We start from the raw sequence: 115,343 nt of genomic DNA, 5'->3' as shown, positions 1-115,343 counted from the left end.
GTATTGACCTGGGGCGTCTAATGTTGGTTCTTAAGTAATTGAGATGACTTAAATCTAAAACTTGTCACAGCGACGATGAACGGCTCACACTGGTTCTTAAGTAATTGAGATGACTTAAATCTAAAACGAAGAATTAGACGTCACGATAGTTTACATGGGTTCTTAAGTAATTGAGATGACTTAAATCTAAAACTTTAGTGACATTATTAGTGGCTGATTTCTCGGTTCTTAAGTAATTGAGATGACTTAAATCTAAAACCGTCCTAAATTAAATTTTGCTAATAATCGAATCTGACATGATCACTATCAATTGAGAAAACCTTGCAATTAAGACCTTCAATTTTAGTAGACATATCAAATGATTCGAAACTAACAATAGATAATTCGGTGGTTTTAAGATAATTGTTCATTTCATTCACCTGTTCTAGATTTAGTAGTTTGTGTAAATCATGAAAAATTAGTAATTTCTTATCTGTAAAGTCCTTGTAAAAACTGATTACTGATAACATTTTATCATAGTAGTTTTGCCAATTACCCACATCAAACTTTAATAATTTGAATTTCAACATACTTTCAAATGTCGACATATTATCAAAATCAAATGGTCCATCAAAGGGGCAACTAGAGTCAAAAACCAACTCATTTAACTTCAGGTTTATTTTTTCAAACTCGTCTTTATATTCGACTTTTGAATTTTTATCAATGTGATCGTAAACAAGTTTCAAGTTTGGCATGGAGTTTATATTGTAAGTTTGAAGAGACCCAACAAAATCCATTTCCTTTTGAGTACTGGTTTGCATTTGATCGTCGATATAGAAATGTATAAATTGATCAGGATCATCCAACAATCTAATCTTTTCCTTTAATTGATAAAAGTTAAAGATATTCTTTGAGTATTCATCTTGGTTTTGAAAGTTAATGATGTTTAAACCACTATCAAGTTTAAATGGATCATACGGGAAAATTGTAACTGATAGGTTTTCATTCATATGACAGTCAACCTTTCAAATTTGTCGTCGATGTCATCTTTACTTTTACCCGTGATGAAATTGATAGCAGTATATTGTTTTTCAGTTACGATCATTGTCTGAATCAGACCTTTCTTGGGAGCGTAAAGAGATATCTTTTTTTCGAGTAGATCCGCGGATTGTCTGTCAATTAGAATACAAGTATATATTGATTCCTGCATCATAATAAATCCATCGTTAATCAGATATTTTCTAAATTGTCGATAATTCCGACGGTCGCTGGATGTAAGTGTCGGCAGATCAAACATTACAATAAGTCTCATAACTCTATACCTCATTTGGCATCACCACACTATGGATGGAGTCTCTTTCGCCGTTTAAAAATTCTAAACAGTCATGAACGTGTTTTGTGATTGCATTTCTTAAGTGATAAGTTTTTCCAGCATATTTGATTTCTTTATTTAATACGTCAATAAGTTCGAATTTAGTGTATTCATTGAATTCAAAATCTTTCTTTTCAATCACTTTTAAGTCAATAAATTGGCGGAAGGGTTCCATTAAATCACTAGAAAGGTTGAAATCATTGATCAAACTATGATGATGAATTCCAAGTTGTGTCAGATAACCCTGTGCCACAATCTCTTGGTTCACTGTTGATAGCAAAATAGTGTATCCATAATTCAACATCGCGGTAATATTGCTTTCTGTTCCACGAGTGTAATCCTCACCGAATAAACGTTGAAAATATTTTCTGGCAATGACTGCCTCACGATTTGATTGATCATTTTCAACTACGCTGGATAGTTCTTCTTCTAAATCTTCAGTCTTACTATTATTTAGTTTTAGTAGATCAATTTGATTTCTCATTTTATTCGTAACAATGTCCATCCATAAGTTTTCCTTAGATGGCAATGACCAAGATATCTGCATATCTATATTTTTATTTCGGTTATTGTTGCTGTTGTATCCGCAAAGTTCTGCGCAAGGATTATGGTTTTCTGAACAGAAAATTACTTTAATGTCCTTTTCAACCAGTTTAGCTACGAGATAACCTGTAATAACAGCTTGGGTGGTGCTAATTACCACTGAATCAATTTGGTTTAAAGACATTTGCTTTGTTTCAGTATTAGTCTGAATCAATAAATGATTTGATTTATAAGATAATTTTGATTTTGAAGCGATATAAACAGTTCTCCAGCCCATAAGTGCCCCTCCAGATATTGCTTGTAAAATTACTAGCAATCATATATATTAGTAGTGTCCTTAAGTAGTTGAGATGACTTAAAGAATTAAAATCAACATTTATGTTAATTAACCTTTTTAGGTTAGGCCCACAGGGGCCTATTTTTTTTGCTCTTTTTAGGATTAATCTATATGTTTTTTGGTTGTAAATAGTCCTGTTGGAGACTCGTAAATGAAGTCGACATTTGATAATTCGTTACCATTAGGCTTTCTTCCAAATCTTTTATTTGAAAACGATCCAAGCGTAATATTTCCGTTACTAGCATTTGCTTTAAGCACGATTAAAATTTGTTGGAGGATATTAACTTGATCAGCAAGATTTAAATCTTTGAATGAATCAAAGTTATCAACAAGTTTTTCTCTCTCACCCTGGTAGAACGGATAGAATTTCTCCATCTTCTTAATAAGGGTCGAGAAAATATCTGACAGAGTATTTTGAGGGTAATTACTCATAATATCTTCAAACTTATCAGGACTATTCTTCTCAAGAATTGTTAACAGTGCAACCGTTTTGCCGTCCAAGTAAAGTTGAGTATTATTTATTAGCTCGGTTGCTGAAGGTAACAACAAGTGTCCCTTACTCTCACTATAAATATGCTGATTAACCGGAACTCTCTCCATAATTATGGATAGAGTTTTTTTGTATTTAACGTTTGACTTGATCCATTCTTCCAGATTAACTTGCTTGTCATTGATTTGATTAGCTATACGAACAGGGATGTTAGCAAGCTTTTTCTTGCCATCAATATCAAGCAGTACTGAATAAGCAGTTACATCGTTGTTGTAACCACCATAAATTGAAGGGTCTAAATCCTTCTTAAGTGGTATCAATTTATCACTCTTTTTAGGATTCCAAATTGTTTGATTAAATAACACTCCATGTTTTGTGTACGTCTGGCGAACAACGTGATATTGCTTGTAATTAAATGCTTTACGGATGTTGTCTTTAATAGTTTGATCCCAAATTATTTCACCATTATCATCAACTTGAGTTTTGCCATCGAACATGGATCCAATAATAAATCCATTTTGGACATATCTTGGCATTTTACCGTTTTTCTTTCGTGTATCTTTCTTCAGATTTTCAAGAAAGGCGGAGTATTGTCCATAAACTACTTCTGATTTGTTCTTGATGTATTTTTTAATCTTGTACTGTCCAACAATACAAGCTAAATAGGCATCCTGAGCATGATGAAAGTCATTAACATTTCTATTCTTAACGAATTCAGGATATTGATATTTGAAATTTTCTTTGTCGAGATTACTGAAAGCTTTTCTAAATTCACTTGATAATCCGGCACGAGTCTCGATACATTCAGTATCTTTATAAGTTTCATTCAAAATGTTAGTAACGTTTTTTACCATTTGAGATGTTTGAACTAATTGACGATTAATAAATCCTTTCATCTGGTTATCTGAGATTGAAGTTCTATTTAAATTAGAATATTTCTTCAATCCCATCAGGTTTTGTTCCTTCAGGCTATCCCAAAAATTCTTATTTCGACGAATAATTACTGGATCCAGTAACAGTGAATCGATTTTTCTTTCATTTTCTTCTGCTAACACTAATGCTTTGTTTTCTAGAGAGTCGTCTTTGATGAACGATTGAGGCAAGATATGATCGACATGATATTTAGCTGTATGAATCTGGCTGATATCAATAGGTTGATTACTGTACATTCCTCTTCCCATTTGTAGGAAATACAACATCAATCGCTCATTGCCAAGCTCATTTTTGTGTTCTTCAAGTTCCGTTTGCAATCCTTTAATTGCTTGGAACTCTGAAGGTAGAGTCTTTACAGCGTTAGATATTTCCTTGTAGCGATTATTGATTCTGGAATATCTAGATTGGGTAATCTTGCTGGCTTCGTCACTACGTGTGAATTCTAAATAAATTCGGTTAGGATCGTGTCCCATGAATTTAACGATATCCTTTACCACACTCAATGACTGACTAATTCCACGTTTTAAAGCTGGTGATCCATGAAGTTCATTTACCATTTCAATCGGAGACTTATCATTATTTGAACCAACGTTGTAGTCGTTTATTTGTGATTCAAAAGTATATTTGTCATTCCGAATCAATTGCATGAAATTCAGTTGTGTTGACCACATTAATTCAAGAATGGTGAAATTATTCTTTTCCGGAATATCAGCCAACTGAGTCTCTGTTCTGAATTGAGTAAGTAATCTTTTTGAGAGCTTGCCCCAACCTTGGAATCGCATAGATGCGATTTTATTGATTAGATCATTAGAGTAGTTATAGTTAGAATTCTGTAACTTCATTTTCAAAACTTTTTTATCTTCAAAGACTGTCAACCATTCTGCTAGTTCCTCTAATTGTGGCAAGTTTTTGGGATCAGCAACGTAGTCTTCACCGAATAATTTTTTGAAGTCGTTAAATGTAGACAGGCTGGATAGGTATTTGGTTTTGTCTGCCAAGCCTTGGATAATTGGTGCTTGATAAATACTGTTCTTTACCAGCCAATCTTTAAGTGCTTTCACAGAAACAGTTTTCCTAGTTCTAAACAACTCATTGTAAATTCTTTGCTTTACATCAACATCTAGTGATTGTGGTCGTTCTCCAGCTTCAATTACACGAGTATTATTTAATTCACTGAGAACTTCGTAACGTTGATAAATCATACTTTGCTTTGGCAAAACTGGTTCACCTATCAAATAGGTATCGGTTGCTGTCATTCGCTTGATAAATTTATCAGATGATTTTTCTAAATCCACTTTTTCTGTGAAATTCCATGGACGGATTGGACCATCAGCTTTTCTTTCCATCCATGCAAAACGGCTTTTTTCTTCTGTTTGTAGAGGTCCAACGTAGTAAGGTATACGGAAGTTGATCAGTGATAGAATCTTATCCCTATTCTCAGCTAGAAAAGGATAATATTTTTGCTGATTGTCCAAGATTGCAATTAATTCATTCTCATTCAATTGATATGGAATAACAGCATTATCACGACTTCTTTGTTTTGGAAGATAAGTATGCAATTCTATTTTTTCTAAAGCTTCATTTGCTAATTCTTCTGGTTGAGCTTTTTTTAGGAATTTGGTGATATCTTTGTAGAAATCATCATATTTAGCATTCACGTATTGATCATATTGTTGACGTGACTTCTTGACCAGTTTGGGATCATCTGTTGCCATCCACATATCTTTTAATTTCTTCAAATCATCTTTATGATCAAGATAACTTTGTACCTTTGCTTGACTGAGATATTTTGAATTTCCTAAGAATCCTTTTAGAACGATCGAGCTGTAGATAATGTTTGCAGATTCTAAGATTATTTTTTGATTGTCATCAATAAATTCATCAATATCTGTAAATGAGTCTTCAATAGATTTAGATGATAGGTTAATTGTGACTTTTTCACTTGTTTCTAGATCGAATAGTTTTACCAGATTTCCAGTATTCCCAACTAACAAGCTCAACATATTTTTTACTGGCTGTTTTTGCTCTTTAGAAGGGTTAATAATTAACAGGGCGTCGTCAACTTTCTTACTTGGAGTTCGATTGTTTTGTAGTAGTTTTTCGCCCAGGGCTTTATAATCTGTGCCTTCTGCAACTTCTATGCCGAAATCTGATAATGATTCTACAAATTGTTTAAGTGTTATGGCAAAGTCTTCATCCATTTTTGAAACATCAAACTTTTGATTCTCAAATGTGAAGTTACCACGATATTTCAAAATATTATGTATGGCTAAATAAACTAATCTAATATCCTTCTTTTCGGGATTTTCAATTAGCTCCTTTCGTAAATGGAAAATTGTTGGGTATTGGTTAAAGTAGTCAATATCATTGAAACTAGGGTCAATAAATAAATTAAATGGATCACGACTTCTAGTTTTATCTTTTTTGGAAACCCAAGAATTTTTCATCCTAAGAAGAAACGACGAATCTGTTTTCTTAAGCTCCGGAGCAAAAATTTCATCTAACCAGTTCAAACGGTTTCTTCTGCGGCGATATCTACGTCTCATTGAACGTTGTAGTCTAGTATCAGCTGCAGTTTCCGCTTGCTTAAATAGTCGGACTCCCCAGAGATTTTGTTTTTTTATATTCAGTAAATTATAGTTGTTGTCAGTAACTGCCCAACCAACAGAGGTGGTACCAATATCTAATCCAATATTGTAATCATTTTCTCTTTTAGTCATAGTTGATTCTCCTTAAAATTACAGTCAAGTTAACTTTATCACGAGCTTCAGTTAATACCTAAACATTTGTTGCTGTGTAAGCGTTCATAGAACTAATTCACAGTTTTATAAATCAAAAAGTAAATAAAAAAATCAGCCATTTTCATGACTGATTTTTTGCTATCTATTACGTCTATCGCGTCTATCAACGAAGTGCATCAATACTAATAGTGTAAGAAGAAGGATACCTACGAATACTGACAAACCAGGATTTCTATTACCTGTTTGTGGTAATTTACCAACTCCAGGTGTGTTATCTACACTTGGATGTTTCTCGCTGGTTGTGTTTTCGCCAGGTTCTGGAACTGTTGGTGTGACTGGTTTTACAACAGGTGGTTCTGGTTCTGGTTCAGGTTCTGGAACTTCGGGTTCTGGTTCAGGCTCGGTAACATCTGATTCATCAAATGTATCGGAGACTGTCAAAGTGGTCATCTTGCCAGCTGTGATTGTGAATTCTACTGGGGCTTTGTTGTCCAAGTAGCCTTCGGGTGCAGTTACTTCAACTAATGTATAGCTTCCATCGGGTAATCCATCTACGACGATTTGGCCTTTATCATCAGTTGTAAGATTACTTTTTACAACTTTACCGTTGGCATCGAGAATGTTGAATACGGCGCCTTTTAATGGGTCATTTGTTGCAATATCAACTTTCAAAACAGTCAATGAACCGGTTGTTGGTAACTTTGCATCTTTGACGGTAACTGAATTCTCTTCTCCAGCTTTAATTTCAAAGGTAACTGGTTCTGAGTTGATTTCATAACCCTCAGGGGCTTTGATTTCAACTAGGCTGTATTTGCCAGGTGCTAAGTTTGTTAATTCCAAAATACCTTGATCATTGGTTACGAGTTGTGATGTAATAACATTTCCATCGGCATCAAGTAGTTTGAATTCAGCTCCTTGCAAAACTGCATTGGTATCTGCATCAAGTTTAGTAAGTGTTTCTTGACCTGTCTTGGGATCTTCAGGAATAGGAACGTCGATACCTGTGATACGAACTGGCTCATTTACTCCTTCGACAATGGTGAATGGCCATTCGTAGTTACTACTCTGCATATAGCCATCAGGAACTGTTGTCTCGATCAAAACGTAGTCGCCAGGGGCTAAGTCATCGACTTCGATAATACCTTCTTCATTAGTGGTCAAATCCTCTTGAATGACTTTACCGGCGCCGTTAACAATTTTGAAAACAGCTCCCGGAATTGGTGCATTAGTTTCACCGTTGACCTTGGTGAAAATAACTGAACCTTTAGCACCTTCACCAGTACCAGCACCGCCCCATTCGATGGTGTTTTCTGCTTCGGCCGAAATTTGATCAGCTGTCAAAGTAGTTTTATCATGCCACTTGTTAACGCCATTGAGGTTAACATTTTGGACAGTTGTTTCATATCTTAAGTCAATATAGTTACTTACTTTGTCGAACTTGATAATAAGTTGATTACCAACTAGTTCAACACTTGTTGGTTCGATAGAACCTTGTTGGATATATTTTCCGTTCAACATATAACCGTAAGTTGCTGTGACTGAGTTTTTAACAAATGTCTGACCTGGTTCAATAGTATCGGTCAAAACAACGTTTGTTAGATCTTTAGATGCGGAGTTGAAAGCAACGTTCCAAGTTAAACTGCTGGGAGCATGCTCTCCATCAGTTGTTGTTGTTCCGTCAGAAGGAACGACTGAATTATTGATCCAACCATATTTATTGACGATAAAATCTTTATTTTCAGTTTCATCGGAAGTACCTTTAGCCGTAAATTCGATGGTCCCTCGACGTCCAGTGGTTGTATTCTCAAACGCATTGTTGAATGTTAAAGTACCAGTTTTTTGCCCAGGCAAGATAGTAAATGTCCCGATAACAATGCCTTTAGGATCCGTAACATCGAATGTCAACGGATTATCTACTTTAACATTGTCAGGAATTGTAAATGTAGCTGTATCACCGGAGTTTATTTGTACGTAATCTGGGACGCTCCAGTTGAAACCAACGCTATAATTTGTCCATGATTGAGTTGTATCTCCAGGATTAATAGCTGTGCCGCCGAGAGTTACAGTAGCATCAGCTGCGGTATTACCCTTCATAGGGATTTCCTTTGAAGGAATTGGAGAATCTGTCGCTGTTGATGGTGCAGAAGCGGCTGTAACTGGGGATGTTGTCGTCGTGCTAGAACTTGTTACAGCAGTTGCAGGATCACTCGTAGTAGTCACACTAGGTGTGGCTATCGTACTAGTTGGGGTCACTGCGGTGGCTGTTTGTGTAGTTGTCGGACTAGTTACTGCAGTTGTTGTAGAAGTTGTTGGAGACGCTCCAGTAGTTGCAGCCGTAGCCTTGCCAGGTGGTCCAAGTACATTAAAGACAAAAACAAGCATTAATGCTGACATTATTGATACCAGAGAAATGATAATTTTTTTCCTCATAATATATTCACCTCTTCAATAATGGCTTTTTAATTCTTTTATGGAACAATTGCATTATATATTCATACAAGTCAATATGAGTAGGCATTAAGGTATTTAATAATGTATATAAGATAAAAAACTAGTTATTTTTTAGTATGATTCAAATAGTTTTCCCAATAGGTTGGATCTTGCTGAATAAGTGAATCCTTGAAAGCCACGTAATCAGGGTATGGAACCTGTGTTTTCAACTGTTTAGTTCCATTGAGAAAGTCGACATACTTAATTCTTTGATCGTTGGCGATACTATTTTGATACGACTTTACTTGGAAATTGCTGGCCAAAATTACTAAAGGTATTACTAATAATCCAATCAGGACTTTTTGAGGTATAGCCGAAACTGCCTGGATGAAAAAGTTTGCGGCAATCATAAATAGGAAAACGTAGGTCAGAAATTCTGGACGACAGGATACAGGTGACTCTATTGGTAACAGAGGGATGACTGACATTGCAGCAAGAATGTAGTAAACGTACATTAACGGTTCATTTTTAAACAATATGAAGATCGACACTCCGAGAAATAATAGGAATGCTAATCCGACTATCGCGTCTGGAGTCGAAAACTTTTCTGGTAGTCCAATATACATTTCCGTTGGATCAGTTTCGAAGTGGCTTAAATAAATTTGTGCGCCAATGAAGTAGATCAGGAAAATTGAACTAAGAGCAATCTCAAAAATCTTCAGAATAGTCGGTAATTTGTGACGTATCGATAAAATCACGATTGAAGCACAAATTGTAATATTTACCAGCCAATTGTATGTTGTTAACCAAAGATGAATATATTTAGTAAAAATACCCCAAATTTGAACTGGATCAGTAGTTGTTCGACGATAACCTGATTTATTTTGGATGTAGTAGGAACGATTGCTGAACATTATCAAAAATGAGAATATGGTTCCAGCTAAATATGTCCAATGAAATATTCTTGTTTTACCACGGAAATAAACAACGACGATCACAGCTAAAATTACTTGTAGAATTGTTGAATTTTCAACGAATAATCCTCCACTGAGGCCGAGAATGAATGTTATCAAAGCCAGTGTTCGTGAGTACTTATATTTGTCGTCGTTCCAATTCCTACAAATGGCTAAATAAGCTAAAAGTAGTGCCATAGGTGGAACATATACGATGAATCCATTATTCCAGAATAGAATATTATTCAAAAATGGTGCGGCCATAGTCATCGGAAATAGCATTGCTACAATTAAGGGAAGTACCGTACGATGGTTTTTCAGAAGTTGCCAAATTGCCCAAATTAAAAGTGTCCAGAAGAATGCATAAAAGAACATCGCAATTGGACGACGATGCATCATGATTATTTCTATAAAATTTGCTAAATATCGTCCGTTTACACTTCCGCCATAGATAGCGTTGGTGGAGAAAAAACCATGTTGTAGCAGATAGGTACCTTTTTCGCCATACCAGAAGTAGTCGTCACCAACGGGAATCATGTAGTAACGATAAATAGCGAAATAAATAAAAATACACGTAAATGTGAAAGAAGTAAGAATCTTTGATTTATTGATTCTCATAATTATCATCTTCTAGCCGTAGGAACTGTCAGTACCAGGAATTAGACACATTATTTATCGACTGAATTGTAATGTGATTTCATAATTAGAGTTAACCAAGATTGGATAATTTAATTTGCGGGTTTTATATAGGTATGAAAAAAGTCAGAAGACATTATTAGAGTAATATCTTCTGACTGAGGTTGACCAAGATGGTTGTTGGTCATGTTGATAAATAATATTCTCATTTCTGAGAAGTCCTATTGTATTCAATCAATTTAGAAAAAGTAAGAAAAGTTTTTGGCGGATTTTTTGGAGAAATTTTCATTCTCCAAGGGCATTATATCCACCATGATGATGTATGACAAACAATAAGTCACATTTGACCGAATTAATTATAGAGTGGCTGTGACACTAGCATCTTGAGAGAGTTTGATCCAGGCGTTATTTCCAATTCTTTGGAAAACAGAAAATCCAACAAGACCTTCTGGAGCTATCATGTAGCTCATATCTACTCTCCATGATGAGTTAGCTGGAACAGTCGCACCAGTTTTGTCACCAAAATCGTTGTATACGGGAGCAGCTCTGTTATTTATTTTTATTATTTTTGCATTGATAGCTTGGTAATTGTCGACTTGAGCATCGAGAATATGATTGTGAGATTGTTTGATAACATTAACATTATCTTCAACCCATTCATTTGTTGAAACTCGGTAATAAACGGCATAAGAGCCATCTTTTAATTCAACTGGATAAGCTTGATCTGAATACCAGGCAGTTTTTTCACCAAGTGATCTGACTTTGGATTGAGTGAAATTGCCATTGTCGTCTTTGACATACAGTGGAGTCAATTTGTTGACAGCTAAAATAGTATCAACCTTAGAGACTTCAGCGTGTGCTGTTTGGATATTGAATAATGGAATTAATAATAGTACGGCTAAAATTGAGACAATAATTTTCTTCATGTTTCCCTCCGCAATTCATTAATAGGTTAATTTAACTTTATCATGTAAATGCATTAGTTTCATTGGAATAACTAAATACAATTAATTAGTTAAAAACAATAAATGTTTTTCTTGTTTTCCATTTGACACAACTACAATAAACATCAATAATTTAACTAACAAATGTTTCCAGAAAGCGGGTATGAATATGGCTTCACATCAAGCTTTACTGATTATTGATTACACAAATGATTTTGTTGCAGATAAGGGTGCACTGACTTGTGGTGAACCTGGCCAAGCTATAGACGAAAATATCGTCAAGTTGGCTGATTATATGCGTAAGGATGGGGACTGGGTCTGGTTCCCAACAGATCTTCATGTACCATTTGACCACTATCATCCAGAGACAAAGCTTTTCCCAGCACACAATGTTAGTGACACTTGGGGTAGAGAATTGTATGGCAAAACCGGTGATTGGTATGAGAAAAACGCTGGTAAAGAGACTGTAAAAGAATTTGCCAAGACGCGTTATAGCGCCTTCGCTGGAACTGATCTCGACTTGCGTTTACGTGAGCGTGGTGTTGATACAGTCCACCTTGTTGGTGTTTGCACCGACATCTGCGTGCTTCACACAGCAATTGACGCCTACGATTTAGGATATAAAATTGTTATCCATAAATCATGTGTCGCTTCATTCAATCAAGCTGGACATGATTGGGCATTGAATCATTTTGAAAATGTTCTTGGAGCAAAAGTAGTTAAATAGTTCGAAAAAAATAATAGCGATAGAAATCTTATATGAGATTTCTATCGCTATTTTTCATATCTGGAAAAGTAAAATATATTAAAATGATGTGCAAAAAGTTAAAAATAAATTTGTGTATTTTTCAGTGGTTATCTTTTGAATTCATAAAAATATCGCCATATAATCACGATAACCAGATGAAATATTACTAAATTAATTCTGGTGTCAAAAAAATTTAATATCTGTCTCGATTGGATCTTGATGGATGTCGAGTATTACGACTGTTGTTATGTTGACGTTCTTGCTCGAGTTTGAGTGATTGAATCTCATTTTCGATCTCGCTCATAACTTCAATCTGCATCTTCTCGATATCTAGGATATGTGGCCATTGCACTTCGTTCATTTGATCGATCTTCTTATGCAAGATGCGAATTTCCATCTCGGATTTTGTGTTTGTACGATAATCATTTTCAGCGTCGAAACGGTCACGTTCAGCTTGCCGGTTTTGGCTCATCATGATAATTGGTGCTTGGATTGCTGCAACACAGCTTAAAAACAGATTTAACAAAATGAATGGGTATGGGTCAAAGTTCACTCCGAACAAATGGACCACGTTAATTGTCATCCAAACTACTAAAATTACTGCGAATGAGATTATAAATCCCCAGCTACCACCGAATTTCGCAACGGCGTCCGCCATCCTTTGGCCTCTAGTCAATTGACCATCAGCGGTATCGTTCAAGTTACGAATGACGTAGTGATCACTTGCAAGTTCCTTTTGAAGCTCAGCGTTCATCTTACGATCCTTTTCTAAATCTTGATCGATTATTGACTGCATATTCTCCAAGCGAATCTGTTGCAGGTCTTTTAAACAGACAAATGACGAATTTCTAACAGAAAGTGCTCGGTTGAATACTTCCTGTTTCAAGGTGTCATTTAGGTCTCTAAGAAATAATCCTTCAGACGCAGAAAAATGTTGGCCGCAGATAACGCAAACTTGATTTTTTTCAACAGACATAATTAGCCTCCCTTATTGGGTATGACCTAATTATAAGACATAAATGAAATATTGGGAAACGTTTTCAGAAAGTCTAATTGGTATACATTTCAGATTCAGGTGCTAAAATGCACTTTAAAATTTAATGTAAAGGGAAGTGGAGCAACATGGATGCTGCTTTTATGATACTGTCAGTCCTATTGGTATGGGTCATGACTCCTGGTATTGCCGTCTATTACGGTGGATTTATACCAGCAAAAGATAGAACTAAGATGTTATTGGAAATATTCTTAATGTTTGGAGTAGTTGGACTACTTTGGTTCTCAGTTGGATATCCATTATCATTCTTGGGAAATCGTTTCGGAATTATCGGTGATATCAAACATGCCTTCTTAGGTGGATATAGCTTAACAGCCTTGTATCCTAATACTAAAATTTCAAATTCAATCTTTATTTTGTTCCAAATGATGTTTGCAATTTTAACACCCGGACTATTTTTAGGTTCGATTGCATCAAAGAAATCAACAAAGTATATCGTAGCTTTCGTAGCCATTTGGTCATTGTTAGTTTATTATCCAATGGTACATATGGTTTGGTCTAGCACAGGATTTCTTGCAAAATTAGGCGTTCTCGATTTTGCTGGTGGCACGGTTATTCATATTGATGCTGGTGTTACAGCATTGATCCTCTCAACATTCGCCGTTTCAAAACATAAGGGAACAGACGATGGAACACATGGAAATGCATTCTGGGTTCTACTTGGTACAGTTCTCCTCTGGATTGGTTGGTATGGATTTAACGCAGGATCAGCCTTGGCATTAAGTGCCCAAGGGATTCAAGCATTCTTCACAACAACCATGGCTCCAGTTGCCGCAATGGTCACATACGCATTGCTAGAGAATCATTTCAAGAAACAAGTTACAATGAATGGAATCTGTACAGGTGTTATCTGTGGATTAGTTGGTATCACACCTGCAACAGGATTCGTAACATTGCCAGCTTCATTGATCATCGGATTGATTTCAGCAGCTGGTAGCTATTTCTTCATCAATGTTCTAAAACAAAAATGGCACGTACATGATTATCTAGATATCTTTGGATCACACGGTGTCAGCGGAATTATCGGTTCACTCGCTACTGGATTATTTGCTACAAAAGCAATTAATCCTGCGGTTGTAAACAATGGTTTACTTGAAGGTGGCGGACTAAAGCAATTTGGTTTGCAAGCCTTTGCTGTAGTATTTGCCTTTGCTTTCATCTTCGCAATGAACTTTATTATTGTTAAAGTTTTGAAGAGAGTGTTTAAAGAGAGTTCCAGCAAGTCCAAGGTTGACGCTCCTGTTCATGCTCATGCTTAGATTCCGCACTTCGGTAATGTTCGGCGGGGGATGGGAACGCTGTGAGGCGATTTCGAACCATTTCAGAAACCGAAATGTTTTGAAACTCGCCTTCATTCTAATCTCGCCCGATGGCGATGGAACGTATGTCACCTTCGGCGCATGCGCAACCAATAAAGAAGTTGGCTGCGCCAACGAACATCAATGAAGGGCTGCACCCCCGGCGAACATTACCTTCGTGCTAGTCTTGTATGAACTGATTTCGTTGCTTTTTATTAGTTCACTTTAAATTTCGGAAGTATTTAAGTTAATTTGAGACTTATCCAGTTATGGTAGGTCTCATTTTTTTATATATTTGAGAACATCATAAGTCGAGAAAAGAAAATTCTATAGAGTAGTTTTAATATTAATTTTGATTCTACTGAATTTAGACTTAAGGTGGAGCAGGAAGGGCAAACGCAGTGCGATTCTTCTTATGACGGCGAATAGCCGGAATTAGAAGAAGGAAATAATTTGATACCGCACTATGGATCAAATTTTTCCCACAGCGTGACCACCCCTTCCTGCGTAACCTTCAAACGGAATTATAAACCCGTTTGAAATCATTTGAATCTTCTTTATAATCAAACTATTAAATAAATCGTGAAATAAAAGGAGTCATTATGGAAAAAATTGGTGTAATTGGATTAGGTAATATTGCTCAAAAAGCTTATCTACCAGTGATGGCAACTTTACAAGACCAGTTCGAATGGCATCTCACAACTAGAAATGTCGACAAGGGAAATCAGCTTCTTGGCAAATATGGATTCAAACATCTACACCAAACTCTTGATCAATTAATTGCTGAACAACCATTGGCAGTTTTCGTGCACACTCCGACTAAAACTCATGCGAAAATAATTGAACAGCTCCTAAATGCGAATATAAATGTATTCGTAGACAAACCAGTTTCAGATGATTTCGAACAAGTTGTGAAATTATATAATCTTGCCAAATCTAAGAAACTGTTATTAACATGTGGATTTAATCGCCGATTTGCTCCGTTCTACGATGAACTTCACGAACTAACAGATAAACGTACAATTAACGTAATCAAAACTCGTGAGAAAGTTCAGCAGACTCCTAAAGATGCAATTTTCGACTTAGCAATTCATTCAATTGATACTGCTTTGTATTTGTTAGGTGATCAAAAAATTGAAGATATGAATTCAAGAATTATTACCGATTCCGAAGGAAATTTAGCTCAACATTATTTAACCTTAGATACTAAAATGACACGAGTCAATGTCACAACTAATATGGAAAGTGGCGTAAATCTAGAGCAAGCCCTAGTTCAAACGACAACATTGCGAGAAAGCGTGACAAATTTGACCACACTCGACAAAATCCAGAGTAATTCTCAGCAGCAAGTTCAACGTCCGGACTGGGAAAACACCTTGTATTCTAGGGGATTCGAACCAATGATCAAAACGTTTTTAAATGCAGTAGTAACTAAGGGAGCCAATCCAGTTTCACCCGAGTCAGCAATTTTAACTCATAAAATTTGTAGTGATTCATGTAAATAGAAAAAAGGTGTCAATCGGGATTAAAATACCCGTTCGGCACCTCTTTTGTTTTAATTGTTCAAAGTATACACATGGTTTAACTCCATATAAGAATAAAGCTCAATATACGACCACCAACAATTAGACTGCACTTAAAACACATCAAAATACATTGACACCAAGTATATTTGCAGTATCTAGTCTGGAGGTGGAGCAATTCGGGGCAAACGCCGTGACGTTCTTCTTATGAAGGCGAAGCCTGAATTAGAAGAAGGCAATAATTTAATACCGCTTTATGGATTAAATTTTGCCCACAGCGTGACCACCCCCTTCCTGCGTAACCTCCAGACGGCATTCAAAGCAAAAAAAAGACACCCATCCGGATGTCTCAATCTATATATTAAAGTGAACCCTTTTTAAGTGCAGTCTTAAGACCACCCATTTCAAGGAAACTGCGGTCAGCAGCAACATGTTTCATCAATGAAGCTACAACACCCTTAAACTTCTTGTTTCCGATTTGAGCGATACCATGGTTTTGACCAAGAGATGCAACAGTACCAGCTGATTTGTAAACAAATGGTTTCAACTCTGTACCAGCAATAGCTGATGCAATATTAAATGCAGCATTTGTACCTTCAGCAGTTGCCAATTGACCAGTTGTAGGCAATGGACGTTCTTCACCAGAAGGGATCATTGCTGAATCGTCACCGATAAAGAATGCTTCTGGATGATCCTCAAGGTTTAAGAATTCAGTTGTCATAACACGGTTTCTTCTTGCTTCGAGACCTGAATCTGTAATAACGTCTGAACCACTAACACCAACTGTCCAAAGAATTGAACTAGCTTCAACACGTTTTTCGTCATCGCCGTCCATGTAAACAACAGCGTTTGATTCAATTTTAGTAATCTTGGCACCTGTAAGTAACTTGATACCATTCTTTTCAAGGTATGAAACGGCATAGTTAGCAAGATCTTCGTCGAACATTGGCAAAATACGTGTTGCCATTTCTAGACAAGTGATCTTGATTTCAGGAACGTTATATTTAGCCTTCAAAATCTTGGCTGTATCAACTAATTCACCAAGTACTTCAATACCAGTGAATCCGGCACCACAAACAGCGATTGAAAGATCTGCAGGATCTTGTGACTTCTTGTAGTTTGCAATATTTTGGTTGATTGTCTTGTAGATATTTTGAGCTGTGTCAATGTCTTGAAGGATGAGGGCATTCTCACTAGCGCCCTCTAGACCGAAGTCCTCAGAACGGAATCCTAAGGCTACGATAACGTAATCATATGAAATGTCATCATGGTCTGAGAATGAAACTGTCTTGTTTTCTAGATCGAATTTACTTACTGTTGCTTGGATAAAGTTGACGCTTGAGGGAATAACGTCGCGGATGTCAAAACTTACTGATTCAACTTTGCTTGTTCCTGCTGCAATTGTGTGCAATGCAGTTTTTTCAACGTGCATTGTGTTCTTGTCGACTAAGTCGATTTGAGTATCAGCAGGTGTTGTTTTGGCTAAATCACGAGCTGCCTTTAAACCACCGTATCCTGCGCCTAAAATTAAAATATGTGCCATATCTACCTTCTCCTTCATATATCAAATATTGTTAACGCTTGCAAAATTATTATATAACTTTTGACAATTTTGCGGTACTTATTTAGCTAAATCGGGTTCTTCCCAATCGAATGTTTGAGGAAAAACGGAGCCAATATAGTTATTAGTATAATACTGATGATAACACTTGAATAGTACTCTTCTGAAAGCAATTTCACATTAAAGCCAATTTGAGCAATTATCAAGGCCATCTCACCACGTGAAATCATTCCAGAGCCAATAACGTAGGAGTCTTTCATGTCAAATCCAGATATTCTAGCTCCGAAACCTGCACCTATTAATTTACCAATTATTCCGGTGATTGTGAAGACCATAATCAACCAAAAATCTTGTAGAAAGTTATTAAATTCCAAATTAATTCCTATACTAATAAAGAATATTGGAATGAAAATCGAGTATCCGATGATCTCGACATTGCGATTTATTTTCTCATCGAAATTAGGTGCGTTAGAAATAGTAATACCTGCTACGAAAGCACCTAAAACGGCATCTAGTTGTACTTCATCAGCGAAGAAAGCAAAGATGAAGCAGACTAAAATAGCCATGATAGTTGGCGCCTGAGATGCTTCTATAAAGTTCGCTAACTGCATGATTCCTGGAATCAACCATTTGTAGGCAATCACAGTAATGATAGCGAAGACGATCCACAATCCTAATAACATTCCTAGCTTGGTAATTGAGAAGTCACCAGTCAAAGTACCTGACATGACACTCAAAATTGCAATTGCCAAAATGTCATCAACAACTGCGGCACCAAGAATAACGGTGGATGAGTTAGTTGATAAATAATTTAGACTCTTTAAAACTTCTACGGAAATTGAAACTGATGTTGCGGCGAAAACTACGGAAATAAAAATACTTTCACGTAAATTGATCTTGAACAGTATGGCTGTTGCTAAGGTCAATGCGACCGGAAGGATAACACCAAAGATTGCCACGTTGATGCTGGGTCTCAGATGCTTCTTGAGCATCTTGATGTCACTTTCGAGTCCAGCTAAGAACATAAGCAAAATAACCCCGATCTCGGCAAACAGCTCGAGTTCGTGGGTAGGCTTGATGATATTTAATACACCTTTACCCAAAATGACTCCTAAAATCAGCTGGCCGATAACTGCAGGTAAGTTAATTTTGTTGAAAAAATGGCTGACTACAAGAGTCAGGAAGAGCATTAAGGCTAAAAGCGTTATAAAGTCCATATATTTTTCCTAGTCCTTCTTAATACCATGAATAAAAATTTTTACCATGGTACCTAAATTAGCGATGTTTCGTTCTCGCTTAGCATCATTGTACTCTATATAGGGAAGTAATATAGTAAGAAAAGTCCCGACTTGTGCAGGCAAGGGTAGGTCTTTACGAAGCTCATCCTTGTGGTCCTGAAAGACATTGTTTAGTACTTTGTAGTATCCAATGTCCCAAGTCTTGCCGATGGTTTTTCTCTCTTCATCAGAGAAAAATGTATTGATGTCATGCATCATCATGAAGTAGTTTATCTTAAAATTCTCTATCATGAAAGTCGAAATCATTAAAAGTAATTCTTCAAATGGTTTTTCCTTGTTGTCATCATAGGTTTGGTATAAAGCTTGACTAAATCCACCGATGGCATGTTCGATCGACTTGATATAGAGAACCTTTTTGTTCTTGTAATAATGATACATATTTGGCTGAGTGATGTCCAAAGCCTGAGCAATTTTTCTAGTTGATGTTGCTTGATATCCTTGCGAAAGGAAATTTTCTGACGCAACTTCTAGAATTGCATTTTTTGTTTTTTCTGCTTGTTTATCTCGTGAATTCATTGCTGGTATCACCTTCTACATATTCAACTTTCATTATACATTAAAAACGAATATAAAACTTAATCATTTATCAATTGATAAAAATGTATCAGCAAAATTAATATCGAGTTGAACGATATTTTTGAAAACATTTACCAAATGATTTGATTAGGTGTATTCGATAAAAAAATTTATTTAAGTGAAATAATTATGACAGATAGTTCATTTTAAGACAATATTTTTTGTGAAATTTTTGTTTCAATGATAAGCAAATCATTATATAATTGATAAACAAAGTGAAAAGAGAGGACACGATATGATTTTTGTTGCGTTTACCGCCGTTATATTGCCCTTGATTTTAATGGGTATTTTAAATATGCCCGCTACCAAGGGAATGTCGATCAGTGCCGCCGTAGTATTGATAGAAGGGTATTTCCTCTGGAAAATGCCACCTGACGCTCTACTTGCTTCCGTACTCCAAGGAGTCCATAAAGCGATTCCAATTTTGTGGATTCTGTTTGGTGCCATGATGATGTTGAATACACTTCAAAAGTCTGGTGCCATCGATAGAATCAATGCCGGATTTCACAATCTTTCAGCAGATATGCGAATACAAGTAATATTAGTAGCATATCTTTTTGGAGGATTGATCGAAGGAGTTTCCGGATTCGGAACACCAGCCATGGTTACAGCACCATTGATGATAGCCTTAGGATTTACACCAATGGCAGCCGTAACACTAGCATTAGTGGCAGATTCCACAGCCGTTTCATTCGGAGCTGTCGGAACACCACTAACAGTAGGATTAAGTAACGTAAATGGACAAACCAGCTTCTTGAACGCAGTAGGACAAAAAGTTACGCAATTAGACTTGTTTGCCGGAATCTTTATGCCATTGATCTTAATATTCTTACTAACATATTTCTTCGGTAAGAAAGGCAGCAATCGCTTCAAAGATTGGCTACAACTAGTACCATGGACATTATTCATCGGACTAGTATATAGCTTAATAGCCCTAACAATGGCAACATTCGTAGGCTATGAATTCGTATCGATCTTGACACCGTTCTGTACAATAATCGTAGCAATTTTAACAATAAAACTAAAATTCTTATTACCAAAAGCCGTAATCGAACAACCATGGACCACATCAACCAAAGAAATCAAAACAGGCAAGCAGTCCATGTCATTGCTGAAAGCTTGGTCACCGTACATAGTAGTAATCCTGTTACTACTAGCATCAAGAGTTTCAGCACCACTAAAAACATTTTTAACAACAAACGTAAACCTATCCTGGAAAGGAATAATGGGCTTCTCAAAGATAAATTCAGATTGGGAATTCCTATATTCGCCAGGAACATTACTAACAATAGCCGTAGTAGCCGGATTAATAATCCAAACCAGATCAATGAAAAACTTCTTACCAACAGCAAAAGAAGTAGTATTTTCAATGAAATCAACAGCCATAGCGCTAGGCGTAACATTGATAATGGTACAAGTGTTTACCAACTCAGCAATTAATATCAAAGACCTACCAAGCATGCCAGTATACATAGCACAGTTCATTTCAAAATACATGTCATCAGTCTGGATATTAATAGCACCGTTCCTAGGAGAATTAGGATCATTCGTGACCGGAAGTGCCACAGTATCGACCCTAACCTTTGGACAAATACAGTCAGATATAGCCGCAAATTCAGGCCTAAGCAGACAATTAGTATTAGCAGCACAACTAATAGGAGCCGCAGCCGGAAATATGATCTGCGTTCACAATATCGTATCAGTAAGTTCAGTAGTAGGAATGACCGGACAAGAAGGAAATATCCTCAGAAAGACAATCGGACCAGCAATGATCTATTGTTTACTAGCAGGATTAGCCGGACTAGCTTTCTCACTATTCGTTTAATATAAATAAATAAAATCCTATGCAAAAGCATAGGATTTTTTTCGTATGCATTAAATAGCGGGAAAAGAGCAGAATTGAAGGAAGACAGAAAAGGTTTTGAACTTAAACTTAGTAGCAGGAATAGAGCAGAACTAAAGGAATGCAGAAAAGGTTTGAACTTAAGTATGAATTAAACATAAGAATGTAGTAGTCGGTTCACTGCAATATAGGTTTGGATCAAAACCAGAGTCAAAAGCAACGAAGCAAATGAAAAAAGTGGTACCGTGCAAAAATACGCACAGCACCACTTTCAGTGGATCGCAATAAGCGCAACCCGGAAAAAGAAAAGAATAAAGTTATATTAAATTTAGCAAGGCAGGTGGAGGAATGCGGGGCAAAACGCAGTGAAGAACATGGAACGAACGTCTCCTTTGTCGCGTTCACAACCGTTTGAAATGTTGGCTACGCCAACGAACAATCAAGGATGCCGCCTTACGGCTGAGTTTTTGCCCACAGCGTGACGACCCCGCAGGCCGTAACCCGCCTTGCGGAAGCCAACCACCAACCACACAATAAAACATTACTTCTTGTCTTTTACAATATAAATCGGACGGTGTTTAACCTCTAAGAATATCTTTCCGATATACTCGCCAAGAATCCCAATACAAAGTAACTGGATCCCACCGATCAGCAAGATAATAATAATCATAGAAGCCCAACCATCAACCGAACTCATAGGATTAATAATTTTTCTTATCAAAACAACAATAATAGTAATAATAGAAGTCAATGAGAAGAAAGATCCAAGCCAAGTAGCGATAGCAAGTGGTCTTTCAGTGAAGTCGATAATACCCGTGATAGCGTATTTGAACAATTTCCAGAAATTCCATGAAGTTGTCCCTGCGACGCGTTCACGGTTCTTATATGGCAAATATTTAGTTCTGAAGCCGACCCAGCTGAAGATACCTTTAGAAAAACGGTTATATTCAGTCATTGAACGGATGGCAGTCACCATCTGTTGGGTCATCAGACGATAATCACGAGCACCAGGCACGATTTTTGTTTGAGATATTTTATTGATCAATCCATAGAAAGCATTTGAGAAAAATGACGTGATTGGGTTTTCACCTTTGCGGTCCATTCTAGCTGAGCCGACACTGTCATATTCTCCTTCTTCAAGAATATCGAACATTTCTGGCATCATTTCAGGAGGATCCTGCAAGTCGACATCCATGACGGCGACATAATCTCCCTTGGCTTCAGTAATACCAGCGTATAGAGCTGACTCCTTACCGAAGTTTCTTGAGAAAGATATGTAATGTACTTCGTCACTATGTTCATGTTGAAGATCTTTGAGGATGGCAAAGGTCTTATCTGAAGAGCCGTCATCAACGAACCAGTATTCTAGCTCGAATTTATTAGCTTCTTCTTTCATTTTGGTCATCGCATCATAGTAAATTTTAATGGATTCTTGTTCATTAAAACAAGGAACGATAACAGAGATTTTCTTCATCATTAATTTCCGCTTTCTTTAAGTCCATGAGCTGTTTTGTCCCAACTATTATGCCCAGTAATGAAGTTCCAGAAGGCGATGAATACGATTGGGATTATCAAAATCATGTAGATATAAAAATAGAAAATGCAGCCGATTGCTTTTAGGATAGAAATATCTGCGAATCGGTAGTACTGAATTACAGAAAAGACGACGAATGCCAGTCCTAAGATGAGGGTCGCAATCATCCACCATGGTGCGGAGTAATTTACGATAGTCAATCCCAGAATTATACTGACAAGCGACAAAATATTAGTGATTATTATTATTAAACTTAATAATGTAGAACACATAAATAATATCATTTCTAGCTTCTCTAAAAAGTTCAGATTACTAGAAATAGTTTTACCGCCAAGGAGTTTCAAACAGTCTAAACTACCTTGAGCCCAACGGGCACGTTGACGGACGAAACCAGATACATTTGAAACTGGCTCCTGCTTTACTAGTATATCTGGTACAAAAGTTGTCTTTTGATCATTAACAAGTAGCTTGGTACTGATTTCATAGTCCTCTAAGAGTGCATTTCCCCAAGGGGTACGCTCTTTTAAAGCACTCATTCTGAAAAATTGTCCGTTACCAGCGCCGGCAGCGTTGCCAAAATTATTACGCATATTTTGTAATAAAGAATTTGGTACCAAGAACTCGAAGTCCTGTAAAGTTTCCAACCAATTCTTAGTTCTGTTCATGGCCACTCGGCTTTGGGCCATAGCTAGTTTATTGTCTTGGTCGAAAACATTGACCATCTTATTGATGTCAGTGATTTCCATTGAGGCATCAGCATCGATGACTCCAACGATAGTTTTATCAGGAGCCCAATCGTTGTTCTTCCGAACGAAATCGATCCCAGCGTTAAGTGCAGCACCTTTACCGTGTTGAGCAATTGGGAAAGAACGCTTTAGCACGTGGAAATTTTTGTAAGTATTATTGAGGCTTTTGAGGATATCGGTTGATCCGTCAGTACTACGGTCATCTATCAACACTAGATGGACGTTATTTTTGTGACTGAAATAGCTATCGTCAAAAAATTTATCGACGGTCTTTTTGATGACGGACGATTCATTTAAGACGGGCATTAAGATATAGACTTTGTAGTCGGATAAAAACTTTGCGGATACCGGTTTGCGAACGGGGAAAAAGAAAGTTGCAATGCTCATCAGCAATGTAAACAATGTCGCAAAAAAAGAGATACCCAAAATTATTTTCAAAATAAACATGAGTACCTCCTTTGAACAAGAACTATAAAGTTAAATTTTGAGCGATTCTGGTAAATACATTTCTTCATTTGTTACGGATTTTATTGAGCTGACACTAATGTCACGGTCAGTTGTATTTTCGATAGCATGTAAATCTTTTTCGTATTGAACGAAGATGTTATCGATCAATGGTTCCTTGTGTAGCAAGGCTTTGATACGTCCAATATTACTGTGAGCATTTTCAACAAATGTAATAAGTTCAGTATTTTCTTGATCACGAATTCCAGCGACCACTTTGTAAAGCAAGTCGGTACTGCTACCAACGAAGACGATATCTGACTTACCTTGATAAAGTTTGTTGATCCACCAAGTAACAAGTTCTTCCTTCTTATCGAAGTCTTGTTGGAGAAGTCCACTTTGGTCGAAGACTTGGAAAGTGTTAGCAACGCCAGATTCATACATGATAGTCAAGACGATTGATCCATCTGTACGATAGAAGTTTTCTTCAGTGAGCTTTTGACTCTTGTCGAAAATTTCTACAGATGAAAGGATACCATCTGCGTTATAAATGTTAGTCTTAACGATTTTAGAATTCTTGAAGTAGTTGATACGGTCGATTTTTTCTTCGAAATGTTCAACTGTCATCATTAAGTTTTCTTGTTTGTCGTAAATCAAAGTATTTTGAGTTTCGACGTCAGTTCTAGTGATCCAACTGTCTGATTCAGGAATGGTAACTTTTTTGTCTGAAGGATTGTCGGATTTTTGTAGATCAGCGAACAGATTGATTACTTTAGGCTGGTCGATACGCATCGATTTAGTATAACCATCGACGATACTCTGGAATTTATTGTTGTAGAAACTGGTTACGATAGTAACACCAGTATTCATCTTACGTTCTAGGAAGCCGATCATATCGAACAAGTCTGATTCTTTTTGTTCGTTGTCGATTGAGTTAGAAACAACTAAATATTCTTTGCTGCTATCTAAGTAAACCTCACGGACAAGGTATGCGGCGTGGAAGACGTCTTTGATGTATTTATCAACGTATTCGATATTGTCGTTAACATTCTTGAGTTGAAGTTCAAGACCATTGATCTCGTTGTTGTTGGTCTTGCTACTAGCTTGTAGTTGAGCAATAAGTTGTGAACGACGAGCCTTATTATTCTTGATATTTTGTTCTTGTTGGCCGATTTTAGTTTTGAGTAGACTAACAGTACTAGAAATCTCATTGATGTTGATATTGACATCGTTGAGATCTTTTTTGCTTACGCCGATCTCATCGCGAATCTTACGCAAATCTTTTTCGATATTTGTACGATCTTTGTAGATTTTATCAACTTGAGATTTTTGTTTTTCCATCAAGGACATCATCTTTTGTAAATCAGTTTCGTTCTTGATAGAAGCCGAAAGGTCGGTTTCTTTCTTTTGGTTGGCATCTAATTCAGCCTGTTTCTTACTACGTTTAGTCTCGCCTTTTTCAATCTTTTGGGCGAGGTCTTTTTGTTGTTCTTTATATTTGTAGAGCAATTCATTTTGATGCTTTTGGTCAGCACGAACTCCAGCCAAGCGTTCAGTCTCCTTGCCGTCATTTTCGTTTTGATTCTTTTCGATGTTATCTTGAACTGCTTTTTCGTTCTTTTTAAGTGCGTTCAGTTGCTTAGTCAGACTGTTCTTTTTGTTTTGATAATCATCACGTTCACTAAATAGGTTCAATTTAAGTTTTCCACGTAATTGAGCATATTCATGTGATAGGCTATTCATATCGTTTTCGATTTTCACACGTTGGTCGTGGACAGAGGTCAAAGCTGTTGTTTCGTCATTCGAAGAAGTTGAGGTCATATTATTATTTTTTGAATGTTCCTTTTGGGATGAGTCGTTTTGGTTTTGATCGTTGTTATTTTTAATCGAATCGTTGGAATTTGATTGATTATTAGAATTTGTGTGGTTGTCTGATTGGGCTTGAACATTGGCGTTACGGTCGTTATCGTCCGAAACGTCTTTGAGTAATCTACTAAATAATTTCACGAATGAAATACCCCCCAAAAAGACTTATAATAGTTATTACAGAGTATCATTATTTTAAAATAGTGTCAAAGCTGGTGTGAAGCCGATTTGAAGAACTCTAGTATGTTTGTAAGGGAGAATTATGATGAAGATAATGTCTATAAATGCAGGTAGCTCTACTTTGAAATGGAAACTTTTCGAAATGCCTGAGAAAACAGAAATTGCTTCAGGAATGATCGACCGTTTAGGATCACCTAAAGCTGTTTTCAAACTAAAATACAATGGTAAGAAGACTGAACGTGAAGAAGCTGTTGAGTCCAATGAGATAGCCGTTCTATCGATTCTTAGCGCATTGAAGGATGCCCATATCATCGAACATTTTGAAGATATTACCGCATTTGGACATCGTGTTGTTGCTGGTGGGGAATATTTCAAGAAATCAGAAATAGTGACAGAAGAAAATCTCGACCGTATTCTCGAATTAGCAGAGTATGCTCCATTGCATAATAAAGTGGAAGCATATTACATCAGCGTCTTCAAAAAATTGGTACCAAAAGCTATTCAGGTAGCCGTATTTGATACTTCATTCTTTGCTGATATTCCAGAAATAAATTACTTATATAGTATTGATTTAGATTATTACAAGAAATATAAAGCACGTCGTTATGGTGCTCACGGTACTAGCCACAGATTTATTGCTCAAAGACTAGACCAAATTGTTGACGGTGGTATCCAAGATAAGAATGTTATCGTACTTCACTTGGGAAGTGGTGCTTCAATCAGTGCCATTAAGAACGGAAAAGCTTTCGATATCTCAATGGGATTCACTCCTATTGCCGGAATCACAATGAGTTCTCGTAGTGGTGACCTTGATGTTTCAGTTATTCCATACTTGATGAATAAACTTGGGATCATGGACGTAAATAAGATGATCGATATCTTTAATCACAAATCAGGTCTACTTGGTATTTCCGGTATTTCTGCTGATATGCGTGATATTGAAGATGTTGCTGCCAAAGGTAACAACGACCGTGCTCAACTGGCATTGGACATTTATCGTAACCGTATCATCAAATTTGTTGGATCATACATTGCTGAAATGGGTGGCGTTGACGTCATTGCCTTTACAGCTGGTGTTGGTGAAAATAGTGCTGAAGTTCGTGAAGATATCTTGAATGCATTTGGTTATTTAGGCGCAAAAGTAGACACAGAGAAGAATGCGGTTCGCGGTAAAGAAACTAAGATCACTACCGACGATTCAAAAATCGCAGCCTACCTTGTGCCTACAAATGAGGAACTTATGATTGCTCAAGATACTTATGGATTTGCTAAAATTTTGGACTAGAAGTGAATCAGTACTCCAATAAAGAAAGTTACAACTTCAGTTAAAGTTATCAAGAACAAGTTTTTGATTATCATAGGAAAAGTCTTTTTCTTGATAGGATTCTTAACGAATGCTTTGGTGTTTTTGTAGACGATCGGTGTGATCAGAAGAACTATCAACATAGTCTTTGGAAGTAGACCGATTATGATCGAACAGATCAAAGCGAAGAATCCTAAGATATAAAGTGATTTGAGGATGAACATTGAATTGCCCTTACCGAGATAATAGACAATTGTTTTTCTTCCCAAATCCTTATCTTCTTGCTCGTCAGCGATGTTGTTGGCAAGTAATAAGTTAGAGATGGCGAAGAATGTCAATAATGACGAAAGTAAGGCATCTCCGTAAAATTTGAAGTCAAGAATAGCTTCTGGAGAATTGAAAACATTGGTATAAATTGCTATCAAATAAATAACGAATCCCATCGTGAACCCGGCGAAAAATTCACCAAAGGGTCCACGATTTATTGGTTTTGGACCTCCTGCGTATAGGAATCCTACAGCGTATGAGAATAGTCCCATATATAGTAGTGGTAATCCAGTTCTGTATACGATAAAGAGTCCAATAATTGCGGAAATCAGAGTGAACGAGAAATCAATCCAACCAATCATATGGATGTTAAGGTGATTGACACCAATTACGTTAGTTTCACGGCGAAAGCTTTCTACTCCGGTAGCGTTTTTATAATCCCAATAATTATCGTTTATATCTACGGCCATATTAAATAGGAACATTGCCAAGAAGAATAACAATAATTCCAGCAAGTTAATAGAATGCCAGTGGTAGTACGAGTATAATGTTCCCATTAGAAACGGGAAGACGCTGGCTGTCTTAGCTTTTATTTCAACCAGTTCGAAAAATACTGAGGGTTTCAAGAAATCAGTCCTTTTTGTTTGATAACATATATTATAGAATTACTTTATGAAAATAGACAAGTAACAGCAGTAGAGGGGAATTACATGGCAAATTCGATTTGGAAAGAATATCCAAAGATGGGGAAGCGGATAGACCGGACAACTGCGTATATTCACGATAGTTTGGATATGCGTAACGAAGCGATATCAACTATGATACGTGATCTTACTTCTGGAGGTAAGATGCTACGTCCAGCTTTTTTCCTATTGTTCAGTAGTTTTGGACCGAACAAAAAAACAGACGAGGAACTTATTCCATTGGCATCTTCTTTGGAATTACTGCACGTAGCTACGCTGATCCACGATGATGTCATTGATGATTCACCACTACGTCGTTCAAAACCAACTATCCATACAAAATATGGTAAACGCAATGCAATTTATGCTGGGGACTATTTATTCACATTGTATTTTGAAACAATTTCACGTCACTTACCTGCACAGAATCAGATTCTTTTGAATGCTTTAAGTATGAAGAAAATTTTGATTGGCGAGTTAGATCAATTGTTGATCAACTTCAATGTGGATGCGACTGCAAAAATGTATTTCCGTGAAGTTGCAGGAAAGACAGCTGAATTATTTAGCTTGAGTACAATGATGGGTGCACTAGTTTCTGGTGGGGATCACGAGTTAGTCGCACGTGCCAAGAATATTGGACATGAAATAGGGATGTCATTCCAAATCATGGATGACATATTAGATTTCGGTGACAGTCGAGATACTGGTAAACCTAACTTTGAAGATTTGAGAAACGGTGTTTATTCGTTACCATATATTCTTGGACTTCAGGATCATAATGCTGATTTAGTCGCTGTTTTGTCTAAGAATGAGTTGTCTAATGAAGATATTAATGAAGCTGCCAGGATTGTTGTTGAAGGTGGTTATCTTCAAAAGGCTAAGGATATTGCTAAGACTTATAGTCGACATGCTATGAATCGAATTAAGAAATTGCCTAAGGGTCGTAATCGTCGGGCTTTGGAAAAAATAGTGGAAGAGCTGCTCGACAGAATCGAATAGGGTGTGTTTGAAGTTCTATGCTGCCGATTCCGAAAGCCAATTGATTTTTTTAGGCTGGAACGCCCTGGGCATAATTTCGAGACTTACTTCGTAAGTCTTGAAACTTAGCCTTGGTCTAAGTGTACTTCGTACACTAAGTCCAATTTCAGGGCTGAGCCAAAAATCAATTGCCTTTCTCCATCTAGATTTGTTTTTCCTATTCTTTTGAAATGGGGATGTTTTATCCGGATGGCTATGTTGGTTTTTGCTGAATTTAAAATTAAATCAAAATCTTGTTTAGAGACTGTCTTTTGACAGTCTCTTTTTGTTTACTGAAAATTCTTATTGTATTTTCAAATTTATTTTGTTTTGACCGTTATAAGTAAAATCCATGAAAAATTAAATAAAACTTGGGTTTTGGTTGATGTTATTACGGTTAATTCTGTAGCGTTATAATTTTATACAATTTATATACAATCCTTTGTTATCTTGTGAAATAAGGGTGTGAACCCTTGTTTTACATTTATACTCGGGGGATTTTGATGCAATATGATTTCACTTGATTACTTACGGAGTATCTCCTGCAAGGATTGGAATGGTCACTCTCATACTGAATTTTGTCCTCATGGTGAGATTTTAGATACTGAGGACATGATCAAGCGTGCCATTGATGATGGGTTCAAAACTTATTCTATTACGGAGCATTTTCCGATGCCGCCGCAGTTTTATCAAATGGCTCGTGGTGCTGAACATGCTATTGCTACAGCTGCTATGGATTATTCTGAGCTACCAGCATACTTTGCAAAGATGGATTATCTTAAACGCAAGTATGCGGACAAAATCAATATTCTTATTGGTTTTGAGGTGGACTACATTGATGGCTGCCAGGAGTGGACTAAGAGTCAGCTGCTCAAGTTTGCTGATCAAATTGATGATGCTATTCTTTCGGTTCATTTTTTACCTACTAATGATGGTTTGAGATCTGTTGATGATAGCTACCAGGACTTTTGTGATGGGGTTTTGAATTATTATCGGACTCCAGTGAGTGTAGCTAACAGATATCTTGAAACTGTGCTTGAGGCACTGAAGTGGGAGTTTGATTGTAAGCCCGTTAGATATGGTCATGTAACGCTATACAGAAGATGGAGAAAGAACTTTTCGCCGGAAACCGTTTGGGCTGATGACCAAACTAATAAACTACTCGATAAAATTTTGAAAAGAGTCTGTAAGAAGAATTTGATGCTGGATTGTAATATGTCAGGTTTAGGTAAGTATAGTCAGGGGGAGTCGTCGCCTTCTTTACCTATTCTTGAGAGTGCAATGGCCAAAGGCATTACATTAGTTTATGGATCTGATGCCCATGAAATCGATAATATTGATCAAGGTTACAACGAATACTTAATCCAACAATTATATAAAACTAAGGAGCATCATGAAATTAACAGTGCACGATGATCGACCTTTACGGATTTGTCAGCTAACTGACATTCATCTAGGCGAGTATCCTTTTTGTGATGAAGATTTGCATACATTACAGTCTTTACGTAAATTATTCACTCAAAAGAAGTTTCACTTAATTATGATTACAGGGGATATTATCCAGGGGAAGGATAATCCCACAGCAAAAAAGAGTTTATCGGTCTTTTATGATTTTCTGAACTCTCTGAAAACACCAGTCGCCATAACATACGGAAACCATGATGTTGAAGGAGTAATGAAGAGAAGTGATATGCGTTCAATGGAATCAGATCTTGAGTTTCTAGTCGATCGCCATAATCAGTTCTTGAGTTCAAATAGGGAAAGCTACACGTTAGAGGTAAATGACCGTCAAACTGGGGAGTTGAAGCATGTCATTTACGTCTGGGACAGTGGATCGTATTCTCACTGGCCAAAATTGGACCACTATGCGGCAATTGAGCCTGAGCAAATCGAATGGTTCTTGAATTTGCCATATAGTCGCAGTAATGAACATACTGATTTAGGCTTCTTGCATATTCCGTTACCCGAATATCGTATCGCCGCAAATCAGATCACTTCTGGAAACTTCGGAGAAGAAGTATGTGCTCCGAGAATCAATTCCGGATTATTTTATGCATTAATGAAAAAGAAGAATGTTAAAGCCATTTTTGCTGGACATGATCATGACAATAATTTTTCAAGTAGTTTGTTAGGTATCCAACTTAATTACGGTAATACTACAGGATATAATTGTTATGGAAACATTCCACGAGGATGCGTAGAAATTAATTTACACCCAAATAGGATCGATAAGTTTGTGATCAGCTTTGAATCAATGGAAGAAATGATTATGAGTTAATAGACAAATAAAACCTTAGGATGGTTATCCTAAGGTTTTTTGTTTGTTCCTAGATGCATCGTATATTTCTATGCAGTAGTTTTTTTGGTTACAATTTGGACAAGTTAGTTTTCTAGCACGAGGATTATGTGGTGCCCAAAAGAATTTTGAAAAACTTGTTTGGAAAGTCGTATGGCAATTTGGACAAATATAATTTGTTCTATTGAAGTAGTAAAAGGTCATAATCGCAGCACTGATTATCATCAATATACTTACTAAAACAAATGGAATCCAATTTTTGGTCATTATCGTATATATACCTGCAGATACTTCAACTAAGTCTAGGAATATACCAAAGAGAAGCATGTTTCTGTGAACTTTAAAAAGTGATTTTTTGTTATCCATAATGCTATCTATGTCGTTGAGAGAATTAAGGGGATAGTTCTCTAAGTATGGTAGGTTACGTTTAACGTTCTCGATAGTTTTAAGCTGCTGCTCGGAATTACCAAGTTCAGCACGGATCTCCTTTTCTTGTTCATTAAGCATTAATCTTAAAATCTCGTTAGATTGATTACTCTCGAGAATTTCTTTTATAGAATCGAGCTTTAATCCCATGCTTTTAAGTAGAAGAATTAATTTTAATTTTTTCAAGTCTGTAGCGTTATACTGCCTTCTGCCGGATTCAGTTTTACTAGAAGGAATCAAAAGTCCCTTCTTATCGTAATATTGAGCTGTTCTAACTGAAATGTTTCCAAGTTTGGCGAATTCCCCTGTAGTGTAGTTTGACATAGATATCACCTCCTATACTGTCTTTATACATTATTACCTAACGTCGCAATCAAGTGTTTTATTCATTATATAAGAAAAATAGCGGTAACTGCATAAAAGCAGTACCGCTATTTTGTTTAGGATTCGGATGTAAGTCCTTGATCCATTTCGTAAAGCTCTTTAAAGTGAGCATTTGTCTTATATAAGTCTCGTGGGTCGCCTTGCATTTCAATCTTTTCATCGTTAACGAAAACGACGTGATCGACGTGTTTAACACCTTGTAGATGGTGGGTTACCCAGATGATTGTCTTATCTTGTAAGACATCAAAGAATGTTTCCAGCAAATCATTTTCTGTGATTGGATCTAGTCCAACGGTTGGTTCATCAAGTAAAACTACTGGTGCATCTTGCAATAAGATACGTGCCAAGGCAATTCTTTCTTGTTCCCCACCGGAGAATCGTGATCCATTTTCACCGACTAATGTGTTGTACTTGTCTGGTAATGAGTCGATCAAATCTTTCAATCCAACTCTTGCTAGAGCTTGTTTTACTTCGGCATCAGATTTGTCTTCGTTACCTAAACGAACATTGTTCATAACGGTGGTATTGAATAGGAATGGATTCTGGTTCAATACTGAGAAAATAGTTTCACGTTTCTCTTGGATTTGTTGAACGTTCAAATCATTGACCTTGATTTCCCCTGATTGAGGCACTAGGTCACCTAGAATAAGTTGTAGGATAGTTGTCTTACCGATACCACTTGGTCCCAACAACGCCAATTTTTCGCCTTTGGTGATCTTTTGACTGAAGTCTTTGATCAAGATAGGTGAATCACTGGCATATTCGAAGTTTACATGATTCAATTCGATGCCATTGAAGTCTTCAGGAGCCAATTCTACTTGTTCTGGAAGGTTTTGGTCGACAGGCTTAACAGTATTCAAACGTTCGATAGAATCACGGTACTGAGGCCATTCTTCAAATCCTTGGCTGACAGGTACGAATGTATCTGAAAGTTGTAGGACGGCTAATACTAAAGCAGCTACGAAGTTAGCTTGTTCTTGTCCGTTGGTCATTTTCAAGTTAGTGAAGATGATGAATACGACAACGATACCTGTAAATAGCACTTGTAAAATGAAGTCTCGATAACGTCTGAATGCTTTAGATTTGTTCTTTGAGGAATCTAATTCTGAAATTGTTTTAGCAGATAAGTCTTTGAAGTCTTTCTCGCGTCCTGAGATCACCCAGTCGTCAACCCCAAGCACATTATCGGTCAACTTCGTATACAAATCGCTCTTTAAAGCCTTTTGACGCTCACGTCTGGCACTTTCAATTGATACTGATACCAATGGAACGATAACAATTTCAATCACACATAATAGAAGCACGAAGAATCCAAATGATGGGTTGAAAACTCCTAATGCGAGTGAGCCGATGATTGCGACTATATAGGCAATAACAGTTGGAAAGACAGTTCTTAAGTATAGATCTTGTAAGTGGTTGATATCTTCAGAAAGCAATCCCATGATATCACCAGTCTTGTGACGCTCATTAAAGAATGAGGCATCACTTTCCAAAGTTTTATACAAGCGAGTTCTCAAATCAGAAGTGATTTTCAAAACCCAGTTGTGACTTCTTAATCGTTCGATGTACTTGAACACTGGACGACCGATACCAAATCCACGAGTCAAAATGATTGGTACGTAAATCAAAAGGATATTATATGGATGCGTCGCAGCCTTATCGATAGTATAACCAGCGGTAAACATTAATGCTGTGGCTGAGAATACGGTCAAGAATCCGAGGATCAAGACGGAGATCAACAGGCCTTTATACTGTTTGACATAAGGTTTTACCCAAGTATCGTGTTTGAATGTTTTGAAAAAGTTCACAGTTGATCACCTCGCATATTCTCGATTAAGTCTGAATAAGCACCTTGGTGTGAAGATAGTTCTTCAGGTGTACCTTGTTCAGCAATGAGTCCGTCATCCATAACGATGACATAATCCATCTCCTTGATCCAGTGAAGACGGTGGGTTGCGAATATAACAAGATGGTCCTTGAATAGTTGTTCCATAGGTTTCTTTAAAGCATACTCAGTTTCGATATCCAAATGGGCTGTAGGCTCATCGAAAATCAAAATGTGTCTGTCATCAGCTAGAAAGGCACGGGCGATCATGATTCTTTGTTGCTGACCACCTGAAATGCCACGTCCACCTTCACCGATCATCGTCTTGTATCCATCTTTAAGCGTATCAATAAAGTCTTTCAAACCCGCTTTATTAGCAGCAGCTTTGACTTCTTCTTGACTAGCTTCTGGACGATAGAAGGCAATGTTATCAGCTAATGTGCCAGAAAACAGATATGGAGATTGTGGTAAGAAAGTTAGCTCCTTTTGCCAATTACGTTGAGTAAAATGAGGAATTTCCTTACCGTTTATTTTAATATCAGAAGATTCTTCAGGAGTTAAGAATCCACCGATCACTCGGATAAGTGTTGATTTACCAGATCCAGATTTACCTATAACGCCGATATTGTGGTAACCGGATAACTTAAGATGGTCAACATCCAAACTGGCATCGACATTCTTATCTTCATCGTCGTAGTTAAATTGAAGGTTATTAACTTCTAAGTTAGAGTTTTCGTCCCATTGAAGTGGCTCTAATTCGTCGGTATTCTTAGTATCTTTATGTTCCAAGATACTAAAGATATTTGTTAAAGCGTTTTTACCATCTAGAGTTGCGTGATAATCACTTGAGAAATCACGAAGTGGTAGGAAATACTCTGGTGCCAAAATTAATGTAACTAAGGCAGGGAAGAGTATCATTGTGCCGTTAATTAGTGAGAAACCTAAGAATACGGCTAGAATGGCAATACCTAATGTAGTTAGCCAGTCTAGGGCAAACGTTGATAGGATGGCGATTCTAAGTGTGTTCATAGTTCTTCTACGATACTCATCACTAACGGTATAAATATTTTTTACATAGCGCTTACTTAAACCAAGCATTTTTAGTGTTGGCAAGCCTCTCAAGGCGTCTAAGAAATGATTTGATAGAACAGTATATTGTGCGTATTGTTCATCGGCCTTAGATTGCGCAGCATAACCCAGCAATATCATAAATAGAATGACCAACGGCACGATGATAGTCAAAGTAATACCTGATGCTACATCTTGGAAATAGATATAGATCAACAAGACTGGTGGGATGATAGACATGTTCATCATCTTTGTAAAAATCAGCTTGAAGTAGTTTTCAACTAAGTCGATACCATCTAGGGATGCTGTAACCAAGTTACCAGTACCACGTTCTGAAATCATTTGTGGACCAGAGTTGTAAAGTTTGTCTAACAACATTGAACGAATTTCTTCAGACGTGTTGCTGGCATAGCTTTCAACAACCTTAGTGTTAATGAGATTAATGAAATGTCGGACAATAAAAGCCGCTGCAAACAGCGTCATCGGTAGGATGATAGTTTGCAGTGGTTTCATTTTCCATGAATTCACTAATGCTTCTGCTAAATACTTACCTTGGAATAAAATAACAAATGCTTGCAAGAAAGTTAATCCTGCAAGCATCAGTAGAAGTTTTTTTGTTCCTGGTAAGCGAAATAATCGCTTATCAATCATAATTAATATTTCACCGTATTATCCTTAGGATTTATTCTCTTGGTGAATAGAGTGTATGACCAAATGAAGTAGATAAGAATAATTGGTACTAAGATACATGCGACAATTGTCATAACTGTCAATGTATAGTGTGAGTTAGCAGCGTTTGCAATTGAAATACTGTTACCGTTTGTACCGATCATTACACGTGGGAACATACCATTAAAGATTAAAACAATAACAGTACTTAGTGATAATCCACTACCTACGAAACTCCAGCCCTCTCTATCCTTTAGGACTCCATAGTAACCCAACAATGAGAATAACACAATGAAGAGAATGATAATCGTTGTTGATACAGGTTTCTTAGTAAAGAAGTCTGTTTGGAAAATTACTAGAAGTGCGAAGACAACTTCGCCGGCGAATAGAATAGGATAAAGAACTTTGTTTAATTGACGAGCACGGTCACGGATAGGACCTTCCATTCTAAGACGTAGGAAGTTTAATCCATGGACTAGTGATAGAAGTACACCAGCAACACCACCAACAAGTGATAGCCAGTTAACAACGTCGAAGAAACCAAGTCCAATAGCATCACCGTTAGCGTTCAATGGAACACCTTGGATCATGCTTGTTAGCATCATAACCAATAGGAATGGTGCGAAGAAACTACCGCAGAAGAATGTCCACATCCACAATTTTTTACCAAATTTTGTTTCAGCATGTTTTGTGAATTCGAACGAAACACCACGAATAATAAGTGAAACTAGAACTAACATTAATAAGTAATAGTAAGTTGAGAACAATGATGCATACCAGATAGGTAAGGCAGCGAACATTGCACCACCAGCTGTAACTAACCATGTTTCATTTCCATCCCAGTGAGGGCCGATTGAAGACATGATTGCTTCACGCTCTTGTTGATCGTGAGCAATTAGTTGTGTTGACATACCAACACCGAAATCGAAACCTTCCATGAAAACGAAGATGGCAAAAAGTAAACCAATTATAAGGAACCACAATGTACTAAGTGTCATTATTTACCGAAGGCCTCCTTTGCAAAAGGATCCACGTTTTGCTTAGAATCCTTGTCCTCGAAATAAGGACCTTGATGCAATGTCTGTCTGCTGTACCAAACCATGACACCACCGAGGAATGTAAATAGTAAGAAGTAAAGAATGTTACTAAATAGCAAGCTTCCAATGGTTGATGAAGGTGATACGGCTTGAGAAATTGTGAATAAACCATAAACAATCCAAGGATAACGACCAAATTCAGTTACGAACCAGCCGGCTGAGTTACCAATAAATGGAACCCAGATACCAATACCGAGAAGATGTAACAACCATCTCTTGTTTTCGATAGTATCCTTGTTCTTACGTGAGAACAATAGTCCAAGAAAATCAAATACTAAGACTATGAATGCTACAAGTGTCATAATTCTGAAACTCCAGAACAATGTCTTTGCAGGTGGATAAAAGTCGAGTTCTGAACCCATTTGAGTACCGAACTTCTTGTTACCATATTGATCATTAAGTTCTTTGTTAATGGTATTCATACCTTTAACTGAACCTGATGTCTTGTGATATGTAAGAAGACTCAATACCTTAGGTAGTTCAACCTCGCCTGAAGTCTTGTGACCCTTAGCATCGATTGTTTCAATAACAGTCCATGGAGCTGGGTCTTTGGTATTTTGATAAATACCTTCTGTTGCAGCGAATTTCATTGGTTGATCTTTGATCATTTGTTGTGTTTGGAAATCACCAGCAAAGATTGTAAGGATTGCACCAATTAGTCCAACCCATAGACCATATCTCAATGAAACTTTGAAGAAGTGATTTTCACCCTTCTTCTTACGAAGTAATCCGTAAGCACTCATACCGGCAATGACAACACCAGCTGTCATAATAGCAGCGATAATTAAGTGAGGGAATACTCTCCACAATTGTGGGTTAGCGATAACGTCACCAAAGTTTGTCAACTTGATACGTGTACGTCCACCCATCATTGCGATTGTGAAACCTGTTGGATGTTGCATGAAACTATTAGCAGCCAAAATCCAAATAGCTGACAACATAGTACCAATTGAAGTCATCCAAATCATAAATGCATGCCAACCTGGTGAGAATCTATCCCAAGTAAACATCCAAATACCGATAAATACAGATTCGATGAAGAATGCAAGTAAAGCTTCGATAGCTAATGGTGCACCGAAGACATCACCCATGAATCTTGAATACTCTGACCAGTTCATACCGAACTGGAACTCTTGAATAAGTCCTGTAACAATACCGACGGCGAAACTAAGTAGGAATATCTTCCCCCAGAATTTAGCCATGTCGCGGTAAACTTTGTCTTTCTTGACTGCGTAAATTGTTTCCATAACAGCAACTACGAATCCCATTCCGATTGAAAACGGAACGAAGAAGAAATGGAACACGGTAGTCATAGCAAATTGGAAACGAGCCAATCCGACAATGGTTAAACCAATACCGAACATATAAATAACCTCCTCCTATAACTTTATAGATAGAACATCTATAACTACGTTTATCATATGATTAATTAATCAAAATATCAATAGTGCTCAATCATTTATCACGATATAAATTTCGATAAAAAAAAACAAGCCTGAAAGGGCTTGCATTAATGTCTGCTACGACGGCTTTTAGAAGGATCATAGCTAGGAGAACCATTTGAATTATTTTCTGAAGAATTGTTTAAGTTGTTGCTCCGTTGTCCACCGTTGTAAAAATTACCAGCTTGTCCGTTTTGACCATATCCTCCATAATTTTGAGGATTTGGATTGTTAGGATACTGATTATCGTTGGTTGGCTCATTATCTTGCTCATAATTTGCCCGATTTTGATAATAACGGGAATGTACTTGTGATTGACCATTTTGGTCGTAATTGTTTTGTTGATAACCACGAGTACTTTGCATATTGTTGTTTGCGCCATTACTCATGTTGTTATCTGCACCATTACTATAGTAGGTTTGCGAATTCTGGTTAGGTGTATCTTGGTAATTATTTCCAGTATATTGATTATAATTTTGAGGTTTGTTATTATTCATGCCACTTCTTGAACGAGTGTAACCACCATTTTGATTTTGTGGATTGTAATTATTGTATGGTTGGTTTTGATTATAATTTTGCGGATTATCCTTTGGAACAGGATTCATGATCAAATCGTAAATACTGATTGCCACAACTACGACCCCAATGATAATTCCAAGCCATGACCAGACGACTAAATATTTTGTATCAGGTAAGCTTGAATTAAATAATCCCATCAAACCACCAAGTATTAGAATCACTAAACTAATGATGTCAGGTACTAAGCTATATGTTCTGTTTGTCAAAATATAAATTGCGGCAGTCACGATGTAAGTGATGGCAATCAATATTCCAGCTGCAGCTCCAATGGCACCATTTCCAACTAGTGCGGCAATAAAGCCTTCGAAGCCAGATCTAATCATAAGAATGATCGACAATATAAGCAACAATGTACCTGCTGATATTTTTGTAATACGAACCATAAAACAGAGCCCTCCAGTGTGCTTTTCTTCTATTGTATATCATCTTTAACGAAATGATTAATTGGACCGAATTTGTGACCAACATCAATTTCATTTTTAATAGCGTTATAAGTAAATGTCTTTGCTGTACGGATAGCGTCTTCTAAAGAATCACCCTTAGCAATTTCTGCAACAATGGCGGATGAAAGTGTATCACCAGTACCATTGATGTGAGTTGTCTTAACGTAAGGCTCGGAGATCCAGAATGATTGGCCATCTTCTAGTAGTACAAAATCTTCGACCTCATCGATTGTATCGTCGCTATGCTCACCCTTGATCATAATATTCTTAGGTCCCATTTTTTGAAGCTTATGTGCAGCTTCGATGATTTCTTCACGACTATTTAATTCTGAATCTGCTAACTTTTTAGCTTCATAGAAATTAGGAGTGATAACGTCAGCCAATGGGAAAAGTTCATCGATCAAAGTTTGATAGGCGTCTTCTTCCAATAACATTGCACCGTGTTTAGTGATTATGACCGGGTCAAGGACGAATGTACCAAAAGGTTTGTCTTTTATGGCGTCAGCGACTGTATGAATGGTTTCTGAATCTGCGAGCATTCCGGTTTTAAAAGCTGAGACTTTGAAGTCATCTTTGATGTCATTGATTTGGCTAATAATAAAACTAGGTGCCATAACAGTACTGTCATGAATTCCGTAAGAGTTACCCGCAACGGCAGCCGTCAATACAGACATGCCGTAAACTCCACGTGCCATAAATGTCTTTAGATCTGCTTGTGCTCCGGCACTTCCGTCAGAATCAGATCCAGCTATTGTCAAAACTTGTGTAAAATCGTTCATATAAACCACCCCTTCAAATTTAAATTACTTAAATATTACCAGTAATACGCCTAAAGTGTTACTATTTTGAAAAAATATTGACTTTAACGTTACGTCAATCTATATCCTATTAATTGTCAGGAGGAAAGTTATGGAATATTCAATTAAAGAACTTGCTAATATTGCAGGTGTCAGTACGCGTACACTGCGATATTACGACAGTATCGATTTATTAAGTCCATCTGGAAAAACTGAAGCTGGCTATCGAATCTATCAACAACCGCAAGTAGATAAATTACAGCTGATAATGTTTTATCGAGAGCTGGATTTTAAATTGGAAGACATTAAAAGAATTTTTGATGATCCAAATTACGTAGCGTTACAAGCAATGAAGAATCAATATCAGTTATTAATGGATAAACAACGTCAGCTTTCAAAACTCCTCGACACCTTAGACGCAACTATAAAAAATTATCAAGGAGACACTATTATGAAGAATGAAGATAAGTTTGAGGTATTCAAGGCTAATAAAGTAGTAGAAAACGAAAAATTATATGGCGATGAGATTCGTCAGAAGTATGGTAATGCTGAAGTGGATCAATCAAATTCACAATGGAAGAATATGTCGTTGGAGCAGTACCAAAAGATGGAAGCTATTGAGGCGGATATGATCACTAAACTAAAGGAATTGTCAGAGGACGTGGATCTAGGCTCTCAACTTGCCAAGGACATCTATAATGACCATAAAACTTGGCTGGAGTTTTCTTGGACTTCTTATAATAAAGGAATGCATCGAAACTTAGCAGATATGTATGCTGCAGATGCACGCTTTGCAGAATATTACGATAAAAAGGCGGGACAACCCGTTGCCAAATTATTAAATCAGGTAATTTACAAATATACCAAGTAAGTATCGTAAATATTTTTTAACTATTTTCTTATATGAAAATACTAAAAATGTAAGCCAAAGTGGTATGAACCAAAAAATAAGTCATACTTTAACCTAATATCAATAATATAAATACTGTTATATATATCTAAAACAAATTTCACATTGTGGTTATTACTAACATGAGTATTTAATTATTCAAATCAATTGTTTTAACTTATCGATCGATAACGTAATGTAGATATATCAATAAGTTGAGCAAATGCTGCTATGAGCGTACTTTATCAGTTGATCAATTGTTAGGTTGCGGACCATGTGACTTTATGAACAAAAATTCACAACTGTCCAATCAAATTTGAAGGCAAATATACTCAAAAAACACACTTTTATAACAAGGTGTGTTTTTGTTTACTGTTAGATAAGGGCTGAACTATGTCATTAATTTGTAATGCTGTATTAATATAATTGAAATTTTATTTGTGAAAACTGTTGAAATAGGACAAATGTTAGCGTTATTATTTGGAGTAGATATAAAAAGTTATTTTTATATCAACTTTTTAAAAAATTTAAAAAGAGGGGGGAAACGGTATGTCATTGTTCAAAAAGGCTGCTGTGTATTTATCAGTCGCTGCTTTGGCAGCACCAGTTATTGCTTCCGGGAGCGTAGGGATTGCTTCCGCTGCAACAACAGCTGCTAATAATGTGAAAACAACTGAGACCGCTAAACCAAATTCTAATTTGAAAGTTCCACTAAGAGATGCTAATAACATCTTTAAGATGGATCTTCAAAAGCAGAAGAATGGTTATGTCTTAGTAACTGATATTGCTGCTTCAGGTAATAATGTTATTCAGAAAGGCGAGCAATTAGTCATCAATCTTGATAAGACTAATGTCGACTTGGCAAACAGTGCTGTTGTCAATCAAGATGGTGTAATTCCTTACACTACCAAGAAAGACGTCAACAAGGGTACAGTAACTATTACTTTCACGAGAAATGTTGATAGTGGTAATTACCAAACTGCTGTTGGAATAGCAACTAAGAACTTGTATACAAAGTCGAACGTAAAGGCTACCTTTGAAGGCGCTGCAATTAACGTTGCAAACAACGGAATTACTTCAAAATGGTATCCAGCAACTTCAACTAATTCAAATTCTTCTACTACTACAAGCAAGCAATCGTACACTACACAAAACTCAAGTAGTCAAACTTCAACAACTCAATCTGTTGCCACAAAAGCAACTACACAGAGTTCAACAAGTTACACTACAACAACTGGTTCAACTACATCACAGGCTGCACAATCACAAAATGGTTATACACCTACATATGATGAAGCTGAAAAAGCTGTCATGGGACGTACGACAATCAATATTACGGGTAGCTTAGCTACACCACTTAATACTGAGACATCAGCAAACGTTGCAACTAATGCAACTACTGATAATACATCAACTGCTGCCACAACAACTGGCGATACATCTTCTGGTGCATCCGGAACAGCTGCTACGGCTCCTAAAGCAACACAAGCTACAAATGATTCAACCGCTTCAGGTAGTGTAGCGACCGCTACAAATAGTGATCAAGCTACACAGACAGCTGCGAAAGACGCAGATGTATCACAAGCTGCTACGACAACAACTGGTGACACAGCATCCACAACGAATAATCCTGTAGCATCCACTGCAACTGCAGATGGATCTACAGCAGTTCAAGCTGGTGCTAACGCAAACAATGTAGTTCAAACACCAAATGGTGTCGCATCTGATCCAGAAAAAACATTGCAAGATGTTTTGAAAGATCAAGCTGACAATCCACAAGGTGACAAGACGACTTACGAAAGCAATAAGACTTTCGAAACGACAAAGAACGATATTATTGCTAAGGCTCCAAACGCTAATGCTGAAGAACAAGCAGAGTTAGTCAAAGGCACACCTTGGATTTGGCACTATATTTCAAATGCTCCAAGCCAAGATCAAGTCTTTAACTTTGCTACACTTCTTTCTACTGGTAGAACTGCTTACACAACAATTAACGGTGTAGGTAATGCCAGCAGCAGTAGCTTCCTTGAACAACAGATGCCACAATTGCTAAAAGTATTCGGCGAAAATGTTACTGCTGATGCTTTTGATAAAGCAATGGACATCGATGTTTTGTTAGACTCACAAGTCTATCAAGATTATTTGGCTGGTAAGTATTCAAAATCAACTGAAAAGCTTGATGCAAATGACGCATGGAAGAACATGAGAGATCGCATTACGATCACAAAAGTTGATTCAGGCGTTAATACTGACGGTGCAACTACACTTGATAAAACTTATTACAGTGCAAAAGTAACTCTTGATGATTTAGCATCTCAAGCACTTGTTAAGAAACATTCTGACGGATCATTAGATAAAGATGTTGATAGCCAAGCTAATGTAGCTTCGACTAGTGATAGTCAACAATCAAATTCTGGATCTGCATTGTTCTCAACAATTCAAAGAGATATTAATGACAAGATGGCTAATGCATCTATTGATGATAAGGCTCAAGTGTTAGGTTCAATTCCTGACGTTTTGAACAGAGTTTCGAACGCTACATCTTCTGCCGAAGTAACTGGTGGAAACTTTAGCTTCGTTAAACCAACCACAGATGGCAACTCATATTTGATCAACATCGATACGAGTGCTGTTACTGGTAGTTCAAATAAATACTTGGCAAACATGCCACAGATATTTAAGTCATTTGGTGACAGTTTGAGAGCCGGAGATTTCGACAAAGCAATTTCGACACAATTGATGGAAAACTCACAAATTTACCAAGACTACAAAGATGGAAAATATGTACCTGATGTTCTAAAAACTACTACCACTCAAAAGAACGATAAGAGTGACTTGTTAGGTGCAATTATTCTTGCAATAATTGGAATTCCAGTACTTGGTATCTTGATGCCAATCGCTGCTGTAGTTCTTGCTCCATTATGGATTCCTATCGCACTATTAACATTTACAGTTGTATTTGCTCTTACAGCATTGCCAATCTTAGCATTGACACTTGCAATTGTAGCTGCTCCTATTATTCTTCCAATCGCTGCCATTATCGCAATTGGTGCTGGATTGTTAAGCTTGATTCCAATCCTTAACTTAATCACAATTCCAGTTGCACTTATAGCTGTGGTTGTTACAGTAATTTCTGCTGTAAACATCCTATTATGGCTACCATTGGTAATCATAACTGGTTTAGTTGTATTAACTGCTATTATCGTACCAATCGTTATGTTCGCTGTATTGATTGGTATTCAAGTTATTGCCGGAATTATTGGATTCGCACTTGCATTCTTGCCATTGCTAATCCCAATTCTTGCAGGTATTGGTCTTATTATCGCAATGATCTTTAGTGGATTAGGACTATTAGCATTTATCCTTTCACCATTACTAGCATTTGTATTACCACTAGTATTGTGGGTAATCGCCGCTGCTGTTCTTACAGTTCTAGCTGCTGCATTACCTTGGATCATCGGTGGGTTCTTAGGTACATTAGTTGGTATAGTCTTGATTATATTAGCTTGGTACCCAATCTTTAACCTAATCGCATTGATCGGTGGAGTACTATTGTTCTTAGCTCTAGTTGTACTTATGCCTCAATTCTTGATTCTTGGCTTCTTGTTCTGGTTCATCGCCTTCGGATTCATGGCATTGATTCTAACTCCATTAGCAGTTCCTGTACTATACATCGCAATTCTTGTTGGTGCTGCAATGATGTTATTATTCATTCCTGGATTGTTGATCGCATTATCATGGCCATTCTGGATGAGTCTAGTATTATTAATTTCTGTTCCTATTATTACAGTATTAGTAATTGCCGGATTAATTCCAATTGTTGGTTGGGTAATGGGACCTGTTGCAGGTATCGGTATTCTTATCCAAGCTGGTTTCTTGATTGCTTCAATCGCAGTTCCAATTATGATTGGTTTAGCAATGATGACAACTGGTATTATCGGATTTGATATTGCAATGGCTGCAGCTGCAGTTCTTGAACTACTCAAAGATAAGACAGTTACAAAGATTGAAGACGTAGATATTGATACAAGCTGGCGTCTAAGAATTCATCCAGTTGGCTTCTGGTCAAAGAATGATCCTTTAGGCTTAGCTCTAATCTAATATTTAAGTAAACAAAAAGTGTGAGGCGTTTATAACGCTCCACACTTTTTTTGTGTCTTAAACTATTTTGTCATTATTATCGATCAAATCACGGTAGAAGTTTGCCATTGTTAGGTTGTAGTAAGGTACGATCCATATCAAGGCGATTCCAAATGTGACGATTCCTAGTAGAACCCAACCAAGGAAACTCAGCTGTAGTACAAAGTAATCTGCTTTGTGACCATCCATCAGTTGACGACTCTTAGTAATATAATCGGATATTTGATATCCACCAGCCTGTCCTTTATCTCGCAAGTCCTTGTAGATGTAAAATGCTTGCGAGTAGGCAATACCCTTAATAATACCTGGTATTATTAGGAGTAAACTCCATAGGAAAGTAAAAACGTAAGTTAACAGTGAAATCAGGATAACTTTCCACCAGTCCGGATTTCTGAATAAGCTGAAGTTACTTTCTAATGCTTGAAATTGTAGCTCTGGATTGCGGACCCAATCGATTCCTCTAAACATTGCTCCAGCTGCTAGCAGCATTACGAACATTGAGATAAGAAATGTTCCAACGCCGGTTGTTGAGTGATATGTCGGTCCATTTACTGTCACCCAGACGTTTCCTGAACTAAGAATGAATATAAATAGATACGGTAGAATGAATAGTAAGATGCCGTCACCCCAACGACCAGCAAGCAAACTCTTCACTTCTTTTTTAAGTTGATAACGAGTTTTATAATTTTGCATATAAATTCCCCCTCTTATCCAAAATATTACAGAATTTGTCGTTTAATGCAAATTATTTTTTCAGAATTGCTATTTTCTCAAAGCCTGATAAGGATATAATAAATTAGAACAATTCATAACAAAATTTATAAAGGAGTGGAGAATATGATTGGTTTTATTGGTGCAGGTAATATTGGTGGTGCAGTGATCACTGGACTTGTTAAAAATGGATTCGACTCAGACCAAATCATCGTTAAAGGTGGAAAATCCAATACAGCTAAGGATCTTCAAGACCAATTAGGCTTCAAGATGGTCTCCAAGATCAAGCAAATGGCTGATACAGACGTGATTTTCATCGCAGTCAGCCAGACGGCACTTGATAGCGTTATGACGGAACTCAGTTCAATTGCTGAAGGTAAGTTAGTCGTTGCGTTTACTGGAGGAGCTACGATTGCTCAGTTGAAGAAAAAGCTAATTGGTGCAAAAGTGGCAATCGCTATTCCAAACACTCCTGTTAAAGTAGGTGCTGGCTTTACCGGAATCAGTTATTCTGATGTCTTTGAAGAAGCTGACAAGAAGAAAGTTTGCTCGATTCTCGGATATACCGGACAAGTAGTTGAGGTTCCTTCTGAACAATTAGGAATTCTTGGTACAGTCGCTGGTTGCAGCCCTGCTTTCTTGGATCTGTTTATCGAAGCATTGAGTGATGCAGGCGTTAAACATGGCTTAAATCGCCAATTAGCCTACGATGCTGCTATTGGTATGGCAATCGGTGCTAGCAAATTGGCAAAACAATCTGATTTAAGTGTTCCAGAATTGAAAGATGAAGTAACTTCACCGGGTGGATCAACAATTCGCGGAGTTGCAGCTCTTGAAGAATATGGCTTCAGAAATGCTGTAATCAAGGCTGTTGATGCTGCCGAAGGTAAGTAAAAATACAAATAAATGAGAAATAGCGACCGAAAGGTCGTTATTTTTGTTATATTATTAAAATTTTATAGACTATTATTAAGCATTTATTGTAGACTCTTTGTTATAGAGAGGGAAACAAATCATGCAAAAGAAAAAAGCTTACAAAACTGCCATATTGGGGATTTTGATGGCAATCATTTTCGTACAGTCAATGGTGCCATTTTTGGGATTTATTCCAACTGGTTTTGTTAACATTACAATTATCCATATCACCGTTATAGTTGCCGGTATCGTATTGGGGCCTGTTGACGGTGGTATAGTCGGATTAGTTTGGGGAATCGGAACAATTATCCGTGCCTTAACAAGTCCAACATCAATCATTGATACAACAGTATTTACCAACCCTGTTATCGCAATTCTTCCTAGAGTATTAGTCGGATTGATTGCAGGTTGGATCTACCTATGGTTCAAAAATCACACTAAACAACAAGTTGTTGGAATGGGAGTTTCAGCAGCTATTGGTTCCTTAACGAATACAGTTTTAGTATTAGTACTAATGAGAGTTATGTATTCAAGCACCATGGCAAAAGCCTACGGAACACAGACTGATTTACTTAACAAATTATTGTTAGTTATCGTCGGAACTAATGGTGTCCCTGAAATGATTGCCGCAATCATCATTGCACCAGCGATATCGATGGCAATATTGAAGTCAAATAAGTTCTTGAGATAGAAAAAGAGTCATACTTCTACTACAATAGGTGTATGATTTTTTTTATTGGGGGATATTATGAAAAAAATGAGGAATGTAATAGTGCTATTGGCACTAGGTTTAATAGTTGGAAGTGGAATCACTAGTCCAGCCTTTGCTGCGGATGACAGCAATTCTACTGGAACTGAAACTGCAACAGAAACTGATGATAGTAGTGCTGCGGTCAAAGAATTATTTGATAACTACGTCAACAAAAAGATCAACACTGGTTACGATGTAGACTTTGGACCAGCTACTATGATGGTCAATTATGGAGTCCCAATGAGTCTTGATGATTTATTGTCAAAAAATGCCAAAGTACAGAAATATATTTTTAAGAGTGGCATTGATCAAACTTTGAAGGATAGATTATCAGGGGTTAAATTTACAGTTGTTGCTTCTAATTACTACAGTTACGGTGCTACACCTGACATTCAATCCCTGTTAGGTATGGCAGGAGATGCATCAAGATTTGATACATTACATTTATTAGCATATAAAGGTGATACTGAAATTGGTGACCAAATAATAGATGATTATTCAACTTTGGAAGTGAGTGACGCAAACAGATATACTGTGGTCAATATGAAAGGTGTCGTCACAAACGGTTACGCAACTCTTCCACTTATTAATGATGAGACCAAGAGTAATAGGGGTGTCGCACCAAACAGTGGTTGGATCACTGATAAATATCGTATCGATAATTCTACAGGAAAAATCCAATACAGAGTTTCCACTCATGAATGGCTTCCAGAAGAGTCAGTCACACTTAGTTCAAATGCCAATTCCGGATTTGTCTTAAGAAACTTCCAGGATGTTGATTCTGGAGTCACGATTAATATCATGGATTTCAATCATGCTAGTGTAACGCTATACAAAGCAAATGGTGATATCTGGAATTACACATTGCCTGCAGACAGTGATTGGAAGATAACTAAAGTTGCTTACGATCAATATGGCGTGTGTTACTATCAAGTTTCTAATGATGCCTGGTTACGTCAGGTAGAATATGGTAGTCATCCATATCAAGCAGATGGCTCTGGTGTAGTAATAACTAAATAATAGAAAAAAAGGCTGGAAATTTTTTCCAGTCTTTTTATTTTGCCATTTCAGCCATACGTTCTTTATGAGCAGTGATAATTTTTTCAGCAATAGCTTTGGCGATATTTTCATTTTTCAAAATTGGCCCATGTGAATATGAACCGATCGTGTTCTTGTAACGCATTCCTTCAGCTTTATCTTCAGGATTGTTTCCGTAACCTTCGATCATTTTACCAAGTGGTTTCAATTTATCTTTGTCATCGAAATAAGTACGACCACTATGGTTTTCGAAAGCATGAACAGTTCCCCATTCAGTCTCGTAAGTTGTATCACCGATCATACGGCTATCAGCTTTGAAAACAGTATGCATTGGGAGGATGTCCATACATTGGATAGTGTCTCCACCAACAGTTTCGTAGTATTTACCAAGGAATTGATAGCCACCACAGATGCACAACATTGGTTTGTTAGCTTCGATGTAATCCTTGATAGTTTCACGATTACGAACAAGGTCTTTAGCAACAACGGATTGTTCGAAATCTTGACCACCACCGAAAAATAGGAAGTCGTAGTCGGCAGCGTTGAAATTCTTGGTATCGATACTGATGTTATCTACTTGAGAATCGTAACCTTGTTCTTTTAATAGGAAACTGAGAATTTTAACATCGCCACTGTCTCCATACGTGTTCATTAAGTCTTCATATAGGTAAGCAATTTTAATCGTTTCAGACATAACATTTCTCCATAGGTTGAAAAGTATTGTAATATATTTAGTTAATGAGGTGATTAATTTGACTAAAGAAATCAATAAAGCTAGTTTAGCAGATTTTCAGGCTAACTTAAATCACGACGTTTCAAACAATGCTTTGAAAAACGCCGTGGCAGAAGTTGGAATTTTTAAAGCCACACAAAATTCTGACGCAAAAAGTAAATTGAATCCAGTGTTCAATATAGAAGTACCAACAGGTAAAGTATCAAATCAGAAGCGTTCTGGACGTTGCTGGCTGTTCTCCAGCTTAACTAATCTTAGAACAGAATTCGCTACTAGATACAATATGAAAGATTTTGAATTGTCACAAAACTATCTTTCATTCTATGACCGACTAGAAAAGGCAAATTATTTCTTCCAAAACATCGTAGAGACAGCTGATCTACCAATCACTGATCGAAAAGTAAATTGGTTGTTCACAAGCCCCAGCGGTGACGGTGGACAATGGCAATATGCTGCTAATTTGATCGAGAAATACGGTGTGGTTCCGGACTATGTAATGCCAGAGACTGTGGCATCAGATAACACATCCGAGTTCAATTCGACTATAAATAAGTTATTGAGAAAAGATGGCATTGAGATACGTGAGATGATCAAGAATAATCAGCCAACTGATGAATGTATCCAACAAATGTTATCAGACATCTATCGTATCTGTGTATACTCATTTGGCCAACCTCCAGTTGAGTTTGAATTATCATTGAAAGACGATGATGGGAAAATTATTGAAGAACCAACAATAACACCATTAGACTTTTTGAAGAATTATTTCTCATTAGATTTAGATGACTATATCGGCGTTATGAATTCTCCACAAGAATCAAAAAAATATAACCAATCATATACCATTGATACACAAGGAAATATTGTTGGTGGAGTTCAGGAGAAGTTCTTCAATTTGCCAATTGAAAGATTGAAGGAACTTACAATTCAACAATTGAAAGGCAATGACACAGTTTGGTTTGGGAATGATGTTGGAAATCAATCAGAACGTCGCCAAGGTTTGTTGTTTGGTGATATGTATCAATATGATCAACTCTTTGGTATTGATACTAAAATGACCAAAGGTGAGGCTCTAGATTACGGGAATGCTTCAGTTACACATGCGATGGTGTTTACAGGTGCCAATGTGATCAATGATGTTCCTAATCGTTGGAAAGTTGAAAATTCTTGGGGTGAAGAAAATGGAAACAAAGGTTACTTCACTATGGACGATGAATGGTTTGACAACAACGTCTACGAGGTAGTTATCAATAAGAAGTATTTCACTGATCAAGAGTTAGCTGCTTATGCTGATGATCCGATTGTATTGCCTGCTTGGGATGCTATGGAGTAGGTTTTTCCTTTCCACCTTCGGAAGACAGTGACTGCGGTGGCTGTGGGACCGCTCTCGGCCAAAGTGCGGTCCAAGGGCTCGGTTTGGAGCCTGACGAAGTTCATGTCAGTCTTCAAACTCGTCCACTCTGTAAGCTGATTCTCAGCTAACAGAGTTTTCACAGCACCTCCGTCTCTGTCTTCCTTCGGTTGGGTTTGGTGCTGACTGCAGTGTCAGTTTGAGTGAGGTAGGATGATGTTTTTCATTCTTGATGTTCAAATTGGGGAATTATAAGTTTATGGATGAATTTGGAATAAATGATTAATTCTTAAAAACTAGAGTATAACCAAACAAACTCAGCGGAGAAGACAAGGGATGTAACCAGCTGTGATAATGGACTTAGTCAGCGAACCATGCTTACTTAGCCCATGGGCAAGCTTGAAGACGAGAGAACTCCTCGGCTTCAAGTTGAGCGAGAAGCCTGACAAAGTCAGGCTGAAGCGACCCACAGCAGGTGAAGTCCCTTGTCTTAGGAGCGACAAAAAGATAAAAATAATAATAGTGCTACGCAGTTTTTTGTATACTGCATAGCACTATTTTTTTATATCAATTTCGATAGTGAAAAAGATTGAATAAGAACTTGTTTCCACTTATAATTAAAGCCAACTCTAATAGATTGTTAGTTTAATAACTGACTAAAAGGAAATAAGCATATAAAGAAGATAATATATAAAACTCAACAGGAATTAAAAGATCGACCATTCACATTACTAGTAATTATCGCAATTTTTTCGTTGATTCTAGTGTTGAATATTCTGACCTTATATTGTGGGGATGACTACGTATATAGATTCGTCTATCAGAAGCCAGTTCCGACGTACAATTCTCAAATTATTAATACATTATTGATCCCACAGTCTCAAATTAATCATTACTTCAATTGGAATGGCCGCTTTGTTGCCCATACTATCGTTCAATTTTTCATGCAATTTAATAACAAACTGATTTTTGATGTATTCAACAGTGTTGCTTTTATTGGTTTGATAGTGTTGATGAGCCTTATAGTTAGGACCATAACTGGTAAAAAACTGAATGCATTTTTACTTATGGTAACTTTCGTTTACCTTTGGTATTTTATTCCAGATTTTGGGCAAACTGTTTTGTGGATATCAGGGTCTGGAAACTATTTGTGGACGAGTTTGATTTATTTAGGCTTCATTCTATTCTGTCTCAAAGAGGATAAATCAAATAAATTAGCGATCATTGTTTCTCTGTTGCTAGGTTTTTTGGCAGGAGCCACGAATGAAAATTCAGGGCCGACTGCTATTTTGATTGCTTCAGCAATATTGGTATATCGCCTACTCAAATATAAACAACTAGATTATGTGGTTGGCGCAGGCATTATGTCAGCTATTTCGGGGTTTGCGTTGATGATACAATCGCCTGGGTCATTGCATCGCGCACATGTCGCAACAGATGAAAACTTTCTATTAAATAATTTTTTGAGTATCAATAAAATGATGCTTCATCAGTTCTGGATAATTTACTTGATAATGGCGACGTTATTTATTGCAGGCTTGTTGTCTAAAAAGATTGATCGACAAAGTTTGATGTTTATTGGCATGTTCACGTTAGCTCATCTCGCTTCTATATATTCAATGGCATTATCGCCAGTCGTTCCCAAGAGGACATTCTTCGGTGGTGCCGTATTTTTAGGAATTGTTTTGATGATACTGGCTTTCAATGTTTTTGAAAATTTTGATGTGGATTATTTGATTATGTTTGGTGTCGGTTTGGGGATGATATTTCTGTTCAGTTATCATCAGGTTCACTCCGACATAAGTACGACGAATCAAGAGGTTCATAACCAATACAAAATTATTCGACATAGCAAAGCCAAAAATATGGATATTGCTAGGGTTCCAATGATATCAGAGCCTGAAACTTCCTATAACGCATATAAAGGAACTGCTCAGATTCATAAAGAGAGCTACGATTGGATGAATATCTGGATGGCTAAACACTTTGGAATCAATCGAATTGAAGGGTACTAAAATCTGATTTAGGGGAAAAACGAAATGAAGGAAAATAAAATTTCCCAGACAGAAAAAGGGGCATTATCAGAGGCTTCTTTAACAACAGCAATTCCTAAACATAGATTTAGGACAAATACCGACGAAAAAGTGGTGTCAGGTAGCAGATCGGTTTACATTGATTATCTGAAAGTTTTGGCCAGTTTCGGCGTTATACTCTCCCATTCTCTGGCAACTCCATTAACTGAAGCTATGTTCACAACAAAATGGTATGTCGTAAATGTATTGTTAGGGATGGTCACACCATGTGTGGGAATATTTTTCATGATCAGTGGAGCAATGGTTTTGTCCAGCCACAACTCACGTAGTATCAAATATTTATTTACTCGAAGATTGCCGAGAATTGGAATTCCCTTTCTGATCTGGGCAGGTTTAACGATGGCTGTTTTTAGTGAAGTGGGGCACAATTTTAATTTCAATGTTTGGTTGGAAAATATGTTGTCAATGTATTATCAGTATCCAACAGTTGCTTTCTGGTTCATGTATCCACTGTTTGGATTTTATATATTATCGCCACTGATGAAGGTATTTGTAGATAACTCCAGTTTGAAAATGGTTGATTACATTCTAGGCATATGGTTTGTGACTAATATGTTATTCCCATTTATTGCGGTCGTCGTGCCAAAGCAGTACGCAGGATTCTTTAGTTATTTGCCAGCTTACAACATGATTTTTCTGGGTCAGGTATTTGGTTACTTCTTATTGGGATATCGACTACATAAAGCACCAATAAAATATAAATCGACCTCATTGAATTTTACTGTGATTGCTGTAATAGCAATCTTTACGATATTGATCAATATTCTCAATAACAAACACATTACTAATATTCCGGTCGTCGGAAGTGATTCATTAGTAGTTATGTTCTTTGCGGTATCAATATTTTGGGCGATAAAAAAATGGAGTATCAATCATCCAATTTCACTTCGAGTACAGCAGTTCACGACAACACTATCCAATTTGTCATACGGAATATATTTGACTCATGGAATCGTGATGATGTTTGTTGATACTATTTGGGGAGTTAAGAACTTTTTCTTGGTCTTCCTTATAACGTCGTTATTCTGTGTGATACTGACATATACAATGAGCAAAATTCCCAAGATTAGATACATTTTACTAGGAATCAATTAATCCATTTTCTGAAAAGAAAGTGGATTTTTTCGTATCAAAAAAGTTCAACCGTTAAGGTTGAACTCAAAAATTTATTTCTAGGGAGTGGTTTAAACGAAAAAGGCTTAATATCTGTTTGATGACTGGAGTTTAATATCCATGCCACCCATGTGTTGTTCCTTCGGGATCTTTAGGTGCGGCAAGTTTTGAAAAAGGTGAGATCAATTTTCCATTTAATGTATAGGCATCACCATTGAAAGTCATTATGAAAGATGAATGTCCTTGTTTTGCATAACTGTCGATAGGGACCATTTTAAAACCATTTGAAACTTGATAGACCCTGTAGTAATCATTTGGGTAGTCTACATTATTTGCATAGGCCCATAATGATGAAGCTTCATCCTCATTTGCCACCATACGAACGTTGCTTCTGGCAGGTGCAGACTGTGTATTGGATTTTGCAGGTAATTTGGTAGTAGTAGCTTTATGGCTCGAACTGTAAGTTGTCCCATTCTTTACTTTCTTTGAGACGTTTGGAGTTTTATTTACTTTAGATGATTGTCCAGATGATTTAATATCAGTCTCCTGTTCTTGATCATTGTTATCATCATCATTTTCATCATCGGTGTTAGAATCTTTTTTATCAGTATCCTTGTGGTCAACTTTCTTTTCTTGCTTAGTTTTATCATGAGTTTCTGAAGATTGCTTATTTCCACCGCAAGCGGTTAAAGAAATCATAGCTATCAATGTGAATAGTAGAATTCCAAGTTTTCTGAAAATTTGCATCGTATCCCTCATTCCCATCCTCAATTAGGATGAGTTGAATATAACATTAGTTTTATGAAAATAATCCACAAATAAGTAAATAGTGTATGCATAAAATTTGCCGACTTTTGAATCCTATCGTATTTGATGGGATGAAAAACCCCTAATTATATCGATTAAATAATTAATTATTGATTCAGTATTACTGTGTAGGAAAAATGATTGTGTTGATTGCTTGTATTTACCGTGAAGTCTTGTAAATAAAATGTTTATATAAATGATGAATCATATTGAAAAGCAATTAAATCAATAATATTAATGATTGGGTGAATACGCCTCAAAGATATATTTAACAATTAAAAATAAGTTGGTATCTTGTTATGAATTTTGAATAATATCTAACAATTAATCTTATTTCGAATAATCGATTAATGATTTGATGATGGTGAGAAGTATTGTTCTATTAGTTGATTATTCAATTTTAGAGTATAAATATTGCACAGGAAAATCACTTTGAGGATTATCGTTATTTATTAATTAATGTGGATTTTCCCCAAACTAAAATATTAATCTTTCAAAGTTATGTATAGATTGATAAGTTTAAATCACTAAATTATACAAACCTAATAAATTAAGGCTGGAATAATTGTCTAATGCAGAAAGTTAGTATTCGAAATTCAAATGTCGAGTTGTTACGAATCATTAGTATTGTTCTGATTACTTTGCATCATTTTAGTCTTTGGGGACAAGGTGAACGAAGTGATCTGCTATTAAAAGGTGGGAAAGCAATCGATGCGTTCAAGCTTCTGATTTACTTGCCTTTAGGAGATATTGGAGTCTATGCGTTTGTGATGATAACCGGATTTTATATCGGGGGGGGGTACTCAAAGCCTTGAAAAATCGCGTTTTAGAGCGTTCAAAATATATTCACAAGCATATTTTTACAGCCTGCTATTTTTAGCTATCGGACTTCATTATCGATGGCCACTAAATAATTTTCCCAATATTGTGGATCCATTAATGCCATTGAATCATGCACCTAATATATTGATGTCTGTAATGCCAATATTATTCAATCATTATTGGTTCATAACGGCATATATTTTACTTATGTTATTCCTGCCAATCATAAATAAAGGGTTAGGAGGATTGAACAAAGGTGAATTTAAATACGTACTGGCAATAATGATCGTTATCTGTAGTATTTTTCCACTATTAAAGAATAATGTTGCCTCTGAATCGGTTGGACTTGGTATAGTTATAACCTCCTATGCAATAGGGATGTATATTAGAAAGTTTGTTAAGCTTAAGCCGATTTTAATTTTAAAAGCTTTGATCCTACTTTTAGTCAACTTACTGATTATTTATTCGGTTTCCTTTTATGACATTGTGTATTTGAAATTCAGATATATAAATATCTTTACTGGATTCTTCGCATTGATGGCAGCAGTTGGTCTATTTGTGGTATTTATTTCGCTAAAACCACGATATTCAAGTTCAATAAATAAACTTGCCGGTCATATGTTAGCTGTCTATTTAATTACTGAGAACATTTTTGTGATTAAACAATTATGGAAATTTGTCAGTTTCAAAAATATCGCAGATTATAAACTAGTAAATCTATACGGATTCTTGTCAGTGTTACTTATAATGTTAATTTGTTATGCAATTGATTTAGTACGAGAGAAAATATTTGTCGTATCAAAATATGTATTCATCCGTTTCAAATATTATTTTCGAGGAGAAAAATACTCTCCAACAGATGAAAAAGTGTAAAAAAAAACGAGGCCTAATTTTTAGGCCTCGTTTTCAAATTATAAAGCTTTTCTAATCTTCTCCCAGCATAATCCAATGATTCCAAGGATTCCTACGCCGATTGCAGATAAGATATCAAATACTTTATTTCCAGTTTGAGGGAATTTCTTTGATGAATAAGCAGGTGATGAAGGTAATGCGCTTGATTTTCTCAACATTTTGACTTCTTCACGGGTTGTTGGTGACTTTGAAGCGGGTGCAGCGGTTGTTGTTAATACTTCACTGCCTGAACTTGAACCAGAACCAGGTTCAGATGCTAGTGTAGTTGCACTAGGTTCAGAAGTTGTCGTACCTTCGTCATCTTCACTCCCGGTTGCAGCTTCGACTTTGGTGTAAGTCATTTTCACTGGGCCTTGGTCTGAAGCGGCAACTGTGATTGAAGCTGTAGCGTCTTCCGGTTGATAACCTTCAACCTCAGGAGCAGTCAAAGTGGCTTTTTCTCCGGGTACGCCAGATGCAACTTTGACAGGATCACCAATTGAATTGCCTTCAGCGTCAATAGGTTGTACCCACAAATCAACTGTCGGAGCGGGATTCTTTGTATAAAGTACAGGGATAGGTCCTTGATCAGCAGCAATTGTTATTTCTGGAACTGTACCGGCAGTATATCCATCCAGAGTTGGAGCAGGAACAGTGATCTTTTGGCCTACAGTACCGTTTCCAGCAGGAAGTGGTTGCCCGATAGGATTACTATTTGCATCTACAGGTTGAACCATCAATGCAACTTCCACAGGATTCTTTGTGTATGCAAGGTTCACAGTGGCTGGTGTATCAGCAGCTATAGTGCATTGCTTTGGTGCATCTGCAGAAATAGTATAACCTTCAATTGTTGGTGCGCTGATAGGAACTGTCTGTCCTACAGTACCAGAAATAGTTATAGGTTTTGCACCTGGAATTGCAGTCCCATTTTCATCAACAGGCTGCAAAGTAATAGTCTTTGTTTCAGGATTCTTGTTGTACATCATTGTGATAACCGTACTCATACCGTCAGTAATGTTAACATCTTTGGATGCCAAAACTGGAGTATACCCGTCTACTGCTGGTGCCTTCAAAGTAATTTGGTTACCAACAGTTCCGGAACCGCCAGGAAGTGGTTCTCCAATCTTTTGGCCTGATGAAGCATCGACAGGTTGGATTGTAAATGCTACTAGATTCTTAGTATAAGGAAGTTGTACAGTTCCTTGATCAGCGCTGACAGTAACTGGTGTTGTTACGTTAACAGGAGTGTAACCGGCAATTGTTGGAGCGGTAATTGTACAATCTGTGCCTACTGCGACAGGGCCAATAGTTATTGCTGTGCCAATAGATTTCTTAGTTACTGAATCAATTGGTTGAGCTGTGAAAGTAACTTGAGCTGGAGCTACAGGAGTATAAATAACATTGATTGGTCCTTGATCTGCGGAGATTGTAGTAGCAGGAACTTCACCTGCTGTGTATCCATCAAGCTCAGGAGCAGTAATGGCAGCTTTTTCACCGACGATTCCTGTACCTGCAGCAATTGGTGCTACTCCGCTAATTGGGGTTGTGCCATCTGATTCGACAGGTTGGACTTGTAAATTAACAGTATTACCTGTGTACATCAAATGTGCGGTAACGGTTGAGTAGTCTTGCAATGCTTGACGATAGTCGACGTCAAATCCTTGAACAGTACCGTTAGTTACGAATTGGCTATATTGATCGGGCGAGAAATTGAACGCTAATTCTTCGTCAGCTGCACCGGATTTGCTGCCAGTAGCGGAAATTTTTACACCGCTGATTGCGTATCCAGGAATTGTTGCATCGGCAACAGTTGGTAAATATGATTTTGCAGTAGCGATATCAGCAGGAAGTCCATTGGTAACAGGTGGAATTGTAAATGTTTTAAGTGTGGTGCCGGATCCGTTTTGTGCATCGAGAGTTACAGTTGGTGCTGCCGCAGGTGTGTAGTAGAAGTTTTGAGTTATAGATGCCGTGTCAGGCCAAGTTGAATATGCTATTGGTGTTACACCGCCACTTTTAGCTGTGTCCAAAACATACATGTCATTATTGAAAATAGTTCCGTCTGGTCCAAAATATGGCAAATCAGTCGTTTTTGTTGCTGGAGTGTCTGAATTATCGCTGATTGTTGCAGTAGTTGAAGTGAATGTGGCTGCAGCCGGGCGGATTCCAGTTTGTTGAAAATTACCAGCAGTATTTGTATATGTATAACTATTAGTTTCGGTTAGAAGTGTTTTATTCGTACTTTCATCAATAAAGTTGTATGTAGCTGTGACTTTGAGAGGGACGAATGCAACGTCAATTGTCTGAGGAGTTGCTGTCGTTACGATATTTTGGGTGCCAACGTACTTAGCGGGATCGGCAACTGTATAGTTTGCTCCTCCGCCAGTAATTGCATTTTGTAAAGTTGGTAGGCAGGTTGCCCAATTGATTGAGACGCCACTGCCAACAGCGGCTGTACCTGCAGAAATAGGTCCTGATGTTAATGATTTGCCGGTGGAATCGACAGCGTTAACAAAGACTTGACCTTGCGCAGTTGGAGTTTCACCACCAGTTTCAGTCCCGTCTGCAGTTGTGGTTGGATCAGTAGATAACGTAGTACTAGAATCAGTTGAACTGCTTATAGTTGCGGTTGGTGTAGCCGTCACTGTAGGAGCAGCAGTTGTAGTTGAAGTAGTACTAGGTTCCACAGCAGATGTAGTAGTTGGACTAGTCGTCGAAGATGTAGACGTCGTATCAGCTTTTGCAGTCGCAGGAAGCATCATCAAGAATGCCCCATTCAAAGCCAATGCAATCGCCAAATCACGATAAGCGCCCTTTTTTGTTTTTGGTAACAAGTTAATTTTATTTGGAAGTTTGTTTTGACTCATATCATTACCCCATAATTTGTATAATCTCCTAATATTTCATTAGATTGCCGTTTATTAGGGTGATACTAGTTCATGGCGCACTTAAATAAAAATAAAATGCATTATAAATTTACTAATGAAAAAATGACGGATTTTTTAAAATAGAAGCTTAAAGATGTAAGCAACATTAAAAAAATAGCCATTTTTTGCATGTTGAAAGTAATATTTGGAATCAACATTAAAAAAACGAGCATTTTTTGCATGTTAAAAGTAATTTTCGAGATCAACATTAAAAAAACAGCCGTTTTTTGCATGTTAAAAGTAATATTTGAAAGTAACATTAAAAAAACAGCACTTTTTTGAATGCAGATAAAAGTAATTAATTCATCATCAGGTGACAAAAAAGAGTCTCGAAATATAAATCGAGGTTTTTTCTCTATTATGTATTCCTAAAATCGACATGACATTTGTCATAAAACTGAAAGTAATATCAATTTTTCCTATATAATATAAGATAAAGAAAATTAACAAGTCATTGAATTAAACTACTATTTAATATACGATTAATAGGTGTGAAACATCGTGTTTCACGGCTGGAGGAACTGAATGAAACCTGAAGAATTTTTTGCAGCACTTTCTGAAAAGGGTATTGTTTTAAACGACACTCAAAAGGAACAATTTGAAACTTATTTTCATGAACTGGTTGAGACTAACAAGGTCATGAATCTGACTACTATCACTGAGAAAGAACAAGTTTATTTGAAGCATTTTTATGATTCTTTGATTCTTGATTTCTTCGATAGTGCATTGATTACAGATACTATTTCAATTTGTGACGTTGGGTCGGGTGCTGGATTCCCTTCGATTCCTCTCAAAATTGTTAATCCTAATTTGAAAGTTACAATTATCGATTCGCTCAATAAGCGTATCAATTTCTTAAGTGGATTGGTTAAGAAACTTGGCTTGGACGATGTAAACTTAGTCCACGGTCGAGCCGAAGAATTAGGTCAAAATAAACAATACCGTGAACAATTTGATTTGGTGACTGCTAGAGCAGTTGCATCAATGACTGTTTTGACAGAATTATGTCTACCTTTTACCAAAAAAGGTGGCCAATTTATTGCCATGAAGGCTGATAAAGCCACAGAAGAATTGGATTCAGCAACTTATGCAATCACGTTATTAGGTGGCAAAGTCGAAAAACAAGAGTCGTTCGAATTACCAAATGAAGCTGGTTTGCGTAATTTAATATTTGTAAGTAAGACTAAAGAAACACCTAACAAGTATCCTAGAAAACCTGGGACACCAGCCAGAAAACCATTAATTAAAAAGTAGGGGGTAGTGGATTTGGCATTTAAATCTTCAGAGACAAAAACCCAACAAAATGGTGACGTAACTCGAGGAAAGGTTATCAGAGTTGGTTTAGATAGAATAATCCCTAATCGTTATCAACCTCGTACAGAGTTCGATGAACGTAGCATTACGGAACTTTCTCAAACAATCAGTGAGCATGGATTACTTCAACCAATGGTCGTACGTAGTTTTCAAGATGGAAAATACGAGATCATCGCAGGAGAACGCCGTTATCGTGCCCTCAAGAAATTAAATTGGACTAAAGTACCTGTTATCGTCAAAGAATTGGATGATGAAGAAACTGCCTCAATGGCGTTGATCGAAAATGTCCAAAGAGAAGACCTGAATCCAATTGAAGAAGCACGTGCATACCGAAAAGTTCTCGACAGTGAAAAGATAACCCAATTGGAACTTGCAAGTAGAATCAGCAAGAGTCAATCATACGTTGCCAATAAACTGCGACTTCTATCATTAGACAAAAAAGTTATTGAAGCTCTCGCAAATGACAAGATCAGTGTTCGTCATGGTCGTGAATTGTTGAGATTGAAAGATGAAAAAGCTCAAGAAAAAGCCTTAACAAGTATTTTAGATGGCAGTTTGAATGTTAAACAAACTAAAGATTTAGTCGATAAATTGACTAAAACTAAAGAGTCTAAAAAAGAAGAGACAACTAAGTCTGAGAATAAAGAATCAAAATCAGCTGCACCTAAAAAGGCTAGTGATTTTGACGTAAATACGACGATCGATAGTTTCAAACAAAATATTGATAAGATGAAGAAAAACGGTACTTCTGTTAGCTTTGTTGAGAATAAGAAAAAAGGATTTTATGAGATCGACATCCGAATTCATGATGACGACCTTAAGGAATAGGGGAATATAATGGCACGAAAAATATCCATTGCAAATCAAAAAGGTGGAGTTGGGAAAACCACGACAACCATCAACTTGGGCGCCTGCTTGACTAATATGGGACAAAAAGTCCTTATTATTGATGTCGATCCCCAAGGTAACGCAACTAGTGGTTTGGGCATCAAAAAAGCCAATGTTGAGAAGGATGTCTATGATGTCCTTGTTAATGAATTTCCATTAAAAGATACTATCATCCATACGAAGCATGAAAATTTGGATATCGTTCCTGCTACTATTCAATTAGCTGGAGCTGAGATGGAACTTACTTCAATGATGGCCCGTGAAACACGCCTGAAGTCTGGGATAGATACTATTGACGACCAATATGACTTTGTTCTGATCGATTGTCCACCTTCATTGGGACAACTTTCGACCAACGCATTTACTGCTAGTGACTCGATTCTTATTCCTGTCCAAAGTGAATACTATGCGTTGGAAGGTTTGAGTCAATTGTTGAACACGATTCGTTTGGTTCAAAAACACTTCAATTCTGACTTGGAAATTGAAGGAGTTCTATTAACTATGCTTGATTCAAGAACTAACCTTGGTAAGCAAGTTGTAGATGAAGTTAAATCATATTTCGGTGACCGCGTCTATAAATCAATCGTTCCTCGTAACACAACATTAGCTGAAGCCCCAAGTTACGGACTTCCTATTATTGATTTCGACGATCGTTCACGTGGTGCTGAAGCATATATTGCATTGGCTAAGGAGGTGCTAAAACGTAATGGCATCAAGCAAAAATAAAAAAGGCCTAGGTAAAGGTATTGACGCTATTTTCTCCGAATTTGAAGCAATTGATGAGAATTCTGAGAGCGTTGTGGACCTTAAGCTAGACGAAATCAGACCGAATCCGTATCAACCAAGAAAAACTTTCGATGAACATGCATTGAACGAATTGGCCAAATCTATCGAACAAAACGGTGTTTTCCAGCCTATCATTGTTCGTGAGAGTGTTAATGGCTTTGAAATCATTGCTGGTGAAAGAAGATTCCGCGCTAGTAAAATAGCTAAGAAAGAAACTATTCCCGCAATCGTCCGTCCTTTGAGTGAATCAGGGATGATGGAAATCGCCGTGTTGGAAAACTTACAACGTGAAGATCTAACACCACTTGAAGAAGCTGATGCTTATCAAACTTTGATCTCCAAATTGAATTTGACCCAAGAACAAGTTTCACAACGTCTCGGAAAAAGTCGTCCATACATCGCAAACTACTTGCGACTATTGAACTTGCCTGAATCAACTAAGCAATTAGTACAAAGCGGTTCTCTTTCAATGGGACAAGCTAGAACATTGTTGAGTTTGAAAGATCCAGATCAAATCGAAAAGCTTGCCCAAAAAGCCGTCGATGAAGATTTGACTGTTAGACAGTTGGAACAATTGGCTACTGATACAAAGCACGATAAAAAGAAAGCTAAAAAAGCTACCAAATCAAAATCACCTTTTGTCAAAGCAACTGAAGATAAATTGGTTGAAAAATTCGATACACAAGTCGCTGTTAAAACGTCTCGTAACGGACATGGTAAATTGGAAATCGACTTTACTAACACAGATGACTTAAATCGTATTTTAGACATATTAGGAATCCAAATAGATTAGAGGAATCGTATGTTTAATTTAGGAGACATTATTGCAATGAAAAAACCTCACGCATGTGGGGAAAATCGTTGGGAATTAATTCGCATTGGTGCAGATATAAAAATCAAATGCATGGGTTGCGGTCATATCGTGATGATACCGCGCGGCGAATTCAATAAAAAATTTAAAAAAGTTTTGACACAGGCTGCTGATGTTGACGAATCAAATGAAGAATTTTATTTGAAGAGTACACAGATCATGCAACCAAATATGATCAACAAAAATGAGGAGGATTTATAATGGCCTTAACTGCCGGAATCGTAGGACTACCAAACGTTGGTAAGTCAACATTATTTAATGCCATAACAAAAGCTGGAGCAGAAATGGCGAACTATCCTTTCGCTACTATCGATCCAAACGTCGGAATGGTTGAAGTTCCTGATAAGAGATTATCAAGAATCGATGAACTTATTCCTGCAAAGAAAGTTATTCATACAACTTTCGAATTTACTGATATTGCGGGAATCGTTAAAGGAGCAAGTAAGGGTGAAGGATTAGGTAACAAATTCTTGGAAAACATTCGCCAAGTTGATGCTATCGTTCATGTTGTTCGTGCTTTTGATGATGATAATATTACGAGTGTTACTGGTACGGTCGATCCTCTTGATGACATTGAAACTATCAATCTGGAATTAGGAATCTCCGATTTAGATGCTGTTAACAAACGTTACGCTAAAGTTGAAAAACAAGCTGTTAGTGCTAAAGACAAGGATGCTATTGCTGAATTTGCTGTTTTGAAGAAGATCAAACCAGTTCTTGAAGCTGGTGGTTCAGTTAGATCAATCGAATTCAACGAAGATGAAGAAAAAATCGTTAAAGGTTTATTCTTGCTTACTTCAAAGCCTGTTTTGTACGTGGCTAACATTGCTGAAGATGATATGGGTGATCCTGAAGGATCTAAATATTACAAAGTTATCGAAGACTACGCTAAAAAAGAAGACGCCGAAGTTATTGGTGTTTCTGCTAAAACTGAAGAAGAAATCGCTGAATTGGATGACGATGAAAAGTCTGAATTCCTTGAAGCTGAAGGTGTTACTGAATCTGGTTTGGATAAACTTATCAAAGCTAGTTACAAGCTTTTAGGTTTAAGAACATTCTTCACTGCTGGTGGAAAAGAAACACGTGCCTGGACATTCCATAAAGGAATGAAAGCACCTCAAGTTGCCGGAATCATTCATTCAGATTTCGAACGTGGCTTTATCCGTGCTGAAGTTATGGCATTCGATAATCTCGACAAATATGGTAGCGAACAAGCCGTCAAAGAAGCCGGTAAGCTTGGGCTTGAAGGTAAAGACTACGAAGTTCAAGATGGCGACATCATTGAATTCAGATTCAACGTTTAATCAGGGGGATATTAATGTCTGACGATGTAAGAGATAGAAATAAAAAAGCTGCTGAAAAGCAAAAACGCAATTCTGAAAAACGCGAAAAGCATGAAGAAGTTCAAGAAAAGATATATAATTCCGATGCTGACAAGTTGCGTGAGCAATTAAGTAACAAAAACGAAGAATATGTATTTAAATTGAACAAACGACTAGTCGACGATGACTTTACTGAAGATGAGGCTAAAGAGGCAATTGATAATCTATTGCCAGATATTATTGCTAACCAAATCAAAGGTGTTCCAGCCACAACTTTATATGGTCCCGTTACCAAGAAGGCCGGAGATATCGCTCATCCTGTGAAACCTAAGAAAAAGGATCCATTCTGGGCATTATCCGTTGATACATCGTTGTTGTTCTTTGCATTATTCGGTGCCTTATATGGTGCAGTCGGCGTATTTTCAAAGAAATCAAATTCACAAAACAATACCGGAATCTTAACTTTGATTGTATTAGCTGTAATGTGGGGATTCCTACTCACATACTTCAATCTACAAATGAAGAAACCAAAGAAAGAACGTCCAAATATTTGGAAAACTTTGGGATACATGGGTGCTGGTTTGATCTTTATGTTTATCTTCTTAGGCGTAATGCAATACGTACCTGCAGTCATCAACCCAGTTCTAAACGGATATGTATACCTAGTCCTTGCCGTAGTTGCATTCGGAGGACGTTGGTTATTTAGAAGATACATGGGGATAACAACTAGAGGGTTCATCTAAAGACTGGAGGGTCTACCGATGAATTTACGAAAATCTAAGTTATTTATAGTCACATATTTATCCACATTGTTATTATTTTCATACGAAATATTAGATGAAATAGTAAAAAAAAGTACAGTAGCACGAAACATTGTGGACGGTTTAGGCTCAAATACAATAATCGATCATATACTGGCAACATTACTAACGACCGCATTCGGATTTTTAGTAGTGCTAGTGCTATATTTGATTATTAATCTGGCAATCAGAATTTCGCTGGCAAAAGATTTCAGTGGAGTAAATAATGCCGTGTTCAACGGCTTATTTATGAGTGCCACCGCAGCCACGACCGTCTCAGTGTTTTTGAAATTAGTGATCTCAATGAGAATGATCACAATATTCTATCCAATAATGTTCATGCTAGTCTTCGACGGAGTATACATAGCTCAGTTCAAAGGCGCGCGCGAAAGATATATCCCAATAGTTATAGTAAGTGCAGCATCATTAATTGGATTTTATTATGTTGTGACACATTTTTAGAGAAATTTTGGAATGAGGATTTTTATGTCGACAGTTAAGAAAATCATTGAAATGGTGATAATTTTATTATTGTTCATTCTCAATTACTATTTGGGAGATAAGAACATTATTAGTAATAATGTTCAATTTATTATCAGCTTAGTGAAATCGCTTATTATTTAGGGACTATAAATTCTCGAAAATCAAAAAATAACTAATTTAATTGCGAAAAATAGGACACAAAAAATGGCCAAAGTGAAAACTTTGGTCATTTTGTATTTGAGCATGTTTAAAGTCAAAAATCTAAATCAAAAAAGAATATGTGGTTGTAACCAAACTAGATGTAGGACAGAAATCGATTTTGGCTCAGCCATCAAATTTGTCTTAGGCTCGGAACGAGACTTAGACAAAGAGCCAGTTTGAAGACTTCTGGTCTTTGGAAGGCTCCAAATGGACTCGATGGCGTTCCAGCCGAAAAAATCGATTTCTGTCCGGAATCGGGCGTCTTTACTTAACCCTAAAGAATTGAACAACCGCATATAAAGCAAACCCACCGCAGGCAATCTTTAAAATCTGGCCAGTGAGTTGTACGTTTTGGGCGGTCAATTTAGGATCGTGGGCAAACTCCCATTGAACAAAACCAAGTATAATGACAGAGAACAAAAATATTAAAATAAATCGTAGTCTTTTTTTCAAATAATCCATAGATATTTTCTTTCTTTTAGCGAGTTAGGAATTATGTAACTTCTTATTGTATAATAGTAGCATATATATAAATCAGTGTGTTATAGCGAGGTTATTTATGAAGATTCTAGTGGTAGACGACGATAAAGAAATTGTTGAATTACTTAGTATTTATATCAAGAACGAGGGTTACGAGCCAATTACGGCTAACTCTGGACAAGAGGCTCTCGATGCGCTGGCTCAACACAGTGATATTGCCTTGATGGTCTTAGATATCATGATGCCAAATATGGACGGTATCGAAGTTACCAAGACTGTCCGTAAAGATTCACAAATTCCTATTATCATCGTTTCAGCTAAGACGACTGATATGGATAAAATCCAAGGATTGATCACTGGTGCTGACGACTATGTCACAAAGCCTTTCAATCCTTTGGAAATTATGGCACGTATCAGATCTCTCTTACGTAGAAGTGCTCAACAGACTTCTAAGAATGTACCTGACAAATTGGAAGTTGGACCAATTACAATCTATAAGGACTCACACGAAGTTGTCACGGACTCGGGGAATAAGGTCCAACTGACAGCTTTGGAATTTGGTGTGCTCTACTTATTAGCAAGTCATCCAAATCGTGTCTTTTCAGCTGATGAAATTTTTGAAAGAGTTTGGAAACAAGAAAGTGTTGTTTCTGCAAAAACTGTTATGGTCCATGTAAGTCACTTACGTGATAAGTTAGAAGACGCTACTGACGGCGAGAAAGTTATCGAAACCGTTTGGGGTGTTGGTTATAAAGTGGAGGTTTGATCTTGAACAAGCGAATCAAACTAAATAATAAAGAAAAAGGTGTCCTCCTACTTGAGGGAATAGGCACCTTTCTTTTGTTTCAATTAATTAATGTTATTTTGGTTATTACATCTAATGTTTTTTTCGGAAATAATCAACGCACCAATTTCTTTCGATTGATCCAAACTGATTCTTCTCGTGCTGGATTCTGGCAAGTTTGGTTCTTTTTCTGTTTAGTTTTAGTGTTAGAAATTTTCATTTCTTTTCATGTAGTTATGAAAACTTTCAGACAATTTGAAGTGGAAAAAGTCGAACGTGAACTTGCCAAAATTGCCGATGGAGATTTGAATCAGCAACTTCATTTGGAAGTTAATCCAAGACTCCAAGGTATCGTAAATAGTATTAATTCTTTAATATCGAATACAAATAACCACATTGCTGAACAACGTCGTTCTGAAAAAAGTAAAGACGAACTTATCACCAATGTTAGTCATGATATTAGAACACCACTGACCTCAATTATTGGCTATTTAGGATTGATCGAGAGTAAGAATTATGAAGACCTCGACCAAATATTGAAGTATACTCATGTCGCCTATAAAAAATCACTAGAAATGCAAAATTTGGTTAACGATTTATTCGAATATACCAATGTACAACATGCAAATAGTACACTATCAATGACGAAATTCGATATGGCTCAAATGTTGGATCAACTTTCAGCTGACTTCGAGTTGGAAGCCAACAAACGTGGTATGGAAATCGTTGTAAATACTTCACCAGAAAAGATTTTGATGACTGGTGATACAGATAAGTTGGGACGTGTATTCAACAACTTGATTATGAATGCGTTCAAATATGGAGATGGCACAACCCATTTATGGTTGGAAGCTAAGCAGACACCTCAAGAGGTCGTCGTTCGAGTGGCCAACAATGGTAAACCAATTCCAAAAGAATCGTTGGATCATCTATTTGATAGATTTTATCGAGTTGAAGATTCTCGTTCAAAAGAGACTGGTGGTACTGGTTTAGGACTCGCCATTGCTCAAAGTATGGTCAAGATGCACGGTGGTCAAATCAGTGTCGAATCAAACAATGACCGTACAGCATTCATAATTCACTTTCCAACTATCAAGCAAAAAAATAGCGAGGAATAATAATGAAGAAATTCCTAAAAAGATTAATAATAGTCTTTGCAGTTTTATTGAGTTTACCTATTTGGAATTTCCAAAATGTCCAAGCTGCTGAGACTCCAGAAACAAATTCAACATCTTCACTCGCCTTCGACGAAAAGTCGGGGCAAGTTTTGTATTCAGATAATGCTGACCAAAAAGTTGCAATTGGATCGATTACGAAAGTATTGACCTTATATTTGGTGACGAAAGCTATTCACCAAAAAACTTTAAGTTTTGATGACAAGATCTCACCAACCAAAGACCAAGCAGAAATGACTCAACATGATGAGCTAACTAATGTAAGTTTGGATGCTAGCAAGACATATACTGTCCGCCAATTATACGATGCAGCCTGGATAGTTTCATCAAATTCAGCAGCCATGATGTTAGCTCAAAAAGTTGGCGGGACTGAACAAAATTTTGTTAAGTTGATGCGTAAAACTGCCAAAAGTTGGGGTATTAAGGACGCTGAGATATACAATGTTTCAGGTTTAAATAACTCTTACCTGAAAGATGATATGCACCTTGGTGGCAAGAATGCCGAAAACAAATTGTCTGCGAATGATATTGCCATTATCGTGAAGCACATTTTGGATCAGTATCCAGAAGTGCTTCAGACCACTTCTAAAAATGAGCTGACATTCCCAAGTAATCAGGGTGAAAAGACGTACAAATCACTTAATTTACTATTAAAAGGTAATCGCGATTATCAAGAAGGCTACGAATTCGATGGCTTGAAGACGGGTACAACTAAACAAGCTGGAGACTCTTTTGTCGGGACTTATCCAATTCACAACACTAGAGTGGTTACAATTGTGATGGATGTTAAGGGTAACCAGGACGATAAAGACAAGCGTTTCCGTAGCACACAGAATTTAGCCCATTACGTGAACGAAAATTTTGAATATAAAAAAATAGTTAATAAAAACCAAGATATTCGAGTAACTAAGACGGATAGTTTTAAGTCTAAAAATGAAGTAAAAGCATGGGTCAAAAATGATTTTAATTCTGATTCTATTACCTATAAGAAATCAGATAACGATTTAGGATTTGCAGTTAAAGATGGCAAGAAGCAAACAAAATTGATAGCTACGAATTTACCTGAAGGCAACATTCCTTACGCCAAAGTGAAAAATGGTATCAAAAAAATCGAGCCTAAGAAGACTGGTACATCAGTGTGGAATAACATTGTTAATTTCTTTAAACATTTATTCTAGGAGAATATTATGAGTTTAAAAATAAGCGCAGCAATTGAAATACTTAAACAACATGATTTACTTGTTTCAAATCACTTGAACGAACCAGATTTAGTTGTGACAAACATCAGCTATAATTCTCGAGAAGATCAATCTAATGGAATCTTCTTCTGCAAAGGGAACAATTTTAAGGCTGAATATTTACAACAAGCTGTTAATTCTGGTGCAGAAATTTATGTTGCTGAAAAAGAATTCGATAGGGACTCAAATAATATAATAGTAAATAATATTCAAAAAGCCCTAGCAATTTTAAGTGCTGCCTTCTTTGGTAACCCTGAGAACGATTTATTTATCATTGCTTTCACCGGAACCAAAGGTAAGACGACCACGTCGTATTTTATTCATGATATTCTCCAAAAAATGTATCCTAAAAAGGTCGCTCTTTTCTCAACGATTGACCGAATCGTTGGACCAAATCCAGAGGATGAATTTAAGTCCGATCTAACTACTCCAGAATCTCTCGATTTGTTCCGTGACATGCGTCGCGCTGTGGATAACGGGATGACTCATTTGGTTATGGAAGTTAGTTCTCAAGCATATAAAAAGGACCGTGTTTACGGATTAAACTTTGATATTGGTGGTTTCTTGAATATTACTCCAGATCATATTGGTGCAAACGAGCACCCAACTTACGCTGACTATTTATTCTGTAAAAAACAACTAATGATCAACTCAAAAGTGAATATTATTAACCGTGGAACTAATGATTTTGACACAGTTTATGAAGCCGCAAAACAAACTAGTGATGATAAAGATATTTACTTGTTTGCCCGTGATATTGAAAAATTCGATGATATTGATTTTGAGTTATCTAGCAAAGAAACAACATTAAGCGATAGTATTTTCAACTTGAAAGCTGTCTCAGATAAAGCTAAGAATTTGCATGTTGATCAAGATTATAAGTTAGGTATCGTTGGTGATTTTAACGAGATAAATGCCACTGCTGCGATTATTGCTTCTGGACTGGTGAACGTACCTGATAAAGATATTTATGATGGTCTAAAAATGGCGCATGTTCCTGGTCGAATGGAACATATCAATACGAAATCACACGGAACTATTTTCGTTGACTATGCCCACAATTATGCTAGTATGAAAGCTTTACTAAGCTTCCTCCGTAATGAATATCCAAAGTCCCAGATCAAAGTTGTTGTTGGTAGTCCCGGTGATAAAGGAATTTCTCGCCGAGCTGGTTTTTCTAAAGTTTTAACGGAATTGGCTGACTCTGCTATTCTGACGACTGATGATCCTGGATTTGAGGATCCAGCTGACATTTGTAAAGAGATCGATGGTAAAATCGACCATTCAAAAGTCAGCACCAAAATTATTTTAGACCGTGCTGAAGCTATCAAAGAAATGATCGACACTAGTAGTGATGACGATATTGTCGTACTTGCTGCCAAGGGTGACGATGCTTATCAAAAAACTAGAGGCAAAGATGTGCCTTATCCAACTGACACTGTCGTTGCGAAAAACATTCTAAAAGATATCGAAGGTGAATAACATGAAAGACTTTTTTACGGTTATCGGTGGAATGGGAACTATGGCGACTGAGAGCTATGTCCGTATTCTCGACCAACGAACTCATGCAAAAAAAGATCAAGATTATTTAGATTATATTGTGGTCAATCATGCTACTGTTCCAGACCGGACGGAGTACATTCTTGACCACAGTAAGCCAAGTTTTTTACCCCCACTTTTGGAAGATATAAAACAACAGAGTTTACTAAAACCAAAGTTTATGGTTATAATTTGTAACACGGCACATTACTTTTACCAAGAATTACAAGACGCGACAGACATTCCAATAATCCACATGCCTCATTTGGCAGTCATGACGATGAAAAAACAATATCCCAAGGCTAAAAAAGTTGGCTTAATTGCTACAAAAGGGACCATTGCTGATCATATCTACGAAGATGAGATTAAGAATGCTGGATTCGATTTAAGTTTGGGTGATCAAGCAATTCAAGATGAAGTAGAAAGCTTGATATATGACGATGTCAAAGGCAAAGGTGTTGCAGATAAGGACAAGTACCATTCGATTTTGAAAACAATGCACGATAAATTCGGATGTGACGTAATAGTACTTGGTTGTACTGAACTTTCATTTGCACAGGAACAGGCACCTGATCATGAATATGATGTAATCGATGCACAGAGCATTATTGCAGATGTATCGATTGATTTAGCAAAGAAAGTTCGAAACGGCGAGGAAATCGATTTTTCTAAGATTTATTAATGTTCACTTGATATTTATTGAATAAAATCGTAAGCCCCTTATAATTTAAATTACAGGAGGTACTGGATACCATGTTAAAAAAATTATCAATTACAACAGTATTATTAGCCGGTCTGTTATTGACAGGATGTGCCAATAACCAAACTAGTTCTAGTGATTCAAAGGATAATACTGAACAAACACAAAAGAGTACCAAATCCACTGACTCAAACAAAAATTCATCAACTAAATCAAATGCAGATAATGACAAAGCTACTGACAATGAAAATGATTCTGAGGGAACATCTTCTGACCAAGATACATCATCAAATGGTTCAAATTCCGCATCAAGCAACAGCAACGGAAGCAACAGTAGTAGTAGCCAATCAACTGGCTCAAATGGTCAATCGACACAAGCTGGTTCAAGCTCATCTACATCAAACAGTAAAGCAACTATCGCATCAGGTAGTGCCGCTGTTTCATACTTAGGTGATCAATTATCTTCAAAATATGACCGTTCAAGTACACAATATGTTTCAAATGGTAAGATCACTTGGAACAATGTACAGGGATACCAAGTTAACGTTTATACCAAAGGATCAGATTCACCAGCTGGTAGTTATTTAGTAGCTGCTAATGGTCAATATTTCCAAATTTGGTAATCGACTTGATTTGTCTCAAAGGGATAATTACGCATTAAAATTAATAGAGGCTGAGACGATTTGTCTTGGCCTCTTAATTTTTGGAAAAAATCTATAAATTGGAGGGGACTTTATGGGTAAAATTAAATATTTATTGGTTGCGTCACTAGCCTTTCTATTAATTTTGGCGGGGTGTACGCAGGTCAAACCAAAGCAAAATGTCATAACGACAACTGTAAATACTTATTCAGAACCAATAAAAAGTGTTGTTGGGGATAAATATAAAGTAGAATCTGTCATTAAGTCTGTTAATGTCGATCCACATAGTTTTTCTCCTTCAACCAATACCTCTAAACAAATAGCTGAATCCAAATTGATCGTCGCTAATGGTCTCGGTTATGATGACTGGGTCAATAAATTAGTTGCAGCAAATAGCCAACAAGATAACTTGATAGATTTCTCTAAAGACGTGCTACACAAGCAAGATGGGGACAATGAGCATGTCTGGTTTGGCGTTAATAACATGAAAAAATTGACCAAAGCTATCTATAATCACATGATTAAGGTTGACTCAGATAGTAAAAATTACTATTATGATAACTATACAAAATATTTGAAAAAACTAGATAAACTTTCTGTAAAGGAAAAATCAATCAAAAAGTATTCAGATGGCAAGGTGGCATATGTTACAGAACCACTACCTGATTACCTGTTGAATGATTTGGGAGTTCGTGTTGCCAATCCACACTTTGCAAAATCGATTGAGGAAGATACTGATCCATCAATCAAGGATATCAAGGATATGGAAAACGGCATGAATCATCACAAAGTCGATTTTATTGTGGTAAACAAGCAAGTTACCAGCAGTATCATCACCAAGATGACCAATCTAGCGAAGAAAAACCACATTCCAATCGTTTATTTCACTGAGACTCTTCCAAGTGACCTTGGGTATTATGACTGGATGAATGGTAATTTAAATCAAATAGAAAGGGTAGTTAAGGAATAGCTTGTGATCGAGGTAAAAAATCTTACTAAGAAGTTTGGTAAACAAGTAGTTTTTAAAGATGTGAATTTCAAAATTGAAAATGGTGAGTTCGTCAGTCTCGTTGGTAGAAACGGTGCTGGTAAGACTACACTTGTCAAAATTTTGATGGGCCTTGAAAAGAAAACTAGTGGTGATGTCATCATCGACCACAAACAAAAAATTGGTTACGTTCCTCAATTTCGTAATATTGATTTAGATTATCCTTTGAATATTGAACAATTCATCAGATTGAATTTGAAGTGGACAATGAGTCCTAAACAACGTGCTGAAGATACAAGGGTAGTCAATAAAATTTTGAAGGAAACAAATTTGATCGACTTGAAGGACCGAGCACTCGGTTTGGCTTCAGGTGGTGAAAAGCAAAAGGCCTATTTGGCTCAAGCGTTGGTAAATATGCCAGGCGTTTTGATATTGGATGAGTCGACTGCCAGTCTGGATGTTGACGTTAAAATTCAATTGATGGATCTAGTTCAAGAATTGAATGAGAAATCAAAATTGACAGTTATTTTTATTACTCATGATTCTGAATTAACTAAGAGATACACAAAACGTGCTTTATTGTTCGAAAACAAAACCGTTCGGCCTATGAGTGTCGACGAAATTTCAGAAGATATGTTCGAGTAGGGAGGATAACATGTTTGGATATGAATTTATGCAAGAAGCCTTTATTGCCAGTACTTTTATTGCAATAACAGCCGGAATCGTTGGCGTGTTCGTAGTTTCAAGAAATATGTCATTTCTTTCTCACACGTTGTCTGAAATAGGTTTTGCTGGTGCAGCTTTTGGGATACTTGTTGGTATTTCTCCATTAGCAGGGATGATAATTTTTACCTTAGTAAGTTCGATTGCTGTAGGTAGTTTGAGTACTGAATCATCTCGACGTGAAGCATCGATCAGTGCGATATCATCATTATTTATTGGTTTAGGAATATTGTTCCTGTCGCTGTCATCAGAATCCAGTAGTTATGCGACAAACATCTTATTCGGTAGTATCGTTGGTATCAGTGCTAAAGAAGTTCACCAGTTACTAATTTTGGCATTATTCGTTATCGTGATTTTTATTATTTGTTATAAACCATTGGCGTTCGATTCATTCGATCATATTGGTGCTCGTGCATCAGGACTCAACACACGATTGTTATCAGTGATCTTCTTGATTACTTTAGCGTTAAGTGTAAGTATCGGTGCCCAAATTGTAGGATCATTGCTAGTGTTTGTTTTACTAACTTTACCTGGTGCAACCGCCAGATATTTGGTACACTCAGTTCCGAAGTTACTTATGGTTTCAGTTGGATTGTCACTAGCCGGCGTTTGGTTAGGCTTGTATTTAGCCTTCGTAACAAACTGGCCAGTCACATTCTTCATATCAGCCTTTGAAGTTATTGCATATTTCTTAGGTCTATCCTACAAAAATTGGAAACTAAGTCACTAGGGAGAATCAAACGCTTTATGATAGAAAGATTATGGATTAAATATAAAGACGCAATACCCTATTTGTTTTTCGGAGTATTGACGACATTAGTTAATATTGGATGCTTCTGGTTATTCACTTATCCGTTGAAATGGAATTATCAAATTGCTAACGTAGTGGCATATTTCCTATCCGTTTTATTCGCATATGTGACCAACAAACTTTGGGTCTTCGACTCCCATACAGAAACACGCAAGGCGTTCTTGATCGAAATGGGATCATTTTTCCTATTCCGTGCCGCATCATGGGTCATCGATCAAAGTACTATGACAATTGGTGTTTCGTTGCTACATGGTAATGAAATGATCGTCAAAATTATTGCGAACGTTGTTGTTGTCGTCTTAAATTATATTTTTAGTAAATTTATTATTTTCCGTCAGAAAGAAAAGTTTGATAGAAATGAAAAATAACAGAGTTGAGATTATTATCTCAGCTCTTTTTTTGTGGAGAACTATTTCAAATAGTTGCGTAATTTATTGTATAAACAATCGAAAGGAAAAGTTTAAAAATAGTTTGATTATCAAAGTAATGGTTGTACAATATTTTGTACAACGAGGTGAACGTTATGGATGCAGTAAACTATTCTAATTTTAGACAACAATTGAAAAAATATATGAAGAACGTAAATGATAATAACGAACCGCTGATCGTTACGAGCAAAAATAGTGAGGATGATGTTGTTGTGTTGAGTAAATCTGATTATGATTCGATGATGGAAACAATGGCAGTATTGTCCAACAAGTATTTGATGGATAAAATTAACTCAGGTGATGAACAGTTTGCGGCAGATAAGGGTAAAGAGCACAAGTTATTTGAGGTAAATAATGAAAATACTGTGGACTGAGGAAGCTTGGAATGACTATCTTTATTGGCATCAACAAAATCAATACTCAGTCATTAAGAAAATAAATAGATTGATCAAAGATATCAAACAGGAACCTTTTGAGGGTATTGGTAAACCAGAACCTTTAAAATACAATCTTTCATCAAAATGGTCGAGAAAAATCACGAGTGAACATAGAATGATTTATAAATATGTCGATGACACATTATTTATATATTCTGTTAAAGAACACTATTAAATTGATTAAAAACTAAGTGACAAAGGTAACTTTCCCTTGTCACTTTTTGTGTTTTTATAGACTAATTCTTACCTAAAAGCTGTAATTGACAAATGTAAACGCATACCGTAGTTTTATAGCTGAAAACAGTTTTGAAAGGGGTAAGTAATGAGTAAGCATAATTGGGGAAAATATCTGATAAGATTTTCGACTGTCTTGGCGGTCGCGGCAATGAGTATTCCTGCCAACTTGGTCTTTGCGACTACCACGAGTGTCTCGGCACCAGCACCAGAGGAAACTGGATCGACTACAGCTACACAGAACCCTGAAACAAATGCTTCAACTGATATCAATACGACTAATACTGCAAAAGAATCAGCAGTATCAGATTTTACATTGCAGGACTATGAAAACAGTACTGCGACTGAATTGGCTCAAGCTGTGCGTAGTGGAAAAGTCACTAGCGTACAATTGGTCAATTTCGCCTATCAAGAAATCGCAGCTAAAGATCCTGAGTTACATGCGATGATCACGCTTCGTAAGAATCAAGCCTTGCAAGAAGCGTCTGAGTTAAAAGATACAGGTCAACCATTTTATGGAGTGCCACTTTTACTTAAGGGATTGGGGCACAAAATAGTCGGCGGTAGTGCATCTAACGGATTGATTTATGCAAAAGATATCGTTGCTGACAAAAATAGTGATGTCACCAAGGCATTCCAAGATGCTGGATTCATCATTGTTGGTCAGACTAATTATCCAGAGCTTGGTCTAAAAAATATTACAAATTCGAAACTATATGGTCCGACAGGTAATGCTTGGAATCCAAATTATCAATCAGGTGGTTCATCTGGTGGGTCAGCCTCAGGAGTTGCCGCGGGATATGCTCCAGTAGCTACGGGTAGTGATGCCGGTGGTTCAATCAGAATTCCTGCATCATGGAATGGAATCGTGGGACTGAAACCGTCCCCTGGTATCATGAAATGGAGTAAAGAAGTTCATCATGTTCAAACTAGTCATTTTGCTGAAACGAAGAATATGACTGACACGGTAAAACTTTTCAACAACCTGGTTGATGTGGATCTACCTGATGTTCCATTCAAACCGGATAAAATTAGAATTGCTTATACAACGCAGTCTCCAGTTAAAACTTCAGTCAGTTCTGACGCGGTAAAAGCTGTGGAAAACGCAGTTAAATTTTTACGAGATAGAGGATTTGAGGTGGATAAAGTTGCCTATCCAATTGACGGTGTAAAACTTATGCACAACTACTACACATTGGGTAGTGAAGGGATGGACAGTATTGATAAGTTGTCGATGGCTCAACAAAAACGTCATCTGCAAATAGACGATGTTGATTGGACTACTTGGGCTTTGTATCAATACGGGAAAGATACAGACGAAGCTGATTACAAAGCTGCCTGGGATTCTATTGATGCTGCGACTGATAAAATGGAGGAATTCCACCAGAAATATCAACTGTTCCTAACACCTACAAACGCTTATACGGCACCAAAAGTTAACGATACGATTATGAAAGATTCTGATATTTCAGCTATCAAGCGAATCGACAAGATGACTAAACAGCAGAAATCTGACCTTGTGTATAAGCAATGGTTACCTGCTTTGACTTATACACCGTTTACTCAACAAGCTAATTTGACCGGAGAGCCTGCTATTAGTTTGCCTACTTATGTTTCTTCTGATGGACTGCCATTGGGGATACAGTTTAATGCTGCACGTAACCAGGATCGACTTTTGTTGTCAGTCGGTCAGTATTTCGAATCAAACGGCCAGTTTAAAGTTAAAGCTGCTGCTTTGGGTGATTAAGGATGCCGATTCCGAAGAATGGTGTTCAGCAGATGCTTTAATTTACTTATTAATGGGTATGCATATTTTATTTTGGATTTAGTGTGGATACTAATATATAGAATCTGTGATAGGCTAGAAAAAATTTACATACAAAAAGAGCAGAATTTTCTGCTCTTTTTTTTTGTGTTCTATTAATGTACATACTCTTTTATCTTAAAACTGCACAGTAGTTTGAATCTGGTATTGGCGTCTTTTAAATCTATTGCGGTCAATTCGTTTATTCTTTCTAGTCGGTTGTGCAATGTGTTGCGGTGTATGTAGAGTGTATCGGCTGTGTGGGATAGGTTTCCGTCTTGTTGTAGGTATGTTAATAAGGTTGTTAACAATTCTGTTTCGTTTTCCACATCGTAATTCTGCAATGTTTGGATTGTTGGATCTATGAAGAATGGCAAGATTGCGTCGTGGTTTATTCTGGCTAACATTAAATCGAAGTATTGGTCTTCACAGAATATAACTGGTTCTGGTGATTGTGATAATTTCATAGTTATTTTGCAGACTACGAAGGCGGCTTTTGTGTCGCTTGGATTGTTGTAGAATGTTGAGACGAAAATTTTACATCTGGTATCTTTAGCTATTTGTTCTAGTAGTTGCTGGAATTGATGGCTGTGATATTGGGTCAGTGTCAGTGGCACTAACGCTAATAGATGATGTTGATAAGTTGTGGACAGTGTATCTGGGAATTGCATGCTCAAATGTCGTTTTACTTGTTGTTGCACGCCATTCAATGGCTGCTTATTTAGTGGTAAACAGGTTAAAACTACCATTGTCTTCGGTAATTCCATGTGCTGTGCGGCAAAGATGTTTCGAAAGTTTTGAGTTTGCTGTTCTGTTAATAAGGTGTTTAAAAGTCTATCTCGGTTGTTTTCTGTTGGGGCGGCCACGTGGTTACGCACAAGTTCCCCAGCCAATATTTGACCGACTTTTGGCAAAATTTTTGAAGTGTTATCGGCGAACGGTGTGTGATCATCGAACATCAGCATGAATCCCAATAGCTTTCCTTTGTTATAAAGGTTGGTGACTCGACGATGATATGGTGATTTGGGACAGGGAACATCGTAGACGGCTAAATTACTGTCCGATTGAGTTCTAATTATGTGTTTAACGGCGGCAATGAAGTCATAGCTACAGTAACCCTGATTTATGATTTGACTCCACAGAGGGTCAGAGAAGCCGAATTCAGTTGAATGCAACAATACTTGATAATTGGGGTCAATTATCAACAGTGAATTATGCACAGTCTCAGCAGCACGGTTGATGCTTGTTTGTAAGTCATCCGTTACGGCATTCATTGCTAAATTGGCGATAACTGACGAAGTATTTTGGTCGTTTTCCAAAATGGTATTGGCCTGGTTAAAAATTTGGATCAATGGTTCGTTCGCTAACACACTGTCAGACTGGTTGACCTGACAAGGACAGAGAACCACGGCAGAATTTTCGATATTGTTAGTATAATTTAACAGCTCAAGTGGTCCGCCTTCTACTTGATTACGACCAATATAAAGAATCCCAGGATCCGTAACGCTAATTTGCTTAGGTTTGATCTGGATTTTATTGATATCAGTCTCGGTGTCGATCTTTACGTGACCAATGATGAAATGGTGTGATAACAGGCTTATTAGCTCGCTCAGCTTCATTTTAGTTACTCTCCTTGATAAAGATTTCACTATTTTAATTTTTTTTTGAACAGTGAGAGTCGTTGTCGGACAAGAATATTGTGCAAACTGCACAGTCATGACTATAAATCCTTGTTCAGTAAGTATCTTTATAATACCTTTGGCCAAATGTATTGTAAAGACAGTGATGAAATCGCATTCATGACAAGGAGGTAGTTTAAATGAACCAATTTAAAAAAATGTTCACAAGTGGTCGTATTGGTAAATTAACTTTAAAAAATAGAGTTGTCATGCCGGCCATTGGAGTGTCATTAGCCAAGCTAAATGGTGAAGCTAGTGATGATATGATTCGTTATTATGAGGAACGTGCGCGTGGTGGAGTAGGCTTGATCATTACCGAAATCACACGTGTTGATGATGACACAGGTGTTGGAACTTACAAGCAATTGGCAGTTACTGACCCCAAAGTTATCCCTCAACTTCAGAGATTATCAGATACAGTACATAAGTATGATTGTAAAATTTTTGTACAATTACATCATCCAGGTCGTGAAACTAGTGAAGACTTGATCGGTGGCCAAAAGATGATTGCTCCTTCAGCAATTGCTGACAAATTCGTTGGTCAAACACCTCGTGCAATGACAACTGAAGAAGTTGGCGATATGGTCAAGAAATTCATCAAAGGTGCCGTTATTGCTAAAGCTGGTGGCATTGATGGTGTTGAGATCCATGCTGCTCACGGATACTTGATCAACCAATTCTTGTCACCTTATTCAAACCATCGTACGGACAGATATGGTGGCAGTTTCCACAATCGTTTGAGAATTCTTCAAGAAATTATTGCCGGAATCAAATATATGAACGGTCAAGATTACCCAGTTAGTGTTCGTATTTCAGCTGATGAATTCGTTGATGGCGGACTTAAGATTGAAGATTCTGTAAAAATTGCTCGTACTATTGAGAGCTACGGTGCAGATGCTATCAACGTTTCAAGTGGTATCTACGAAAGTGCTCCAACAATTATTGAACCAGGATCATATCCACAAGGATGGAAGAGAAATCTTTCAACTCAAATCAAGAAAAATGTTTCTGTTCCAGTTATCGCTGTTGATAACATCAAGACTCCAGAATTCGCTGAAGAATTATTGGAATCAGATGCTTCAGACTTCATCGGAATTGCCAGAGCTAGTTTGGCAGATCCAGCATGGTCATACAAAGCAAGAACTGGTCAATCAGATCAAATTACGACATGTATCGGATGCCTACTTTGCTTCCAGGCTCTTAGTGAAGGTAAACATGCCATCTGTGCAGTTAACCCAAGAATGGGTAGAGAACGCGAATTCTCATCACTTGCTAAAGACGGAAATGGTCAAAATGTAGTAGTTATCGGTGGTGGACCTGGTGGTATGGAAGCTTCCAAGACACTTGCTGATCGTGGCTACAAAGTTACATTGTTCGATAACCAAGATCAATTAGGTGGAACTCTTAATATTGCTATTGTTCCTCCATTCAAAGACAAGATTGAATTATTTAGAGACCATTTGATCAACCAAGTTGAGAAGAGAGAAAATATCGACGTTCATTTGAATGAAAAAGCTACAGTCGAAGCTGTTCAAAAACTTGATCCAGTTGGCGTATTTATTGCTGCTGGTGCTAAACCAATTATTCCAATGTTACCAGGAATGGATGGAAATACTGTTGTTACTGCAGAAGACTACTTAGCTGGCAAGGCTGATGTTAAAGGCAAAGCAGTTGTTGTAGGTTCAGGAATGACAGGACTCGAAACCGCTGAAAAATTGATCGGTGAAGGTCATGAAGTAACAATCGTTGAAAAACTTAAATCAGTTGGACCAGGAATGAATCCTACTCTATTGATGGATGAAATGAATAGATTGAAGAAGATGGATCCAGCTCCAACAATTATGACAAACGAGCAAATGATCGGTGCTAGCGACCAAGGTATCAAGATTCTTAATAGTATTGATCACTCAATGAAATCAGTTCCTGCTGACACAGTTGTACTTTCACTTGGTGTAAAACCAGATGCAACTGGTACAGAACCATTTGTAGAAGCATTTGATCAGACTAAATTGATTGGTGATGCAAGTTCAAGCGGTCAAATCGCTGACGCTATGAAAGATGGTTACACAAAAGCTTATATTTTCGGACCAGTTTCAGTTAAAACTAGGGAAGGAGAGGTAACAGAATGAAAGAATTTAAAGATAAAGTAATGTTCATCACTGGTGCTGCCCACGGATTTGGTACAGAAATTGCCAAAGAAGGTGCCCGCAGAGGGATGAAATTGGCATTAGTAGATATTGATGAACCAGCTTTGAAACGTGTTTATAAGGAAATTGCTGCCATGGGCGCTCAAGTTGAGATGATCCCAGGTGACGTTACAAAAGAAGAAGATGTTGATGCTGCAATTGATCAAGCAATGAAGAGATTCAATCAAATCGATTTGTTGATCAATGATGCCGGTATCGCATTACCAGGAACTGTATGGCAATTACCAAGCCGTGACTGGGAATGGATCATGCACGTTAACTTGATGAGTCAAGTTTATGCAATGCAAAAAGTCATTCCTATTATGTTGAAACAAAAGACACATGGCGCAATTTTGAACGTTGCTTCCATTGCGGGATTGATCGATACACCGGGAATGCCAGCCTATCACGCAAGCAAATTTGCCAGTGTCGGTATGACAGAAGCTACAGCATATGACTTACAACGTCTGGGTGCTGATATTGAAATGCACGTAATGTGCCCAGGATTCGTTCAGACAGATCTGTATCATACTGAATCACATAGACCAGCTCAATACACTGACACGAGTGATCCATATTACACAAGTGATGTCTTTAAAGGCGGACAACAAGTATCTGAATTTGTTATCAAGAATGGTATGCCGATTGATTCAATTGCTTTGACAGTATTTCAAGCTTTGGAAGATGAAGAATTCTATATCTTGACTCACCCAGTATTTAACACAATGATCGGTGATCGTGTAAAACGTATCGTAAATGGAGACAAGCCAGATGTACACGTTATGGATGGTTTAATGTAAAGGAGGTATGACAAATGGCAAGTTTTTTAGTACCAGATGATGATGTAAAGAACTTCTTAACGCTGCCATCAATGAATGACCAGGAAGGTATAATGTTCGCATATGCAGCACCAGAGAAAGTTTTGAAGAAGCTATTACCAAAGCCTTTGAAATTAGTTGCCCCAGTAATTTGTGGATATACAGTTCAAATGGGTAAACCTAGTTTTGGTCGAGCATATATGGAAGCTGTATTATATGTATTGGCAAATTATGATGACAAAATGATCGGAGCTTATCCATTCAACTTAATGTTGCATGGACCAGGTGCTGAAGAGGGAGTTATAGCCGGACGTGAAGGTGCCGGTATCCCTAAGAAATTGGCAGATAAATTTGAAATCAGAAGAAATGATAATTCAGCTACAGCAATTGTTGAACGTCACGGAACAAGATTGATGGAATTATCATGGGAGAAAGGTGACTACAACGAACCAGATTTGGCACATCAAGTATTCGATGCTCAATCAGTTCTAAACTCACAAGCTGAAACAAGCAGTTTCTTCTATACATGGGACATGGATCAAGTAGAAGACGGAAGCAATGTCTTCTCAAATGTAAAATTAGTTGCAACACAGAGTACAACAGTTACAGATAGCTTTGAACCAGGAAAATTAAGCATCAAATTGAACTCATCAGACGATGATCCATTTGGTGAATTAAAAGTATTGAAACCACTTGGAGCAGCATGGTATCACGTTGATACATCAGTAATGCACAACACATTGAAGTTGGCTGATGTTGACGCAAAGAAGACAATGCCATACTTACTAACAGGACGTTATGACAGAAGCATGATGAATCCTAAAGTAAACACATTTATTATTTAGAATTTATTATGAATACACAAAAGGAGACCTCGATTGAGATCTCCTTTTTGTGTGCTTACCTAAATGCTCAGAGGCTACCGTTTTATTTTTCGCTCTGAATTATTCTTGTAGTTCGCGTATTGCTAAAGCAAAATCGCCTAATGTTGCTGAGCCATTGTCTTTTACCAATGGCATAGTGATGTACTTCTTCAAATCGCCAACTTCGACGTAACCGTTAAGTAGTTCTTTGAATTGTGCACGTACTTTGTCTAGGAATGGTTCACTGACAACTCCACCACCGAAAACAACTTTATCTGGACGAAGGATCAATGTAACTTGAAGTGCTGCTTGGGCAACGTAATAGGCCATAATGTCCCAAACATGATCTGATTGGGGTACATCTTTACCAGGTTTACCAAGACGAGCGTCGAATGTTGGTCCAGCTACTAGGCCTTCTAGACAGTCACCATGGAATGGACAGATACCTTTGAAATCTAAATCGTCAGGATGGCGTTTTAGTAACGTATGTCCCATTTCTGGATGTCCAACAGTACCGACGAATTCGCCGTTCTTGATAGCTCCACCACCGACACCAGTTCCGATAGTGTAATAAACTAGTGATTCAATTTTTTCGTTTGAAAGAGTCGACATAACGTATTCACCGTAGGCAGAGCCGTTAACGTCAGTTGTCCAAAACATTGGTACATTTAATTCCTTTTTGAGAGTTCCCACGAAATCAGTATTTTCCCAATTTGGCTTGGGAGTCTTTGTAATGTAACCATATTTTGGAGAGTTTTTTCTTAATTCGATTGGACCAAATGATGCGATACCAATTGCTTCAACATCGAATTTCTTGAAGTAATCAATAGTTTTGCGGAGAGTTTCCTCTGGCGTTGTTGTTGGGAAATGCACACTGTCTTTAATACGATAATCTTCATCACCAACAGCACAGACAAACTTTGTCCCACCGGCTTCTATACTACCTACTAGCAAATTTTCTTCCTCCTGATTATTGACCTTTGAAATAATAAAAGATTAACATTGTGATATTTTGCCGTCAACTTGTAAAAAAAATAAGCCATGTGGCTTATTTTAGTAAATTTCTGTGTTACGGATCTTTTTGAGAATTTGTAGTGCTCCAGTTTTGTAACTTAACAGAGCGTAAACTATGATTCCGATGACGGCACCAATCGTTAATACAATACCAGAACCAACTTTACCAGCATCAGAAATCATAAAGGTAATTCCGAAGACTGATGCACCGACTAGAACTAACATGATCAAACTATTTACGGCAACGATTATCAAACGTTTGCCTAAGGCTTTATCGACGATATCGTATTCTTTATTCAATAGTCTGAAAGCAAAATGTCCCATAACCATGAATGCAATAGTTGAAGCTAATAGTGGACCATAAGCAGCTAAGTAAACTGTTAATGGGAGTTGTAGAACCATCTTAATCAAATAAGCTATACCGAGGTAATACATCGATTTTTTAACGTGATGTGTGACCTGTAAGATGTTTTCTAGGATCATGAAGATGCAGTAGAAAATAGCTTCAGCACAAGAAACAATAAGAATGTAAGTCCCTTGGAAACTTGGAACATAAAACAGAGTCCAAAGTTGACGACTAATAGCAATCATACCGAAAGTGGCAGGTAAAATAATGAAAATCGTAAACTCAACGATATTTCTCATCAAGTTTTGAATTTGTTTTTTCTCTGATTTACGACTTATCAATGCTGAAAGGGCAGGAATGATAGATGCGGAAACTGAAATGGCCAATGAAACTAAAACCATGATAAGTTTGTTAGCCTGGAATCCAAACATACCGAATAGATTATCAATCGTATGTTTACTTGCGTGTAGGATGAATTCATAAATCCATGAGAAAGTTGTTTGATCAAATAGTTGTAAAACAACCATTATTGTATCTACCAGTAAGAATGGAATAGCTGATTTAAGCATTCCATTGAAACTTATTTGAGGTCTTAATGCCTCATCTGTAACCTTTGTTTCAGGAAGATTCTTGCGAGCACGGTGACGAATCCAAAGTAAGAAAATGTATGCCAATGTGGCACCAATAAACGAAGCTAACGTTGACTGATTGATGGCATCCAGGTAGCTACCTTTACTGATGATCATGATTGTATAGGTCGTATACAACATGTAGGCAACACGGGCAATTTGTTCAATAACCTGTGAAAAAGCAGATAGCGAAATCAAAGCATATCCTTGAATATATCCTCTTAAAATACCCAATGCGGGGATGACTAACAGAGCGATACTCAAATATTTTATTGGTGTGATAACACGAGTATCACCTGCTGCAAATATTATCGAAACGTATTTTGCTCCGAAAAACATAATAGCAGCCAAAACGACACCGATAAGTGTCATGTAGATACTATATTTCTTCAGTATTTTTTCACTTTGGTCATATTGCCCAATTGAATTCTGGGCCGCGACTTCTTTTGAAATTGCCGATGGAATTCCGGCAGTGGCGATTATCAAGAATAGATTGTATATGTTATAAACCTTGGCGTATATAGCGTTGGCAACAGTGACGTATGCTAGTCCTGCTCCGGCACCGATCCAAATATTCCAAGGAATAATGTAAACAACAGCTAAAACTCTTGAAAAGATTCCACTTAACGAAATCCAAAGCGAACTTTTTAATAATGAATCTTTTTTCATCAAATTGTATCCATTCTAAATAAAGTATTACTTTATTATAGTTTAAAAATCAGCTTGTCCATTATTTATTTTAACGATAGAAGAAAAATACTAAGATCAATCCAATTAAGGCAGGTAGTCCTTGCATTAAAAGAATTTTTTTGGTTACTGTGAATCCTCCAAAAATGGCTACGATAACGATAAATAGCATCATCAATGTGAGAATAACTCTTAAAATTCCGATTGGGAAAATCAAGATAAATACTAGTGTCAAGATTCCTAGCATTGCGTTGTAGATTCCTTGGTTAGCTAATGCAGTTTTGGCGTTCTTTTGAGAAACGAAGTCTTCAGGCATATCGAATGCTTTGGCTTGTGCTTGAGTATTTCCAAAAATTTCGAATGCTCCGATTCCAACGTGTTCAATTGCAATAAGTGCAACGATAAATAGGGCAACTAAATCCATATAAATATCCTCCAAATGTAATTATATTTAATGATAAACTGTTTTGTGAAATTTCACAATCTACAGTTATATGTATAAGAATAGCCTAATTCAAATTTAAGAACTAAGCAGTTTGGGGATCATCATCAGTTATCATAACGATTTTTTCTGAGAAGTTTCCCTTTTGAGTATTTTTTGATTGGCGAATGCTATCCATTTCTTCATAAGTGATAGATGCGTCGTCCAAAATTGCACGCATTACTTCTTCTAGGTCCCCTAATTCTTCAACTAGATTGGCACGTGAGTCGGCTTTTTTTACTTCCTTTGCTTCCTCAACAAGTTTGTCTCTCAAAACTATGCGATATTTTTCATTCGATAAAGTTTCAAATTCTGCTTTATCCCCAACGATATTTGGGATTTTATTACGTACTAATTTTTCCATATAAATCCCCCCTAAAATGGTTGATACCAATAATACCATTATGACGGGAATAAGACAAAATAGTGAATCTGGAGCAAAATTCTAAATATATCATTTTAAAATTTTGAAAATAAAAAAAGCCAATACCTCATTTGAGATATCGACTTATAATATTAAAGTTTAATTTACGTCTGAAGCAGCAACCCATTCGTTAGTTGAAACACGGTACATTTGTGTTCCGTTGATGTTTGCTAACTTATCTGTAAACCATGCGCTACCTGGAGCAAGTGATCTATTTGATCTTGATCCGTCTGTTGCGTACAAGGCTTTGACTGCACCAGAGTTAGTAGTGATTGAACGGTTTTGTCCAGAATATTCGTAAACTTGTGAGGCTTTTACCCATTCGTCAGTTGATACACGGTAGTATTTTTCACCGTTGATAGTCTTAGTTTGGTCTGATTGCCAAGCTGAGTCCGCACCAAGTGAACGTGTAGATTGTGTACCTTCACCATTGTATAGAGGAACTACACCCCCATTAGGGAATGTAGCGATTGTTCCTGAAAATGGAGTGGCAACTGATGAACCAGATTTGATAACTTGAACAGTTTTAGCGTTAGAACCTTTTTGCAATGTAACAGAGCTGTCAGAGCTGTTTACAAGGTCATAGCCTGATGGAGCTGTGATGTCAACAGATTGACCGCTAGCACCAGTAAGTGTTGTAGTGTCAACAATTTGGCTAGTTGAAGCGTCTTGGAAGTTAACAGTTAGATTGGCATCAGCCTTAACAACGTTAACAGTACCAGTAAATGTAAATGTGATAGGTTCGCCATCAGCACCTAATGAAGGATCTACACCTGTATAGGTAACATTTTGTGAACCAACTTTACTTGTATTTACATTTGAACTAGTTAGATCAAGAGCTTGTCCAAGTGAATCTTGAGCAGTAGCTTTGTTTGAGCTGCTCCAATCTGAACCTTGAAGAACAGTTTGGTTAGCGTTTTGAATAGTTGCGTCAAGAACGTTAACAGTCAAAGTAGTTTCTTCACTCTTTGTTGAATCGTTAACAGCTTGGACAGTGATGCTGTATGTACCAGGATATGCGTAGTTGAAACCACCATCGCTGATTAGTGTAGCAGTAGCATTAGGATCGGACATTTTGTAAAGAGTTTGATCGTCCTTCAAACTAATTTTGTCACCCTTTTTAGTATTTAATGAAGTTGCTCCATTTGCAAATGTAATCGATGAAGCAGTCTTATAGTCTACTTCTGCATTCAAGACAATTCCGCTAATACCTTGAAGTGCCTTACCAATTGAACCTAAATTATCAAAGTCAGGGCCAAAATGAATTGTACCCGTACCATCACCCTTATCATCAACACTAGTTACTTTTGCAGGAATCATGCCATAAAAGGTTGGTGTTCCCCCAATAGCAGCTTCAATGGTTGTGGAATCATTAGGATCTGCACCTGCAGGAAGTGTGATTGTCTTCAATGATTTAACATCAATTCCACCTGTTGTTGAAATGCCAGAACCAGCACCACTAAAGATATTTTGAATATTGTCAATGATTGATGCTTGGGATGTCTGTGATGTAACCGCAGTAGAGACTGTTCCCAAAGCAAGACTAGCTACGACGGCGCTAGTTACCAAAATGCTTTTTGATTTTTTCATGTCGTAATCCTCCTCTAAAATCCGAATATAACCCTCAGTTGTTATATCGATATTTCGTCTTTAATAATAGTATTAATACAGTTTCTAAACCATGACATGAATATTAAATTTTGAATACAAAAAAATAATTATCAATTAATTGAATTTTAGTTAAAGTTATAGTTTGGTTTAAATTTATCGATACTATTAATAAATAATTTTTTAGAGGCACGAGAAAAGGCGGTGTAAAGTCGATTGCTTCCAACTTTACCGGTGTAGTAAGAATTGTTAACGTTTGCAATTATTACATTATCGAACTCCAAACCTTTGGCCAAAGTCAGCGGAAGAACGACGATTCCTTTTTCAGGTAAGTTGCTACGGTCACTTGCGACCATAATGTTCGGATTATCCAGATATTTAACAATATTTTGTGACTCTTTTGTTTCAGATGTAATAATTGCAGACAATTTATTTAGAGAAAATTGTTCGATCTGAGATTTAATATTCTCAAAAAGTTCGTCTTCATCTGAACTTTGGAATAATTGTGGATTTTCTCCATTGGTCTGAATTATTTTGACTTTATTAATTAGCTCAGGGGATCCATAACTGACAAAAGTTTTCGTTATCGGACCACTTGAACGATAACTCGTTACTAGGTCACGCTGTTTAACTTTAATCGAATGAGCTTCGAACACCTTTTTTAACTGATCAAAGGTTAGCGGTGTCTTGGAATCTTGAATTGATTGAAACTCGTCGCCGACCAATGTCCACGAAGCTTTTGGATATGCGGAGATAAGAAATTTTATTTGGTCGAGACTGTAATCTTGAATTTCATCGATCATTACGAATCTTAGAGATTTGTTAGTTAGATTCTTTAAATATAGATTTGCATATGCATAATCCAATTTATTTTTTGTATTTGTCTTTGTTAAATTATCGACGATAGTTGGAAGATTTAACCAGCTCATATTACTCAAAACTTTACTTACTTTGCGAAATTGCCATTGAAGCATCAACTTGGTCGCTTGTTGGACTTGTTTGTCCGAGCTGGGAGTGATTGTCTTACCGAATATCTTTTCCTGCTGAGATTCTGTCAATTCACTTAATTCAGCTTGTTTTTCATCAGAAAGTGAATCGCGTTGGATGGTGTTTTCCAAAATTGATATTAGTGTGGAAGTTAGGGCAGTCAGACGTTTTTTTAATGTGAGGGTCTTAGGAGTTTGGTCAAAATACTTCTTAATAGTAGTTTTTCCAAAAAGTAACTTTCCATTTAGCTTAATATTTCGGAAATTGTTGGTATCTAATTCTAGTTTAGGTAATTCTTGCGAAAGCAATTCGACATGGCTTCGATTACCTTCAAATTCAGTTTTAGTATCAACAAATTGATCCAACAATTGTTGGAAGGTCATTTGTCGAGGCGATTCTTCACCTAAGCTTGGTAAAACACGATTGATATAAGTTGTGAAAAGGCAGTTTGGCGTCAATAATAAGACATCATCAGCGACAAGATTTTCTCGATAACGGTATAGCAAATAAGCTATACGTTGTAGGACGACCGATGTCTTACCACTTCCAGCAATCCCATTCACTAGTAACGCTTGGCTATCGGTGTCTCGGATAATTACATTTTGTTCACTTTGAATGGTGGCTGTGATCGACCCCATTTGATTACTTTTATTTTCCTGTAAAGTTTTGACTAACAGTGGATCTTGAATCGCTACATCTGAATCAAAGATATCATCGAGCTTATTTTGGTGTAACAAAAATTGCCGACGAGTGTCCACCGAAACTTCAACGTCTCGATTATTTGCCAGATAGGATGTTTGTCCCATTTTATTGTTGTAGTATAAATCAGCAATCGGTGAGCGCCAGTCGAGAATCATTGGATCTTCTGGAGTTGGAGAAAATCCGGCTGAACCAATGTAGAAGGGAATTTCTTGAGACTCATCAGGATATTTCAAATCGATACGAGCAAAATATGGAGCGGGAAGGAAGCGAGTTATTTTATTTTTAGTAGTTTCCATTTGCTCCTGCTTAAGGTTGTAGTAATCGATTTGTTTGTTCATGGTTTCCATAGCTGCGAAGGTATCAAGATTGTCGGCGTAACTGTCAAAGTTGAGGGCCGTCCTTTTACCGGAATCTTGTTTGAATTCTCGGGCAGTCTTGGCGTTTTCCTTAAGAGATTTGTCGATCAATTCAAAAGTGGACTGTAACGTGTCATAAACTTCTTGGAGATGATTTTGTTCGGCTTGAAATGTTTTGTCAGACATGCGAATACCCCCTTATTAGGTATCCTATGTTATTACGTATTCTCTTCAAATAACAGTCTTGTACTTCATCCAATTTTCGTTCATAATTAAATGTGGGAAGAGAACTAACATATTTTTGTATATACGAAAAGCAGGACAATTGTCCTGCTTTTTTTCTGTTTAAATTAACTAATATCCGAAGCTTTGATCCATTCATTGGTTGAAATTCTAAACATTTTTTGACCGTTGATAATTGCATATTTATCAGTATACCAAGCTGTATTTGGCGCAACAGATCGAGTACTTCGTTTGCCTTCTGAGTTATATAGAGGCTTCACATCACCCGAACTAGCATTAATAGTTCCGACAGATGAAGTGTATTCTAAAACATCACTAGCTTTAACAAACTCATCTGAAGAAACGCGATAATAAGTTTGACCATTAATGGTAGCTTTTTTATCGGTCAACCAATCAGTATTTCCGGCGAGTGAACGAAAAGCTTTTAATTTACCAGTTTTACCGTATAAATTAGCAGTTTGCTTACTTTTTACCATCACCGTAGATTTAAATGAAGAAAGATTAATGCCATCATTACTAGCTTTAACAAGGATTGTTCTATTAGCCTGACCTTTGATAAGCGTGAAAACAGAATCAGAATCGTTAACGGGTGAGTAACCAGTTGGATAATCAACGTTTAATGTTTGGCCAAAACTACCAGTTAATTTGTAATGACCCACTACTTCATTAGTGCCTTCTTCAACAAAAGTTAATTCTGTCGAAACAGCATTATCGTCTTTAACTATATCGATTATTTGAATGGCACCATCATATTGCAATAAATAAACTGAACTTTCGTGAAACTTCAATTTATACCCGTCTGGAACTTCGACGGAAACTCTCTCGCCAATTTTGCCGGTTACCAGTTTAGTCACCAGATATGATCCAGTTGAGTTGGCAATACGGTAATGAATTGTATTTGTGACCTCATTTTTTGCCAAAGGTGCGCGTTTTACATAGACATCTCGACTAGTAGGTCCCTTGATCAGAGTGTATTGACTGTCGTTGGGATTGGCACAGATGTATAAATCAGGAACATTTAAAGTTATAGATTGCCCTTCGTGACCACGTAATATTTCAGTCTGGAAAACTTGATTTGTGTCAGAATCTATATAGTTTATCTTTGTTTCGATGTGAGATTTATCAGCTTCTGCTAATTTAACGAATAGACGTGAGTTGTTGGCATCCAAAGTAATGTAGTTTGGTTGTGATGACGCAAGTGAGTATCCTGAAGGGATTTCGAGCGCCCACTTATATCCACGTACTCCATGGACCCTTTGTGTCGTTACAACATGATTTGTGCCTTCAACACTGTAAACGATCGTGTTGTCCACGTATTCCATATATTGCGAGTTGAGTGTGGCAGCGAAAGTCAAGACCGGTGTGGTGATAGTTGTGCCGATCATTAGACTGGAAAAAATTACTCCAGCTAGTGTGATTGGTTTTACTTTATTCATCAATATTCCCCTAAATATTTAAATTTTTGCCTGTATCTGTTTTAAGGACATAGTAAAAATATAAACGGAAAATACACCTCATACAATAGCCGTAACAGCATATGTCAAAGTTATGTAAGGTACTATAAAACCGGTTATAAATTGATTTTTATGAACCGTTATTTTTCGAAATAAGCAACCAACGATATTGGTATATTGAGAGGATATATTTGGAATAGGAGTTCTATAGTTAAATAATTATTGTTAGCTAACTAAAGAAAATGAATTTAACAAATTTCAGAAATATAGTAGTTTCCTAACTGTATATATCGAATTACGATAATTAAGTATTATTTTTAAACGAAGTAAATTGATAATAATGTTATCAAGCAAACTATATTTTGGTGCAAACACAAATTATCTCGAGATTAATTATCAGTTATAAATAATGAATCACAAAGATAGGCAAAATAAAAAACAGTTTTTCCTATTATATTAACTAGAAAAAAACTGTTTTATATAAATTCAAAAATTAATAAGGTAGCTAATTTGAGAACTTCAATCCGATCACAGCGAAGATGATCAAAAAAATGAAGAAGAATCGTATCCAACTTCTTGATTCGCCAAATAGCCACATATTAGTAATAGCACCACCGGCTGCTCCAATACCAGTCCAGATCGAATAACCTATCGACATTGGAATTGTTTGTAATGCTAAGTAAAGAAAGGTGAAACTGAATGTAAATGAGACGATCAGTGCTACTAACGCCATTATGTGTTTCTTATTAGAATAAAAGCCTAATGAAGTAACACCAGCCATTTCACCTAATCCTGCTAAAATCAAAAATATCCAATCCATTATTTTGCCCGCCTTTCTTCATAGTCAGTCACAAATTTCAAACCAACTACGCCGACTGTCAACAATATAATGAAGATAAGTTTTTCCCAACTAAATGCTTCGTGGTAAACCAACACGCCTGCAATCACAACAAATAATGATCCTAATCCGACATAAACTGCATATGTCGTCCCGGCAGGGATGTTTTTGCTCGCATCTATCATCAAATAAAAGCTCAATATAAGTATTGCAATGACGAGTACAAATGAGCCGATAGAGTGATTGTGTTTCATTGCGGAAACCCAGACAACTTCTAGTATTGCCCCGATAAATATTTCTAGCCAACTTTTTGTCATGGCTTCACCTCCACAAAGAAAAAAAGCAAACCGCCTGGTTGGGTTTGCTTGGTGTCTTCTACTATATTTTACTTTAAATTTTTTTGAACGGCAATCTATTAAGTTAAACGCGGTGTTTTGGGCAATTTTAGCAAGTTTTATAATTGACTAGACCACTAAAATCAACTATCATTACTATAAATTTTACCCAGAAAATGGGCAATAAAAATAGGAGGAATTTTTTCATGTCGGCATGGGATACAAAATTTGATAAAAAGGGATTCACGTTTGATGACGTTTTATTAGTACCAGCAGAGAGTCATGTTTTGCCAAATGAGGTTGATCTATCAGTTCAACTAGCTAAGAACATCAAGTTGAACACACCAATTTTGAGTGCAAGTATGGATACAGTTACCGAAGCTCCAATGGCTATTGCAATGGCCCGCCAAGGTGGACTAGGTGTCATTCACAAGAACATGAGCATTGAGCAACAAGCTGATGAAGTTTTGAAAGTAAAACGTTCTGAAAACGGAGTTATCATCGATCCAATTTATCTAACAGTTGACGCACCAGTTAGTGCAGCTGAAGATTTGATGCACACTTATCGCATCAGTGGTGTTCCAATCGTTTCAAATACTGACGAACTAAAATTAGTTGGAATCATTACTAACCGTGATTTACGTTTTATTAGTGATTATTCTGTAAAAATCGATACAGTAATGACAAAAGAAAACTTGATCACAGCACCAGTCGGAACTTCTCTTGAAGAAGCAGAAAAAATTCTTCAAAAGTATAAGATCGAAAAACTTCCACTAGTAGATGGCCAAGGTCGTCTAGGTGGATTAGTAACAATTAAAGATATTGAAAAAGTAGAAAAATTTCCTAATGCCGCAAAAGATAAATATGGTAGATTGCTAGTAGCAGCCGCAGTTGGTGTTACCAGTGATACCTTTGAACGTGCCACAGCCTTGCTAGATGCCGGAGCAGATGCAATTATTATTGATACTGCCCATGGACATTCATCAGGTGTGTTACGTAAAATTACACAAATCCGTGAAGAATTTCCAGATGCAACTTTGATTGCAGGAAATGTTGCTACAGCTGAAGGTACAAGAGCATTGTACGATGCCGGAGTCGATGTAGTTAAAGTCGGAATCGGACCAGGATCAATCTGTACAACAAGAATCGTTGCCGGAGTTGGTGTACCACAACTGACAGCCGTTTATGATGCAGCATGTGTTGCTCATGAATATGGCAAGACAATCATTGCTGATGGTGGTATCAAGTACTCAGGTGATATTGTCAAAGCCTTAGCAGGCGGTGGTAACGCCGTTATGCTAGGATCAATGTTAGCCGGAACAGATGAAGCCCCTGGCGAATTTGAAATTTATCAAGGACGTCGTTTTAAGACATACCGTGGAATGGGAAGTTTAGCAGCCATGTCACACGGTTCATCCGACAGATATTTCCAAAGTGGAGTTAACGAAGCAAACAAGTTAGTTCCCGAAGGAATCGAAGGACGAGTAGCAGCCAAAGGAGCAGTTGGCGACGTAATTTATCAACTACTAGGTGGCTTACGTTCAGGAATGGGATATGTTGGAGCAGCCAACTTGATCGAGTTGCAAGATGCCCAATTCATCCAAATTTCAAATGCCGGATTAAAAGAATCACATCCACATGATGTAACAATTACAAAAGAAGCACCAAACTATTCAGTACAATAAAGTATAAGTTAATGAAGGCCGAAAACTTTAAAATTTTCGGCCTTTTTATATACTGGCCTCAAGAATAAAATTATTTGTTAGATTCTAACAAGTTTTATACATCGTTTAACACAAATAATTATAAATAGTTATATCGAATATGCAGTATGAAGTAGTATAAACAAGATGTTACAGTATTAATTAGGAATAACTAATGTCACACTTTTCTGGATGGAAAACACCAGGAGTTACGGCCCACGCACAACAATGGATTGGAAGTGGACATGCAGTTGGATATTGGAATTGTAGATAGAGAGTGAAATTTATGAATATTCGAAAGATAATAAACCTTTCGATAAAAATAAGTATCGTCATTCAAGCAGTTTTATGTTTGTTGTTGGCGATATTTTTTTTATCAGATAAACTTCAAACTAATGTTATTAATTATGGTTCTACTGAAAAATCGTCGGTTACTGTCCATATTAATAAAATAAAAAGAAATAATAACGAAAAGGCAGCCAATTTTCTTTTATCTCAGCCAGCAGCGATAGTAAAAGAGAATTTAGAGGTCTCTCAGAATAAGAATCCAACAATAAGGGTGTCTATCGGAGGAGACAAAAATAAATTTTCAGCGCTATCAATCGACAATATTACGTATATTCAAAAAAATGATTTAGTAAGACTTTCGGAGAATAGTAATCCGAAGGCTATTATTGGTGAGAACACGGGATCAGTTAATTCAATAAAGAGACTTCCTCATATTTTGTTTAGTCCCAACATTTATGTAGATAAGCTTGAAAATAACATTAATGATAATATTCTTGGTAACTATAATATTGTAGGTTTGAATTATCAACAACAAAAAAATTTTTTCAAAAGGTTGTCAAAAATAACAGGTGAATCAGTATCAGATCTGCATGAAGAAAAGTCTGGATTTTCAATTGATAATGGCACTACAGGTATAATTTTATTGAGCTTAATTATACTTGATTTACTGATTCTGGTTATTTTATTAACCATTTATGTGATTTCCTCGTTAAAGGAACTAGGAATCCTATCACTTTTAGGATGGGGGAAATTAGAGTTGGCTTATGGTTTATTAGGAGAGTTCTTTAATTTTAGTATATTTACAATGCTTATAAGTATTGCTCTAGGAATTTCCATATCTGGAATTTATTTACATGGAATTTATTATTATTTATTATCTGGATTCCTTAATATTTTCCTAACTATCTGTATACTTCTTGTTTCAATAATTATGATTATCGGCGTGGATGTGTTGAATGCAATTAAAGGGAAATTACCCAAAAAGGTACTTTATATTTTTGCGGTAAGTTTATATTTGGTTTTGAGTATTGGATTAGTATTTGTATCTGTTGCACTAGATAAACCAATTGATACTGTGAAACAAAATGGCACAATGTTATCCAACTGGTCCAAAGTTTCAGAATACGAAACTCTAAAGTCTGTAGAAGCAGGGAATAATCAAGGAACAATTTCGGGTCAGGATGATGTTTTAGATACTGAGATGTGGAATTGGTATAAGTCTATCGAAGAAAAGAAAGGCGTGTATCTTGCATCAGGGCAGTTCTATTCAAGCTCTGTGTTGAATAACATACGGGAGAGTGAGGGTCGAGAAACTCCAGTAACCCCCTTCACATTGTTGAAATTCTCTCCAAATTATTTAAATGATCATAACTTACAAATAACTAAAACTGATGAAAATCTAGCCTATTCAGGAATACGCTTGTATTTGATTCCTAGTCAGTGGTCGAAGAATGAAAAAGAAACTTTCAAGTCCTGGGTAAGAAATCTGGATTTAAATAATACTGATGTCAATACTACTTTTGGACAAGACAAAAAGATTAAATTTGTATACTATCAAAGTCAACAACCAATATTTACTTGGTTAACTGACAAAGGTGAGCCTAATATTGATAGGAGTCCAGTCATATTGGTATCCACTGCTAATAACATGGGGCTATTGGAATACGGAAATTTACGTGCAAACGTTTTAACAGGCCCGTTAAAATTCAAAAATAAAATTGCACTGAATAGGAATATGAAAAGCAACATCCTGAAAAAATTTGATCTCATTGACAATAAGTTGGAATTTGTACCAGTTCAAAAATACGTAAGTGGATTACAAAGAGAGCTTGGAACAGTTATTGCGTTATTCAGTGGGCTTACTGTATTTATAATTTTTACTATTGTATTGATTTTATTGACTATATCCTTGATATTTTCAATATCAAATTCAGAGAGCTTATTCGTTAAAGGAATACTTGGATTTTCGACTTATCAGCTATATTGGCCATTAATTATTTCAGTTGGAATAATTGGCTTAGTAAAGTTTTTTGCAGTAATAACATTTAGATCTAATTTAGGATTGATTCTCATACCTATTGAATTACTTATGGAGTTTATGGCAATATTTATTTTCGCTAAAAATCGAGGAATCAAGAAATGAGAAAGGAAAATTTATGAAAGATATTATTGAATTTCAAAATGTCTCAAAAGCTTTTGGAGAACAAAAAATACTAAAAAACTTTAATCTTTCAATTAATAAGGGCGAATTTGTATCAATAGTAGGGCCATCAGGTTCTGGTAAATCAACATTTCTAAATATTATTGGACTTTTAGAATCTTTCGACTCAGGTGAAGTTTTTTTGTCAGGAAAAGCATTATCTAAATTAAACAATCATCAGATCAGCTTATTGCGTAGAAATGAAATCAATTATTTGTTTCAATCATTTGCATTAGTTGAAGATAAGACAGTAAAAGACAACCTATTGCTGGCAATGCATTTTGTTAAGTCGAGAGAAAAAGAACATAGTATTGAAATGATTCTAAACCTGCTTAACTTAGTGGATAAAAAAGATACATTAGTTTATCAATTGTCAGGTGGGGAAAAGCAACGTGTGGCATTAGCCCGTACAATTTTAAAGCCGGGTGATATTATTTTAGCCGATGAACCTACTGGTGCTCTGGATCCAGATATGGCTAAAATAGCTTTTCAACTTATTAAAGAGACAAATAAAAAATATGGCAAAACAATTGTTATGGTAACCCATAACATGGAAGAAGCTTCTAAAACTGATAGGATAATTGAAATACAGCAAGATAATTAGTAATGGTTTATTTATATTAATGCTATATTTGAATCAGAAGTTAAGGTTGATTTAGAAAACAATGATTTTTTAGATTATCATATATTTTCAAAATGGGAAAACTCGTTATCTTGAGTTTTCCTTTTTTTATTATAGGTGCACGATAGTTAGTATTAATTCAATGAATATGACTGACGAATAAGAATGAAGTAGGGCTATGTAATTGTATTGGTGGTAACCTAATACGTTACGCCCCGCAATCAAATTCCTTCAGAATCTGAGAATAACTATTGACCCCAACCAAGTTTGGGATTATTCTTTAACCATCAAGTGAGTAACTAAATACTCACTTATTCAAATGCTTCTATCATAAAGGAGATACCATGACAAAACCAATTATTTCTATGAAAAATATAGTTAAAAAATTCGGCGATCAAACAGTTTTGAATCATGTTGACTTTGATATCGCACAAGGAAAGATCATCGGACTTATCGGACCTTCAGGTGCTGGTAAATCAACAATTATAAAAATTATCTTAGGTATGGAAAAAACTCAAGAAGGTACTGCAACAGTTTTCGGTCAGGTAATGCCCAATCGTAAATTATTAAACCGTATCGGCTACATGGCTCAAACGGATGCTTTGTATGACGCCTTATCAGCCAGAGAAAATCTTATGTTTTACGCAGATATGAAGGGTGTCGATCCAAAGGATGCCAAAGAGCAAATTGAACATATTACTAAAGTTGTTGATTTAGTTGACGACTTAGACAAGCGTGTCAGCGGGTATTCGGGCGGTATGAAACGTCGGCTTTCACTGGCCATCGCACTTTTAGGTGATGGTGAAGTTCTTATCCTTGATGAACCTACAGTTGGTATCGATCCAGCTCTTCGACGTAAGATTTGGGACGAACTACACAGCTTGCGTGACGATGGGAAAACTATTTTGGTTACAACTCACGTTATGGAAGAAGCGGAATTAGTTGATGATGTTGCTTTGATTTTAGGTGGTAAGTTGATTGCTTACGATACACCAGCTAATTTGAAAGCTAAATACAACGAGGACACTGTCGAAAATGTCTTCTTGAAAGCGGAGGATCAAAATGAGAAGAACATGGGCAATCGCTAAACGTGTTTTAAAAGAATTATTCAGAGATAAAAGAACATTAGCATTGATGTTTTTAGCACCAATTTTAGTTCTAACTTTGATGAAAGTTGTTTTCACTACAAATTCAACAACGGATGTTAACATAGCGACTGTTAACGTCCAGAGTAGTCTGGTTAAACAAATGGACAAGATGAAAAACATCAAAGTTACCAAGTATTCAACAGAGCAAAAAGCTAACAAAGCTTTGAAAGATCAAAAGGCCGATGGTATTGTTCATCGGAAAAATGGTAACTATTATGTAAAGAACGCTAACACTGATGCCAGTAAAACTGCCGCAACCAAAGTGGCTCTTCAGTCATCAATGGTGGCAACTAATATTAAAAACTTAAAAGCACAATTAACTAAGATGGCTGCCGCAAATCCTCAAGCAGCGGCGTCAATGCAATCGAACTCGCAAAAAGCGCCAAAGATTCACAACTCATATGTTTATGGTAATAAGGACACATCTTTCTTCGATAAAATTTTACCTATCCTAATGGGATTCTTCGTGTTCTTTTTCGTATTCTTAATATCAGGGATGGCCTTACTAAAGGAACGTACAACTGGTACACTGGATAGATTATTGGCAACACCAGTAAGACGTTCAGAAATCGTCTTCGGATACATGATCAGTTATGGATTGTTGGCTATAGTCCAGACGCTGATCATCGTGTTATACACAGTTTATGTATTGAAAGTAGAAGTACTGGGGAGCATGTGGAATATGGTACTGGTCAATGTGGTACTGGCAATCGTCGCATTAGCATTCGGTATCCTGATGTCCACTTTTGCAAAATCTGAGTTCCAGATGATGCAATTTATTCCGATTATTGTAATTCCACAAGTATTCTTCTCTGGAATAATTCCACTTGATCAAATGGCACACTGGGTACAGGATCTGGCATACATATTGCCTTTGAAATACTCAGGTGAAGCTACTTCAGCAATTGTTTTGAACGGAGAAGGATTAGGACAAATATTGGCACCAATTGGAGCATTACTTATTTTCCTAGTAATACTAACAATGTTGAATGTATACGGATTAAGACGTTATCGTAAAGTATAGAAGGGACATGATTATTTGACTGAAGAATTAATGGCCAATGATTTTAAATCATGGGTCGATCAGGCTGATATGCCTAATGGAAAGAGAAAAGTAATTATGGCAGCCTTGAAACTATTCTCTGAAAAAGGATTTGATGCGACTTCTACACAAGAAATCGCCAAAGAATCAGGCATGAGTCAGGCAACGATATTCAAATATTTTAAGACTAAAGAAGATTTGCTAGAGTGGATCATCGATCCAATTATGAATAATATAATTCCAATATATATCGTCGAATTTAAGCAGCAACTAAGCGAAAAAAACACTTCCCTAAAGGATTTGATCCATTTTGCAATTAGGAATCGCTATAACTTTTTAGTTGCTAATAAAGAAGTTGTGTTGATTTTATTTACTCAAATTTTGACCAAAGATAATATTAAAGAAAAGTTTCTGAAGATGGCTGCACAACGTGGGCCTTCAGTACTGGAAACGTTCAAAAAGACCATCGCAAATTCAGATTTAGTCAGAACTGATATGGATATGGCAACTATCATTCGCTTGATTGCATCGCAGATAATAGTATATTTCCTACAAAATTATAAATTGTTATCGCCTAGAACTGATGAAGAAGTTGATCATGATTTAACTCAAATTGAAGACTTGATCGTCAGAGCTATCGAAAAGCCCGCAAATTAATTTGCAGGCTTTTTTTGATATCCATTTGACTTAGAGTGCAGTCGAAGGTCTAGGATTAAGTTGTTATTAGAAAATGTCAGGACAAATTCAAGAAATTTTGTGATTTTAATAAAATTATTATAAAAAAATTATTCCGCTGGTCTATACAAATTAAACGTTATGCTGGCAACGTTTTTTCACAAACTGCATGTGAAAGGGACTCATTTGTCTAATATTTCTCTAATAATTAAGTTGACAAATGTAAGCGCTTGAGTTGAAATAGTTGTAATAATAAACTGTTTAGATACAATTAATTTGTAACTAAACACTAGTGTTATTTTTATTTTTTAATATTAGGAGGAATTAGAATGGCTTATAAAACAGTTAATCCATACAATAACGAACTTGTGAAATCATACCCAGATGCAACAACCAAGGAAATTGAAAATGCATTGAGTACAGGTCACGCATTGTATAAACAATGGAGAGACGAACCAATTGCAGGTCGTGCTAAAACTCTGCATAAAATCGCCGACCTCTTGAGAGAAAATGAAGATGAATTAGCAAAAATTGCCACTATTGATATGGGTAAACTTTTGACAGAATCAAAAGGTGAAGTAGAATTGTGCGCAATCATCGCGGACTATTACGCCGATAATGGTGCAGATCTTTTGAAACCAACACCAATTTCAACAATGGCCACAGGGGCAGCTGAAGTTCTTCATCAATCAACAGGTGTCTTGATGATGGTAGAACCTTGGAACTTTCCTTATTACCAAATTATGCGTGTATTCGCACCTAACTTTATCGTTGGTAACCCAATGATTTTGAAACACGCATCAAATACACCAGGATCAGCCGCAGCATTTGAAAAAATTGTTAAAGATGCCGGAGCACCAGATGGTAGTTTGACAAACTTGTTTGCCAGCTATGATCAAGTCAGTGACATCATTGCTGATCCACGTGTTCAAGGAGTTGCTTTGACAGGTTCAAAACGTGGTGGCCAATCAGTTGCCTCAGTTGCTGGACAAAATTTGAAGAAGAACTCAATGGAATTAGGTGGTTCAGATGCCTTTGTAGTTCTATCTGACGCCGACTTGGATACAGCCGTAGACTTGGCTTGGAGAGTTCGTATCTATAACAACGGACAAGTATGTACATCAAACAAGAGATTTATCGTTGCTGACAATTTGTATGATGAATTTTTGGCTAAGTTGAAGGATGCCTTTGCTAAATTGAAGCCAGGTGATCCAATGGATCCATCAACTTCATATGCACCAATGAATTCCGAACGTGCTAAGAAGAAGTTGCAAGGACAAATTGATAAAGCTATTGAAGGTGGAGCAAAAGTTGCTTTTGGTAACACACCAGTTGATTTACCAGGACAATTTATCCAACCAACAATTTTGACAGACATTTCAAAAGATAATCCAGAATTCTACGATGAATTGTTCGGACCAGTTGCTCAAGTATTTAAGGTAGGTAGTGATCAAGAAGCTATCGACTTGGCAAATGATTCAGAATTAGGATTAGGTGGAATCGTACTTTCATCAGATCCAGCACATGGTAAAGCCGTTGCTGCTAAAATCGAAACAGGAATGGTATTCGTAAACTCATTCTTAGTATCATTACCAGAGTTACCATTTGGTGGTGTTAAAGGATCAGGTTACGGCCGTGAGATGAGCCAACTAGGACTTAATGCCTTTGTAAATGACAAGTTGGTTGTTACATCACAGACACCAGATTGGGGTAATCCTGCGGGTGGTTTGGCTGTTTTTAACGGAAAATAGGGTTAGTGTTTTACTGCCGATTCCGGGAAGAAATAAATTTTTTGGCTGGAACATAGGCGACATCGTTTTGAGCTTTTCCAAGTTCAGGAAAATCTCAAAATCGAGTCTTGTTCTAACCATCGTTCCGATGCTAAGAACAAACGGCCTATTGAGCCAAAATTTATTTCTTCCCTACATCTAGAGTTTTTCCGTTAATAATTATTATTGGAGTGCGACTTTGATAGAAATGAATTAAAAAAAGGATCCGCAAATTTTATTTTGCAGGTCCTTTTTGAGTTTAATGGATAAAAAATATATAACATCTTCCAGAAATCAATTTCTTTCGGAATCGAAAGTAAAAATCTAACCTTTCTTAACCGGCAAACTAATAACCACTAGCTGGTTAGGGAAATCTATATCACTAATATTATAGTTTTCACTGATCTCGTAATCATTATCAGTCTCAATCTCGGCATAGCTGGCACTAATTGCACCAGTAATATCACTGATGGAGTGAAAACTACGTTCCGAAACTGCGTAATCACCAGCGGGTATTTCGAAAGTTTTATCTCCATCTGTCGAGCTTACTAAATAATGAAAAGTATCCGAATCTTTTTTATCTATCTTGACGATGGCACGAATCACTCCTTCATCAGTCGGTAAAATTTTCTTTTGAAGATCAGCTGTATCATCAGCCGACTCGGGGTTGATCGGAAATTCGAGGCTGTATTGCTTTCCTGTAACGGTAGAACTGTCAAGGTGCTTTATTTCATAAGCCATTTGCATTTCCTCCTGTGCTTCAACAGTACATTCATGGTGTATCCTCGTCAACCTCTATTTGTTATCGACGATACTGTGACGACGTCCGTATGTGAAGTAGATTATCAAACCTAATAGAGTCCAGAGGCCGAACATTTTCCACGTGAAAACTTGTAATTGTGATAACAGATAGACACAGGCGATGAATGAGATGATTGGAAAAATTGGATAGAGTGGGACTCTAAATGCAGGCTTCAAGTCCCTGGTATTCTTGCTGTGACGTAGGAACATGACACCAAGTGAAGTTGAAGAGAATGCCAACAAAGTACCAACGTTAACTAATTCAGTAATTTTATCCACTGGCAAAACGGCACCAACGACACCTGCAACTAAGCCGAAAATTATTGTTGATCCTACGGGAATGCTGCTTTTATTTAATTTATTTAGATTTTTTGGTAAAAGGCCATCACGACTGATTGAATAAATCAATCGGGTTCCTCCATAAACGATAACGATCAGAACTGTTGTCATTCCTAAGACGGCACCAAGGGAGATGATTCCTGCGGCCCAATCTTGATGAAGGACTCTCAATGCGAAAGCAACGGGATCGGCAACGTTCAATTTTTTATAATTTACGGCACCAACTAAGGCGAATGAAACTAGTCCGTATAAAATTGAAACAATCAATAAGGATGCAATGATACCGATCGGCATATTACGGCGAGGATTTTTAACTTCCTCACTGGCAGTCGAAACTGTATCAAATCCTAAGAAGGCGAAGAAGGCGATTGAGGCTCCTTTACCAACACCACTCCAACCATATGGTAAAAGTGGATTGAAGTTAGCCGGTTTAAAGAAGAATAATGCGACTACAACGAATAATAAGATAACAAAAATTTTGATAAATACCATAATGGCATTTAATCTGACTGACTGTTTTAAACCTTGCAAGGTCAAGACTGTCACTAAAAAGATAATTACGAAAGCAACAATATCAAAAACACCTTTGGGATTTCCAGCGGTACCAGCAGAAGACTGTAGTGCGGCTGGTAAATGAATGCCGAATCCGGTCAATAGATTTCGGAAGTAGGCGGACCAACTTACTGAAACGGTCGATGCAGCGAATAGATACTCAGAAACCAGCGACCATCCGATGATCCAAGCCACTATTTCTCCAAAAGTTGAGTACGCGTATGTATAAGCACTACCTGCCAGGGGAATTGTTGAAGCGAATTCCGAATAACAAAAGGCTGCCCCGATACAAACTAGCGCTGCCAATAGGTAAGTCAAAATTACTCCTGGTCCAGCATATTTTGCGGCAATCAATCCAGGCGTGATAAAAATACCAGCACCAACAATTACGCCGACTCCCATGACTATCAAGTCTTTGGCAGTCAATGAACGAGTCAGACCAGCGCCGTTTTTTGCAAGGTCACTGGTAACATCTTTTTTATTGAATAGTGACTTCATAGAATTTCCCCCTTATTAATGCTGTTTCAGTGATTATAACTACAACATATATTCCTAAATCTTTGATTTTGACAATAAACTCTTACGATATCCATATGAGAAGTAAAGAATCAGTCCAATGGTTGTCCATACTCCGAAAATTTCCCAAGTAAATAGTTGTAAATTAGCCAATAGATAAGCACAAGCTAAGAATGAAACTATTGGGAAAATTGGGAAGAATGGAACTTGAAAGGCTGTTTCTAAATCTCTAGTATTTTTACTTTTACGTAATGCGATTACGCCAATCGATGTGATGGCGAAGGCATTTAAAGTACCTACGTTTACTAGTTCGGCAATTTTATCGATTGGCAAGACTGCTGATGCAAAAGCTGAAAGTAAACCAAATAAAATCGTACTTGTTGTTGGAACGTGGACCTTATTTACTTTGTGTAAATTCTTTGGCAATAATCCATCACGACTGATTGAATATATCAGACGAGTTCCACCGTAGATAACAACTATCATAACAGTTGTCATACCCATGATGGCACCTAGTGAGATAACTCCTGCAGCCCAGTTTTGATTTAATAATTTCAAAGCGAGAGCAACGGGATCAGCGACGTTTAGTTTAGTATATTTGACTGCACCTACAAGTGCAAAACTTACTAAAGCGTATAGTGCAGAACAAATCAATAATGACGCAATGATACCAATTGGCATATTTCGTTTAGGATTTTTAACTTCTTCACTCGCCGTGGATATTATATCGAATCCAACAAAAGCGAAGAAGGCGACCGAGGCACCTTTACCGATACCTCCAACTCCGAATGGTAAGAAGGGATGGAAGTTAGCGGGTTTGATATAGAATAATGCGATGATTACAAATAGGAAGATAACGAATAATTTTACAAAAACTAGAATCGTATTTAATCGAACAGATTCATTTAATCCTTGTAATAATAGGAAAGTTATCAATAAAACTACGATAAAGGCGACGATGTCGAATCGTCCGCCGGGATTACCAGGAGTTCCGGGTGCTGATTGTAAGGCAACAGGTAATTTGATCCCAAAACCTTCTAGCAAACTCCGGAAGTAGGCAGACCAGCTGACTGCAACAGTTGAACCGGTAAACATATATTCTGAAAGCAATGCCCATCCTACAAACCAGGCGATTATTTCCCCAAAAGTTGAGTAGGCATAAGTGTAGGCACTACCTGATAAAGGAATTGTTGATGAAAACTCCGAGTAACAAAATGCTGCCCCAGCACAAACTAGTGCAGCTAAAACATAGGTAAAAATTACACCGGGACCAGCATATTTTGCAGCAATGATTCCTGGCGTGATAAAAATACCAGCTCCAACGATAACACCGATACCCATGATAGTGAGATCCATGGGTCCCATTGTACGTTGCAGAGTTGGCTTTTCTTTTAATGCGGCAATAACGTCTTTTCTTCTAAATAGGGATTTGAACATAAATCCCCCTCCATTCTGTAACTAGAAGCATATATATATAACTCTCCAGCGAATTGATTAAGGTTAAATTATAGCACATGTTAATGAGCGTAATATTAAGACATTAATATTTTTTCAACATTAAATACTTGTGTACCAACGGTCTAGACATTTCCCATTATTAAAGAAAGCGCTTCAAAAACTTATTTTAAGGAACTGGCTCTTAATGAGAACTGAAAAATTTATATATTATGAAAGTTTTGATTAATGATATTGAAGCCTCATGAGTTCATATTTGCGTTAAAATGTCATATGTGATGTTATAAATCAAAAAAATGAAAATTTGTAATATATAAAATAATCGTAATTGGAGGAAATCGGTTGTGAGTACTCGAGATAAAAGAATATTAATAGTTATTGATATTTTACTTTTTATTTTAGTCATTTATCCGGTATTTCAAGGTGGGGTGATTGGTGGCTATGATCCCGGTTTTCATATGGGAAGAATTAAAACTTTGGCATCCAATATTGCTAGTGGTCACTTTCCTAATCCAATTGGTTTCGAATATCTAGATAAACTTGGATATGGGGTGGGATTTTTTTACGGAAATTTTCTTCTTTATCCATTTGCAATCTTGCACTTGTTAGGATTATCAACTTATGCGGCTTACATATTATTCTTAGCATTCTTTGTCATTATGTGTATTGTTGGCATCAATGTCGCAACTCAAAAGTTGTTCCAGAATAGTTGGACAACATTCTTTTCTGCACCAATTTATTTGAGTTCTTATTATTTTATCAGCTTGATATATATTCGAGCAGCGGCTGGAGAATTAGTTGCTCTCGCAATTATTCCTTGGGTACTTTTGAGCGTATTCAAAATGGTTCAGGGCGAAACAAAGTATTGGATCATGTTTGGAATCTCGTTCAGTTTACTGTTAGTTTCACATATTCTATCGTTTTTAATTGTTGTTGTAACGGCGTTACTGATTTTGATCATGAACCTGGTTCCAATCTTTAAAAACGTCAAAATTTTCTTTTCGTTCATCAAAGGAACGGCATTATTTCTAGGACTATCGGCTGTATTCTTATTGCCATTTGTTGAACAATATACGGTTCAGTCATATAACAGTACGGCAGTTGATGGATATGGAAATTATTTAATAATTGTCTACTCGATTTGGATGAAGAATCATGTCTTTGATCCTGCACAATTTATTTCGACCAACGGGCAATTTCTAACATATCTCTTACTATTTGCCATTCTGTATTACGTATTCAAGCTTATTTGGAAAAGGGGACACATATCTAAAAACAAGATAATCCCACAATCGCTGATCATCATTATTTTATTTGCATCTTTAATTGTGTCACCTGATCTGCTTCAATTTGCTGTAAAAGTATGTAAACCATTAGTCTTGTTACAAGTGATTACCCGATTAAATGTTATGATTCTTCCATTATTAACATTCTTAGCAGCGAATGCCTTGGGTGAGATCGTCCATAATTGGGGCAAATTTAGATTACCTGTAGTCGGAGTTTTTATGATAGCTTTAGCCGTTATAACGGTCATGAATCCAATTAAACAAAACATGCAGCAAGTTAAGGCTCGGCCACAACATATTCCAGTTGGAAGCATTAGTATGGGTGAATATGAACCGAAAGACTTCATGAATTTTATGATTAAGAATAACTTCCAAGTTAATCCGAAACTTTTGGAAACAACTCAAGATATTGATATAACAGCTAATAACCATCATGAAGCAATCATAAAAGTAAATAATATCAAAGGTTCAAAGACATTGATGTTGCCAAGGCTTTACTACAAAGGCTATCAGGTTACGACCAAGTACGCTGGCAAGACAGTCACTAAACCAGCAATCAAGAAAAATGGATTAGTGTCTACAAAACTACCAAATAATTTTAAGTCTGGAACATTGAAAGTAACTTACCGGAATACCACTGCCAGCAAAGTTGGTTGGTTCATAACCATTACAACTTTATTAATAATGTTGTGTCGTTGGATTCTCAAGGTGCCTCGTAAAATTGGACCCATAAAATCTGTTTGAACAATTAATGACCCTGAAGTGATATTATTTCTTTGAGAGAGAAATTAATATTGGGGGATGCTAAATATGACAGATTTTGATAAATTAATTGATCGTCGAAATACAAACTCAGTTAAATGGGATGTAAAAGATAATGAGCTACCAATGTGGGTCGCAGATATGGACTTTCAAACTGTTCCTGAAGTAATGGAAGCTATGAAGTCGGATGTTGCCCAAGGTATTTTTGGATATCAAGTTATACCTGATGAATATTTTGAAGCAGTCGCATATTGGTATGAAAAGGAACATAATTTTAAGCCAAAAAAAGACTGGCTGACCTTCTCAACTGGAGTGGTGCCAACGATTGGATCAATCTTGCGCCATCTGACTGATGTTGGAGATAATGTACTAATACAGGAACCTAACTATAATGCTTTCTTCAAAGTTATCACCAATAATGGCCACCATATCGTTAATTCTGAATTGAGTTTTGCTAATGATGAGTATGAAATCGATTGGAAAGATTTAGAAGAAAAATTCAAAGATTCAGATACGACATCAATGATTTTATGCAATCCTCATAATCCAACGGGACATATTTGGTCCAAGCCAGATTTGGAAAGAATTGCCCAACTGACTTTAGAAAATAACGTATTGCTGATTTCCGATGAGATACACGGCGATTTATCTATGCCTGGAAAAGAATACATTCCATTCGCTTCATTAGATGAGAGTTTGACCGGAAATAGTATTTCACTAGTTTCACCAAGTAAGACCTTCAACTTGGCTGTCCTACATGCTGCCACAGCAATCACGCCAAACGGCAATATCAAGGCTAGACTAGAAAAGGGATTAGGAGTCGATGGATTAGCTTCACCCGGTGTGTTAGCAATAAATGGATCCATTGCCGCATATACCAAGGGACATGAATGGTTGCACGATTTGAAACAATATGTTTGTGATAACCGTGATCTTTTGGATGATTATGTTGAAAAGAATATTCCACAATTGTCAGTAGTACATGGAGAAGCTACATATTTAGCCTGGATTGATTGTAGCAAAATAACTAAAGATTCAGGAGAATTAGCACAGCATATCCGTGACGAAACTGGATTGTACCTAGCTGCTGGGACCGCATATCAAGGAAATGGTAACCAATTCATGCGAATCAACTTGGCCACTCAACGTAGTAGAGTAGAAGATGGACTCTCACGTTTGAAGACAGGCGTTGAAAAGTATATTGAACGCTAGAAATTATAATAGAATAAAAAAGGGTGCTCAAAATTTAAATTTTTGAGCACCTTTTTGAATACAATAATTATATTAATCATTGTTAAATGATTTTTCCCATTCTTCGACAGAGTTGAAAGATTCAACTTTTCCGTTTTCTGCGTCTCGTTTTGCATTTAAAGCTTCGGATGAATCCAAGAAGTTTATATATTTTACTTCGTCATTTGCTGCTTTAATTAAAGTAAGATTGATATATTCTGAAACAGTCAGCCCTTGTTTTTCCAAATTAAGTTTCGCATTCTCAACTAATTCTTCAGTTACAGTTGTGGAAATAGTTCTAATTTTTTCAGTGTCATCAAACATAATGTTCCTCCGTATTATAAATAATGTGTGAAAACTATTCTTCATAATCGGCAGTCTATTGCTGATCTTCCCACCACTGATTAACCGAATGAAGGCTTTCTGACTTATTGGGACCCATAACATGTGTCGTTTTCAGAATAGAAAATAACTCTGACTCATTATTAGCAGCTTTACTTAACGATTGGCGGACATACTCAGAAACAGATGCGCCATGACCGGTTAGATTACGCTTAGCGGCAGTCAAAATATTATTTGGAACTCGAATTGAAATAACTTTATAATCCTTGTTACTAGACACAGTAAATCCCCCCAATAATATATATACCTAATTTTGATACAAAAAAACGGGCTTGAGTTTATCGAAGTCCGTCTATTTATAATGCTTAATTTATACCTCATTAGGTTATTGATAAATCAATTTTATCATTATATCAATCTATTGAAAGTAATCTTATGTAATTTAATCGTTATTGACCGACAACTAGTTATTTAATAATCATCATTAAAATAGGCACTACGACCAAACTTGCCAAAGTTGTCTCTGTAACCATGATGGCGGCGTAATCTGAGTCAGCATGGTAAAGTCTTGCAACAACAGGGGCATTAGTCATAACTGGCATTGCCGATTGAATGATGAAGACTTGTTTCATTAGTGATGGACCGGGGATGAATAAGAATAATCCGGCCATAACTAGAGGAGCAGCGATGAATCTTCCAAAGAGAATTCCCAAATTGTCCTTATGAAAGCTGACATTGGTTAGGCCAGCATGGGCAATCGATATACCAATAAACAGCATTGACAATGGGATAGTTAGATTACCTAGGTATTGGAAATCTGACATGACGAATCCAGGTAAGTTGACATTCAACAATACCAAAATGAGTCCAATGATGAATCCCAATAAAGGTGGTGAGAATAATTTTCCCAATGTTTTCTTTAAACTAAAATCACCTTTATGTTCACCATCTACTTGGATCAAGTAAGTACCTAAGGTCCAGAAGAAAGTTGTATTTGCCATGTAATAAACTAAAACGTATGGCAAACTCTTCGTCCCAAATAGTGCCATGTTGACTGGCAAACCAACGAAGACTGTGTTGGAGTTAAAGAACATTGATGAGAACAAGCCCTTATGTTTTGGATTAACGTGTAATATTTTAATCATCAAAATAGAGATACCAATTAAAATTGTCATCGACAAAACGGGTATCACTAAGTCTGGCAAAAGTTTTATTAACTTTGAGGCGGTAAAATCGTGTGTGATCGTGTAGATCATATAGGTAGGTAAAGCTACTTGGGTAACCAACTTAGCGATTAAGCTCGTAGCTTCATCAGAGAACCAACCACGTCGGGCCAAAACGTAACCAACTGCGATCAGTCCAATGATGATTAATATTCCTTGAACACTCTGGACAAATATTCCCATATAAAGGACGGCTCCTTAACTAAATATATGTCTCTATGTTACGCTTTTGAATCGACAAATAACAAAGTTTTTAATGAAATTCTAATATTTATATATAAAAACGTCTACATAGAAATATTTCTGTGTAGACGTTTGATTTAATTTTGTTTGGATTTATGTTTTTCGCGGCCTTCTTTAATGAAGTATATTAAGGTCATTAATAGCAAGAAGACAACACCTATTGTTAATGAAACAGTTGTTTCTGGATTGAGGAACATGAATATCAAAATTATGAATAGAGCTATGATTGATAAATAATTGCTCATCGGATAAAACGGCATTTTAAATGGATGGTCTTTCATTCTATCTTTGTTCAGTCGTCTAAAGTGCAATTCACTGAACAAGATTACAAACCAAGGTACCATACCAGGGAGAACACTGGAACTGTATACAACCACGAAGACATCGCTTGGTGTGTGGAAGAATACTGGTAGCAGGAAGTTTAAAATCAAACCGATCAGAATACCTAGTGAAATTGTAATAACTGGCACATAAGGTACACCGTGTTTTGAAAGTTTTGTGAATGACTTAGGCAAGTTCTTTTGTAGACCTAATGTATAAAGCATACGGCTAGCACTGAACATACCTGAATTACATCCAGAAAGTGCAGCTGTCAAAACAACGAAGTTAATGATTTCAGCAGCGAAGGTGATTCCTACTTTAGCAAAAGTTTCAGTAAATGGTGAACCCATTGTTCCCAATTTATTCCATGGGTAAATTGAAACAATCACGAAAATAGCACCGATATAGAAAATCAGGATTCTACCAACGATTGTTCTGATAGCATGGACGATACTGCTTTGAGGATTTTCAGCCTCACCAGCAGTGATACCAATAACTTCGATACCTTGATAAGATGCGACAACTATGGAAAGTGCGAAGATGAATCCCTTTAGACCGCCGGTAAAGAATCCTCCATTTGTCCAGAGGTTACTGATTCCAACGGGATGACCGCCGTTACCAACACCAAATAAAATAACCAATAATCCCATGATTATCATGAAAATTATCGTAACAACTTTGATCAATGAGAACCAGAATTCCAATTCCCCATAGGCTTTTACGGAGGTTAAGTTAGCAACACATAACGTCGCCACGACGACAACACCAACAATCCATTGCGGCAAATTAGGCCACCAGAATTCCAAGTAGGTCCCCACGGCGATAACTTCACTAATACCAACGACTAGCCATTGGAAGACGTTACTCCAGGCGGTCAAATATCCAATAACAGGATGGATATATTCAGATCCAAATTTTGCGAATGAGCCTGTTGAAGGGTCAGTGTAAATCATTTCTCCTAGCGCCCGCATAACCATATACAATATTAGTCCGGCAATGGCGTAAGCAACTAGTACGGATGGTCCAGTCCACTTGATTGTTGAAGCAGATCCCATAAAGAGACCGACACCAATAGTTCCACCAAGTGCAATCATTTGCATTTGTCTGGAAGACAGACTTCTATTTAGTTCTTTTTCCTCCAAGGAAATATGCCACCTTTCATAAAACAATATTTGTTCATTTATAATAAACAGTCGTGTTTAGTTCATGGGCTAATGATACTATAAAAGCTTCTTAAAAGCTTCTAATTGGTAGAAATATTAGAAGAATATTAAAATTACTTTGTTTAACAATTATGATCAATTAGGGTATTTGTGTAACCTCTTACTGTATTGACGAGACAGAGTTTTAAGAATAATTTTTGGGAAAATCTATAACCAATAGTCATGGACTATTAAATAGCATAATTATTTGGTATAACCGATGACTTGTCTTATAGTTGACTCGAAGGTGTTTAATACAATTGATGAAGTGGATTAATTTATAAAGGACGGTCAAATAATGTACGATTTTGAACATACAATCGATCGAAGTAAAACAGATTCTGTGAAATGGGATATAGCCGATAATGAGTTGCCAATGTGGGTCGCCGATATGGATTTTCAAGTGGCACCTGAGATAGTTGAGGCAATCAAAAATAAAGCAGATCAAGCTGTATTTGGTTATGAAGAGCCACATGCTGATTACTTTAATGCTGTTGCTGAATGGTATGAAACTGAGCATCACTTTAGACCAAAAACAGATTGGATGATGTTCGTAACTGGAGTTGTACCAGCCATTTCTTCTATTGTGAGAAGAATTAGTTCAGTTGGTGATAACGTCTTGGTTCAGGCACCGGTATATAATATTTTTTACAACTCGATAGTAAATAATGGTCGCCATGTACTTTCGAATGATTTAGTTTTTGATGATGGGAAGTATCATATCGATTTTGCAGATTTGGAGAGAAAATTATCTGATCCATTAACAACCTTGATGATCCTCTGCAATCCTCATAACCCTGTTGGCAAAATTTGGTCAAGGGATGATTTGAGCAAAATTGCTGAGCTATGCAATAAGCACAATGTAAAATTATTGAGCGATGAGATTCATGGTGACATTACTTTCAACGAGGATGGTTATACACCGGTATTTTCACTTCCAGAAGACTTGATACAGAATGTCATGGTCACTGTTTCACCAAGCAAGACTTTTAACGTGGCGGCGTTACATGCTGCAACAATTATTGTTCCTAATGAAAATTTGCGAAATCAAGTTAATCGTGGAATTAATTCTGAGGAATTGGCCGAGCCTAATTCGTTTGCAATTCCAGCTACTATAGCTGCATATACAAAGGGCCATGATTGGTTGAAAGCATTAAAACAGCAATTAATGACAAATCGTACGCTAGTTGAAGATTTTTTGAAATCTGAATTACCTGAAACTAAGTTGATTAAATCTGATGCAACGTATCTGTTGTGGATCGATACTAAAAATATTTCTGATGATTCTGAAGAATTAGCTAACTTCATTCGCAAGGAAACTGGTTTATATTTGTCTGCAGGAAGTGTATACGGTGGAGATGGAACGGATTTTCTAAGAATGAATATTGCGTGTCCTGAATCAAGTGTGCGAAATGGTTTGAGCAGATTGAAAAAAGGAATTGAATTATTTTTAAAGAAATAGCCTTGACAATTTTTCAAATCGAAGTAAACTAATCGTAATTTAATTAAATAAATTCTAATTTAGGCGTTGAAGAGAAGAGTAGATAGTTCATTAACCGATAAAGCGACTACCGATAGTGAAAGGGTAGCGGTGAAATACTATTGAACATGAGCTCTGAGTCTTATTTTCAGTGTAAGCTGAAATTACGCAAGGATGCGATATCATCCCGGACTTACTACAGATTTTGTAAATGAGTCGTTGAGGTAGATTTATATCTACGAATTGGGGTGGTACCACGACCACATCGTCCCCATGTTGGCATAATGCTGACATGGGGACTTTTTTTGTCTCAAAATTTTGAAAGGAGTAGCAGAATATGA

General features: G+C 36.8%; 95 protein-coding genes and 1 CRISPR repeat array (2 of these 96 cut by a window edge). Of the genes, 52 read left to right on the top strand and 43 right to left on the bottom strand.

Annotated elements, in window-relative coordinates; translation table 11 throughout:
• A CRISPR array of direct repeats spans positions 1-259; the repeat unit is 36 nt; unit sequence GGTTCTTAAGTAATTGAGATGACTTAAATCTAAAAC; it reaches 371 nt to the left of the window's first position.
• 19 nt (positions 260-278) lie between these two features.
• The 7 genes from csn2 to EKM63_RS05240 form a co-directional block, all read right to left on the bottom strand.
• Positions 279-989, bottom strand: a complete 711-nt coding sequence (gene csn2 / locus EKM63_RS05270) for a type II-A CRISPR-associated protein Csn2 (RefSeq protein WP_125704453.1) — start codon at positions 987-989, stop codon at positions 279-281.
• Complete coding sequence (gene cas2, locus EKM63_RS05265; protein ID WP_125704451.1) at positions 986-1,291, bottom strand: CRISPR-associated endonuclease Cas2; 306 nt, start codon at positions 1,289-1,291, stop codon at positions 986-988. Before cas2 ends, csn2 begins: the two co-directional genes overlap by 4 nt.
• A 4-nt stretch (positions 1,292-1,295) precedes the next feature.
• Positions 1,296-2,171: a type II CRISPR-associated endonuclease Cas1 gene (gene cas1, locus EKM63_RS05260; RefSeq protein WP_125704449.1), complete on the bottom strand. Its 876-nt coding sequence runs from the start codon at positions 2,169-2,171 to the stop codon at positions 1,296-1,298.
• Positions 2,172-2,333: 162 nt separating this feature from the next.
• Positions 2,334-6,374 (bottom strand): type II CRISPR RNA-guided endonuclease Cas9, encoded by a 4,041-nt coding sequence (cas9, locus tag EKM63_RS05255; protein WP_125704447.1) that lies wholly within the window; start codon positions 6,372-6,374, stop codon positions 2,334-2,336.
• A 159-nt stretch (positions 6,375-6,533) separates the two neighbouring features.
• On the bottom strand, positions 6,534-8,825 hold the full coding sequence (locus tag EKM63_RS05250; RefSeq protein ID WP_125704445.1) for a SpaA isopeptide-forming pilin-related protein: 2,292 nt from the start codon (positions 8,823-8,825) through the stop codon (positions 6,534-6,536).
• 125 nt (positions 8,826-8,950) lie between these two features.
• The gene (locus tag EKM63_RS05245) at positions 8,951-10,396 is read right to left on the bottom strand and encodes a DUF6056 family protein (protein WP_125704443.1); all 1,446 of its coding nucleotides are present in this window, start codon (positions 10,394-10,396) and stop codon (positions 8,951-8,953) included.
• 374 nt (positions 10,397-10,770) lie between these two features.
• A complete protein-coding gene (locus EKM63_RS05240) occupies positions 10,771-11,340 on the bottom strand; it encodes a hypothetical protein (protein ID WP_125704441.1) in 570 nt (189 codons plus the stop codon).
• Between the two features lie 187 nt (positions 11,341-11,527).
• On the opposite strand from EKM63_RS05240, the gene EKM63_RS05235 reads away from it, so the two are divergent.
• Complete coding sequence (locus EKM63_RS05235) at positions 11,528-12,085, top strand: cysteine hydrolase family protein (protein ID WP_125704439.1); 558 nt, start codon at positions 11,528-11,530, stop codon at positions 12,083-12,085.
• Positions 12,086-12,299: 214 nt separating this feature from the next.
• Here EKM63_RS05235 and EKM63_RS05230 read toward each other — a convergent pair whose 3' ends face one another.
• Positions 12,300-13,082, bottom strand: a complete 783-nt coding sequence (locus tag EKM63_RS05230) for a DUF1003 domain-containing protein (RefSeq protein ID WP_125704438.1) — start codon at positions 13,080-13,082, stop codon at positions 12,300-12,302.
• 146 nt (positions 13,083-13,228) lie between these two features.
• On the opposite strand from EKM63_RS05230, the gene EKM63_RS05225 reads away from it, so the two are divergent.
• Together EKM63_RS05225 and EKM63_RS05220 are read left to right on the top strand one after the other, a co-directional pair.
• Positions 13,229-14,419, top strand: a complete 1,191-nt coding sequence (locus EKM63_RS05225; RefSeq protein WP_125704436.1) for an ammonium transporter — start codon at positions 13,229-13,231, stop codon at positions 14,417-14,419.
• A gap of 641 nt (positions 14,420-15,060) precedes the next feature.
• Complete coding sequence (locus tag EKM63_RS05220; RefSeq protein ID WP_125704434.1) at positions 15,061-15,963, top strand: Gfo/Idh/MocA family protein; 903 nt, start codon at positions 15,061-15,063, stop codon at positions 15,961-15,963.
• A gap of 379 nt (positions 15,964-16,342) precedes the next feature.
• Here EKM63_RS05220 and EKM63_RS05215 read toward each other — a convergent pair whose 3' ends face one another.
• The 3 genes from EKM63_RS05215 to EKM63_RS05205 all read right to left on the bottom strand — a co-directional run bounded on the left by EKM63_RS05215 (position 16,343) and on the right by EKM63_RS05205 (position 19,356).
• Positions 16,343-17,524 (bottom strand): NAD(P)/FAD-dependent oxidoreductase, encoded by a 1,182-nt coding sequence (locus EKM63_RS05215; protein ID WP_125704432.1) that lies wholly within the window; start codon positions 17,522-17,524, stop codon positions 16,343-16,345.
• A gap of 86 nt (positions 17,525-17,610) precedes the next feature.
• A complete protein-coding gene (locus EKM63_RS05210; RefSeq protein WP_125704430.1) occupies positions 17,611-18,759 on the bottom strand; it encodes a cation:proton antiporter in 1,149 nt (382 codons plus the stop codon).
• Positions 18,760-18,768: 9 nt separating this feature from the next.
• Entirely contained in the window at positions 18,769-19,356 is a 588-nt protein-coding gene (locus tag EKM63_RS05205) for a TetR/AcrR family transcriptional regulator (protein ID WP_125704428.1), read from the bottom strand.
• 295 nt (positions 19,357-19,651) lie between these two features.
• Here EKM63_RS05205 and EKM63_RS05200 point away from each other — a divergent pair, with 295 nt between their 5' ends.
• Positions 19,652-21,241 (top strand): L-lactate permease, encoded by a 1,590-nt coding sequence (locus EKM63_RS05200; RefSeq protein ID WP_125704426.1) that lies wholly within the window; start codon positions 19,652-19,654, stop codon positions 21,239-21,241.
• A gap of 559 nt (positions 21,242-21,800) precedes the next feature.
• On the opposite strand, the gene EKM63_RS05195 is transcribed toward EKM63_RS05200, so the two are convergent.
• From EKM63_RS05195 to EKM63_RS05185, 3 genes are read right to left on the bottom strand one after another with little or no spacing between them, the layout of a single operon-like run.
• Positions 21,801-22,733 (bottom strand): glycosyltransferase family 2 protein, encoded by a 933-nt coding sequence (locus EKM63_RS05195; protein WP_125704574.1) that lies wholly within the window; start codon positions 22,731-22,733, stop codon positions 21,801-21,803.
• A gap of 2 nt (positions 22,734-22,735) precedes the next feature.
• On the bottom strand, positions 22,736-23,986 hold the full coding sequence (locus tag EKM63_RS05190; protein WP_125704424.1) for a glycosyltransferase family 2 protein: 1,251 nt from the start codon (positions 23,984-23,986) through the stop codon (positions 22,736-22,738).
• Between the two features lie 30 nt (positions 23,987-24,016).
• Positions 24,017-25,990: a coiled-coil domain-containing protein gene (locus tag EKM63_RS05185; protein ID WP_125704422.1), complete on the bottom strand. Its 1,974-nt coding sequence runs from the start codon at positions 25,988-25,990 to the stop codon at positions 24,017-24,019.
• A 121-nt stretch (positions 25,991-26,111) separates the two neighbouring features.
• Here EKM63_RS05185 and EKM63_RS05180 point away from each other — a divergent pair, with 121 nt between their 5' ends.
• A complete protein-coding gene (locus EKM63_RS05180; protein WP_164504910.1) occupies positions 26,112-27,314 on the top strand; it encodes an acetate/propionate family kinase in 1,203 nt (400 codons plus the stop codon).
• Here EKM63_RS05180 and EKM63_RS05175 read toward each other — a convergent pair.
• The gene (locus EKM63_RS05175) at positions 27,311-28,225 is read right to left on the bottom strand and encodes a 1,4-dihydroxy-2-naphthoate polyprenyltransferase (protein WP_125704420.1); all 915 of its coding nucleotides are present in this window, start codon (positions 28,223-28,225) and stop codon (positions 27,311-27,313) included. The genes EKM63_RS05180 and EKM63_RS05175 overlap by 4 nt on opposite strands.
• Positions 28,226-28,309: 84 nt before the next feature.
• Between EKM63_RS05175 and EKM63_RS05170 the strand changes: the two genes are divergently transcribed.
• From EKM63_RS05170 to EKM63_RS05160, 3 genes are all read left to right on the top strand, one after another.
• Positions 28,310-29,281: a polyprenyl synthetase family protein gene (locus EKM63_RS05170; RefSeq protein WP_125704418.1), complete on the top strand. Its 972-nt coding sequence runs from the start codon at positions 28,310-28,312 to the stop codon at positions 29,279-29,281.
• A gap of 528 nt (positions 29,282-29,809) precedes the next feature.
• Positions 29,810-30,715 (top strand): histidinol-phosphatase HisJ, encoded by a 906-nt coding sequence (hisJ, locus tag EKM63_RS05165; protein ID WP_125704416.1) that lies wholly within the window; start codon positions 29,810-29,812, stop codon positions 30,713-30,715.
• Entirely contained in the window at positions 30,693-31,577 is an 885-nt protein-coding gene (locus EKM63_RS05160) for a metallophosphoesterase (protein ID WP_125704414.1), read from the top strand. Before hisJ ends, EKM63_RS05160 begins: the two co-directional genes overlap by 23 nt.
• A 24-nt stretch (positions 31,578-31,601) precedes the next feature.
• On the opposite strand, the gene EKM63_RS05155 is transcribed toward EKM63_RS05160, so the two are convergent.
• From EKM63_RS05155 to thiD, 7 genes are all read right to left on the bottom strand, one after another.
• Complete coding sequence (locus tag EKM63_RS05155; RefSeq protein WP_125704412.1) at positions 31,602-32,345, bottom strand: MerR family transcriptional regulator; 744 nt, start codon at positions 32,343-32,345, stop codon at positions 31,602-31,604.
• A gap of 116 nt (positions 32,346-32,461) precedes the next feature.
• On the bottom strand, positions 32,462-34,213 hold the full coding sequence (cydC, locus tag EKM63_RS05150) for a thiol reductant ABC exporter subunit CydC (RefSeq protein WP_125704410.1): 1,752 nt from the start codon (positions 34,211-34,213) through the stop codon (positions 32,462-32,464).
• Positions 34,210-35,949, bottom strand: a complete 1,740-nt coding sequence (gene cydD / locus EKM63_RS05145) for a thiol reductant ABC exporter subunit CydD (protein WP_125704408.1) — start codon at positions 35,947-35,949, stop codon at positions 34,210-34,212. Before cydD ends, cydC begins: the two co-directional genes overlap by 4 nt.
• Before the next feature lie 2 nt (positions 35,950-35,951).
• Positions 35,952-36,965 (bottom strand): cytochrome d ubiquinol oxidase subunit II, encoded by a 1,014-nt coding sequence (cydB, locus tag EKM63_RS05140; protein WP_125704406.1) that lies wholly within the window; start codon positions 36,963-36,965, stop codon positions 35,952-35,954.
• Complete coding sequence (locus tag EKM63_RS05135; protein ID WP_125704404.1) at positions 36,965-38,428, bottom strand: cytochrome ubiquinol oxidase subunit I; 1,464 nt, start codon at positions 38,426-38,428, stop codon at positions 36,965-36,967. Before EKM63_RS05135 ends, cydB begins: the two co-directional genes overlap by 1 nt.
• Positions 38,429-38,574: 146 nt before the next feature.
• Complete coding sequence (locus EKM63_RS05130; protein ID WP_125704402.1) at positions 38,575-39,468, bottom strand: hypothetical protein; 894 nt, start codon at positions 39,466-39,468, stop codon at positions 38,575-38,577.
• Between the two features lie 29 nt (positions 39,469-39,497).
• Positions 39,498-40,307: a bifunctional hydroxymethylpyrimidine kinase/phosphomethylpyrimidine kinase gene (gene thiD, locus EKM63_RS05125; RefSeq protein WP_125704400.1), complete on the bottom strand. Its 810-nt coding sequence runs from the start codon at positions 40,305-40,307 to the stop codon at positions 39,498-39,500.
• Positions 40,308-40,437: 130 nt separating this feature from the next.
• Between thiD and EKM63_RS05120 the strand changes: the two genes are divergently transcribed.
• Together EKM63_RS05120 and EKM63_RS05115 are read left to right on the top strand one after the other, a co-directional pair.
• Positions 40,438-41,196: a MerR family transcriptional regulator gene (locus tag EKM63_RS05120; protein ID WP_125704399.1), complete on the top strand. Its 759-nt coding sequence runs from the start codon at positions 40,438-40,440 to the stop codon at positions 41,194-41,196.
• Positions 41,197-41,763: 567 nt separating this feature from the next.
• Positions 41,764-45,315, top strand: coding sequence for a hypothetical protein (locus tag EKM63_RS05115; protein ID WP_125704397.1), 3,552 nt, complete (start codon positions 41,764-41,766; stop codon positions 45,313-45,315).
• 57 nt (positions 45,316-45,372) lie between these two features.
• Here the strand turns inward: EKM63_RS05115 and EKM63_RS05110 are convergent, their stop codons facing one another.
• Complete coding sequence (locus EKM63_RS05110; protein ID WP_125704395.1) at positions 45,373-46,047, bottom strand: DUF975 family protein; 675 nt, start codon at positions 46,045-46,047, stop codon at positions 45,373-45,375.
• Positions 46,048-46,191: 144 nt separating this feature from the next.
• Between EKM63_RS05110 and proC the strand changes: the two genes are divergently transcribed.
• From proC to EKM63_RS05095, 3 genes are all read left to right on the top strand, one after another.
• Positions 46,192-46,959, top strand: coding sequence for a pyrroline-5-carboxylate reductase (gene proC, locus EKM63_RS05105; protein WP_125704393.1), 768 nt, complete (start codon positions 46,192-46,194; stop codon positions 46,957-46,959).
• Between the two features lie 118 nt (positions 46,960-47,077).
• Positions 47,078-47,671 (top strand): ECF transporter S component, encoded by a 594-nt coding sequence (locus tag EKM63_RS05100; RefSeq protein WP_377768688.1) that lies wholly within the window; start codon positions 47,078-47,080, stop codon positions 47,669-47,671.
• A 57-nt stretch (positions 47,672-47,728) separates the two neighbouring features.
• Positions 47,729-48,751 (top strand): hypothetical protein, encoded by a 1,023-nt coding sequence (locus EKM63_RS05095; RefSeq protein WP_125704389.1) that lies wholly within the window; start codon positions 47,729-47,731, stop codon positions 48,749-48,751.
• 34 nt (positions 48,752-48,785) lie between these two features.
• On the opposite strand, the gene EKM63_RS05090 is transcribed toward EKM63_RS05095, so the two are convergent.
• Positions 48,786-49,463, bottom strand: a complete 678-nt coding sequence (locus EKM63_RS05090) for a type 1 glutamine amidotransferase (RefSeq protein ID WP_125704387.1) — start codon at positions 49,461-49,463, stop codon at positions 48,786-48,788.
• Between the two features lie 58 nt (positions 49,464-49,521).
• Here EKM63_RS05090 and EKM63_RS05085 point away from each other — a divergent pair, with 58 nt between their 5' ends.
• From EKM63_RS05085 to EKM63_RS05075, 3 genes are all read left to right on the top strand, one after another.
• On the top strand, positions 49,522-50,835 hold the full coding sequence (locus EKM63_RS05085; protein ID WP_125704385.1) for a C1 family peptidase: 1,314 nt from the start codon (positions 49,522-49,524) through the stop codon (positions 50,833-50,835).
• Positions 50,836-51,527: 692 nt separating this feature from the next.
• Positions 51,528-52,868, top strand: coding sequence for a DUF3329 domain-containing protein (locus tag EKM63_RS05080; protein WP_318530630.1), 1,341 nt, complete (start codon positions 51,528-51,530; stop codon positions 52,866-52,868).
• A gap of 24 nt (positions 52,869-52,892) precedes the next feature.
• Complete coding sequence (locus EKM63_RS05075) at positions 52,893-54,041, top strand: acyltransferase (protein ID WP_125704381.1); 1,149 nt, start codon at positions 52,893-52,895, stop codon at positions 54,039-54,041.
• A 129-nt stretch (positions 54,042-54,170) separates the two neighbouring features.
• On the opposite strand, the gene EKM63_RS05070 is transcribed toward EKM63_RS05075, so the two are convergent.
• Complete coding sequence (locus EKM63_RS05070) at positions 54,171-54,806, bottom strand: hypothetical protein (protein ID WP_125704379.1); 636 nt, start codon at positions 54,804-54,806, stop codon at positions 54,171-54,173.
• 846 nt (positions 54,807-55,652) lie between these two features.
• On the opposite strand from EKM63_RS05070, the gene EKM63_RS05065 reads away from it, so the two are divergent.
• Positions 55,653-56,561 (top strand): acyltransferase family protein, encoded by a 909-nt coding sequence (locus tag EKM63_RS05065; protein ID WP_125704377.1) that lies wholly within the window; start codon positions 55,653-55,655, stop codon positions 56,559-56,561.
• 38 nt (positions 56,562-56,599) lie between these two features.
• Here EKM63_RS05065 and EKM63_RS05060 read toward each other — a convergent pair whose 3' ends face one another.
• Complete coding sequence (locus EKM63_RS05060) at positions 56,600-59,446, bottom strand: MucBP domain-containing protein (protein ID WP_125704376.1); 2,847 nt, start codon at positions 59,444-59,446, stop codon at positions 56,600-56,602.
• 585 nt (positions 59,447-60,031) lie between these two features.
• Here EKM63_RS05060 and rsmG point away from each other — a divergent pair.
• The 21 genes from rsmG to EKM63_RS04955 all read left to right on the top strand — a co-directional run bounded on the left by rsmG (position 60,032) and on the right by EKM63_RS04955 (position 78,096).
• Entirely contained in the window at positions 60,032-60,760 is a 729-nt protein-coding gene (gene rsmG, locus EKM63_RS05055; RefSeq protein ID WP_125704374.1) for a 16S rRNA (guanine(527)-N(7))-methyltransferase RsmG, read from the top strand.
• A gap of 12 nt (positions 60,761-60,772) precedes the next feature.
• On the top strand, positions 60,773-61,648 hold the full coding sequence (locus EKM63_RS05050; RefSeq protein WP_153494272.1) for a ParB/RepB/Spo0J family partition protein: 876 nt from the start codon (positions 60,773-60,775) through the stop codon (positions 61,646-61,648).
• Positions 61,649-61,657: 9 nt separating this feature from the next.
• On the top strand, positions 61,658-62,434 hold the full coding sequence (locus tag EKM63_RS05045) for a ParA family protein (protein WP_125704370.1): 777 nt from the start codon (positions 61,658-61,660) through the stop codon (positions 62,432-62,434).
• Positions 62,415-63,287: a ParB/RepB/Spo0J family partition protein gene (locus EKM63_RS05040; protein WP_125704368.1), complete on the top strand. Its 873-nt coding sequence runs from the start codon at positions 62,415-62,417 to the stop codon at positions 63,285-63,287. Before EKM63_RS05045 ends, EKM63_RS05040 begins: the two co-directional genes overlap by 20 nt.
• A gap of 9 nt (positions 63,288-63,296) precedes the next feature.
• The gene (locus EKM63_RS05035; RefSeq protein WP_125704366.1) at positions 63,297-63,566 is read left to right on the top strand and encodes a DUF951 domain-containing protein; all 270 of its coding nucleotides are present in this window, start codon (positions 63,297-63,299) and stop codon (positions 63,564-63,566) included.
• The gene (gene ychF, locus EKM63_RS05030) at positions 63,566-64,669 is read left to right on the top strand and encodes a redox-regulated ATPase YchF (protein WP_125704364.1); all 1,104 of its coding nucleotides are present in this window, start codon (positions 63,566-63,568) and stop codon (positions 64,667-64,669) included. Before EKM63_RS05035 ends, ychF begins: the two co-directional genes overlap by 1 nt.
• Positions 64,670-64,683: 14 nt before the next feature.
• The gene (locus EKM63_RS05025; RefSeq protein ID WP_125704362.1) at positions 64,684-65,430 is read left to right on the top strand and encodes a DUF1129 domain-containing protein; all 747 of its coding nucleotides are present in this window, start codon (positions 64,684-64,686) and stop codon (positions 65,428-65,430) included.
• Positions 65,431-65,448: 18 nt separating this feature from the next.
• Positions 65,449-65,949, top strand: coding sequence for a hypothetical protein (locus EKM63_RS05020; protein WP_125704360.1), 501 nt, complete (start codon positions 65,449-65,451; stop codon positions 65,947-65,949).
• 781 nt (positions 65,950-66,730) lie between these two features.
• On the top strand, positions 66,731-67,417 hold the full coding sequence (locus EKM63_RS05015) for a response regulator transcription factor (protein WP_125704358.1): 687 nt from the start codon (positions 66,731-66,733) through the stop codon (positions 67,415-67,417).
• Between the two features lie 2 nt (positions 67,418-67,419).
• Positions 67,420-68,553, top strand: coding sequence for a sensor histidine kinase (locus tag EKM63_RS05010; RefSeq protein ID WP_125704356.1), 1,134 nt, complete (start codon positions 67,420-67,422; stop codon positions 68,551-68,553).
• 2 nt (positions 68,554-68,555) lie between these two features.
• Positions 68,556-69,788: a D-alanyl-D-alanine carboxypeptidase family protein gene (locus EKM63_RS05005; protein ID WP_125704354.1), complete on the top strand. Its 1,233-nt coding sequence runs from the start codon at positions 68,556-68,558 to the stop codon at positions 69,786-69,788.
• 9 nt (positions 69,789-69,797) lie between these two features.
• Positions 69,798-71,330 (top strand): UDP-N-acetylmuramoyl-L-alanyl-D-glutamate--2,6-diaminopimelate ligase, encoded by a 1,533-nt coding sequence (locus tag EKM63_RS05000; protein WP_125704352.1) that lies wholly within the window; start codon positions 69,798-69,800, stop codon positions 71,328-71,330.
• A gap of 1 nt (position 71,331) precedes the next feature.
• A complete protein-coding gene (locus EKM63_RS04995; RefSeq protein WP_125704350.1) occupies positions 71,332-72,069 on the top strand; it encodes an aspartate/glutamate racemase family protein in 738 nt (245 codons plus the stop codon).
• Positions 72,070-72,140: 71 nt separating this feature from the next.
• Positions 72,141-72,710, top strand: coding sequence for a hypothetical protein (locus tag EKM63_RS04990; RefSeq protein WP_125704348.1), 570 nt, complete (start codon positions 72,141-72,143; stop codon positions 72,708-72,710).
• 112 nt (positions 72,711-72,822) lie between these two features.
• Positions 72,823-73,698, top strand: a complete 876-nt coding sequence (locus EKM63_RS04985) for a metal ABC transporter solute-binding protein, Zn/Mn family (protein WP_125704346.1) — start codon at positions 72,823-72,825, stop codon at positions 73,696-73,698.
• Between the two features lie 3 nt (positions 73,699-73,701).
• The gene (locus EKM63_RS04980) at positions 73,702-74,361 is read left to right on the top strand and encodes an ATP-binding cassette domain-containing protein (RefSeq protein WP_125704345.1); all 660 of its coding nucleotides are present in this window, start codon (positions 73,702-73,704) and stop codon (positions 74,359-74,361) included.
• Positions 74,362-74,371: 10 nt separating this feature from the next.
• A complete protein-coding gene (locus EKM63_RS04975) occupies positions 74,372-75,169 on the top strand; it encodes a metal ABC transporter permease (RefSeq protein WP_125704343.1) in 798 nt (265 codons plus the stop codon).
• 17 nt (positions 75,170-75,186) lie between these two features.
• The gene (locus EKM63_RS04970; protein ID WP_125704341.1) at positions 75,187-75,618 is read left to right on the top strand and encodes a GtrA family protein; all 432 of its coding nucleotides are present in this window, start codon (positions 75,187-75,189) and stop codon (positions 75,616-75,618) included.
• A gap of 155 nt (positions 75,619-75,773) precedes the next feature.
• Positions 75,774-76,052, top strand: a complete 279-nt coding sequence (locus EKM63_RS04965; RefSeq protein ID WP_125704339.1) for a type II toxin-antitoxin system Phd/YefM family antitoxin — start codon at positions 75,774-75,776, stop codon at positions 76,050-76,052.
• A complete protein-coding gene (locus tag EKM63_RS04960; protein WP_125704337.1) occupies positions 76,033-76,290 on the top strand; it encodes a Txe/YoeB family addiction module toxin in 258 nt (85 codons plus the stop codon). The genes EKM63_RS04965 and EKM63_RS04960 overlap by 20 nt, the downstream gene beginning before the upstream one ends.
• Before the next feature lie 147 nt (positions 76,291-76,437).
• Positions 76,438-78,096, top strand: coding sequence for an amidase family protein (locus EKM63_RS04955; protein ID WP_125704335.1), 1,659 nt, complete (start codon positions 76,438-76,440; stop codon positions 78,094-78,096).
• A gap of 173 nt (positions 78,097-78,269) precedes the next feature.
• On the opposite strand, the gene EKM63_RS04950 is transcribed toward EKM63_RS04955, so the two are convergent.
• Positions 78,270-79,772 carry a PucR family transcriptional regulator gene (locus tag EKM63_RS04950; protein WP_164504909.1) on the bottom strand — a complete coding sequence of 501 codons (1,503 nt, stop codon included), beginning with the start codon at positions 79,770-79,772 and terminating at the stop codon, positions 78,270-78,272.
• A 200-nt stretch (positions 79,773-79,972) separates the two neighbouring features.
• Between EKM63_RS04950 and EKM63_RS04945 the strand changes: the two genes are divergently transcribed.
• The 3 genes from EKM63_RS04945 to EKM63_RS04935 are packed head-to-tail and all read left to right on the top strand — an operon-like array spanning position 79,973 to position 83,681.
• Positions 79,973-81,961 carry an oxidoreductase gene (locus EKM63_RS04945; protein WP_125704331.1) on the top strand — a complete coding sequence of 663 codons (1,989 nt, stop codon included), beginning with the start codon at positions 79,973-79,975 and terminating at the stop codon, positions 81,959-81,961.
• On the top strand, positions 81,958-82,818 hold the full coding sequence (locus EKM63_RS04940; RefSeq protein WP_125704329.1) for an SDR family NAD(P)-dependent oxidoreductase: 861 nt from the start codon (positions 81,958-81,960) through the stop codon (positions 82,816-82,818). Before EKM63_RS04945 ends, EKM63_RS04940 begins: the two co-directional genes overlap by 4 nt.
• A 14-nt stretch (positions 82,819-82,832) precedes the next feature.
• Positions 82,833-83,681 (top strand): acetoacetate decarboxylase family protein, encoded by an 849-nt coding sequence (locus tag EKM63_RS04935; protein WP_125704327.1) that lies wholly within the window; start codon positions 82,833-82,835, stop codon positions 83,679-83,681.
• Between the two features lie 99 nt (positions 83,682-83,780).
• Here the strand turns inward: EKM63_RS04935 and scrK are convergent, their stop codons facing one another.
• The 9 genes from scrK to EKM63_RS04890 form a co-directional block, all read right to left on the bottom strand.
• The gene (gene scrK / locus EKM63_RS04930) at positions 83,781-84,653 is read right to left on the bottom strand and encodes a fructokinase ScrK (protein ID WP_125704325.1); all 873 of its coding nucleotides are present in this window, start codon (positions 84,651-84,653) and stop codon (positions 83,781-83,783) included.
• Between the two features lie 99 nt (positions 84,654-84,752).
• Complete coding sequence (locus tag EKM63_RS04925; protein WP_125704323.1) at positions 84,753-86,357, bottom strand: putative polysaccharide biosynthesis protein; 1,605 nt, start codon at positions 86,355-86,357, stop codon at positions 84,753-84,755.
• 70 nt (positions 86,358-86,427) lie between these two features.
• Positions 86,428-86,799, bottom strand: a complete 372-nt coding sequence (locus EKM63_RS04920) for a DUF1304 domain-containing protein (RefSeq protein ID WP_125704321.1) — start codon at positions 86,797-86,799, stop codon at positions 86,428-86,430.
• A 103-nt stretch (positions 86,800-86,902) separates the two neighbouring features.
• Positions 86,903-87,220, bottom strand: a complete 318-nt coding sequence (locus EKM63_RS04915) for a nucleoside triphosphate pyrophosphohydrolase (RefSeq protein WP_125704319.1) — start codon at positions 87,218-87,220, stop codon at positions 86,903-86,905.
• Between the two features lie 159 nt (positions 87,221-87,379).
• The gene (locus tag EKM63_RS04910) at positions 87,380-88,870 is read right to left on the bottom strand and encodes an SLAP domain-containing protein (RefSeq protein WP_125704317.1); all 1,491 of its coding nucleotides are present in this window, start codon (positions 88,868-88,870) and stop codon (positions 87,380-87,382) included.
• A gap of 146 nt (positions 88,871-89,016) precedes the next feature.
• Positions 89,017-91,119 carry a HelD family protein gene (locus tag EKM63_RS04905; protein WP_125704315.1) on the bottom strand — a complete coding sequence of 701 codons (2,103 nt, stop codon included), beginning with the start codon at positions 91,117-91,119 and terminating at the stop codon, positions 89,017-89,019.
• 164 nt (positions 91,120-91,283) lie between these two features.
• Positions 91,284-92,612 carry an SLAP domain-containing protein gene (locus tag EKM63_RS04900; protein WP_125704313.1) on the bottom strand — a complete coding sequence of 443 codons (1,329 nt, stop codon included), beginning with the start codon at positions 92,610-92,612 and terminating at the stop codon, positions 91,284-91,286.
• A 523-nt stretch (positions 92,613-93,135) separates the two neighbouring features.
• On the bottom strand, positions 93,136-93,450 hold the full coding sequence (locus tag EKM63_RS04895; protein WP_125704311.1) for a DMT family transporter: 315 nt from the start codon (positions 93,448-93,450) through the stop codon (positions 93,136-93,138).
• The gene (locus EKM63_RS04890) at positions 93,450-93,785 is read right to left on the bottom strand and encodes a DMT family transporter (protein ID WP_125704309.1); all 336 of its coding nucleotides are present in this window, start codon (positions 93,783-93,785) and stop codon (positions 93,450-93,452) included. The genes EKM63_RS04895 and EKM63_RS04890 overlap by 1 nt, the downstream gene beginning before the upstream one ends.
• Before the next feature lie 224 nt (positions 93,786-94,009).
• On the opposite strand from EKM63_RS04890, the gene guaB reads away from it, so the two are divergent.
• The 7 genes from guaB to EKM63_RS04855 all read left to right on the top strand — a co-directional run bounded on the left by guaB (position 94,010) and on the right by EKM63_RS04855 (position 103,232).
• Positions 94,010-95,488 carry an IMP dehydrogenase gene (gene guaB / locus EKM63_RS04885; protein WP_125704307.1) on the top strand — a complete coding sequence of 493 codons (1,479 nt, stop codon included), beginning with the start codon at positions 94,010-94,012 and terminating at the stop codon, positions 95,486-95,488.
• 304 nt (positions 95,489-95,792) lie between these two features.
• Entirely contained in the window at positions 95,793-97,937 is a 2,145-nt protein-coding gene (locus EKM63_RS04880; protein ID WP_125704304.1) for a hypothetical protein, read from the top strand.
• A gap of 13 nt (positions 97,938-97,950) precedes the next feature.
• A complete protein-coding gene (locus tag EKM63_RS04875; protein WP_125704302.1) occupies positions 97,951-98,598 on the top strand; it encodes an ABC transporter ATP-binding protein in 648 nt (215 codons plus the stop codon).
• Positions 98,599-98,960: 362 nt separating this feature from the next.
• Complete coding sequence (locus tag EKM63_RS04870; protein ID WP_125704300.1) at positions 98,961-99,704, top strand: ABC transporter ATP-binding protein; 744 nt, start codon at positions 98,961-98,963, stop codon at positions 99,702-99,704.
• On the top strand, positions 99,679-100,788 hold the full coding sequence (locus EKM63_RS04865; protein ID WP_125704298.1) for an ABC transporter permease: 1,110 nt from the start codon (positions 99,679-99,681) through the stop codon (positions 100,786-100,788). The genes EKM63_RS04870 and EKM63_RS04865 overlap by 26 nt, the downstream gene beginning before the upstream one ends.
• Positions 100,789-100,803: 15 nt before the next feature.
• Positions 100,804-101,463: a TetR/AcrR family transcriptional regulator gene (locus tag EKM63_RS04860; RefSeq protein WP_125704296.1), complete on the top strand. Its 660-nt coding sequence runs from the start codon at positions 100,804-100,806 to the stop codon at positions 101,461-101,463.
• Positions 101,464-101,810: 347 nt separating this feature from the next.
• On the top strand, positions 101,811-103,232 hold the full coding sequence (locus tag EKM63_RS04855) for an NAD-dependent succinate-semialdehyde dehydrogenase (protein ID WP_125704294.1): 1,422 nt from the start codon (positions 101,811-101,813) through the stop codon (positions 103,230-103,232).
• Positions 103,233-103,574: 342 nt separating this feature from the next.
• Here EKM63_RS04855 and EKM63_RS04850 read toward each other — a convergent pair whose 3' ends face one another.
• Genes EKM63_RS04850 through EKM63_RS04840 form a run of 3 tightly spaced genes read right to left on the bottom strand, consistent with a single transcriptional unit; the run spans position 103,575 to position 106,895 of the window.
• Entirely contained in the window at positions 103,575-103,991 is a 417-nt protein-coding gene (locus EKM63_RS04850; protein WP_125704292.1) for a hypothetical protein, read from the bottom strand.
• A 54-nt stretch (positions 103,992-104,045) separates the two neighbouring features.
• Complete coding sequence (locus EKM63_RS04845; protein WP_125704290.1) at positions 104,046-105,440, bottom strand: amino acid permease; 1,395 nt, start codon at positions 105,438-105,440, stop codon at positions 104,046-104,048.
• A 54-nt stretch (positions 105,441-105,494) separates the two neighbouring features.
• The gene (locus tag EKM63_RS04840; protein WP_125704288.1) at positions 105,495-106,895 is read right to left on the bottom strand and encodes an APC family permease; all 1,401 of its coding nucleotides are present in this window, start codon (positions 106,893-106,895) and stop codon (positions 105,495-105,497) included.
• A 362-nt stretch (positions 106,896-107,257) separates the two neighbouring features.
• Here EKM63_RS04840 and EKM63_RS04835 point away from each other — a divergent pair, with 362 nt between their 5' ends.
• Both EKM63_RS04835 and EKM63_RS04830 read left to right on the top strand, forming a co-directional pair.
• Positions 107,258-108,943, top strand: a complete 1,686-nt coding sequence (locus EKM63_RS04835) for a glycosyltransferase family protein (protein WP_125704286.1) — start codon at positions 107,258-107,260, stop codon at positions 108,941-108,943.
• A 66-nt stretch (positions 108,944-109,009) separates the two neighbouring features.
• Positions 109,010-110,173 (top strand): MalY/PatB family protein, encoded by a 1,164-nt coding sequence (locus EKM63_RS04830; protein WP_125704284.1) that lies wholly within the window; start codon positions 109,010-109,012, stop codon positions 110,171-110,173.
• A gap of 72 nt (positions 110,174-110,245) precedes the next feature.
• On the opposite strand, the gene EKM63_RS04825 is transcribed toward EKM63_RS04830, so the two are convergent.
• From EKM63_RS04825 to EKM63_RS04810, 4 genes are all read right to left on the bottom strand, one after another.
• Positions 110,246-110,515 (bottom strand): RelB, encoded by a 270-nt coding sequence (locus EKM63_RS04825; protein WP_125704282.1) that lies wholly within the window; start codon positions 110,513-110,515, stop codon positions 110,246-110,248.
• A gap of 55 nt (positions 110,516-110,570) precedes the next feature.
• Positions 110,571-110,813 (bottom strand): RelB, encoded by a 243-nt coding sequence (locus EKM63_RS04820; protein WP_125704280.1) that lies wholly within the window; start codon positions 110,811-110,813, stop codon positions 110,571-110,573.
• A gap of 187 nt (positions 110,814-111,000) precedes the next feature.
• Complete coding sequence (locus EKM63_RS04815) at positions 111,001-111,939, bottom strand: AEC family transporter (protein ID WP_125704278.1); 939 nt, start codon at positions 111,937-111,939, stop codon at positions 111,001-111,003.
• A 137-nt stretch (positions 111,940-112,076) separates the two neighbouring features.
• Complete coding sequence (locus EKM63_RS04810) at positions 112,077-113,462, bottom strand: amino acid permease (RefSeq protein ID WP_172968624.1); 1,386 nt, start codon at positions 113,460-113,462, stop codon at positions 112,077-112,079.
• Positions 113,463-113,820: 358 nt separating this feature from the next.
• Here EKM63_RS04810 and EKM63_RS04805 point away from each other — a divergent pair, with 358 nt between their 5' ends.
• Complete coding sequence (locus EKM63_RS04805; protein ID WP_125704276.1) at positions 113,821-114,984, top strand: MalY/PatB family protein; 1,164 nt, start codon at positions 113,821-113,823, stop codon at positions 114,982-114,984.
• A gap of 355 nt (positions 114,985-115,339) precedes the next feature.
• A protein-coding gene (locus EKM63_RS04800; RefSeq protein ID WP_125704274.1) for a homoserine O-acetyltransferase/O-succinyltransferase family protein crosses the window boundary here: on the top strand, positions 115,340-115,343 show its 5' end (the start). The gene runs 851 nt beyond the window's last position; 4 of the gene's 855 nt are visible here — the first part of the coding sequence; its start codon is at positions 115,340-115,342; its stop codon lies off the right edge, out of view.

This window comes from Companilactobacillus mishanensis, assembly GCF_003946505.1.
Lineage (GTDB): Bacteria > Bacillota > Bacilli > Lactobacillales > Lactobacillaceae > Companilactobacillus > Companilactobacillus mishanensis.
Note: the sequence above shows the minus strand (reverse complement) of the source record. Positions and strands in the feature narration are given on the sequence as shown.

Excerpts from the sequence above, each read along its gene's own strand:
- csn2 (WP_125704453.1), bottom strand. The coding sequence starts at position 989 with ATGAATGAAAACCTATCAGTTACAATTTTCCCGTATGATCCATTTAAA.
- cas2 (WP_125704451.1), bottom strand. The coding sequence starts at position 1,291 with ATGAGACTTATTGTAATGTTTGATCTGCCGACACTTACATCCAGCGAC.
- cas1 (WP_125704449.1), bottom strand. The coding sequence starts at position 2,171 with ATGGGCTGGAGAACTGTTTATATCGCTTCAAAATCAAAATTATCTTAT.
- cas9 (WP_125704447.1), bottom strand. The coding sequence starts at position 6,374 with ATGACTAAAAGAGAAAATGATTACAATATTGGATTAGATATTGGTACC.
- EKM63_RS05250 (WP_125704445.1), bottom strand. The coding sequence starts at position 8,825 with ATGAGGAAAAAAATTATCATTTCTCTGGTATCAATAATGTCAGCATTA.
- EKM63_RS05245 (WP_125704443.1), bottom strand. The coding sequence starts at position 10,396 with ATGAGAATCAATAAATCAAAGATTCTTACTTCTTTCACATTTACGTGT.
- EKM63_RS05240 (WP_125704441.1), bottom strand. The coding sequence starts at position 11,340 with ATGAAGAAAATTATTGTCTCAATTTTAGCCGTACTATTATTAATTCCA.
- EKM63_RS05235 (WP_125704439.1), top strand. The coding sequence starts at position 11,528 with ATGGCTTCACATCAAGCTTTACTGATTATTGATTACACAAATGATTTT.
- EKM63_RS05230 (WP_125704438.1), bottom strand. The coding sequence starts at position 13,082 with ATGTCTGTTGAAAAAAATCAAGTTTGCGTTATCTGCGGCCAACATTTT.
- EKM63_RS05225 (WP_125704436.1), top strand. The coding sequence starts at position 13,229 with ATGGATGCTGCTTTTATGATACTGTCAGTCCTATTGGTATGGGTCATG.
- EKM63_RS05220 (WP_125704434.1), top strand. The coding sequence starts at position 15,061 with ATGGAAAAAATTGGTGTAATTGGATTAGGTAATATTGCTCAAAAAGCT.
- EKM63_RS05215 (WP_125704432.1), bottom strand. The coding sequence starts at position 17,524 with ATGGCACATATTTTAATTTTAGGCGCAGGATACGGTGGTTTAAAGGCA.
- EKM63_RS05210 (WP_125704430.1), bottom strand. The coding sequence starts at position 18,759 with ATGGACTTTATAACGCTTTTAGCCTTAATGCTCTTCCTGACTCTTGTA.
- EKM63_RS05205 (WP_125704428.1), bottom strand. The coding sequence starts at position 19,356 with ATGAATTCACGAGATAAACAAGCAGAAAAAACAAAAAATGCAATTCTA.
- EKM63_RS05200 (WP_125704426.1), top strand. The coding sequence starts at position 19,652 with ATGATTTTTGTTGCGTTTACCGCCGTTATATTGCCCTTGATTTTAATG.
- EKM63_RS05195 (WP_125704574.1), bottom strand. The coding sequence starts at position 22,733 with ATGAAGAAAATCTCTGTTATCGTTCCTTGTTTTAATGAACAAGAATCC.
- EKM63_RS05190 (WP_125704424.1), bottom strand. The coding sequence starts at position 23,986 with ATGTTTATTTTGAAAATAATTTTGGGTATCTCTTTTTTTGCGACATTG.
- EKM63_RS05180 (WP_164504910.1), top strand. The coding sequence starts at position 26,112 with ATGATGAAGATAATGTCTATAAATGCAGGTAGCTCTACTTTGAAATGG.
- EKM63_RS05170 (WP_125704418.1), top strand. The coding sequence starts at position 28,310 with ATGGCAAATTCGATTTGGAAAGAATATCCAAAGATGGGGAAGCGGATA.
- hisJ (WP_125704416.1), top strand. The coding sequence starts at position 29,810 with ATGATTTCACTTGATTACTTACGGAGTATCTCCTGCAAGGATTGGAAT.
- EKM63_RS05160 (WP_125704414.1), top strand. The coding sequence starts at position 30,693 with ATGAAATTAACAGTGCACGATGATCGACCTTTACGGATTTGTCAGCTA.
- EKM63_RS05155 (WP_125704412.1), bottom strand. The coding sequence starts at position 32,345 with ATGTCAAACTACACTACAGGGGAATTCGCCAAACTTGGAAACATTTCA.
- cydD (WP_125704408.1), bottom strand. The coding sequence starts at position 35,949 with ATGATTGATAAGCGATTATTTCGCTTACCAGGAACAAAAAAACTTCTA.
- cydB (WP_125704406.1), bottom strand. The coding sequence starts at position 36,965 with ATGACACTTAGTACATTGTGGTTCCTTATAATTGGTTTACTTTTTGCC.
- EKM63_RS05135 (WP_125704404.1), bottom strand. The coding sequence starts at position 38,428 with ATGTTCGGTATTGGTTTAACCATTGTCGGATTGGCTCGTTTCCAATTT.
- EKM63_RS05130 (WP_125704402.1), bottom strand. The coding sequence starts at position 39,468 with ATGGTTCGTATTACAAAAATATCAGCAGGTACATTGTTGCTTATATTG.
- thiD (WP_125704400.1), bottom strand. The coding sequence starts at position 40,307 with ATGAACGATTTTACACAAGTTTTGACAATAGCTGGATCTGATTCTGAC.
- EKM63_RS05120 (WP_125704399.1), top strand. The coding sequence starts at position 40,438 with ATGGAATATTCAATTAAAGAACTTGCTAATATTGCAGGTGTCAGTACG.
- EKM63_RS05115 (WP_125704397.1), top strand. The coding sequence starts at position 41,764 with ATGTCATTGTTCAAAAAGGCTGCTGTGTATTTATCAGTCGCTGCTTTG.
- EKM63_RS05110 (WP_125704395.1), bottom strand. The coding sequence starts at position 46,047 with ATGCAAAATTATAAAACTCGTTATCAACTTAAAAAAGAAGTGAAGAGT.
- proC (WP_125704393.1), top strand. The coding sequence starts at position 46,192 with ATGATTGGTTTTATTGGTGCAGGTAATATTGGTGGTGCAGTGATCACT.
- EKM63_RS05095 (WP_125704389.1), top strand. The coding sequence starts at position 47,729 with ATGAAAAAAATGAGGAATGTAATAGTGCTATTGGCACTAGGTTTAATA.
- EKM63_RS05090 (WP_125704387.1), bottom strand. The coding sequence starts at position 49,463 with ATGTCTGAAACGATTAAAATTGCTTACCTATATGAAGACTTAATGAAC.
- EKM63_RS05075 (WP_125704381.1), top strand. The coding sequence starts at position 52,893 with ATGAAGGAAAATAAAATTTCCCAGACAGAAAAAGGGGCATTATCAGAG.
- EKM63_RS05070 (WP_125704379.1), bottom strand. The coding sequence starts at position 54,806 with ATGCAAATTTTCAGAAAACTTGGAATTCTACTATTCACATTGATAGCT.
- EKM63_RS05060 (WP_125704376.1), bottom strand. The coding sequence starts at position 59,446 with ATGAGTCAAAACAAACTTCCAAATAAAATTAACTTGTTACCAAAAACA.
- rsmG (WP_125704374.1), top strand. The coding sequence starts at position 60,032 with ATGAAACCTGAAGAATTTTTTGCAGCACTTTCTGAAAAGGGTATTGTT.
- EKM63_RS05045 (WP_125704370.1), top strand. The coding sequence starts at position 61,658 with ATGGCACGAAAAATATCCATTGCAAATCAAAAAGGTGGAGTTGGGAAA.
- EKM63_RS05040 (WP_125704368.1), top strand. The coding sequence starts at position 62,415 with ATGGCATCAAGCAAAAATAAAAAAGGCCTAGGTAAAGGTATTGACGCT.
- EKM63_RS05035 (WP_125704366.1), top strand. The coding sequence starts at position 63,297 with ATGTTTAATTTAGGAGACATTATTGCAATGAAAAAACCTCACGCATGT.
- ychF (WP_125704364.1), top strand. The coding sequence starts at position 63,566 with ATGGCCTTAACTGCCGGAATCGTAGGACTACCAAACGTTGGTAAGTCA.
- EKM63_RS05025 (WP_125704362.1), top strand. The coding sequence starts at position 64,684 with ATGTCTGACGATGTAAGAGATAGAAATAAAAAAGCTGCTGAAAAGCAA.
- EKM63_RS05020 (WP_125704360.1), top strand. The coding sequence starts at position 65,449 with ATGAATTTACGAAAATCTAAGTTATTTATAGTCACATATTTATCCACA.
- EKM63_RS05015 (WP_125704358.1), top strand. The coding sequence starts at position 66,731 with ATGAAGATTCTAGTGGTAGACGACGATAAAGAAATTGTTGAATTACTT.
- EKM63_RS05005 (WP_125704354.1), top strand. The coding sequence starts at position 68,556 with ATGAAGAAATTCCTAAAAAGATTAATAATAGTCTTTGCAGTTTTATTG.
- EKM63_RS05000 (WP_125704352.1), top strand. The coding sequence starts at position 69,798 with ATGAGTTTAAAAATAAGCGCAGCAATTGAAATACTTAAACAACATGAT.
- EKM63_RS04995 (WP_125704350.1), top strand. The coding sequence starts at position 71,332 with ATGAAAGACTTTTTTACGGTTATCGGTGGAATGGGAACTATGGCGACT.
- EKM63_RS04990 (WP_125704348.1), top strand. The coding sequence starts at position 72,141 with ATGTTAAAAAAATTATCAATTACAACAGTATTATTAGCCGGTCTGTTA.
- EKM63_RS04985 (WP_125704346.1), top strand. The coding sequence starts at position 72,823 with ATGGGTAAAATTAAATATTTATTGGTTGCGTCACTAGCCTTTCTATTA.
- EKM63_RS04975 (WP_125704343.1), top strand. The coding sequence starts at position 74,372 with ATGTTTGGATATGAATTTATGCAAGAAGCCTTTATTGCCAGTACTTTT.
- EKM63_RS04970 (WP_125704341.1), top strand. The coding sequence starts at position 75,187 with ATGATAGAAAGATTATGGATTAAATATAAAGACGCAATACCCTATTTG.
- EKM63_RS04965 (WP_125704339.1), top strand. The coding sequence starts at position 75,774 with ATGGATGCAGTAAACTATTCTAATTTTAGACAACAATTGAAAAAATAT.
- EKM63_RS04960 (WP_125704337.1), top strand. The coding sequence starts at position 76,033 with ATGAAAATACTGTGGACTGAGGAAGCTTGGAATGACTATCTTTATTGG.
- EKM63_RS04955 (WP_125704335.1), top strand. The coding sequence starts at position 76,438 with ATGAGTAAGCATAATTGGGGAAAATATCTGATAAGATTTTCGACTGTC.
- EKM63_RS04950 (WP_164504909.1), bottom strand. The coding sequence starts at position 79,772 with ATGAAGCTGAGCGAGCTAATAAGCCTGTTATCACACCATTTCATCATT.
- EKM63_RS04945 (WP_125704331.1), top strand. The coding sequence starts at position 79,973 with ATGAACCAATTTAAAAAAATGTTCACAAGTGGTCGTATTGGTAAATTA.
- EKM63_RS04940 (WP_125704329.1), top strand. The coding sequence starts at position 81,958 with ATGAAAGAATTTAAAGATAAAGTAATGTTCATCACTGGTGCTGCCCAC.
- EKM63_RS04935 (WP_125704327.1), top strand. The coding sequence starts at position 82,833 with ATGGCAAGTTTTTTAGTACCAGATGATGATGTAAAGAACTTCTTAACG.
- EKM63_RS04925 (WP_125704323.1), bottom strand. The coding sequence starts at position 86,357 with ATGAAAAAAGATTCATTATTAAAAAGTTCGCTTTGGATTTCGTTAAGT.
- EKM63_RS04920 (WP_125704321.1), bottom strand. The coding sequence starts at position 86,799 with ATGGATTTAGTTGCCCTATTTATCGTTGCACTTATTGCAATTGAACAC.
- EKM63_RS04915 (WP_125704319.1), bottom strand. The coding sequence starts at position 87,220 with ATGGAAAAATTAGTACGTAATAAAATCCCAAATATCGTTGGGGATAAA.
- EKM63_RS04910 (WP_125704317.1), bottom strand. The coding sequence starts at position 88,870 with ATGAAAAAATCAAAAAGCATTTTGGTAACTAGCGCCGTCGTAGCTAGT.
- EKM63_RS04905 (WP_125704315.1), bottom strand. The coding sequence starts at position 91,119 with ATGTCTGACAAAACATTTCAAGCCGAACAAAATCATCTCCAAGAAGTT.
- EKM63_RS04900 (WP_125704313.1), bottom strand. The coding sequence starts at position 92,612 with ATGAATAAAGTAAAACCAATCACACTAGCTGGAGTAATTTTTTCCAGT.
- EKM63_RS04895 (WP_125704311.1), bottom strand. The coding sequence starts at position 93,450 with ATGGATTGGATATTTTTGATTTTAGCAGGATTAGGTGAAATGGCTGGT.
- EKM63_RS04890 (WP_125704309.1), bottom strand. The coding sequence starts at position 93,785 with ATGACAAAAAGTTGGCTAGAAATATTTATCGGGGCAATACTAGAAGTT.
- guaB (WP_125704307.1), top strand. The coding sequence starts at position 94,010 with ATGTCGGCATGGGATACAAAATTTGATAAAAAGGGATTCACGTTTGAT.
- EKM63_RS04880 (WP_125704304.1), top strand. The coding sequence starts at position 95,793 with ATGAATATTCGAAAGATAATAAACCTTTCGATAAAAATAAGTATCGTC.
- EKM63_RS04875 (WP_125704302.1), top strand. The coding sequence starts at position 97,951 with ATGAAAGATATTATTGAATTTCAAAATGTCTCAAAAGCTTTTGGAGAA.
- EKM63_RS04870 (WP_125704300.1), top strand. The coding sequence starts at position 98,961 with ATGACAAAACCAATTATTTCTATGAAAAATATAGTTAAAAAATTCGGC.
- EKM63_RS04865 (WP_125704298.1), top strand. The coding sequence starts at position 99,679 with ATGAGAAGAACATGGGCAATCGCTAAACGTGTTTTAAAAGAATTATTC.
- EKM63_RS04855 (WP_125704294.1), top strand. The coding sequence starts at position 101,811 with ATGGCTTATAAAACAGTTAATCCATACAATAACGAACTTGTGAAATCA.
- EKM63_RS04850 (WP_125704292.1), bottom strand. The coding sequence starts at position 103,991 with ATGGCTTATGAAATAAAGCACCTTGACAGTTCTACCGTTACAGGAAAG.
- EKM63_RS04845 (WP_125704290.1), bottom strand. The coding sequence starts at position 105,440 with ATGAAGTCACTATTCAATAAAAAAGATGTTACCAGTGACCTTGCAAAA.
- EKM63_RS04840 (WP_125704288.1), bottom strand. The coding sequence starts at position 106,895 with ATGTTCAAATCCCTATTTAGAAGAAAAGACGTTATTGCCGCATTAAAA.
- EKM63_RS04830 (WP_125704284.1), top strand. The coding sequence starts at position 109,010 with ATGACAGATTTTGATAAATTAATTGATCGTCGAAATACAAACTCAGTT.
- EKM63_RS04825 (WP_125704282.1), bottom strand. The coding sequence starts at position 110,515 with ATGTTTGATGACACTGAAAAAATTAGAACTATTTCCACAACTGTAACT.
- EKM63_RS04815 (WP_125704278.1), bottom strand. The coding sequence starts at position 111,939 with ATGGGAATATTTGTCCAGAGTGTTCAAGGAATATTAATCATCATTGGA.
- EKM63_RS04805 (WP_125704276.1), top strand. The coding sequence starts at position 113,821 with ATGTACGATTTTGAACATACAATCGATCGAAGTAAAACAGATTCTGTG.